We start from the raw sequence: 114935 nt of genomic DNA, 5'->3' as shown, positions 1-114935 counted from the left end.
AGCAAGAAAAAATTGCTGACTTAGCGACGCGCCAACAAGCGGAAGTTGCGTCATTGAACGCGACCATTAAAGTCGTCGATGGCAGCAAAGAGTTGGCAAGCAACCAAGAATCTGATGAGGCGATGTGCGATCAATTTGAAGCGTACATCAAAGAGACTTACGGCTGCTAATCCAGCTCACGACTCAACTCCCCAAGGCCGCGACGATTCGCGGCCTTTTTCGATCAAAGACTTTATTGATAATCCCGCGAAACAAGCAGACGCTCATAGCAAACCAATGATTTATAAAATATATTTGTAGAAAAATGCGCCTCTGTGTCATTATGCATCCAAAGCAATTCGTTGCCCTATTCAATCGCTATTCAAGGAAGAACGCATGATAGAGATCCGCAAAGCCAATGCGTTTGATGTTCAGCCTATCTACGATTTGCGCAAGCGATCCATTCTTGCCAAATGTGCTGACCATTATCAACCAGAGCAGCTCGCCCTTTGGACACAAGGTGGCGTGTCTGAAAAGCTGAAAGAAGACATTGTCGAGACCTTTTACGTTTCTGAGGTAAACGGCAACGTGGTGGGGTGTGGCAAACTCAACACAAAAACAGGCATGGTCGATGCCGTATTTGTCGATCCCCCTTATTTTGGTTTGGGCGCAGCAAAAAAGATGCTGGCTTTTCTTGAGCAAATGGCTAGAGAGCACAAACTGGAAAAAATGGTCTTAGAGGCAACCCTCAATGCCGCCCCTTTCTACCGCTCTTGCGGATTTCAAGGGGACGAAATCTCGACCTATCACTCTCCACGGGGAGTGAGCTTAGATTGCGTCGTGATGGAAAAGACTCTGACATAGTCTCTCGACCTATGCATCTAGTGATCTGTTCAGCGCACCAGCTGTAAGCAAACCACATCATTTTTCAAACTCTTCAAAAAGGTAAACTCTAATCATGCTTTGGCGCCGATTTTTCGCATATCTCATTGATGTACTCCCCATATTTTTCATCACTTTTGGCTTCTTTTGGTTCTTTATGGGTTATGACATTATTTTTAAAGGATTTTTAGACGGGACGATTGAGCGAACAGAATTCTACCCACACCGAAACCAAGTCAGAGACTTTTCCGCTCTACTTTGTTTTATCTACTTTGTCATCTTTGAGTGCCGAGGAGGGTTCAATACGGTCGGTAAATCGGCATTGAAGATAAAAGTCGTCGACAAAGAGGGCGGAGACATCTCTTTGTGGCAATCTTGCGAACGCAACTTTCTCAAGTTTTTCACCGTAGCGACAGTGGGACTTGGCTTTCTGTACGTATTTTTTAACAAAGATCGCCTGTTCCTGCATGATAAAATTGCAGGCACTCGATTGATTGCTTTGAGCGAAAGACCGACTGCCGAGGAAGAACTACAATGATAAGCCATATCGACCATATTGTTCTCACCGTCTCGGACATTGCCCATTCTGTAGCGTTTTACCAACGGGTGCTGTTGATGGAAGAGGTCACCTTCGCCAACGGTCGTAAGGCGCTAAAGTTTGGAAACCAGAAGATTAATTTACAACTGTTAGGTCAGGAGCCGAGAAACCGAGCGCAAGTTGGCTCAGGAGATCTTTGTTTGATAACACGTTGGCCACTCGAGGAAGTGATTACTCACTTAACTAAAGAGCAGGTAGACATCATCGAAGGGCCAGTTGAGAAATCTGGAGCCCAAGGCCCTATTCAGTCTGTCTACTTTCTAGATCCAGATTCTAATCTAATTGAGATTAGCGTTTACTGTTAAACGAATGCGAATAGAAAACTATGAATGAAAAAATGACCGCATTATGCGGTCATTTTTACTTTGTCTAAGTACAGGCGGTTAACGAAAATGCATCGCGAGCGCAGCGGCCACATTGCGCGCCGTCATCTCCACATTAAATGCCGCCTCTTTCAGCGCGGTGGGTAAGTCTATTGCCCCCAACACCACACTGAACACCGCATCAATGCCGTGATCATGGACCACGCGACAATCTTGCGCAGTACTGCCCGCAATGCCAATCACAGGTAACTGATAGAGCTTCGCGGTACGTGCCACGCCAATCGGTGTTTTACCATGAATGGTTTGGCTATCAATGCGCCCTTCGCCCGTAATCACTAAATCGGCATCTTTCACAACTTCAGCAAGGTTAACCGCATCCATCACTATGTTAATGCCGGGGCGAAGTGTTGCATCAAATAAGCCCAAAAGCGCCGCTCCCAGTCCACCAGCAGCTCCTGCACCCGCTTGACTGATCACATCCTTACCATTGGTTTGATAGATCATAGCAGCGTAGTGCGCGAGATTTTGGTCAAGCTGTTCAACCATTTCAGGGGTTGCGCCCTTTTGCGGGCCAAACACATGAGAGGCGCCTTTCGGGCCACACAAAGGATTATCAACATCACAAGCGACTTCGAGTTGAATCTTTGCTAAACGAGGATCCAAACCAGACAAATCAATCTTAGCTAAACGCGCTATAGCGCCACCACCAAAAGGCAAGTCGGCTCCCTCAGCGTCGACCAATTTCGCGCCAAGAGCTTGTGCCATTCCCACCCCACCATCGTTGGTCGAGCTACCGCCAATGCCGATGATAATGTGGTTCACACCTTTATCGAGTGCCGCTTTGATAAGCTGGCCAGTACCGTAGGTTGTGGTAAGGAGCGGGTTTCGCTCACTTGGCTCCACTAAGTGCAGCCCTGACGCTGCGGCCATTTCAATCACCGCGGTAGAGCCATCACCCAACAAACCATAAAACCCTTCCACAGGTTGGCCTAACGGACCGGTGACTTCCACCGTCACGATATCGCCGCCAGTGGCATCCACTAGGGACTGTACGGTACCTTCTCCTCCATCAGCCATCGGCAGTTTGATGTATTCTGCGTCAGGCATGATTTCTTTAAAGCCATTTTCAATCGCAGTTGCCACTTCCATAGCGGTTAAACTTTCTTTGTAAGAATCTGGAGCGATAACTACTTTCATATTGGTTTCCTATATTGGCTTGCTACAGCAGAACAAGACTGAGAATGTAAACTAGCGTCATGGCCGTCACGCCTTGTACCAAAGTGGCCATGGTTTGCGCGCGATACGCCAAGCCAACCGACATACGGCTAAACTGTGATACCACCCAGAAGAAGCTGTCATTGGCATGCGATACCGTCATCGCACCGGCACCAATCGCCATCACCGTTAGCACTCGTCCCATTTCAGAGTCTAGCCCGAGTTGTGCCAACATTGGAGCCACCAATGCGGAAGTCGTGACCAGCGCAACCGTTGATGAGCCCTGCGCAGACTTCAATGCAGCCGCCACAATAAACGGCATGAAGATACCAACGCCCAACGCCGATAACGTCGTACCCAAATACTCACCGAGCGGCGTCGCTTTCAACACGGCGCCAAATGCACCACCCGCACCAGTAATGAGTAGAATTGGCGCTGCTGACGTAATTCCTTGGCTAATACGCTCGCCAAACTCTTCCACTTTGTTGTCGCTCTTAAGTAAGCGAACAGACAGGAACAGGCCAATAATCAGCGCCGTTAGCGGTTGGCCTAAGAAAGAGAGAACATCAAACAAAGTGCCATCGCCTAACGGCAGGCTTGGGAACCTAGCGATAGAGCCTAAACAGATCAGAAGAATAGGGACGAAAATGGGTGCGAATGCCTGGCCCGCTGTCGGCAGTTCACCATACGAGGCCTTGAGCTCTTTCCAATCTTGTTTTGCTTCAGCTAACTGATCACCGCCATCAGGCTCCACATCTTTGAATCGATTTGCCCACAACATACCTGCAATCGCTGCGGTCGCCGCCACAAAGATACCGACACCAATCACCAAACCCAGATTAGATTCAAGGCCAAGGTTACCGGCAGCCGCAATTGGACCCGGTGTTGGCGGAACGAAGGTGTGTGTCGCATAGAGACCGGTTGCCAATGCCACACTCATCGCCACGCTGGAGGTTTTTAAACGGTTCGCGAGCGACTCTTTCAACGAGTTCAAAATCACGTATCCCGAATCACAAAACACAGGCACCGAAACGATGTAGCCAATGATGCTCATGGTGAGTGTTGGTGAGCGTTCGCCAAGCACTTTAATGACCGAATCGGCCATGGTAATGGCTGCGCCACTTTTTTCTAAGATGACACCAATGATGGTGCCCAAAACAATGACCAAGCCGATATAGCCCAAAATACCGCCAAAGCCGGAAGCGATGGTTTTTGCGATGCTATCTGCCGGTAATCCATAGGCAAATGCAGCTAAAAAGGCGGCAACGATGAGTGCTAAAAAGGGGTGTAACTTAAATTTGGTGGTTGCGAGGACGATAAAGGCTATCACCCCCAGCAAGATTAGGATAAGACTCATGATAACTCCGTTTATTATTGGTTTACTCAGGGTATGTGAAGTCGTTTCACACACTCAGGGTGTCTGTAGGGACGGGGCTATTATTGAGCGAATCGAGCCACATTCCTTTATGCAAAGTGACAAATTTATCAATTCAAAAGGCAACATAAACAGTCAACTTGCACAAAAAACCAATGGTAATCACAAGCATTTTAAGGCTAGATATAACTGCACCTTATGATCTAACTTGTTGATTTTTAGATTAGTCACCTCTTCTATCTTTTCTAATCGGTAACGGAGTGTATTTCGGTGAATATGTAGCGCTGCACAAGTTTGAGCTAGATCGCAATCTTGGTCAAAAAATATGCGGAGTGTTTTAAGTAATGTGCCTTTGCTGTCTTGCTGTTGGAGCTTAACAAGTGGTTCTAGTAGCTGTGCTTGCCTCCACTCGTCTTGTTTTAAGCCCCCCACTAACACCGATAGCTTATGATCTTGGTAGAAAAGAATGGCATCTTTGCTCTGCTTTGCGCCATCTAGCGTTGCTTTGGCGGTATCGTAAGAACGCGCTAAACCCGCCAGCCCCGGGAAATACTGCCCCATCGCGATCTGTATCGAAAAGTCCGATTCTTGCTCTACGCGCTTAAGAAGCTTTTTCACACGGCGCCGCTCTTCCATGTGATTCCAGACACCATCAACCAGCGTAACGGGTTTGAGCACCACCACTTCATTCATCGATACCGAAACGATACCGACGATATTGTTTCGCTCTGGATACTCGAGCAAGTGGACCAATTTCTGAAGGTGCTCCAGTGTTAAAGGTTGCCCTTTTTTTGGGATCACTTTCACTGCGGCGGCAATTCGGGGTTGAGAAAGGTTGAGATCCAAACGCTCAGCAATTGATAGCAGTTGGTTTTCGTTTAATGTAGAGCCTTGAATAAGCTGGAGAAGTAACTCTTCACGATGACGTTTGTTCCACTGAATCTGCGCCATCATGGCTTCTTGTTCGACAATCAGTTCAGCGGTCATTTTGACAAGCTCACCATAGCGCCTGACTTCATCGGGTTGACCTGATATGCCCACCACCCCAATGACCAGCTCTTGGTGAAGAATGGGGAGGTTGATCCCCTCTTTGACGCCATTTAAGGTGCTGGCTACGGTCTTGTTGATTTCAACCGTACGATTGTCGTGGATCGCTAACAGCGCGCCTTCATGGGTGCGGTGCAAACGGGAGGGGTCACTAGAGCCGATGATCTGTCCGTTTTCATCCATCACGTTAACGGGAAACTGAATAATTTTTGTCGCTCGCTCTACGATTTGGCGAGCAATTAGCGTGTTTAACTGCATAGGTGCGCCTTGTGATCACCCACTCTTGGTATTTTGCTTAACATATCACAAGGGCACCTCGAGTCACGCAGGGCAAATTCGACTCGCTCACAGAGAGAGTAAAAAAATGCCCGAGGCTCTCCCTCAGGCACAATTTAGTTCAGGTTATTCATACTGGGCTAGCCAGTGTTTTAACAGCACATTGAGCTCAGTCTGTTGCTCATGACTCAGTCCGGCGACTAACTGAGTCTGCACACCCACATGCTCCTCAATGATTTGGTCAATCAACTTCAGCCCCTCTTGAGTCAGCTCAACAGTCACACTGCGGCGGTCTTCTTTACTGTGCTGACGGCTGATCAAACTTTTGGCTTCTAACTTGTCGAGCCGATTGGTCATAGCGCCTGATGTCAGCATCATGGAGTTAATCAGCTCTGAAGGCGTTAAGCGAAACGGCGTGCCACTTCGACGCAAAGTCGCGAGCACATCAAACTCACCGAGCTTTAAGTCATACCGCTTGTGCAGCTCTGCAACCTCAGACTCCATATACTTTGCAATTCGCATCAAGCGACCCATGATCGCCATAGGCTGAGTATCCAAATCTGGCTTCTCATCAGCCCACTGGCTCACCACTTTATCTATCGCATCCATGAATCTCTCTCTAACTCCCATAGCAAAACTCGAAGTATCTTAACATAAAGATACTTTACAAACAGCAATGTGAAGAGTAAGTTTAACTCGAAGTATCTTAATGTGAAGATAAATAATGAACATATTGCTTGCGATGATCCCCGCCTTCTTTTGGGGAACCACTTATGCCGTTACCCAATACACTCTCGCGGATTGGCCGCCATTGTTGTTAGGGGCGATAAGAGCGCTCCCTGCAGGTCTGCTGCTTCTGGCATTCAAACCCAGTTTACCTAAGGCGCAAGATTGGGGCGTTCTTGTTCGATTGGGCTTTATCAACATTGCCACCTTCTTTGTTCTGATCTTTGTTATGGCGCTCACGCTGCCATCAGCCATTTCTGGGGTGGGGATGATTTCAGTGCCCGTATTCGCGATGCTCTACACTTGGTTGCGATACAAAAAACGCCCGGGTCGACTGCAAGCGATTAGTGGGGCGGCACTGATTGCTCTAGCTTGGATGCTGTTTGATCCACGCTCCATTAGCTTAAATCCTGTTGGTTTGGCGGCGATGCTTGGCGCGATCAGCTGCATTATTGTCGGCAGTTCATTAACCAAATCACTGGGTGTGCGTATTCACTGGTGGACAGTATTGAGCTGGCAACTGATTCTGGGCGGCGCAATCCTGACGCTTGCTGCCATCATCCATAGCATGATTCAACCCGCCCAATACGCCGCGGCGATTGAGCAGCTCTCGATGACCAACGTGCTGGGGCTACTTTGGGTTGTGTTACTCAATACTGCGCTGGGATACGGCCTTTATGTGTGGTTATTGCAACGCATGTCTGTGGTCGATTTTACCTTTGGCGGCATTGCTAACCCTGTGGCGGGGATCGTATCTGGGCTGCTACTGCTCGGTGAGTCTTTTACCCCCGTGCAATACAGCTTAATGGTAGGCATGATCGCGATGTCGCTGTTACCCCAAGTGGTAGACAGCTTAAGCTCTCAAGCCAAAGTACGCAGGCATGTAGAAATAAATTAGAGTAGTAAGCCTCATCAGCAAGGCGTGCAAGTGGACGCGACGCGGTTTTCTATCGCTTTCGGGATAGTGATGGAAAACTTTGCACCGCCGAGTGGGCTTTGGCTGACGGCCAATCGCCAGCCAAGATTCTTCGCCGCTTGATTGGCAATCGCCAAGCCTAAACCAAAGCCGCCTTGATTTAAGTTTCGGCTCGTATCCAAACGAGAAAAGGCGATGAAGATTTCTTCTTGTTTCTCTTCAGGTATACCTTCACCGTTGTCTTCAACATGGATCAGATAACAGGTTTGATCCTGCTCGATCGACACTTCAACTTCGCCATTACCATATTTGTTCGCGTTCTTGATCAAATTATCGAGCACCAACTTAGCGTAACACTCGCAGCCATAGACCCTAGGGTCATCCAACGCTCGTTGAACAACAAACGTCGCGCTGCCCGGCTCTGCGGTAACTTGGATGCGATCTTGGCAGAGCTCAACCAACGAAAAACAGGTCGGCTCTAGCTGCATTTCTCCATTCTGGTTGGTCAGCTTTGCCAATTTTAGGATGTCTGACGTTAACAGAGATATATCGCCAATATAACGGTCTATTTGATCAAATAGGTCGTTTTTATCGACGGTATCCTCTCGCCTTAGCAGATCACTGGCCATCTGAATGCGCGTCAACGGCGTTCGAATCTCATGCGGGATAGCGTAAGAGAAGATTTGCGCCTGTTTGACGCGAGCTTCAATATCGTCCGCCATGTAATTGAAACTCTCGGCGATCTCTTTCATCGGTGACAGAGCACTCGGCTCAGCTCGCACGCTCAGATCTCCCTGACCAAAGACGCGCTGCGTGTGGAGCAGCTTTTTGACACGGCGGTTGACCATCACAAGCGGCGTGTATATCAGAAGCCCGATCACCAAACCAATCAGAGTAAACAGGACGGTAAAAAACTGCGTATCTTCATCCTCATACCACTCTTCATGAGTGTGAGAGGGCTCTTCAATTTCAGTCAGTAGTAAAAACTTGTCGCTGTTGGGAATGGGGAGCGCTGAAGAGAAATAGTCATCGTCACGAACGTACACCTTGGGCCCTGTGTCACTGACAAGCATCACGCACTCTTTACACCGCTCGCCCGCCACCTCACTGTTGTCCACCAATGAGAGTGTGTAGTTATAGAACACCAACTCGTCTTGACTGTTTAGCCTTTCGTATAGCCCATCTGGCTCGCCCTCAGTTTCGAGGTAACGCTTTACATGAATGGCAGAGCTCTCAACAAAAGAATCAATGTCTCCTTGTAGCATGTAGCCGTCAGTAAGTTTGGTAAACAAGGTAATGGTACCCAGAATACTGACCACACCCGTGAGGTAGAGATAGGTGAAGATTGAGCGACTTTTTTTGCGTTTTACCATCATGGGGCCCATTCCTAAGAGACGGGCACAAACTAACACAAGTCGATTTTGTTTTATACGGAAGACAAATTTAGTAGGTAGAAAAAAGCCTATCGAGCTATTCGATAGGCTTGGCAAAAGTGAGTATACAAGAAGTTAAAAACTAAAGCCGACGCTCGCTGAAGCGGTGACCTGTTCCAACTGGGTGTCTGTCGCGGCCGCAAAACGAGTACTCACATGATCTGACATGTTATGGGTGACACCGATTGCAACTGCCTCATAGCCTTGCGCATGACCAACGCCAACCGACACCATAGTGTCACCGACATACCTAGGCTGTACCAAACCAGCGATAGCTGCCATTGTTGCCACTGAACGTTTAACACCTTCTAAGTCTGACTCTAGCGAACTTACTCGGCTCTCCACTTTGTCCAAACGCTGGCTATTTGAAATAGAGCGAGATGTCGTAGAGTAAAGCTCTTGCTCTGCCGCTGTCATACGGTTGTTACGCAAGGTGTTGATCTGTTCTTGAGCAACAATATGATCATCTAGCTTGGCGCCAACATGAGAAGTGGCTTGTTTCGCTGCAACAATCTCCTCATCTTGTGTCGTATCTTTCGTTTGTTGAGCTGTGATGTGATCGCTTACTTTGGTGTCGACATTTGCAATGGCTGAATCTTGTGCGGAGTCTTTGGTCGCTTGAGTGGCGATGTGAGTGTCCACTTTTGTATCAACGCTAGCAATTGCCGAGTCTTGAGCCGAATCCCTTGTTGCTTGCGCTGCAATGTGATTGTCTACTTTTGTATCAACACTAACAATTGCCGAGTCTTGAGCCGAGTCCCTCGTTGCTTGCGCTGCAATGTGATTGTCCACTTTCGTATCAACACTAACAATTGCCGAGTCTTGAGCCGAGTCCCTCGTTGCTTGCGCTGCGATGTGATTGTCCACTTTCGTATCAACACTAACAATTGCCGAGTCTTGAGCCGAGTCCCTTGTTGCTTGCGCTGCGATGTGGTTGTCTACCTTTGTATCAACACTAGCAATCGCCGAGTCTTGATCCGAGTCCCTTGTTGCTTGCGCTGCGATGTGAGTGTCCACTTTTGTATCAACACTAACAATGGCGGAGTCTTGAGCTAAGTCTTTGGTCGCTTGTGTTGCAATATGAGTATTTACTTTCGTATTAACGTCAGCAATGGTTGAAGTGTTTGCAGAAATACGGCTATCTAATTGAGAATCAGCAGCTTGGCGAGCGGTTGACTCATTCGAAACAGCGTTGGAACTGGTCACTAGCTGGTTCTGCAACGATGTTACTGTAGACTTATCAGCTTTAGATGAGGCAGCTGATGCAGCTGCAGACTCTGCAATAGACTTAGCAAAGTCGTACGACAAAGTAGGAACGTAAATAACATCTTCAACCGTTCTGCCATTTTCTTTCACTGGGTCGCCATTTTCATCCAGACGTGTGGAACGAAACTGAAGAGAATTGCGATAAAACATCAACTCTACGTTCTGATTGCCATTTTTTACCGTCATACTGGCATGGCCTTTTTCGTATTCTTGAGTTGCATCTGGGTTTGTGTAAAACCAGCCTTCAACATTATCATTGCCAAATTGTTTACTCGTCTTGACGGTATCCGAGCCAAGATTTGCCGCTGTCGCTGGTAGAGAAAGTGCCGATACAATCGCGGTCACTAAGAAGAGCTTTTTCATGCTTAACCTTATGATTTTTTATTTTAGGTTTAAGTTTTTCGCCACATTCATAGCTATGTCGTCAAGCCTGCACTATGAATGCACCGATTAAACGATAAGTTTTCTCGCCCAAAAATTGGGGCCAGAAATATAAACACTAAATTGCATAAACAAAACCAATAACCCCAACTTATAGAAACTTAACGACAAATTTGCCGCGAAAACGTTACAACAAAGATAAAAATTTGACTTTATCAATAAAATCATAACTTTATATCCACAAACAAAATAATGTTAAGCGTATATTTAGAACACATTTGCTCTATCCGTTGTCCAGTGACAATAGGTTTAAAGATGTAAACGGAGGTAGTAATACTTCGATGAATCGCTATGCGCCAAGTGATTAAAACAGTGCCATGCTCAGTGCTATTGCTCCCGTTGGCAGGATAATTGGGTGGGGCATTTTTAAATTGGCGTAGCTTGGGCAGGGAGGATTACACTAAAGTGTAGTAGAACTAAACGGTCAACTTAGCCAGACAGGCACAAAGGCGAGTAGAAAGGGGAAGAAGACTGCCGACCCTATACGGCAGTCCAAATATCAAAACGCCAATCAAGAGGGTTAGATGCTAAGCATCACCTTGATCAATCGAACGGATAACACGGCACGGGTTGCCTGCCGCAACAACATTCGCAGGAATATCTTTCGTCACTACGCTACCTGCACCGATAACACTGTTAGCACCAATGTTAACACCCGGACACACGATCACGCCGCCGCCGAGCCACACGTTATCACCAATCGTAATCGGCGTCCCAAACTCAACGCCCTCTTCTACTCGCCCTTTCACATCTAATGGGTGACCTGCCGTGTAGATTTGTACATTCGGCGCGAACAGCACATTATCTCCAATATGAACTTCAGCGACATCTAACACCACACAGTTAAAGTTAGCGTAGAAGTTTTTGCCGAGTTTTATGTTAGAGCCGTAATCACATCGAAATGGCGGCTCGAGATACGCCCCCTCGGAATCCGGAATCAAACGGTCGACAGCGCTTCGCCACTCTGGGGTATTTGGAATGCTATTGTTTAGTGTTTGCAACACCTTACGGCACTCAATACGTTCGTTGAACAGTTCTTCGTCCCACGCTTCATAAGGCTCACCTTCGAGCATTTTCTCTTTTTCGCTTCTCATATCACTTACCCGTTAATCTTAAAACTACCATCGAAATATCGCATACCAATGTCGGCTTATAAAAAGATTAAATCACTAAATTAACACGGCGTGTGATGGGTCACCTTCTGCGTCATATCGACGTAAACAGGTGGTTGTCAGTAATGACTCACTGTTATGTTTTCAGAGGTTAAGATTCGCCTTTTGCCGATTTTGCTAATAACAATTCGTAGAAGCATTTGGCAGCCGGGCCCGTTTTGGCTCCCTTCGGTAGCGTGATATGCAACGGGACTTGATATTTTTCATTGTGCTCGACTTTAAGCACCTTTAGCTGGCCTGTGTTTCTTGACTTGATGATATGCTCTGGTAAACGGCAAAAACCGACACCTTGCTCCACCGCTCGAAATGCATGGTCAAAATTGTCGACGGTTATCCGCTGATTCGCTTTTAACCAACCAACATTTTGCTCTTTGTTCTCAATCTGAGTAGCCCCTAGATCGCGAATGACAACCTGACAATGAGTGGCAAAATCCACCATACAAACCTGACTCTGACTTGCGAGTGGGTGTTTGCTTGAGACAACAGGCAACATACTCGTCATCGAAAAAGCTTCGGCAGGGTAGTTGGTTACCGGCAAAGTAATTATCGCAATATCCGCTTGCTCGCTGGTCACCATTTCAGCCGTTTTAGACAGCGAAGTCTCTACTACTTGAATCGAGGTGGTACTGTTTCGACTAAGATACTCTGCCATCGGTTGATAGAGCAGGCTCGGGTCGCAGAGGTGATCCATCGCAACGGTAATCTCTGACTCGACACCCGCTGAAATTTGTTGGCTTAAGTCTTCCAGATCTCTTGCCTGTTCGAGCATACTGCTCGCTCTTCTAAGCAGCGAACGGCCATGTTCAGTCACTGTCGCCCGTCTTCCCTTCACCTCCACCAGCTTAACGCCCAGTTGATCTTCAAGCTTTTTGATCGAGTAAATCAGAGTGGTATGGCTTTTGTTTAAAGCCAAAGCCGCGGCTTGAATACTGCCCGCCCTCTCCACTTCTTTCAGCGTTACCCATTGCTCAAGTGTACTTTTCAACCTCATTACACAACCTGTCGATTTTTTAGACATTAATACGCAATATTATGAACTTTTCTGTTCAATTTATATAGACAACAATATCTCCATCGAACAGCAATACGCGTTCACAACAGACAACAATCGGAGAAACTAAAATGAAACTACTACAAGTCGATTTTGAATATCATGGCCCTATGGGCGAAGAGATGTCTAAAGCATTGGTTGGTCTAGCGGAGTCAATTAATCAAGAACCCGGTATGATCTGGAAAATCTGGACAGAAAACGAATCTGAGAAGCTAGGTGGTGGTATCTATCTTTTCCAAGATGAGGTCAGCGCACAAAATTACCTAGACATGCATGCTGCGAGACTGAAAGAAATGGGCGTAGCAGAAGTACGTGGCGTTATTTTTGACATCAATCAGCCACTGACTGAAATCAATCGTGGGCCAGTTGGCCTGTAAGGAACCGCTATGACGAATAGATTGTTTTTAACCTTGCACGGCAGCATCTACACTGTGTTTGCATTCGCACTGTTTTTTCTACCAACTGTTATGTGGCCAATGTATGGCGTTGAGATTAACGATAAGTACGCTTACTTTCTGTCTCAACACACAAGTATCTTTCTCGGTGGTGTAGCGGCAGTAAGCCTGTTTCTAAGAACAATTGAGCACAAAGAGACAATGCAACAGCTACTCAAAGCACTGCTTGTCACCAACCTGCTTGGTGTCGCTATAACCAGCTACGCTGGGTTTACAGGAATCTTTGTTGGCTTCGGTTGGAGCGATCCTGCCTTTTTTGCTCTGTTATCCCTATTAAGCTATCGACAGCTAAGTGCCCAAAAGAATTGAAAACAGTGGCACTTTGGGCATGGTCTAAAAGCGACGCCCAACGTTGCCTATTTCGTCACGATAAACTTACTGTAAGTGCTAACTTTACCGTTGATGTATTCAATACCGCAGTGAATGTTTTCTAGATTGCTGCCAACGATTTGATACTCAACGATAAATTCACCGCTTATGACTTTTATAAACAAGAAGCCTTCCATCACTTTCCACAAGCCCTGAAGCGATTTGTCGCTGAAGAGATCTTTCTCCGACAAAGTGCCGTTTGGGTTGAGCCTGATCTGTGAGGCAAAGCCATCAACATTTACTTTTACCCAAGTCTGTTGGTGGACTTCATAACTTAGAATTTTTCGGCGCTGTTTCACCCACTCTTTGAGCTCTTGTTCTTGGGTAGGAGTTAAGCTTGGTAGATCTTCCATCTCCAGTAGAGTGTGGTGTTTTTCGTACCAAAACAGTTGTAAGTGAAGCAGTTTCATTCTTGTTTGCAGCTTATAGATAGGAAAGTCAGCGCAACTGTGCTCCAACTCAGACTTGAAGTCAAATCTTATGCATTCGATTGAAAATGTGCAGCGCAATACGGGGGGCTTGCACTGCACTATCCCATAAAGGGGATGAATGGCGATCTATTGAGCGCCGGAGCATGGTGCCCTTGTTCTAGGCACCTTTATTCAATGCTAAGCTGCAAATAGCTTTGGCAAGTCAGCATGTTCACACGCTTGATTTAGTCGACGCTGAGCAGTGAGAATATTCTGTTTCCAATTATCATCCTGAGCCCACATTTCAATGACCAAAGGGACGACGCATTCTGTCTTCTTGAGGGTATCGAATATCGAGTTGAAATCGACCTCGCCTTCGCCGATAACCAAATCGCGAAATTGCCCTTTATAGTCTGACGTAACTCGATAGGTGTCCTTTAGGTGAATTTGAGTAATGTGTGGTTTACTCAATTTCAGCTCAGTTACGATATCGTAGTTCCAACCAGAAATGTTACCAACGTCAGGGTAAGCCGTAAAATAAGGAGAATCGACCTCTCGGCTTAATACCTCAAATTTACTTAACGAATTCAGGTAGTCGGTATCCATGATCTCGACAGCAAGCATGACACCGGCCCTTTCAGCTAGCTTCGCTGACTGCTTCATTCCTTGAATAAACCGCTGGTGAGTCGCTTGATTAGCTGGCTCATAATAGACATCATAGCCTGCTAGCTGAATCGTACGCACGCCAAGTTTGTATGCCAATGAGATCGCTTTCTCCATATGCAGTAAGGCTTGCTCGCGAGTTTCAGGATCAGCCGAGCCGAACGGGTACTTGCGATGAGCACTTAAACACATCGATTGAAGAGGAACCCCATAACGTTCGCACTGATGACGCAGGGCATAAATGGTTTCATCATCCCAGTCTAGGCGGCTGCGACGTTCATCAGATTCATCCACAGAGATCTCTAAAAAATCGAATCCTAGCTCTTTGGTCGTTTTAAGCTTTTCTTCCCAACTTAGCTCGTTAGGTAGGGCCTTTTCATACAAACCGACTCGGTGGCGTTGAAGATTTTGATACATAGACAACTCCTAGTTCCAGAAGCGGTCAATTTGAGCACGAAGTGCTTCAGCGGTTTGCTTACCCTGCTCACCCGCTAGAGCCCGACCCGCAATAAAGGTTTTAGCCTTGATACCCTCAAATAGGTAAAGATCTTCAGGCACGATACCACCAGTGATCGACAATTCGATACCGAGTTCAGACAAGGCACGCATTTTTGCCAAATCTTGTTCGGTCCAGCCAACTCCTGCCAACTCTGCATCACGAGAACGGTGATAAATCGCTTGCGAGATACCTAAATCGACCCAAGCTTGAGCATCTTCCATTGTCCAATTACCGTAGATCTCAATCTGAATTTCGCCCTTGTGCTGATCCGCGACTTTCTTGCACGCTTCTATGGTTGCAATGTGTGCCGCTGCGGAAACAGTAATCCAATCAGCTCCCGCCTCGAAGGCCATTTTGGCTAGAATGGCTCCGCCGTCTGTCGTTTTCATATCACACACTAAAATATGGTCAGGGTGATTAGCACGCAGAGTCGAAACCGCATTCATGCCCTCAGCAAATGCGAGGATAGTGCCCACTTCAATCACATCAACAAAGCTTTCAACATTGTTCGCCACTTCAATCGCTGCAGGTAAGTTAGTTTGGTCTAGGGCGATTTGAATCATTGGTTTTGTCATTATCGTTATCCTTTAATTTTTTCACGTATTAGACGGGCCAAGCCATCTTGATTGTTATCTGTCGAGCACACGAGTTTGGCGTGTGATTTCACGGTGTCGTCGGCATTGAGCATTGCGACACCTAAATTGGCGTATTGAAGCATTGAGATATCATTGTGATTGTCGCCAACCGCGATCACATGATTTGCGTGGTAACCAAGCTCCGAGACATATTCAGCAAGACGGAGGCCCTTGCTGTTTCCTTTTGCGGCAAAGTCAATTCGATTTGACCAAGAGCGCTCGCCGTTAAACTGTCGCTCAACCCAAGGGTGTTCCAGTAATCTCTCCACTGAGCTTGGGCATCCCTCAACAACGAACTTCCATACATGCTCTGTCTGTTTTGCTGTTTCACTAAATGAGTCAACCTTGTATATTTTCGGACGGTGGGCTTTTGGTGCAGACTTCGCCCAACTTTCCAAAGCTTGCATGTAGGTTATCGGGTTGTAGTTGGAGTAAGTCATGGCGTCAGAAATGTACATCACCATTTTGACCTGAAACTCACGCGCCAACTCGATGAAGATCTGCGCATCTTCCTTATCAATCGAGTTCTGCTTGAGAACCTTCTCATTGGCGTAGTCATAAACGTACGTACCGTTACAACATATGATTGGAGTATCTAGTTCAAGCTCGTAATAATAGGGTCTCGCAGCGGTGTGGTGGCGCCCTGTCACTACGACAACTTTGCAATGCTGCTTAGCTTCTTGAATCGCACGTTTAACTTCAGGATGGATAGTGTGTTCATCTGTCAGCACTGTTCCATCCAAATCTAATGCTAATACCTTGTACATGGGCTCTTCCTCCAACAAAGATTAACGCTGGCCGTAGTAAGCATTTTCACCGTGTTTACGCAGGTAGTGTTTGTCAGAGAGCTCTGGCTGAATTTTAATGCCGCTATTCAACGAGCGAGTCGCCAGCGCCATTGCCGAAATCTCTTCCAGTACCACGGCATTGTGAACCGCATCATTCGCGTTCTTGCCCCAAGAAAATGGCGCATGCCCTGCCACAATCACGCTAGGAACTGCCATAGGCTTAATGCCACGTTGCTTGAACTCTTCAACGATAACGAGCCCAGTATTTTTCTCATAAGCTCCTGAAATTTCATCGTGAGACAACTTGCGGGTGCAGGGAATATCTCCGTAAAAGTAGTCGGCATGAGTCGTACCGAGTGCGGGAATATCAATCCCAGCCTGCGCCCAGATAGTGGCACTCCGTGAGTGAGTGTGCACTACGCCACCAACCTCTGGAAACGCTCTATAAATTTCAATATGCGTCGCTGTATCACTCGAAGGATTTAGTTTCCCTTCAACAATCTGGCCTTCTAAATCCACGATAACCATGTCGTCTGCGGTCATGGCATCGTATTCAACACCAGAAGGTTTGATTGCCAATACACCGAGTTCGCGATCTATTTCCGAAACGTTTCCCCAAGTGAAGGTCACTAAACCGTATTTGGGCAGCTTGAGATTGGCTTCAAAAACACGTTGTTTTAGTGCGCTATACATAGTTTCTCCTTACGCCATTTCCGCTAGCGCTTCATCAATAACGTCAAACACATCAGTTTTAGTACGACAACGGCGCAACTTGTTAAGATCAACGCCCGTTTCACTCTCTTCGTCATCAAGTACTGTGGTCACTTCCATTAAGCCTTCCATATGTTCATCAGAAGAGCTGCCAGCTAACGTAATCAGCACATCAACAGGCTCATCTTCACCTTCGAAGAACACTGGCTCTTCAAGAGTAACGAGCGCAAAAGCCGTGCGAATAACGCCATCTTCTGGGCGCGCGTGAGGCAGTGCCAAGTTAGGTGCAATACAGATGTAAGGGCCTAGTTTCTCTACACTGTTGATGATCGCTTCATGGTAGCTTGGCAAAATCGCACCAGATGCGGTCAGCATGTCAGTGCCAATGGTGATCGCTTCACGCCAATTAGAAGCAGAGGCTTGTAGTTTGATTGAGTTGTTGTCGATCAGTGATTGCTTAAAACCCATTGTTCTATCTCCAGTTAAGTGCCAGCCATAACTGGCACTTCATTCTCGTTATTGGTTGTTATTCATAGACGTTACTTTGCGCCCGCGAAGTTCTTATCGATGATGTCTAGTAGCTCATCACCAAAAGAGTTCGGATTGAGCATGTTTTGTACACCCAAGACAAACTTACCTTCGCCTGGCTCCATTTCTGCAGATAAGTGTTTCGATGAGACTATGATGTCAGTCGATGCAAGCTTGGACTTGTAGTCAGATACGGCACATGAGTCCATGACATGAGGGATACCTTTTTTCTCTAGGTATTTACCAATCTTCATCTTCATCATCATTGAAGAGCCTTGGCCATTACCACATACCGCTAAGATGCTTACTGGGCGAACGCCATCGCTCGCTTTGATTGCTTGCTCTACCGCTTCAATCACTTCAGGCTCTTCTGTAACAGAAACAACGCCTTGTGCATCTTCTTCTGCTCGAAGCTGCTTAGAAGCAAAGAACATGTATACCAATGACAGTGCCACTAATACCCAGAAGAAGGCTTTTGACATAGAGATACCGGCAAAGATAGGTGGGAACACGAGAGCCCAGTCAGCCATGCCCATCCAGCCACTGAATTCAACACCGTGGTTGCTAATCAGCTGAATAGCCCAAGCAGAGCCAACCACTTCGATAATGCCCATCACGAAACAGATCTTCATAACCGCTTTCCAGCCACCAAAGTGGTTAGCGAATACACCAATTGTCGCGTTCGAGAAGAACATAGGTATGAAGCCAGGGATGATCATGATTGGAGAGTCAGTAAGTAGCAGCGCGCCAACGGCCAAGAACTGACCAATCGCACCCCACATAAAGCCAAATACCATGGCATTAGGAGAAAACGCATAGATGGCAGCACAATCGATAGCCAATACTGCATTTGGAATCACACGCTCAGAGATACCCTTAAATGCTTCTGACAATTCAGCAACGAACATACGAACACCAGCAACGATAACTTGAATTGCTACGGCAAACTTCAAGCCCGTTTCTAGGATATAGATTGTCCAGTGCGTACTACCCGCCATTGTTTGTAGGTTATCTAGGCCAAACGACAGCAAGATGATGCCAAAGAAAACCGTCATAACAATCGCTGTTGCCGCAATACTGTCATGGAAGATATGCAGCCATTTAGGCAGTTCGATATGGTCTACACTATCGTTCTTATCACCTAGTTTTGGCGCAACCTTAGTCGCAATCCAAGAAGCAACCTGCTGTTGGTGACCAATAGAGAAACCAGCCCCACCTGTGACTTCCTCAGTAGGCTTGAACATGATATTGGAAGAGATACCCCAATACAGTGCCATTAATACTGCTGAATATAGGATGGTCTCCCACATGGAGGCACCAAGAATGAAGTAGAAAACCGCAACCAAACCAGCCTGTTGGAACATGATATGGCCAGTCAACATAATAGTGCGAATACCCGTGAAGCGGCGGAAAAGGACGAGAAGAATGTTAAGGCCTAACGCGAGTAGTACCGCATAGCCAACCCAGGAATACATGTCTCCCATGTTTTCCATTGTCGCCATCATGGTTGTATATGGGTCAATAACTGATCCCGTCAATCCATGATACTCCGACAACTTTTCAATAACGGGTTTAAACCCTTTAACTAGTGTGCCCGCACCAACTTGGACGAGCATAAAGCCTACAATCGTTTTGATTGAACCTTTGATAATCGTCGTCGGATCGCGTCTCAGCAGCCAGTAGCCGATAAAAGTAACGAGACCAAGCAGCAAGGGGGCTTTGGTCATTACTTGGCTGTAAAATATATAGAAGATGTCGTATAAGAACTCCATATCTTTACCCCTAATAGTATTTGTAATTTTATTTGGTTGGTAGGACCGAACGTTTTCAATTCATCGTATGAAAAACGCTCTCTTTTGCTCACGAACTAAACTTTAACAATCAAAAGTAATCATTCAATGCTCATTTGTGATTATTTTGATTTTTATCAATTTTGTTCTATCTCAATGGCTGTTTTTGGGTCACCGATCACACCCAAAAATACAAAATCATTAAATATCAATAACTTAAATTAATTTGTGAGTTGTGGCATATTTTTATTTCGTGGTTATTTGACAATCAAAGTGATGATTATTAGAATCAAAACAAATCACAAGCAATCACCAAGTAATCACAAGCTTGAATAGGTGATAAGAATGAACGAAGTACAAAGACACAACGGCATTTTGTCGTTGCTAGAAGAAAATGAGACCATCAACGTTTCGCACATCATCAACAGCTTTAATGTTTCTCCTGCGACAGCTCGTCGCGACATTTCAAAGCTCGATGAGTTGGGAAAACTGCGTAAAGTTCGTAACGGTGCTGAACGTATTGAGAACCAAAAGAAAAAGTGGTCACCGCTAAACATCAACAGCACTGATCACTATGAAGAGAAGTCGCTTATAGCGTTACGCGCAGCTGAATTATGTGACTCGGGCGATAGTGTAGTCATCAACTGTGGTTCAACCGCATTTTTGCTAGGTCAAAGACTGTGTGGCCAAGACGTACAGATTGTCACCAATTACTTTCCGTTGGCGAGCTATCTAATCAATGAGGATCATGACGACGTGATCATTATTGGTGGCCAATACAATAAAGCGCAAAACATCTTTCTTAACCCTGCTCCCAATTCACTTGGAGGGTATGCGGGTAACTGGATGTTTACCTCAGGCAAAGGCTTAACTGAAGCGGGGCTTTACAAAGCAGACATGCTTACCGCAGTAGCAGAGCAGCAAATGCTTGAGCAAATCGATAAGTTAGTCGTGGTGGTAGATAGTTCGAAAGTGGGCCAAAGAACAGGGATGGTTTTCTGCCCTGCGAGCAAGATTGATATCGTTATAACAGGCAAAGATGCCAATCCTGACGTTGTCAAAGCGATTGAAGCTCAAGGAACACAAGTCATTCTGGTTTAACGCCGCCAAATAGATAATTAACACAACAAATTGCTCAGTGTCTTAATCTCGCATTAAGACGCTTAGCTCCCTACATCCTAAATAAATCAAATATCGTGAAATTAAAGGTACTGTTATGAGCAAAGTGAATGAAATAACTCGTGAATCTTGGATCTTAAGCACTTTCCCTGAATGGGGGACATGGCTAAACGAGGAGATCGAAAATACGGTAGTCGAACCAAATACATTCTCTATGTGGTGGCTAGGGTGTACTGGGATCTGGCTTAAGAGCGAAGGCAATACCAATATCTCGATCGACTTCTGGTGTGGTACTGGTAAGAAAACGCAAAAGAATGCGTTCATGAAAAACCAGCATCAGATGATGCGTATGGGTGGTGTGGAAGCCCTTCAACCAAACTTGCGTACTGCCATTTTCCCACTTGACCCATTTGCCATCAAAGAGATCGATGCAGTACTTGCTTCTCATGACCACGCTGATCATATTGACGTCAACGTTGCCGCTGCGGTTCTACAAAACTGCCCTGAGCACGTCAAGTTCATTGGTCCACAAGCTTGTGTCGACCTATGGATGGGCTGGGGCGTTCCAGAAGAGCGTTGTGTGGTAGCGAAAGTTGGTGATGTATTAGAAGTAGGTGACATGAAGATCCGCGTTCTCGACTCATTTGACCGCACGGCACTGGTTACGCTTCCAGAAGGCACATCGTCATATGATAAAGAGATTTTGGATGGAATGGACAAACGTGCCGTCAACTACTTGATCGAAACAACGGGCGGTTCCGTTTATCACTCTGGTGACTCACACTACTCAAACTACTACGCTTCACATGGTAACGAGTACCAGATTGATGTCGCGTTACTTTCTTATGGCGAGAACCCTCGTGGTGTCACTGATAAAATGACGTCATCGGATATTCTTCGCGCGGCCGAGTCTTTAGACTGTGAGGTCGTTATGCCATTCCACCACGACATCTGGGCCAACTTCCAGAATGACCCTAGAGAAATTGAAGTGCTATGGAACATGAAAAAAGATCGTCTTCAGTACAGCTTTGCTCCATTCTTCTGGCAGGTTGGTGGTAAGTACACTTACCCAACAGACAAAGGACGCATGCATTATCAACACTTCCGTGGCTTCAAAGACATCTTTAAAAATGAGCCAGAATTGCCATATAAGGCGTTCCTATAACCTTACCTCCCCTGCCAAGCCGAGTGTTTACCCACTCGGCTTTTTAATTGTTGAGCCTAGCCTCCACCTCGCCTTTTGTATCCAACCTGCGTAGAATACGCGCTCTTTTCCTATTCACGAGCACTTATAGGCAGTCAGTTTGCATACAGTAGAACAACTCAAACGCGGCGAGTTACGCGGCATACATCGGCTTAAACTCTCAGAGCAGCTTACTGAGCTACCCGACGAGATCCTCTCTTTGGCCGATTCACTGGAAATCTTAGATGTATCAAACAACTTACTGACCGACCTCCCCGACTGGTTAGCCGAACTGCCTAAACTGACCATTGTTTTCGCCTCCCAAAACCGCTTTACGCATTTACCTTTGGTGCTCGGACGTTGTAAGCAGCTTGAGATGGTTGGCTTCAAAAGTAACAAGATCGCCCGCGTATCAGGCGATGCGCTGCCTCTGCAGCTACGTTGGCTGATTTTGACCGACAACCAAATTGAGAAACTTCCAGAGGCGCTCGGTCATCGACCACGTCTACAAAAACTGGCGCTGGCTGGAAACATGATCAAGGTATTGCCCACCAGTTTTGATAAGTTAGAGAGTCTTGAATTGGTGAGACTGTCCGCCAATCAGCTCACCCACTTCCCTGATGTCTTGTTAACTCTGCCTAAACTGGCGTGGATGGCGTTTGCTGGCAACCCGTTCTGTGAGCGAACCGTGACAACCGCCACGGTTCCGCGAGTCTCGCCTGACAGTTACCGACTCAACCATGTGTTAGGTCAAGGCGCTTCTGGTGTGATCTCGCACGCCGATTGGCTAGATCGCCGCTACGATTTTCCTGATCAAGTCGCAGTCAAAGTGTTTAAAGGCGAAGTCACGAGCGACGGCTACCCACAAGATGAGTTGCAAGCCTGTCTACAAACGGGTTCGCATGACAACTTGGTGGCGTCGATTGGTTTGGTGGATGACGCTGAATCTCTTGCTTTGGTGATGAAGCTAATCCCTGATAACTACGTCAACCTTGGTTTGCCACCCACACTGAAAACCTGCACTCGCGATGTGTTCAAACCAGAGTTTCGCTTGTCGGTCAGACAAATTGAGAAGATCGTCGATCAAATGGTGGACGTGTTCAATCACATGCACGACAACAAGGTTTGCCATGGCGATCTCTATGCCCACAACGTATTAATCAATCAAGAGTGTGAGATGATTTTCGGCGATTTTGGTGCGGCGTCGGTTTATGACTACCTGACAGAAACGCAGCAAAGAGGGGTAAGAAAAGTGGAGGCCAGAGCGCTGAGCCATTTTATTGATGACCTACTTTCAGTCTGCCAAGCAAAAGAGCAGCAAACGGCGGCGTATCAATCACTGCGAAAGCTCACAAAATTGATCGCCTAATCCTTCTCACGCTTTACAGTGTAAAGAGCCACCTCGCAAGGTGGCTCTTTTTGGCTATGCCAGTTCAATCACCAAAGCTTGGTAAGGCTTTAATGCCATCTCCGTTAGGCTCTCAACAGTCTCTGGGTAATTGTTGATCACTTGCTGTTTGACACTGCAGGGATAACTTCTCACCACACTATTGCCACTAAAGTTTGCAATAGTCAGCAGTGATTTGCCTTGATGACTGCGGATGTAGGCGTAGACCTCACTGTCTTGCGGGTCCAGCAATTGATGCTCGCCATACACAATCACGTCACCGTACTGCTCTCCTTGACGCAAAGCAATCAAGCGGCGGTAGTGATGATAAATCGAGTCTTCATCCTTAACCGCCTGTTCCGCGTTGATCTCTGGATAGTTGTCATTGACGGGCAGCCATGGCGTCCCCGAGGTGAAGCCAGCGTTTAATTGATCGTTCCACTGCACAGGGACTCGAGCGTGATCGCGTGAAAAATCGTTCAAAAAGGCCAGCGCATCCGCATCACTTACCCCTCTGTCACGCATTTTTTGATAGTGGAATTTCGCCATCAAGTCATTGAACTGGTCAATAGAGTCAAAGTGCTTGTTGGTCATACCAATCTCTTCACCTTGGTAGATGTACGGCGTGCCACTCATCATATGCAGTACCGTGCCGAGCATTTTCGCACTCACCACCCGGTACTTTGCAGAGTCACATCCATAGCGCGAAACCGTGCGAGGTTGATCGTGGTTGCTCCAATAAAGACTATTCCAGCCCTTTTGATACAAGTCTTCTTGCCAACGAGTCATGATCTCTTTGTATTGAACCAAATCGAACGGTTTTTTCACCGCATTGTGCTCTTCCCTATCGATACTGACGTGCTCGAACTGGAATATCATGCTGATCTCGTTGCGATCAGGATGCGAATAATAACGCCCATCAAGGGTGGTGGTGAAAGGCGTTTCTCCCACGGTTAACACATCATAATGTTTGAGGACTTTGTCATGCATTTCACGCAGGTATTGGTGAACCAACAAGTTATTGGACCAATGCTCCCACCCCGCAACCCCTTGATCGAAGATCGTCGCATCGGGGTAATCGGAAGGTTTACCAATCATGTTGATGACATCCATACGAAAACCACCCAATCCTTTTTTCAGCCAGAAATGCATCATGTCGTAGACGGCTTCACGCACTTCTGGATTCGCCCAATTGAGATCAGGCTGCTTGTTGCTGAACAGATGCAGGTAATACTGCCCGGTGTTCTCATCAAGCGTCCAAGCCTTAGGTTTGAAAAAAGACTCCCAGTTGTTTGGCTCACTGCCATCAGGCTTAGGATCTTTCCAAATATACCAGTCCCGTTTAGGGCTATCTTTGCTGCTGCGTGATTCAATAAACCACGGGTGTTCGTCAGAGGTATGGTTGACCACCAAATCCATCACAATCTTGATACCGCGCTTATCCGCTTCAGCGATCAGCCTATCCATATCGGCCATGGTGCCAAATACAGGGGCAATTTTCTGATAATCGGAGATGTCATAGCCGTTGTCATCCATCGGCGATTGATACACAGGACTCAACCAAATGACATTGGCACCCAGCTCCGCGATGTAGTCGAGTTTGTCGATGATGCCAGGAATATCACCGATCCCATCGCCATTCGCATCATTGAAGCTTCGCGGGTAAATTTGGTAGACAACCGAATTGTGCCACCAGCGCTTATCGAGTTGCTGCGTACTCATGATCGTTGCTCCTTAAACGGGTTATACAGGCCTAACTGGTACGTCGAATCATTAACTCGGTATCGAGTACCATGGTTTGATATGGGATGTGCCCCATCGCCATCTGGGCGGCAAGCTGCCCTTTATGCATAATCGGCTGCCTGACCGTGGTTAATCCGGCTGACTCTGCAGCAGGAATATCATCAAATCCGACAATACGAATCTCTTCTGGAACGATTAAACCGAGCTCTTGGGTTACCTCAAGGGCTGCGAGAGCAATCTTGTCACTCATACACAACAGCACTTGGGGACGCTGCGGTGAGGTCAACGTGCCTCGCAACATGGTTTTTAGAACCGGTTTCTCAAGCTCATGGATTTGCCATACATTGTCCACATCCAGCGTCGCCCCCTTGTCGTGAATCGCCCGTTTGTAGCCTTCAAAGCGGCACCTCGACACCGATTCTTCCTCTGTATACAGGTTGTCTAGATTGGCCAGTGCCAGTGCATTGGTCGATTCCAAGCGCAAACCGAGGATCAAGATATGGTCATCAGGGCTGTGAATTGCGTGGCTTGCGATGTCGTAACAGGCTTGTTCGTTATCAACGTTAATCGAGGGAATGTCTGGCCAACAAAAATCGACCGTCACTAAAGGTTTGCGCTGACGCGTAATCAAGTTCATGACGTTGGCGTCCATCGGTTTGCCGTACACAATAAAGCTGTCTGGAATCGTCTCGACTTGAGTGTTCTGATAGTTCTCGGTATTGGACGGCAGCATCAACATGTTGACGTGCTCTTGGTCAAGCAATTGAGAAATCCCCGCAAGAAACTCCGTCGCTACAGGATCGGTAAAGTTGAACGCAAGGTTGTCAGCCAATAACAGCCCAATCACCCCCGTTTTGCCAGTTCGAAGGCTGCGCGCAGTGATGCTTGGTCCGCTGTAACCGAGGTTTTCACACTCAAAGAGAATCTTCTCTCGCAGCGATTTAGAGAGCTGGTTTGGTCGGTTAAAGGCATTCGACACCGTCGCGGTGGAAACCCCGAGATACTCAGCTACGGTTTTAAGTGTCGGCTTTTTATTTTGCATGATAGGGCTAAGTCCAAACGTCTTGTTCTGTAGGCAAAGGTAGCCTCAATTTTTTAAAGTCTAAAACGATTAAGTAAAAACCAGTACTCGAAGGAGAGAAGCAAACTGATCAACTTTGAACCCGATCAACTTTTGTTCAAAATAACAGCAGTAAATATGATCAAAAGCACAACATAAGGCTAAAAAACAAGCAATCTCTGGAGGTAGTTCTATTTTGATTAGTGATAACTTAATCGATTAAGAGATAACCACCATAAACGGTCATCTCAACAAAGTTCGGTTTGATAACAAGAAACGTTAATTAGGTATCTGAACACGGAGTCTAACCAATGAAAACCACTCTACTTGCTAGTTCGATTGCTGTCGCGGTGCTGTCCCTCCCTACCATCGCTGCTGATTTAAAATACACTCCCGGCGAGGACGCTCGCTTCAATTGGCAAAGCTACGAGGCTTTGAAGAGTCAAGATCTGAAAGGTCAAACCATCACCATCTTTGGTCCTTGGCTTACCCAAGATAAAGAGTTAGTTGAAAGCGTGATTGCTTACTTTGAAGCCGCGACAGGCGCCACAGTGAACTACTCTGGTTCAGACTCGTTTGAGCAACAAATCGCCATCGATGTTCAAGCAGGCAGTGCGCCGAATATTGCGATTTTCCCTCAGCCAGGTTTGGCTGCCGATCTCGCTTCTAAAGGCTTCTTGACCCCCCTAGAGCCAAAGACAGCAACATGGATCAATGATAACTATGCCGCCGGTTCTTCATGGGTCGATTTGGGGACCTTTGCCGGTAAAGATGGCAAAGACGCGCTGTATGGATTTTTCTACAAGGTCGATTTGAAATCGCTGGTTTGGTACGTCCCTGAAAACTTTGAAGATGCGGGCTACGAAGTCCCTGAAACCATGGAAGAGTTAAAAGCGTTGACCGAGCAAATCGTCAAAGATGGCGAAACTCCATGGTGTGTTGGTTTAGGCTCGGGCGGTGCGACAGGCTGGCCGGCAACAGACTGGGTAGAAGATATGATGCTGCGCACTCAATCGCCAGCGGACTACGACAAATGGGTCACCAACGAGCTCAAGTTTAACGATGCCAAAGTGGTCAACGCGATCGAAGAATTCGGTTGGTTTGTACGCAACGATGCCTATGTTGATGGCGGCGCTCGCGCAGTTGCTGCAACCGACTTCCGCGATTCACCGAAAGGTTTGTTCACCTCTCCGGTCAAATGTTATATGCATCGCCAAGCCTCCTTTATTCCGAGCTTCTTCCCTGAAGGCACTCAGCTAGGTGCAGACGTTGATTTCTTCTACTTCCCAGCCTACGAATCGAAACCGTTAGGTAAGCCAGTACTCGGCGCTGGTACCATGTGGAGCATCACTAAAGATTCACCTGCGGCGCGCGCCTTTATGGAATTCTTACAATCCCCAATCGCCCATGAAATTTGGATGGCGCAATCAGGCTTCTTAACGCCGCATAAAGGAGCAAACGTGGCTGCCTATGGCAATGAAACGTTGAGAAAACAGGGTGAGATATTGCTGCAAGCGACAACCTTCCGCTTCGATGGCTCCGATCTGATGCCGGGCAAAATTGGCGCAGGCGCCTTCTGGACAGGCATGGTGGACTACAGTGGTGGTAAACCTGCCCAAGACGTTGCCAACGACGTCCAAACCACTTGGGATGCGTTGAAGTAACTCCCACGTCGAAAGCCGATAGGCACTGCTCTATCGGCTTTCTGTTGCCTCGAGAACGAATTCGACAGCGATAGGTGAAATAGCAATGGAACAGCTTTACTCCTCACTCTTTATCATGGCGTTAGGCGTTGCCAGTTGCGTGGTCTACTTTTTGGGCACCAACTGGTTGCTGAGTGTGATCTTTCCAACCAAAAACGTCTCCAATCAAACCATGGCTCGCAACTTGCGACGTGCCGCATCCATTCGTCCTTGGTTGTTTCTTGGCCCTGCCTTGAGCTTTCTTGGTTTGTATCTGGTGTATCCAGTATTTGAGTCGATTGTGCTGTCTCTGCACGACAGAAACGGCGACCAATTTGTTGGCCTCGCCAATTATCTATGGCTCTTTAACGACCCTGAATTTCGCGAATCGCTTTTCAACAACTTACTTTGGTTGCTGGTTGTCCCCGCGGCGTCGACGTTTTTCGGTCTGGTTATCGCCGCTCTGACAGACAAAGTCAGCTGGGGCAATATCGCCAAAAGTCTGATTTTTATGCCGATGGCAATCTCGTTTATCGGTGCATCCATCATTTGGAAATTTGTCTACGACTATCGCGCTCCTGGATCAGAGCAAATCGGTATTCTCAATGCCGTAGTTGAAGCGTTTGGCGGCACCGCGCAAGCATGGATCACGATCCCATTTTGGAACAACTTCTTCTTGATGGTGATCTTAATTTGGATCCAAACCGGTTTTGCGATGGTGATCCTCTCCGCTGCGCTGCGCGGTATCCCAGAAGAGACGGTAGAAGCCGCTGTTCTTGATGGCGCGAGTGGGGTGCAAATCTTCTTCAAGATCCTCATTCCACAGATTTGGGGCACCATCGCCGTGGTGTGGACCACCATCACCATTTTGGTACTGAAAGTTTTCGATATTGTTTTGGCAATGACCAACGGTCAATGGAGCACCCAAGTTCTCGCGAACATGATGTTTGACTGGATGTTCCGAGGCGGCGGTGATTTCGGACGCGGAGCTGCCATTGCGGTAATCATTATGGTTGCCGTTGTCCCTGTGATGGTTTGGAACATGCGCCAAGCGAGCGCGCAAATGGAGGATCGCTAATGTCAGATTCAACGTCTGCGAGTAACGCAACATTCAGCATGAGCAAACTAAGGCGCTCACCGCTGACGCTTTTGGTCCACTTTTCGGTATTTGTGATTGTGGTGCTGTGGACCTTACCCACGGCGGGTCTTTTTATTTCGTCGTTTCGCGACAAAGACCAATTGGCGATTTCCGGTTGGTGGACATCTCTCACCAGTTCGCAGCAAAACTTGGTAGAGCGTACCGAGGCGCCTGACAAGCAAGTAAAACAAGGGGATCGATATGTTCTTCAAGGCCAACTGCTGGTAGATGGCAAGCCGAGTACCATCAGCGCATTTGGGTTTTCGTCGCGTGAGCCTACCCGTTACCAACCAGGCGAAGTGGCGCAAATGCGAAATGACGGCACACTCACGGTTACAGAAAACGGCCAATATCAGATGACCTCACCCGAGCCGTTTACTGGCTCGCGAGGCAAGCGAATTTTCTTTACCGCTGTTGTGCCTCCCAAATTCGGCTTGGATAACTATCAAGAAGTGCTGACCGCAGAAGGGATTGGCCGCTCATTTATCAACTCCCTAACCGTCACCATACCCGCCACAATCATTCCGATATTGATTGCGGCTTACGCGGCCTACGCACTCTCTTGGATGAAAATGCCCGGGCGAAACCTGTTGATTGCGTTAGTGGTCGGCTTACTCGTGGTGCCTTTGCAAATGTCATTGATTCCACTGTTAAGACTCTACAACGATATCGGCGCCTTTTTTGGCGTGGGGGCAAAAACCTATCTCGGGATTTGGCTCGCCCACACTGGCTTTGGCTTGCCCTTGGCTATCTATCTGCTGCGCAATTACATCTCCAGCTTGCCACGAGAGATCATTGAATCTGCGAAAGTAGATGGGGCCACCGACTTTGAAATCTTTATGCGCATTGTGCTGCCACTCTCTTTTCCTGCCCTCGCCTCATTTGGCATTTTCCAATTCTTGTGGGTTTGGAACGATCTGCTGGTGGCCACTGTATTTCTTGGTACCGGCGAAGAACACATGGTGTTAACCGCACGATTGCGTGAGCTGCTTGGTTCTAGAGGCGGCAACTGGGAAATCCTTACCGCATCGGCCTTTGTCTCTATTGCGGTGCCGTTAGCGGTCTTTTTTACCCTACAACGCTACTTAGTTCGTGGACTTCTTTCTGGCTCAGTCAAATAAGCCGTTTGCAAATGATGAGAATAATGAAATGACAGGATTAGCTTTAACCAACGTAACCAAATCATACGGTGACACGCAAGTTCTGCACGGCATCGACCTCGATATTCGCCAGGGTGAATTTGTTGTGTTTGTCGGCCCTTCTGGCTGTGGAAAATCGACACTATTGCGCATGATCGCGGGGCTAGAGGAAATCACTTCTGGCGACCTCTTTATTGAACAAGCCCGCGTCAACGATTTGCCCGCCGCTATGCGCGGTATTGCGATGGTGTTTCAAACCTATGCCCTCTACCCGCACATGACGGTGTATGACAATATGGCGTTTGCGATGCGCATCGCCAAAGAATCAAAAGAAGCCATTCATGAGCGAGTGATGGAAGCTGCCAGAATGCTGCAACTTGAACCTTACCTCGACAGGCTACCCAAAGCCCTGTCTGGTGGTCAGCGCCAGCGTGTGGCGATCGGACGCGCCATCGTGCGCCAACCCAAGGTGTTCCTGTTTGATGAGCCACTCTCCAACCTAGATGCGGCGCTGCGTGTGCAAACCCGTATTGAAATTGCTAACCTGAAAGAACAGCTTGAGCAAACCACCATGATCTATGTAACCCATGATCAGGTCGAGGCAATGACGCTTGCCGATCGCATCGTGGTGCTCTCGGCGGGGAAAATCGAACAAGTCGGTACGCCGCTTGAGCTCTACACGAATCCAGCCAATGTATTTGTTGCTCAGTTCATTGGCTCTCCAGCCATGAACCTAAGTGCTGCAACGCTGATTGAAGCGGGCGATAAATGTAAAGTGAGCGCCGAAAGTGGCCTGCACATCGATATTCCCATTGCCGCCAACCCTGATCTAAAAGGAAGCCAGCTTCAATTGGGCGTCCGTCCAGAAGATTTCCTCGTCGCAAACCAAGAGGAAGCGCTCATCTCCGGAACCGTGCTGTTTGTAGAGTCATTGGGCGAAGTCACTTTGCTCCATATCAACGCCGAAGGGCATGAGGAAGCCATAGTAGCGAAGTTACCCGGGATCTTAGATTTCCATCGCGGGGAACAAATCCATCTAAAAGCGGATGTCGAGAAGATCCACCTCTTCAACCAAGATGGTCTCTCTCTTAAACACTTGTGATAGTGGATTCTGGCTTCTGCTCTCTCGCGAACTCGATACAGGAACGTTCTATCATGCAAAATAAGGTTCAGTTGATCGCTTACGTTGACCGCTTAAGTGGCGCCGATTTACCCGCATTGAATACACTGCTCACCACTGAGTTGAGCGGCCTTTTTTCCGCCGTTCATCTGCTACCGTTTTTTTATCCTATCGACGGCAGCGATGCAGGATTTGATCCGATAGACCATCAATTGGTTGACTCACGCTTAGGCAACTGGGCGGATGTCAAAGCGCTCAGTGAACACTGTGACATCATGGCAGACCTTATCGTCAACCATGCGTCGGCTCAGTCTCCGCAGTTTATCGATGTGCTTAACTATGGCGAGGAATCCGCCTATTGGTCTCTGTTTCTCAAAGAGCAAGACATCTTCCCTAGCGGCATCACTGATAGCCAAGCAGAGGCCATTTATCGTCCCCGCCCCAACCGCTGTTTTAGCGCCAAAACGCTCAAATCGGGTCAGCAAGTTAACTTTTGGACCACCTTTACCGACAACCAAATTGACATCAATGTGGAACACCCCGAGGGCAAAGCGTATCTCGAGCAAGTGTTGCAACTGTTCGCTGACAATGGGGTGAAAATTATCCGCTTAGACGCCGCTGGCTACGCGATCAAACGCGCAAATAGCAGCTGCTTTATGCTCGATGAGACGTTTGATTTCATTGATGCTCTATCTCAGCGGGCCAATCAACTGGGCATGGAAACCATCGCCGAGATTCATAGCCACTATCAAACGCAGATTGATGTCGCGAAACGGGTTCATCGAGTCTATGACTTTGCCCTCCCGCCGCTGGTATTGCATGCTCTGTCCGCTAACGATGTCGATCCGCTGATTCATTGGCTGGGCATTGCGCCGCGCAACTGCCTTACCGTGTTGGATACACATGATGGAATTGGCATTATTGATGCGGGTCCCGAAGGCGACAAATCAGGGCTACTGACGCCATCTCAAATTGATAGTCTGGTTGAAACCATCCATACCAATAGTGGCGATCAAAGTCGTTTGGCGACGGGCGCAGCAGCGAACAACCTCGACTTGTATCAAGTCAATTGCAGCTATTACGACGCACTGGGAAGAAATGACTTTCACTACCTTATCGCGCGAGCTATTCAGTTCTTCAGCCCGGGCGTCCCCCAAGTCTATTACGCGGGTTTGTTTGCCATGGAGAACGACGTCGAACTGCTAAAGAAAACCCAAGTCGGCCGTGACATCAACCGCCCCTATTTAACGTCGCAAGAAGTCCATTCACGACAGCAAAATCCCGTGGTCAAAGGGCTAATGGAACTCATCAGGCTGCGCAATCGTCACCCCGCTTTCGATGGTGAATTTGAAGTTTCAGGAGGGGGCACATCATTGACGATAACTTGGAGCAAGCAAGATTGCCAAATAGCTTTGGCAGTAGATTTGGCGTCACAAGAGGCGTCGATAACGAGCAGCATGGGCGATAAAGAAGAAGCGCTCGACATACACCAACTGGCCAACCATGTGGCAGATTGACCAAATCGAACAGGTAAGATGCCCCTTCGGTCATCCTTGCCGAACGTCAGACAGGTCACGCAGATGTGCTTGCTAGCGACCACCCGCTAAATCGACAAAAGAGCCGGTCACATACGATGCCTCTTCGCTGAGAAGCCACGCAATGGCATTAGCGACTTCTTCAGGCGTTCCACCACGCTTGAGAGGAAGATTGGGACCAAGGCGGTCAACTCTTCCCGGCTCGCCTCCGTCAGCGTGCATATCGGTATAGATACAGCCTGGGCGCACACCATTCACGCGGATATTCTGCCCAGCCAGCTCCAACGACAGCCCTGTGGTCATCGAATCCATCGCCCCTTTTGATGCCGCGTAATCGACGTATTCAAAAGGGGCGCCAAGTCGAGAGGCTGCCGACGAGACATTCACAATCGCCCCATGCTCGATAGCGTGATCGAACTGATTGATAAAGGTTTTGCAGCAGACAAAGCAGCCAATCACATTGGTGTCGAGCACTTGCTTAAATCGCTTAACGTCGATGTTGCGCAGTTCAGATTGAGTAAAGAGAATCCCGGCATTGTTAACCAAATGCGTCACGCCGCCGTAACGCTGACGAGTTGCGACAAACATAGCTTGAACTTGATTCTCGTCACTCACATCCGCTTGATAGGCAAACGCCTCGCCGCCTTGCTCCACAATCTTGTCGACAACCGAGTGCGCTTGTTGCTGATTAGAATGGTAGTTAACACACACCTTGTAGTTTTGCTTGGCGAGCAGCACGCAAGTCGCCGCTCCAATTCCTCGTCCACCACCGGTCACAATCACGACTTTACTCATCTTCTATCCTTAAGAGCTCAACAGACTTTACACTGTAAACCTAACCGATCTTGGCTCTGTTTTTAACCCCTTCCAACAAAGCATCAACGAATAAAGTCAATGCTTTAGGTTGATAGCGCCGCTGCTTGTAAACAAGGTACGCTTGTCTGTCGCTGCGATGATACTGAGGCAGAACACGGGTCAAATTCATCTCTTCTGTGACATGACGAAAGGGCAATGACGCAATACCGAGTCCTTTTTCCACCGCCGCGCAAACCGAAATAATGTCATTAACGATCAACCTAGGATGAATCTTTAACATTTCCACTAAGGTATCGTCTTGATAGACAGGAATATCCACAATGTGATCAACGCTAATCCAATCAAGCTGAGGAAGCTGTTCCAAGGTCGTTAAGGGCTGACCAATGCTCTGCAAATACTCTGGGCTAGCAAAAAAGGCGTGTTTTGCCGTAAAGAGCGGCCGAGCGATCATCTCATCAAGCCCCGTTACGTCGAACGTCATCAACAGATCTCGATCCGACTGCGGAACCGCTTGCTCTTGGCTAAGGACTAAATCGAGTGTGACTTTGGGGTAGTCGGTTAAAAACTGCTCGACCACCTCAGCGATAAATCCGCGATAAAAATTGTGGGGCAAGGCTAACTTAATTGACCCCGACACCTCTTCGGTGTCTAAGACGAGTTGGTCAAAACTGGATTCAATGGACTCCATACCGCTGCGCAGCCACTCAAACGTTTGCTGACCATTTTGAGTGGCGACAAGCTCCCGTCCTTGCTTTTCAAGAAGGCGAGTATTGAGACGTGACTCTAGCGCAGATAAACGACGCGACATAGTCGAAACAGGAAGTTGCAGCTTTCTTGACGCAGCAAGCAATGAGCCCTCTTCAACAACACAGCAAAATAGGTAAAGGTCATCAATATTTCCAAATATGGAATTCGTGTTTATAAATGTGCTTATTTTTCTCAATAATGACTAGTTATATCCTTATTCCTCTCTTCACGACAAGCGAATAAAGGACAAACTATGAATCGAAAACAGTTTTGGCTCTCTGCCCTACTCTCCTCTTTTACCATGGCCGCGATCATGTCTGGCCTACTGTCGGGCTATAAGTTGGGGTTTGGCGACCAATGGCCCGCGATATGGATGCAAAGCTTCGCCCTGGCGTGGCCCTGCGCATTACTGCTTAACTTGACGGTCTTACCTCAGGTTCGCAAACTTGCGACTTGGCTTGCGACAGCGACCTTCACCTCGCAGGCATAAAAAAACCGAGCACTCTGGCTCGGTTTTTTAATCTCGCTGCAATTACAGCTCAGCGTTGTGGTAAACCTGCTGAACATCATCACAGTCATCAAGAAGATCTAGGAATTTCTGGAACTTCTCTGCGTCTTCACCCGCGACTGGCGTGTGCGTTTGAGGAACAAACGTGATTTCCTCAACATCTAGCGTCAAGTCAGGGAATGCACCGTTTAGAGCCGTCTTCGTTTTGAAGAACTCGGTATGCGGAGCAAATACCGTGATTACGCCATCTTCAAGCTCTACGTCTGTTACGTCAACGTCTTCCATCATCAGGGTTTCTAGGATGATTTCATCGTCATCGCCCTTGAACTGGAATACCGCTTGGTGATCGAACATGTGAGAAACAGAACCTTCAACACCGATCTTCGCACCCGTTTTCACGAAACACTGACGTACGTCTTGGAATGTGCGGTTGCCGTTGTCTGTCAGACAGTCAACGATCACGCTAGTGCCACCAGGGCCAAAACCTTCGTAACGTGCTGGTGCGTAGTCTTCGCCGCCACCGCCGTTCGCTTTGTCGATTGCTTTATCGATAACGTGTGCTGGAACTTGGTCTTTTTTAGCTTTTGCGATCAGGTGTTTTAGCGACAAGTTCATGTCTGGATCTGAGCCACCGTTTTTCGCGCACATGTAAATTTCTTTACCGTATTTGGAATAAACTTTAATTTTTGCGCCAGCTGTTTTCGCCATAGAGGCTTTGCGCACTTCAAAACTTCTTCCCATCGGGATGTTCTCTCTAATTCAATTTAACGCGAAGGATTTTAGCAAAAAGCGAGAGCTTTTCAATTTCTCACTTTGCAGAGGAAATGGCCCGCATTAGGCGACACCCATTACTCGCTTATATTTGGCTACGGATTCTAAAAAGAACGTTCGTTCATTGTCATCTCGAATTTTGTCGGCTTCCTGATCGATTTCATCAGGTACAGCTTTCGCTTCACGAAGCTTCCAAACTAAAAACGACGCTTGCTTATCAAGCTCAACCTTATTTTTCTCTTCGGCAGGAAGGTTAGAAAGGTTAATCGACATAAAAAACGCTCTGTATCCGTAAAAATATGGAGTGGGAATATACCACACCAACGCCCAATGTTGAGCAACAATCGTAGGTTGTAAGCGGATCAGATCAAAAAAACAGCGCAAAAATAAAGGGTGGCTTGATGTGCCACCCTTAGGTATTTGAGATTAGACAAGACAACTAGTGCAACAAGCCCAGTTCCTTTGCTTCATCAATTGATAAGCCACTTTCACGAATCTCTCTGAGCGCTTCAATACGACGACGTGCTTCTGCACATTTGACCGATGTTACCGGCTTCTGTGACTCGACTTCTTCCGTGAAGTCCCACTTATCTGCAATCTTAGTCATTTCATCATGGTCAATAGAATTAATGGACATATAAACCTCCGAACAAACCATGCTAGGGACAGCTAATCTGTAGCAAAACAACGCGCCCCTTGTTAAGAATTTTAGCTCCAGAATGTGATTCTGCTAATAGTTCGAAAAGTCTTATCTATTTTTCTATAAATAGGCTTTGCACGGCCCATTATCTCGAAGTACATTTAAAAGATTACCCCCAATGAAAGTAAGCTGATCTGGCTCTCACTTTTCTTCTCCCCTTATTGGCTCGAAACACCCGCAACGCGCCGCTTTGCGCACTCTTTAAACAACGCTTTTTCGACTCACTTCACCCTTTTTGCCATGAGTTCTTTTCACTCACGAACTAAGGGTTAATGATAATCATTATCTTTTACTTTTTTTGGTAGGTAGATTTATGAGTCAATCGGTTCTCGAGCATGCATTTCATGCCGACCCCATTATTCAAATACGCGAATTGTGCGTCGATTACATTACCGATCACGGTGATTTCCAAGCCGTGAAGTCGGTGAGCTTTGATATCGGAAAAGGCGAAATCTTTGGCCTTGCGGGAGAGTCAGGCTGTGGAAAGAGCACCATCGCTTTCGCCATCAATCGTCTCCATAAGCCGCCTGCGTTTATCTCTGGAGGTCAAATCCATTTCCAAGGGAGAGACTTATTGCGCCTTCCAGATGAGGAAATTAATGCCATTCGCTGGAGTGAAATTGCGATGGTATTCCAAAGTGCCATGAACTCGCTTAACCCAGTATTGCCAATCAAAGAGCAGTTCGCCGATGTGCTTCGTCACCACCAAGGTGTCAGCGAGGAAGTCGCCCAAGACCGCGCTGAAAAGCTACTCGATCTGGTCAACATTCCACGTGAGCGTCTCAGCGAATACCCTCACCAATTCAGTGGCGGTATGCGTCAACGCTTGGTGATTGCGATTGCGTTATCACTCAATCCTAAATTGATCATTATGGATGAACCCACCACAGCACTAGACGTGGTCGTTCAACGAGAGATCTTGCAGCAAATCTACCAACTTCGTGAAGAGTTTGGCTTCTCGGTTCTGTTTATCACTCACGACCTCGCACTAATGAGTCAGCTTTGCGATCGCATCGCCATCATGCGCCACGGCGAAATCGTCGAAGTCGCCGCCTCAAAACAGATACGCAATGCACCACAACACCCTTACACACAAAAACTTTGGGCTTCGTTCCCGAACATCCATGAAGGTAAACACAATCAAGAAGGAGCGACAGCATGAGCGAGCCCATTATTAGACTGAACAACGTCGTTAAAGAGTTCACCATTGGTGGCGGTTTCGCTTCTGAAGAGCGTTTCAAAGCCCTGCAAGGCGTGAGCTTCGATATCTACAAAGGGCGTACTCTCGCGCTTGTGGGGGAATCAGGTTGCGGTAAAAGTACCTGCGCGCGCTTAATGACAAAGGTCTACCCTGCGACCTCGGGTGAAATCTTGTTTAACGGCAAAAACATCGACGATATTGAAGGGCGCAAAGAGCTGCTTGAATACCGCAGCAAAGTCCAAATGGTGTTCCAAGACCCATTTGGCTCGCTCAATCCAACACACACCATTGAGCACCACCTGACCCGCCCGTTAAAGATTCATAACCAAGTCGCAGACAAAAAAGAGATTCCCGCGAAGCTGCAAGAACTGATTGAATTAGTGGAACTAGCGCCGGATACACTTAAGAAATTTCCCCATGAGCTGAGTGGTGGTCAAAGGCAAAGGGTTAATCTAGCAAGAGCCTTAGCGGTAGGCGCAGAGGTGATCTTAGCCGATGAACCGACATCAATGCTCGACGTATCGATTCGTCTGGGCGTACTCAACCTAATGCAGCGAATGAAGAAAGAGTTCGGTATTGGTTTTCTATACATTACCCACGATCTCGCCACTGCGCATTACATCGCCGAAGAGACCGCGGTAATGTACAAAGGCCAAATTGTAGAGTGGGGAGATACTCAAGCGCTGTTAACCAATCCACAGCATCCTTACACTCAATTGCTGATTTCTGCCGTTCCAGACCCGGATCTTCCATTTGGCAAATTGGTGCAGAGTGAACCAAACTATTCACTGGATGCCGACAAAATTCGTGCAGAGAGTGCCATTGTGCAAGAAGAGTACAAACAAGTCGGTCCAAACCATTTTGTAAAACAATGGGTTAAAGCAGCATGATGACATTAGACGCGTGGGTCGAACAGATGGGTGTGTGGTATCAAACTCGAAAGCATGATCAAGAGCAAACCCTAGAATCATTGATCCAATCGGTTCCAGATACCGTTTGGGGTCCAAGGATCACCGATCTTCAGAGCAAGGCTATCGCTTGCTGGTTAGATGGGTGCCTGCGTGTCTATCAACACAATCATTATGAAAAGCCAGACAAAGCCTATCAATATTTGCAGTTAGCCTACAGCCGACTGCAAAATGTGGCCTCGAATCCACTCAGTGAGCTGGAGCTTAAAGACTGGTGCATGAAACGGTTGCAACACTTGGCAGTATTAACGCTCGAGTTCTGCAATCAGCAAGAGCAAACCTATTGGCAAGCCGAGTCGGATCAGTTGATCGAATCCCATGTTCACTTTATGGCAGCACAATCGTGGAATGAACCACGGAACTATGATCAAGGACAACGCGCCCTCCATTAATCTTCGCCCCCTGTTACTCACCCAATCTTCGGATCAATGATCAAGCAATCCCTTGATCATTGATCCGACAATCACGACTTTTCGGCCACTCTTTCATCTCAAACCTGAATTTTGGACAAAAAAAAAGCGAGTTCAGAGAACTCGCAAAAATATTCAGAATGAATGTAACAATATGAGCCAATCTATCAGGGATAATCTAATCCCTCATTCATCAGAAAGGACAAAAGGTTGTCTATTCGGGATAAATCTTATCCAACTCCCTGATTCGCTTTGTCAGTTGACTGTCAGGAGAATGTAGTAGCTTTGTTCAAAGGTTTATCGAATGTAACAAACGATAAACAGGTGGCACAAAAAAGCCAGCGTGCGACGCTGGCTTCTCTCTTGAAGGTAAAAATTAGACCGCGACTTCATCAAGGGCTCTGAAGACCGTCTCATCGAGGTGCCCTTCAAATACTTGTTTGCACACTTTCCTGCGCACGGCGAGACCAGCAATAAGACGTTCAATGGATAAATGCTTGTTCTCACTTTGGCCGTTATACAACTCGACCATTTTGCTCAAGGTTTCGTACGGAATCGCCTGCTCACCGACACGAAGGTAATCGAGCTTGTCTATGAGCTCCAGACACTCTTCTTGAATTGAGGTGTGTGAATGCCCTGTCATAGCGGCAAGAGCCGTTATAGAGCGTTCTAGGGCCTCTGGTGAGGTGTATTTAGATAGAGTAATGGTAATCTCATCAGCATTGATCTCAACCAGGTGCTTGCGCTGTTTGACTCGTCGGCCAAGTTTTCCTTTCGGCGAGCGTTCTTTACGCTGAATGGGTTCGAACTCACCATCAATGATTTGAGACATCTCTTCAAGCTGCTTTTTAGTCACCATTTCATTGCGCAATGGGTTTGGCAACGTTGGCGCCATATTTCGCTTGCCAGCGTTGGTTGTTCTGGCGCGCGAATAACGAAGCACCTCTTCAGCGTCACATTTAATGTCAAACTGGTAATCTTTGATCTTCCCTTTCTCTTCTACCGCCGAGATCGTCAAGTGATACCCCCAGAGGTTGACGACAAAAAGATCCTCGCTCCCTTTTCCATCCGATAAACGTTTAAGCTCGCGGATCAGATCCATCGAAAAACGGCGCCATTCTATGTTTCGAGCCAACTTCTGATTCAACTCACTCAGCAACATTTCATCAGTATGACGACGTACCATGCGACTACGGAAGTAACTGTAGAGCTGGAATACCAAGGTATGCTGTTTCAAGATCTCAGGTGGGAACAGGAAGAAGTAATCACGCGTCAGCAGCTCTTCGTAGAACGAAGGTTCCCAAACAAGGATATACAGGTTCGGTTTAATGCGAATTTCGCCGTCAGCGTTCTCTGTTGGCGCTTCTTCTGAAGCTGTGATGGTTCTGGCTAGAAAACGGAAACGGTCGCTCTTGAAGCCTTCTGGCATGTTCTCGCTCAACCAGCGGCCAGTCAGCTCATGCAACTGAAAGTCTGTAAATTCAATGCGATCAATACTATCTCGAATTGAATCACGTGCAGGTCCACTGTCTTTTTTGCCGCGCAAGGAAAGAATATCGGTGATATACAGCGGTGTTTTATTCGGAACTTGAGTGCCATCCAGCTGATACTGGTGTTGGTGATGCTCGTGGTATTGAACTGTCAGAGTAAACAAGGCGAATAGGGTCATCAGATCATCAACGGTCATGATGTTCTTTGATGAACGCGTTTCGATCACAGCACGTGTACCTGAGATTGAAACCATACTTTTCTGGTACTGCTTACGCGTCCGTGGTGGTGCTAACGCTTGATCAATGATCCCCGCCCAGTTGGTAGGAGAAACGACAAATTGATCCGCTTCGTCTTTCATTGCTGGTGGCGTATTGAGCCCATGCTCGTTTAACAAGCGCTTGTTCACTTGCGTTTGCGCGAGAGCTTTAGAGCGTTTTTGTTTCTCATTTTGTTTTACCGATTCAGTCACTAGGCTGGTGGCACCAAGCGCTGATATCAATTGGCTCGGATTGATAAAACGGTGCAACATGGTTTTGCCCGCCAATCCTTCTTCAAAGCGAACAGGCACTTGTTGAAACAGTCCAATATTAACTGCTGCACGTAAACGCTGTTGAATCGCAGCGCGAGTGACTTGTCCGTCGGTTGCCTCGATCAATTCGGTGGTCGAGACCAAACCGTCTTTGCTGCTAAAGCCTCGCAGAGAAATCAAATTCAGAAGTTCTACGATACTTTTCGTCACCCCTTTGAAATGCTGATATTGCTCTATCCAGTTAACTGCTGTTTCTGATACCTCGAATAGATGTCCATCTTTGTGGCTTCTAGGGAGTTTGATCAGTATCTTTTCTTCTGAACTCATTTTTAGATCCGTGTCACACTAGCCGTAATATCGCTATAGTTCCAGAAGAATAAAGAAAAAAAGATCATAAATAAAGAAAAAACTTATTGTTTTTAAATAACTGATCTTTCTGATTATATTGATCTTAATTGGTAATATGATCTATTGATCTGGGCGATAAGTGCCTTGTAACTATCTGTTTTTAAAGGAATAAAAAAAACAGCCACTGAAAGCATGATCATGATAATCCCGAAACCATGATCACTATGAACGAGAAAGCATGATCAGAATGATTAAGAACGATGATCATCATCATCATGAAAACATGATCATTGTATGTCTTGAAGCATGATCATCATCGTTTCACATATTATCCACAGATCAGCACGGTGATAAAAGCTAGGATCTTGAATTCGCACTAATAGAGCTGACAAAAATAGTCGAAACGATGATCAAGAGAGAACCATTTTTAATCGATTTCCAGATATTTTCATCATGTTATTCAATTGAAATGACACCACTCCAATGTTATCCACAACAGCTGATTTCTCGTAAAACTGGCGAAAGCATGATCAAGTTTGGTGAAGATAAGTGCCTGTTTGATGGACCTGTCATCGAACTGTCTTTAAATTGTCGTCGATTTGTCTTTAACCCCCACTGTATATGCATTTGCCCGTAATTTATCTGGAAATTTTCATGCTTCCGGAAAGATATCATACTTGATCATTGTTCCGATCTTTTTGCCGATAAGATCACTTACCGATGATTCTGAGTATCTGACGATTTTTCCTTGATCATTGTTCCTTAAGTGGCGTATTTCCCCGTAAGCATGATCATGATGAGTTCCTTGATCATCGTTTCGAAAGATTTGTTGCAATTACGAATCCCTAGTTGGCTCGCCAGATTTAGAACTCCTTCCCTATTTCCGCTCTTAACCATTCAGTTCTAGAGATTTTGTTATCGAGTTTTAAATTGAAATGACACCATCCGTAAAATACGCTGCAAAGTTAATCGTTCCGAGGTTTGTTCCTTAATCGATAGCCTTTTATTTTTACAATGTAAATTTGTGATGCTGTAACATTTTAAATCTAATTTACTTTTCGGGTTATTCCAAAGCTTTAGAAATCGGATTTTTGTGTGCTTTTTACCCTTTGTCACTAAAATGACAAAATGTTTTCTATTTAATGTGATTTTTATCCATAAGTGTATGTTCACCTTTTTATTGTTAATTTAATTAAATGCTGTACAATCGTGGGTAAGTCATTTATTACGGAATTTGGCAATGAAGAGAGATAACACAATAGAAAATCTCAATCGCCTCGCGGAGCAAACCGCTCAGGTTCAAGCAGACCGCATTGAGATTGTTTTGGAAGAGCGCAGTGATGACCATTTTCCACCAATGTCAAAAGCATTGATGGAAACCCGCTCAGGTCTGACTCGTCGTAAATTGGATGATGCCATCAGTAAGCTTGAAGAGTCGGGTCATCAGTTCACTAAGAACAACGCCAATCACTATTCTATTTCTCTTCAAGAAGCGCATATGCTTATGGACGCGGCTGGCGTACCTAAGTTTCATGAGCGTAAGAAAAATGGTGACAATAAGCCTTGGATTATCAACGTACAAAACCAAAAGGGTGGTACGGGGAAATCGATGACGGCTGTTCATCTTGCTGCGTGTATGGCACTAAACTTAGATAAGCGCTACCGTATCTGTCTGATTGACTTGGACCCACAAGGTTCACTTCGTCTGTTCTTAAACCCGCAAATTAGCCTCACTGATCACGAAAACATCTATTCTGCTGTCGATGTTATGCTCGACAACGTGCCTGAAGGTGTGGAAATCGATAACGAATTTCTGCACAAGAATGTGTTGCTACCTACTCAGTATCCAAACTTAAAAACCGTATCAGCGTTCCCTGAAGACGCGATGTTCAATGCTGAAGCGTGGCAAAGCCTGTCACAGAATCAGTCGTTGGACATTGTTAAGCTGCTTAAAGAAAAACTTATCGATCAAATTGCCGATGATTTTGATGTCATTATGATTGATACCGGTCCACACGTTGACCCGTTAGTTTGGAACGCAATGTACGCATCAAATGCGCTGCTCATCCCTTGTGCGGCGAAGCGTCTTGACTGGGCGTCGACGGTTAACTTCTTCCAACATCTGCCGACGGTGTACGAAATGTTCCCAGAAGATTGGCAGGGATTAGAGTTTGTCCGCTTGATGCCAACCATGTTTGAAGATGACAACAAGAAGCAGGTCGCAGTATTGACGGAAATGAACTACCTGTTGGGGGATCAAGTGATGATGGCGACCATTCCAAGAAGCCGCGCATTTGAAACTTGTGCAGATACGTACAGCACCGTTTTCGATCTTACAACAGGCGATTTTGAAGGTGGCAAGAAAACACTGGCGACAGCGCAAGACGCTGTTCAAAAGAGTGCGCTTGAGCTTGAACGTGTCCTTCACAGTCATTGGTCATCACTGAATCAGGGGTAATAGAGCATGGCAATAAAAACTTCAGATCTTAACGCGCGTCTTTTTGGTAAAGCAAACAAGCGTCATGTTACGACTCCACAGCAAGCCCAACAAGCGGCTAAAGAGCAGGCTCAGGTGATTGAGTTGGCGGTTGCTGGTGAACAAACTGTACAATTTGAGTTGGTTCGTATTCCTGCTGAACAGGTTAAAGAGCAGACCGTTGTCTTTGCTGAAAACGCACGTGAACAGTCATTTTTAAACGAACATGCGCTGTCTGACGTACTGGTGACTTTGCGTGAACGTGGGCAGCAATACCCAGCTGTGGGTCGCAAGCGCGAAGATGGGCGTATCGAAGTACTCGATGGTAGCCGTCGTCGCATGTCATGTATTTTGGCTGGCAAAGAGTTCTTGGTTTACGTTGGTGACAACATTAGCAGTGAACACGCTAAGTTCCTGTCTGATGTGGCCAATGCGCACAAGCCGCTTTCATTGTTTGAAAAGGGCAAAGAGATGCTCGCGAAGCTAGAAAGTGGTGAAGCAGAAGATCAGAAAGCGTTAGCTAAAATGTTCCAATGCAGTGAGGCACTTGTCAGTGGTGCGTTGAAGGCTGCCGATTTACCTTTGGAACTTCTTCAGGCTTACCCAAATGTCGCGGACTTAGGTCGTCCTACAATTGTGAAGCTGCATAAACAATTTAATGGGCTAGACGAAGACAAACGTAATCAGTTGCTTGCCAAGTGTGGCTCTGAAGGTGGTTTTGTTTGGCAGCGCAGTCAAGCACACGGGGTGACTCGTATCACTAAAGATGTGACGGAAACCATCGAAGCGTGGATTGAAGAGCTGGCGCCAAAGAAAGCGGCAGTATCGGCTAAGAAAGAGCTGGTCAAAGGGCGCGCAAGCTACACGCGTAAGGGCCAGAATCTGGCGCTTAACTTAAAGAAAGTGGATGACGCCGTGATGCAAGACATCCTCGATTATGTAGCGGACAAGCTTAAATAGTCCAAAACAACTCACAGTGAAAAGCCGCCTCGTGCGGCTTTTTTTATGCAATAATGCGGCCTGTTGTTTCGACCAAACGAGAGACCTCATGAACGCGACGCACCATTTTCTATCTACTTTGACCGATATTGCCAGTCAAAATTTCCATCGTTACGGCGTAGTACTGAATGGCCAGCACGAATGGCAAGTCAGCATCGCTGAATCGGTGACTAAATCGCTGCAATCAGAAAAAGTGTTTCAGTTGGGAGGGGAGGTGCTTGCTTATGCTGACCTCAGCGTTGGTTACAACAAGGGACAACAGTTGCTTGGCCAGGAGTGTGGCTTGTTGATCTGTGACTTGCGCAGCGAGTTCGACGCCAACAGTTTTAGTGCGGCATTGGGGTGTTTGCGCGGTGGCGGTCTACTTTTGGTTTTTCCTCCCGAGCACAATCAATCCTCTCTAGATGGACAATGGCTACAACATTCTTTGGCGAACTTGTATCAACTGCATCAAAATCAGATCCCCAATCTCTCTGCATTACCTTCACGCCATGCCTCTTCTGTAGAGCTTTATCAGCAGCAAAGTAGAGCGGTAGAGAAAATTCGTAAGGTGGTTGAAGGGCATCGTAAACGTCCTTTAGTCATGGTTGCTGACCGAGGTCGCGGAAAGAGTAGTGCGCTTGGAATCGCTGCGGCGCAATTAATCCAAACACGTGCTATGCATATTTTGGTTTGTGCGCCAACGTTGGCGACGGTACAGCCGATATTCCAGCACGCAGAGCGTCTGCTCGACAGCGCGCAAGTTCAAAAAGGCCGTTTGATGTTGGGCGATTCAGTGATCGAGTTTATCGCGCCGGATGATTTGCTAAAACGAAAACCCAATTGTGATTGTCTGTTTGTGGATGAAGCGTCGGCGATTCCCATTCCTATGCTGCAGCAGATGGTGGCGCACTACCATCGCGCAGTATTTTCAACCACAGTGCATGGCTATGAGGGCTGTGGTCGCGGCTTCACGGTTAAGTTTCAGACGTGGCTACAGGCGTGTCGACCTGGGACGCAAACTTATGCACTCTCACAACCGATTCGTTGGAATGAATCTGATCCTTTGGAAGGTTGGCTTTTTGAGACCTTCTTACTGGATGCTGAGCTCGAAAATGTCGGGTGTGAATCGCATCGAACACAATTGACGCGATTGGATAAACAGACGTTACTGGATAGCCCTCATCTGTTGCGCTCATGCTTCGCACTTTTAGTGAACGCTCATTATCAGACTTCACCGAATGATCTCTTGCTGCTTCTTAATGACGACGCCATGTCCTTGTATGCGACATTCGAGAGCGATGTTTGTGTAGGATGTCTGTTAGTGGTTGAGGAGGGCGGTTTAGACGCGGCAACCGTTTCAGATATTCAGCAAGGACGCCGTCGACCCAAGGGGCAGTTAGTGGCGTCAAGTTTAGCGTCGCAGTTGGGTATCGCAGAAGCGGCAATACAATCGAGCTTACGCATCATGAGAATTGCGGTTCACCCTGAGTTACAGGGGAAGGGCATAGGTCAAGAGATGGTTGCGCAGCTTCAAGGACAAACGAGCGCAGACTTTTACTCAACCAGTTTTGGGGCGACGTCTGAGCTGGTCCATTTTTGGCGACACAGCGGCTTTTCCCCTGTGAAGTTGGGAAGCTGTCGCGACCATGCCAGCGGCACACATTCATTGCTGATGGTGAGTGGATGTGCTTCTTGGATTCCTGCCGCTCGCGATTACTATCGCTTGTTTATTCAGTTTTCTTTGTCGAATTTGTTTCAGCATCTTGAAAGCGACTTAGTCCGTAGTTTGGTCGATGAAAGTGATGCTTCCGTTGATGTAACAGGTTTTGATGCCTTGATTCAGGGCTACTTAGCCGGAGGTGCTCAATATGACAGTATTGCTCCTGTGCTTGATGCGTTGTGGAAGCGTTCTCCTCAAGTTATCCAATCCATGAGTGATCTTTTGGTTGCGAAAATAGTACAGCAACAAGATTGGAGTGAGTGTGCTCGTCTCGCTCAGTGTGCGGGTCGTAAACACGTTGAAGCCTTGTTTAAGCAGCAACTTGATGTTTGGATTAACCAATACCGAGCCTGTTAATTTACACTGTAAAACACTCCCGATCGGCAAGTTATCTTGCGATGAAATACCAGTTTACAGTGTAAATGACGTTCTATTTACACTGTAAATCGATTTGATGCGAACCGGTATTGGTATTGCCCCACCAAAAAACCGCCTTTTTTGTAAGGGACTAGTGTTTCTAACTAACCCTTTAATTTCTCGAAGATAATTCGTTCAAACGATAAACGGCTTGTATGTTTCTGGTGCTTTTTTATTAGTACCGTCATTTGCGAATTACTCAGTTCTTCCTACACTCATTTTTAGGCAACAAGATTTATATTGGCTAGAAATAATAAAAAGTGAAGGTTAATACATGGACTGTGCTTTACCTGAATCGCTTGATATCTCAACCGTGCTGGATTCCACTTCGAGTTACAGAGAGTGGCTATCTGAAAACACCGAAATCGTCGTTGATGCTTCGCAAGTATCCCGTGTCGATGCGGCTGGTGTTCAAGCACTTTGCTCCCTATTCATTTCTGCCAACAATCATCAAATTGACATTCAGCTAAAACATCCTTCTCAGATACTGCTTGAAGCGCTTGGTACCTTAGGACTAAGTGAGCAGATCAAATGGAATGAAGATTGTGGAGAGAGCAAGCATGACGAAAATTCTAGCTGTGGATGATTCAGTTTCAATCCGCCAAATGGTGAGTCACACCCTCAAAGATGCGGGGTATCAGGTCGAAACCGCGAACGATGGCCAAGATGCGCTGAGTAAAGTGATGAGCACAAAGTTTGATGTGGTGATTTCAGACGTCAACATGCCAAACATGGGGGGCTTTGAATTAGTAAAAGCGCTGCGTGCAAAACCGCAATACAAGTTTATCCCTATTTTAATGCTCACCACTGAAACCAGCACCGATAAAAAAATGCAAGGCAAGTCAGCCGGTGCAACGGGGTGGTTGGTTAAACCCTTCAACCCTGAAACATTACTCAAAACTCTAAAACGTGTGATTTAAGTTGGCACGCTGAGAGACAAAACAGAATCATCGAACTAATAAAGCGAGCAGCAGGCATTGCGACTTGAACTGCGAGCGATAGAAATCGTCTTTGGTAGGGAAACAATATGGCTTTAGACATGGAACAGCTACGCAAAATGTTTTGCGAAGAGTGTCGAGAGAATCTGGAAGTGTTAGAAGACGTGCTTCTAAACCTTGATCTTCAACACGTCGAAGCTGAGTCTATCAATACCATTTTTCGCGCTGCACATTCGATAAAAGGCGGTGCGGCGACATTTAACCTGCTTAATATCAGTGAATTTACTCACTCGGTTGAAGCGTATCTTGACCTTGTCCGCACGGGAGAGCGCGAGCTCAGTGCAAGCTCGGTCGATGTGCTTCTCAAAAGCGGTGACTGCATTCAAAGTATGTTAGAGCAACATGAGTCAGGCACAGAGACCGATGACAACTTGCTTGATGATGTGCGCGCTCAACTGGACTCGCTGTTAGGTGAAAACTCACACCCAGATTTCACTGAGCCAACCGATGACAACTCCGCAAAAAAAGACGCCATAAACGGGGATTGGCGAGTCACCTTTAAACCTCACCCAGAGATATTCTTCAGTGGTAATGACCCTTTACGTATTGTGCGCGAGCTAAAAGAGCTGAATGACCAATGCGAAATCATCGCAAACCTTGAAAGCATCCCAAGCATTGATGACCTTGAAGCTGAGCTTTGTTATCTGAGTTGGACTGCTACGCTACCTGCTTCTGTCGATGAGCTATTGATTCGAGAAATCTTTGAATGGGTAGAAGATGAGTGTGACTTGATCGTAGAGAGAACCAATGAAGAGCCGAGTTGTGAGTCGGATGGTGATATCGCCCCAGCGTCCGGTGCGCAGGAGGTGAGCACGCGTAATGAGGCTGAACAAGAACTAGCGCCTCAACCGGTAGTTAAAGCGGCAAAGGGTGAAGTCAGTGTCAGTTCGATTCGTGTCGACATCGACAAAGTTGACAGTCTCATCAACTTGGTGGGGGAACTGGTCATCACCCAATCGATGCTGACCGAAATTGGCAATGACTTTTCCATTGATAAGTTAGAGAAGTTGAAAGCTGGCCTCGATCAGCTGCTGCAAAACAGCAAAGACCTACAAGAAAACGTCCTAAACATCCGCATGTTACCGATGAGTTTTGCGTTCAGTCGCTTTCCTAGGCTGGTTCGAGATTTATCCAGTCGTCTTGAGAAACAGGTCAACTTATCGATTAAAGGGGAACAAACTGAACTCGATAAGACCGTACTTGAACGCATTGTCGACCCCTTGGTTCACCTGGTTAGGAATGGAATCGATCATGGGATTGAGCAGCCTGCGTTGAGGCTTGAAAAAGGCAAGCCTGAAATGGGGGTAATTGAACTGAATGCTTACCACCAAGGCGGTTCCATTGTCATCGAAATTTCGGATGACGGTGCGGGATTGAACTGCGACAAGTTGTGGAATAAGGCGATCGAAAAAGGTGTACTCGATTCCGATGTGCGTCGAGAAGAATTTTCTGACAAGCAAATAATGAATTTGATTTTTGCCCCTGGATTTTCCACCGCGGATGAAGTGTCGGACATCTCTGGACGAGGCGTTGGCATGGATGTGGTTCGACGCAACATTGAAGAGTTAGGTGGCCACATTGAGGTGGAATCACGTTTGGACGAAGGCAGCTGTTTCACCATCAGCTTGCCGCTCACGCTCGCGATTTTAGACGGTCAATTAGTGAAAGTTGGCGGAGAGGTGTATGTCATCCCGTTGCTGACCATTATTGAGTCTATCCAAATCGATCCGAGCTGCATCAAGCTGGCGTCTGGTGGCATAGAGTTGTATCGACTGCGTGAAGAAAACATACCGATTTTACGTTTGCAAGAAGAGCTGCAAATGGGAGAAAGCGGGGCACTCGATAAACGCATTCTCTGCTTTGTGGAGGCGGCTGGTAATCGTGTGGGTTTGCTGCTTGATGAGTTGCTCGACCAGCAGCAGGTGGTGATTAAGAGTTTAGAGTCTAACTACAGCAAAGTGAGTGGTATTTCTGGGGCGACCATTCTTGGAGACGGATCGGTCTCTTTGATACTCGATATTCAAGGGCTGATCACCAGCTTCTTGAACCGAGCCTCAGAAGGGGCACACAAAGGGATTGCGGCGTAGGAGGCAAGATGAATCAAACAGAAGCGCTGCTGAGCAACGAGCTTTCTCAAGCGTCGAAAAAGTCTATGACTGCCCATGCTGAAACTTGGCTCTGCGAAGTAAACGAAGAGGTCAGTGAAAGCGCGGACTTTCTCAGTTTTCAACTTGCTGCGGAACTCTATGGCGTGAACATCAACGATGTGGAAGAGATTCGAGTGTGGGAAAAGCCGACCCCTATACCGCGTGCACCTCAGTTTGTATTAGGGGTGATCAACTTGCGCGGAATGATTGTCCCGGTCGTAGACCTGAGACTTCGATTTAACCTTGGACAAGCAGATTACTTGCCGACCACCGTCGTGATTGTATTGCGCAGCTCAAACGGACAGGAACAACGTTTGATGGGATTGGTGGTTGATGCCGTGAGCGATGTGATAAGCCAAGGAAACAATGCGCTGTATCCGGCGGTTGGAGATTCGTTAGTCACCCCCTACTTACAAGGTTTACTCAACGTAGATGAACAGGTGATGTCGCTGCTTGATACCAATGAGTTGCTGAGTATTGAGCGAATCTTAAGGGAGAACGCATGAGTTTGACGCAAGAGTTTTTGAGCTTTGTCCTCGATGGCGATGAATACGGTGTCCCTATCTTAGATGTTCGAGAAGTACGCGGTTGGAGCCCTGTACGAGAGATTCCCAATTCCCCTTCCTATATGAAGGGCGTTTTAGAAATTCGCGGCGAGTACGTGCCGATAGTCGACTTGAGGCTACGGTTTGGTTTGCAAGCGGCAACATTAGGTCCGACAACGGTGGTGATCGTGCTGAATGACGCACAACACCATCCACTTGGTATTATTGTCGATGGTGTCTCTGAAGTGTATCCGCTGAAGGATGAGCAGATCAAACCGGCACCGCACGTCGCTCCTGAAGTTGACCACAGTTACGTCAGGGGGATCGCGTCGGTCGATTCTGGGCATTTAATTTTAATACATTTGGACGCTCTGTTTGATGCAGCAGAGCTCGTTGAACCCCATCATGAAGTACACAGTGGGGCATGACTTCAACCCGTTTTATCAGCGTGTTGTAACACTGGTCAAAGCAATCATTGAGAGGTAACTCATGGCATTTTGGAACAGGAAATCCGAGGTAGATACAGCGTTTAAAGCGCCGACACAAGATACCTTAACTCAAGATTTTGAGGTTGAGGAGCAAGGAATATCAAAAGAGCAGTTGCTGTGTGCGTTAAATGCTGCCCAAACGGCGTTGATGATGATAGACCGGGATTTCAATATCACCTACATCAATAAAAAATCGATTGAGTTGCTTAAAGTGCATGAGGCTTTGTTTCGTTCGGTGTGGCCCAACTTCCAAGCGACTGAAGAATTTTTGCTCGGTTACTGTATTGATGCCTTCCACGTTAACCCTAGCCACCAGCGACAACTGTTATCGAATCCTTCAAACCTGCCATACACCACCAACATCAAAGTGAAAGATGTCCAAATTGAGCTCAATGTCGGTGCCATCATAGATGCGCACGGCCAGTACGTGGGGAACACGCTCGAGTGGAAAGATGTGACCGAAGAGTTGGCGAAAGAGCGTGAGATTGGTCGATTGGTTTCTGCGGTGGAAGGGATGACCACCAACCTAATGATGGCGGATAAAGATGGCATCATTACTTACCTTAACCCGTCGCTAAAAGCGCTGTTGAGCAGCCGAGAACGGGATCTGCAAAGTGTGTTGCCAGGGTTTGATGCCAGTAATCTTGTCGGAAAAAATATTGATGTTTTTCATAAAAATCCTAGCCATCAGAGAAACATTATTGCCAATCCTGATCGCTTGCCATTCTCTTCCAATATTGCGGTAGGCTCACTTGAGTTCAATCTCACCTGTATCGCGATGCGTGACGGACAAGGAAACTTTATTGGCCCTGCGCTGCAATGGGTCGACATTACAGAGCAGCAAGATGGGCAACGACAAGTCGAAGCTCTGATCCAAAAAGCGATTGATGGCGAGCTGAGTGAGCGCATTGATACCAGCGTGTACAGCGGCTTTATGAAAGAGTTGAGTGATGGAATCAATAACTTGCTCGACACCATGGTTGCGCCGCTTGGTCAATGTATCGATGTTATGAGCCAAGTGGCGGATGGGGATCTCAATAGCACCATGTCTGACGACAACAAAGGTGAATTTGGACGACTGTCTGACGCGGTAAACACCTCCATCATCAACTTACGCAACATGGTCGAGAAAATTACCCACTCATCGGCCCGTGTAGCGACCGCCTCCACCGAGATTGCGGAAGGCAACAACGATCTCAGTCAGCGCGTCGAAGCGCAAGCGTCTAACTTGGAAGAGACCGCGGCGAGCATGGAGCAGATGACAGCCACAGTAAGGCTCAATGCAGACAACGCCAAAGGTGCCAACGATCTCGCCGATGACGCGAGCAAAAAAGCCAGCAAAGGCGGCGAAGTGGTAGGTCAGGTGGTCTCTGCCATGGCGGAAATAAACTCTGCGAGCAAGAAAATCGCCGACATTATTGGCGTGATTGATGAAATCGCTTTCCAAACCAACCTTCTAGCGCTGAACGCTGCGGTGGAAGCCGCCAGAGCAGGCGAGCAAGGTCGCGGCTTTGCCGTTGTTGCAGGGGAAGTACGTAACCTTGCCCAACGCAGTGCCGCTGCGGCCAAAGAAATTAAGGGGCTGATCAAAGACAGCGTCGAGAAGGTGGATGAAGGCTCTCGATTAGTGGATGAGTCAGGTGAAACGCTCAGTGAGATCGTTGATGCGGTTGCGAAGGTGAGCGAGTTGATCGCGCAAATCGCCTCGTCAAGCCAAGAGCAATCAACCGGCATTGATGAGATCAACCGTGCGGTGGCGACCATGGATGAAATGACGCAACAAAATGCCTCCCTTGTCGAACAGACATCTGCGGCAAGCCAATCGCTTAAAGATGAAGGTAAGCAACTCCTCAACTTGATGAACTTTTTTGCCACAGACAGTAACGTGACCACATTTGAAAGCCGGACTAAAGAGTCTGGGCGCAAAGGCAACGTCAGGGAAATAAGAACGCCAAAGGTCGCTAACTCACGCTTAAAGCTAGAAGAGGACGGAGATGAATGGGAAGAGTTCTAGTTCAAACTGAGTCAAGGATGCCCGACAAACCAGAATTTGAGCTTACTGATCAAGATTTTAAGTTCATTCAATGGTTTATGCACAAACATGCGGGCATTTACTTCTCAGACAGAAAGAGAACCTTGGTCTACGGTCGTATTAGCCGCCAGCTGCGACGATTACGGCTAAAGCGTTTTGCCGAGTACAGAACTCTGATTGAGCAAGATAGTGAAGAGCGCATCTGTTTCATTAACTGCTTAACCACGAACAAAACCCAGTTTTTCCGTGAATACCACCATTTTGATTTTATGGAGAAAGTATTGCTCTCAGAGTGGGCACAGCAAGGTAAGCGGAACATTCGAATCTGGTCTGCGGGGTGTTCAACCGGTGAAGAGCCTTACAGTTTCATTGCGTCACTCCACACGGCCAATGCGCTAGAGCAGTTTGACTCGATAGAGATAACGGCAACGGATCTGGACACCCGTGTCCTCGAGGTTGCCGAGCAAGGTATTTACGATGAAGAGGCGTTAAAAGCGATTCCGATTAAGTACCTCAAGCCCTGCTTTGTAAAAGGGATTGGTCGCCATAATGGCAAAATTAAAGTGCGTCTAGGGCTGCAAAAAATGATTCAATTTCAAAGGCTGAACTTGCTGGAAAATTGGTCTTTTGAGCAGCGATTTGACGTGATTTCTTGCCGAAATGTGATGATCTACTTCGATAAGGAAACACAGGAGGAGCTGATTACACGGTTTCATCAACAGTTGAGCCCCAACGGCGTGCTGTTTATTGGTCACTCAGAAAGTATGCCTGCCGACTTTGACGGCTTCCATCATCTTGGCCACACCATTTACGTAAAAAAATAAGGGACAAGGATGATAGGTATGCGAGAGGAGAAAACCCAAACGCCCACTGCACATTTTAATCGCTTCTACCATCCACAGAGAGAGAAGCACATCGTTAAGGTGACGCCCGGTGGTGTCTATTGTACCCAGCGCACTGATGAGTTAATCGCAACGGGGCTTGGGTCATGTATCGCTGCGTGTGTTTGGGACGAGACGGCCAACGTCGGAGGAATGAACCATTTCCTACTGCCGTTTGACAACTATAGTCAGATCAAAAGTTGGAAGCCGGATTCATTGGTTTCTACCGCCTCTCGTTATGGTATTCACGCCATGGAGATGTTACTGAACGCATTAATTGAACGAGGGGCAGAGCGAGACAATTTACAGTTTAAGCTGTTTGGTGGCGCTCAGATGCTTGGCAGACATTCGATGATAGGGGCGAAAAACGTCGCCTTTATTCTCAATTATGTCGAGCAAGAGCAACTTAAGGTTATCGCACAAGATCTTGGCGGGCTAGAGCCAAGAAAAGTGATGTTTGACCCTATTAGTGGTAAGGCGTGGCTAAAACGCATTCCATTTACTGAAGTCCACCGGTTACAACATCAAGAAGAAAAATACGCACATCAGTTGGATAGAGAAAGTCATCGCAAGCATGACGATGACGTGGAGTTATTTTAATGAAAAAGATCAAAGTACTAGTGGTTGATGACTCGCCCGTATTTCGCGCACTACTGGCAGAGTTGATCAACGCCGATCCCGATCTTGAGGTGATCGCCATGGCTGCCGATCCTTATGAAGCGCGAGAGATGATCAAACGTCACAACCCAGATGTACTGACTTTAGATATTGAAATGCCCAAAATGAATGGTGTCCAGTTTCTGAAAAATCTCATGCGTTTGCGTCCTATGCCTGTAGTGATGATTTCGACCTTAACCCAGCATGGCGCACAAGCCACCTTAGCGGCACTGGAATATGGAGCGGTCGACTATTTCCCCAAACCCTCGGTTGATAGCACGGCAGAAATGGTCAATTACAAGCGTGAAATCAACGAGAAAATTAAGGTCGCCGCTGGGGCGAACGTTGCTCAGGAAACCCACCTTGAGCATGGCGCACAGGTGGCTAAAGTGTCTGCGCCAAGCCGCACAAGCATTGAGTTGATTGCTATCGGTGCCTCAACAGGAGGAACAGAAGCGGTCAAGCAGGTGCTGTCATCACTGCCCGCGGGGCTGCCTCCTGTCATCATTACTCAGCACATCAGTGCGATGTTTTCCGGCTCCTTCGCCCAGCGACTGGATGAGAACTGCGCTCTTAACGTTAAGGAGCTCGCGGCTAATCGCGCTCCATTGGTCAATGGCTGTGCCTATGTTGCTCCGGGTGACAAGCACTTGGTTGTCGTACGAAGAGGCACACACCTGTACTGCCAGCTTGATGATCGCCCTGCGGTGAATCGTCATAAACCCTCGGTGGATGTGATGTTTGACACGGTTGCAGAGACCGTAGGCAAACAGTCAATTGGGGTGATATTAACGGGCATGGGGCAAGATGGCGCAAGAGGCATGCTGGGGATGAGAAACGCAGGCGCGCGAACCATCGCTCAAGACCAAGCCACTTCTGTGGTGTGGGGAATGCCTCGAGTAGCGGTTGAACTCGAGGCTGCGGAATCGGTGGTGCCACTGGGTAAAGTGTCTGAGCAAATTTGCCACTACTTATCGAGTGATAACCATTAGCAAGGAGAGCGTTATGAAAACATCACTATTGTCGATTAAGCCTCGATACTTCCTTGCCGTCACGACGCAAGTACTATTGCTGACGTTTGCTGTGACACAAGCCTCCACCTTGCTGGTTGTCTCGGCCATGATCGCCGTCGCCGCGATTCCGTGGTTTGTATTTCCACGAGGAACGGTCCCTGTGGAACTGGATGTGAAGCCGCCTGTAAGCACTGAGACTTGCAAGCAGAAAACGGCCGACATGGCACCCTTACTTTCATTGCTTGCCTCTCAGCTTCACGAGCCTCTCAATCATCAAAAAGGGGTGATTGATGAATCCGTTGAAACACTTAACGAAAGTTACTTTGAACTGCAAAAACTGGCGCAAGAGCAAAACCAAATCACCGCTGAGCTGGTAGAGAATTTATTGGGCCAGTCAGGGAGCGAGCATGACATCAGTCAGGTACTGCCGAAAACCGAATCCATCATCCGAAACTTCGTCGATACGTTGGTGCAAGTTTCTGAAAAGAGTATTTCCGCGGTGCACAGTATTCACGATATGTCCGAGAAGCTCGATGCGGTGTTTAAGCTATTAGAGCAAGTTCGCGGCTTGTCAGAGCAAACCAACCTTCTGGCGCTTAATGCAGCAATTGAGGCTGCGCGCGCTGGAGATGCTGGGCGAGGGTTTGCCGTTGTGGCTCAGGAAGTGCGTAACTTGTCCCACAAAGCGGAAGAGCTCAACAACCAGATTGAACAAGAGATCAACATCGCGCAGCGTACGGTCAAAGAGGCGAACCAAACCGTGGGAGAAATGGCCTCGATTGATATGACTGAAGCGATAGAGTCAAAAGACAAAGTGGACGAAATGCTCAGAGGCGTGCAACAGGTCAACGTCTCAATCGAGCATGAAATACAAAAAATCAGTGACAGCGGTGAGCGGTTACATGTTCAGGTGGATAACGGCGTACGAGCATTGCAGTTCGCTGATATCGTTGTGCAGCAAGGGGATTATGCCAAACAGACCGTCGACTATTTGCTGGCGTTTTCTCAACTGTGTGATGAGTGGAATCAGCAACGCATCGACGCGGAGCAGTTTATCCAATCCACTCAAGAGCTGTATTCGCAAGTGCAACATCGAGATGCCCCCGCGGCCTCTCAGTCTAGTATCGAAGAGGGAGAGGTCGAGCTCTTCTAACGCTGTTTATGCTTTGTACTCCAATGGAGGAACCCTATATGTCAGTAGAAGCTCAGGTAGACTCAGGCTCAAGGCACGTCACCATTTTAATTGAAGGGGCGTTTGGCTTTAACTTAGTGCAAGATTTTCGTCGCTGCTACACCGACCGGCGAGATTACCGTTTTACCATCGACTTACGCAAAGTGGATTACATCGATAGTGCTGGGCTTGGAATGCTGCTCAATATGCACAGTTATTTAGAGCAAGATGACGGCATGATCCGTATCACCAACACCTTGCCTCAAGTGCGTAAAATTTTGATCATTTCTCGCTTCGATAAGAAGTTCTCAATTGAGTAAACTCAAGGAGAAGCTATGCATGTCATGATTGTTGATGACCATGCAACAAACCGCGAGCTGTGTCGGTTTATGCTCGGTCATATCGCAGAAAAGACGACTCTGTTTGAAAACGGACAGGGTGTTGTGAGTGCAATGGAACAGATGGACACCTTGCCGGATATTATCCTCCTTGACGTGATGATGCCGATAAAAGATGGATTCACCACGGCGAAAGAGATTCGCAACGCATTCCCGAACATTCACATTCCGATTATCTTTCTTACCGTGCTTGATGATCACGCGTCGTTCGAAAATTGCCTGCATTATGGGGATGATTTTATTCTTAAACCTGTCGAGCGCAGTGTTTTGCTGGCAAAAGTACAGGCGCACTATCGCATTGTCCGAATGCATAATGAGGTCACGGAGCAGCGTGATGAGCTGCGTCATTTCCATGAGCAGGTTCGTTACGACTACGCCATTGCAGAGAGCATTTTCTCCAATCTGATGGAAGAGATGAGCTCTCAGGTCAACAATATTTATGGGATTAACTACATTTCCACTCCTTCAACGGTGTTTAATGGCGACTTGATTGTTGTCGCCCACCGTCCTCATGGTGGGGTCTACGTAATGATTGCAGACGCAACAGGCCATGGGCTGCCTGCGGCTATTTCAGCTATTCCTGCAACTCGCGCGTTCTTCTCTATGGCGGCGAAAGGAATGTCGCTTGGAGAAATTGTCAGCGAAATTAATGATGCCCTAGTTCGCTTCTTGCCGATGGGCATGATGCTCGCCGCCAGTGTCTTTGAAATTCGGGCCAACGGGTTTGAAGTCTCTTGGTGGGGAGGCGGCTTGCCGGATGGGTATGTGATTAACTCAGATGGTTCAATCGATCGTCGACTGGTTTCAAGACATATGCCGCTTGGCGTGCTCAAGCCAAGAGAGTTTGAAACCGATCTTGTCCATATGAAGCTTGAGCCAGACCAGCAGATTATTTGCTATACCGATGGGGTGATTGAAGCGTGCAACCGAGAAGGAGAGCAATTTGGCCTTGAGCGCCTAGAAAAAGCGCTTGCTAGCCCACGCCCAGTGATTCCTGTTTTATATGATTCTGTACGTCAATTTGCCCACAAAAAAGTCGATGATGACTTGTCGATATTGGCTATGAAGTTCCCCATCTCCAGTACGCAAGAGCCAGACTTAAAAAGCGTTAAACTCAACATCAACAAAGTACCGATACACTCAACGCTTGATTTCCCTGCTCCGGTGTTAAGAAGTGTGAATGTGATGACCGAAGTCAGGCAGTATCTCAGCGGTATCTTGTACATGGGAGCGCATCTCGATTTGGTTTGCTCGGTGCTTTCTGAACTGTTTGCCAATGCGATTGAACATGGTTTACTCAAATTAGATTCGTCGATCAAAGAGCAACCGGATGGCTTCTTCTTGTTTTATCAGATGCGTGAAGAACGTTTAAAAACCCTTGATGATGAGGCTTGGCTGAAGCTGCGTCTCACTTATGAGCCAAATGAAGCCCAGTTGATGATGGTGCTCGAACACAATGGCGAGGGGTTCGAATATAAACTGCCGCAACAAGGCGATGGGCCGCCGCGCAGTTATGGTCGCGGTATCATGCTGGCCAAAGCGCTTTGTTCATCACTAGACTATTCCTGTAATGGACGCTGTGTGACGGCCGTTTACTCGTTGAAAGAGGAGCATCATTTTCCCACGTAGCGGAGTTCAGATTTACAGTGTAAAAAATTTATTAAAGTGACCTACGCTCTAATTTGTCACACTTGTGATACAGCTAGGCGAGCAAATTGCATACACTCAAGTGAGGACGTAAAACGGGCTGATTGTACATGTGGGATAAATTTGTTGCCTTGTCAGAAGATCACCGAGCTGTCGTCGCGACCTTGTCGCCTAGCATTTCGGTGGATGGAAATTTTGATACGCGAGGGTTAGAGGAAGCATTAGCTGCGATAGGAGCGAGTGAGTTTTTTGTGATTGATGAATCGGTTACCCGCTTTATTAATCTAGCCAAAGAGAGCGCGGGGGAAGCCTACTCAGGGGTGACCATCGCCGAAGTCAAGGACGCCACCGTCGAGGTTGTGCTTTCAGAACACGATATGCTGGCGAGCATGGTGGTCACCGGAGCGTACAAAGGTGAGCCTCTTAAAGGGCCACAAATCGTCCACGCGCTCGCACAAGCCCATGTGACTAAGGGCATCAATAAACTGGCGCTTAAAAAAGTGCTCATCATGAGCCATCAACTCAAACCTGGTGAAACCTACACACAGCCGGTCGCCAAAGGCAAAAATCCGGTACAAGGCCAAGACGCCAAATTCATCCCTCTGGTTAAAGATCCCACCAAACAAGTCTTAGCACCGAAAGAAGATCAGCAAGATGGCAAAGTCGATATGCTCAATTTGGGCGAGACGATTACGGTGTCTGAAAATGATCCTTTGATGAAACGCATTCCTGCAACCAAAGGGGAGCCAGGTCTTACTGTGCAAGGCAAAGTGATTCCTCCTAAACCCGGCAATGACAGTGTTCTTAAAGAGGGCAAAGGTTCTGCAATCTCGCCACAAAACCCAAACGTATTGATTGCTACCGTATCAGGTATGCCGATGATCAAAGAGAAAGGCGTTGAGGTTGAAGACGCACTCTGTTTACAGACCATTGGTGTGGCGACGGGCCATGTCAAGTTCAAAGGCAACGTCGTTGTTCTGGGCGACATTGAGTCCGACATGGTGGTACGGGCAACGGGCACGCTAACCGTCGGTGGTTTTATTGAATCGGCCGATGTGCAAGTTCAAGGCGATATTCAAGTCGCAAAAGGCATCATTGGTCACAATGTGTCTGAAGGTGAAAAGCGCAGTTGTATTGTTAAATCTGGTGGCACGATCAGCGCCAATTATGCTCAGTTCTGTGAACTTCAAGCGGGCGAAGACATTCACCTCAACGTCCACTGTATGAACAGCGAAGTGCGTTGTGGTAAAGATTTGGTTGTGGTCGACGCTTCTGAAAAGCATGGCACATTGAGTGGCGGTCACGCGAAAATTGGTGGCAAAGTTGTTTGTGTCGAGCTTGGTGTTGAGGGAGATACCGCCACTTATGTTGAGGCATTTGCTCGCTTCCAGATGTTTAAAGATCGCCAAGCGAAGCTGAAAGAGCAATACACTCAAGCACAAGAAGGCACCATGAGTGTCATTCGAAAAGAGCTAGAGTTTAAAAAGATCCCGAAATCACAACGTACGCCAGAGCAAGAACAAGAACTAGAAACCTTTAAGCAAGAAGCGAACGCTCACTTAGAAAAAGTCAAACACGCGCGAGACAACAATGAGCAGGAGCTCGAAGTGGCTTTGGAAGAGAATGTCATTGAGGTGAAAAGCAAGGTGTTCTCTCATGTGACGGTTCAATTCGGGGAAGAGAAGATCATCACCAAGCGCTCTCATGGTCCGAGTATTTTCTCTTTTAACCAGTACGAGATTAAATGTCGTTCAATGCTGGATGAAGAGGCATTCGAAGAGGTTTAAGCGCAGTTAATCATCACACCTGTCACCCTATCTTGATTCGTTGAGGTAGGGTGATTTTTTATTTAGGCTAACGGCGCTGACAGGTTGTGCAGCCGCGACACGCAGACCGTGTATGCTTGTCGAGTTGGCTGCGCTGAATTTTGCAGTAGGCGTTTTTTAAAGCGCGTCGGGCAGAAAACCAATCGTCAGGTTTTTCTATGATTAGATAGCCGTTAAAGCGTTTGATCAGCTCCACACGATGTTTGTCGATAAAACGGCTATCGAAGCCGATTTCAAAGTAGTCGAGTGCTTGTTCAATCGAGGTGAAACTGGCAATTTTCTGCTGGATGTCGACTTGGCTCATACACCGACATCTCTTTGCATAAAGACGAATTGTTCATTGTGTGAAACGCGCTTAAAGCCTAACCGTTGATACAAGCTACCGACGCGATTGCCTTGCAGGTAACAGAGCTTGATTGGCAGGCGTAACTGATCCGCTTGGGTTATCACTTGATTCAGGACTTGGCTGCCAATGCCTTTGCCATGCCACTCTGGCAACAGAAAAAAGCGTCCAAAATAGAGATGATCGCTGTGGTGCTCAAGGAGATAACTGCCGACAGGTCGACCTTCTCGCTCGATGATCGTCGGTTTAGCTTGATGCCACTCTTGCTGGTGGAGCGCTCTTTGAATCTGTTCATCCCAGCCAAACACGGCTTTGATAGCATCATATTCTGCGGCTTTTTTGAGCTCGAATAAGAACTCATAATCTTGCGCATTCGCAGGGCGGGTCGCGTAGTCGAGCGGCATGTTAAGCGCCTTGTGAGCTAAGCAGTTTATCGATGGCGCTTTTGCTGGTTTTGCCTATCTTTTGCATCAAAGCAAAACTGGGCTCTGAAATACCGCGAGACTGTAAATCGTTGACCATCAGTATCCACAGTTTCGCTGTCATTTCGGCATCCGCTAACGCTCGGTGAAAAACGCCGTCATTGTCTATCTGCTTAAAACGGACAAGATCGCCTAGTTTGTGGCTTGGCGCATCTTGGTTAAGGCGACGAGACACCAGCAAAGAGCAAGCGAACTCCCCCGAGTAAGCGGCGTTCACTCGTTCCAGCTCATCATCAAGGAAGCGTTTGTCAAATGAGGCGTTGTGGGCAACGAGGTTTTCACCTGCGATGAATTGAGCAAATTGAGCCATCACTTCATCGCAGTTTGGCGCATCGCGTAGCATGATATTGGTAATGCCTGTGTATCCTTCAATAAAGGAGCTAACGCGAAAGCCAGGATTCATCAACTGTTGGAAGGTGTCGACGACTTCACCATTGACCAACTTCACGGCGCCAATTTCTATCGCGCGGTCGCCCATGTTGGGTGACAAACCCGTGGTTTCAAAGTCGAGAACAACGACAGAGTTCGCAAGAGACATACTTCTTCCTAAGCCTAGTGATTTGGTTGTGAATTATAGGTTTGCAGTGCCAGAGGGTAAAGGAGTTATTCCGCCCGCCCAGCCAAGGAAACGCGAGTGATTAACCCACGTTTATCGACTGTTTGACAATGTTGAACTGCTCACATTGATTGAACCGCGCAAATGCCTGTAACTCTTTTTCCAGCGCAGGCATAAAGTCATCAGTATTGGTTAATCCAGGCTCAAGGCTCAGATGCAAAACGTTGAGCGTAGCGCTTTTCTTGTCCACTTTGCAGTCGGCCCTCGCAACGAGTTTGCCATCCCACAAAATCGGTAGAGAGAAATAACCAAATTGGCGCTTGGCCTCTGGCACATAGCACTCAATTAGGTAATCAAAGTTGAAAATGGCGCTGGCGCGTTTACGTTGGATGAGCAAATTATCGAACGGTGACAGGATTCGTGCCTGTTTTCGGTTCAAGCGTTTGCCAAGCAAATTCAACGATTTTACACAGGCGTAGTAAGGCTGATGATTAACCATGATGGGTTCAATCTCGCCCATTTCCACCAACTCTCCAATGGCTTGGGTCACGCTCGTTTTTACATCCTTGAGTTGATACACCATCTCTTGAATCGTGCCAAAACCGTGCGCTTTTAAGTAACTGAGTACCAAAAATCGACCATGTTCTTGCGGGGTTGGCATAGAGGTGTCGATATTCTGGGGCAAGACTCGCTGTGTGAGATCGTAGACTTTATGAAAGCCGCGCCGCTTGGCAATCATTAAGTCACCTTGCATGTAGAGGTTTTCTAACGCTTGCTTGGTTGGCTTGGTGTGCCATCCATCGGTTTTATGTGCTTTGGACTCAAAGTCTTTTGCCATTAATGGCCCTTCTGCTTCAATTCTTGCCAACACATTCTTCATGAGATCTCGATCTTTACAGTACCAGTGGCGCTGCTGACCAGACTTGATCGCGACTTTTCGCGGCAAACTGTAGCGGTAGTTGCTCATCGGCAAATACGCAGCGGCATGAGACCAATACTCGAAGACTTGGCGATCGGCGACCAGTTGATCAAGGTGTTTGGGTTGATAGCCGGGGTTTCGACTCCATAAGGTGTGATGGTGGGCTCGCTGGACAACAGAAATGGTATCGATCTGGATATAACCCAGTTGTTCAAAGGTGTTTAGAGTTTTGGCGTAGCCGCTGCCTTTTACCCCCGCTGTCGGTAATCCTTGCGACAGCAATGCCAGTTTTTGCGCTTGCGCTAGGGTGAGTGATTGCATTGAAATTGAGCGTTCCTTGCACGTGTATGCGTCTATATTTCGGCTCTGTATGGTTGCATGCTGTTATTGGGCCAGCAAGCGGCTGCTGTATGTTCTCCTCACAATAATTCACCTCACTAATAAGAAAATTATCTTTTATTGAAATTTTTGCCGAGAAGATCCGCTCTCTATTTCTGCGATGAGCAAATTATCCTCAGTCGCATAATGGGTATTGCTGCTCAGAGGTGGGCACTTAGTAGCTGAAATAGGGGCAAAAGCATGATCGATTTTGCGGCGACGATGGAAGCGTGGTTGTTTCAGGACAATCTCTCATTATCGATGCTTTTTGTTGGCGTTGTTTTGTTGTCGTACCTGCTAGAAGACTTGGCGATCATCACCGCTGCGACCCTGTCGGTTGAGCATATTATGCCGCCAAGTATGGCCCTAGCAGCAATCTTTGTCGGTATCAGCTCTGGTGATATGGGCTTGTACCTGTTAGGTAAGCTGGCGAAAAAAGTGGCATGGTTTCGCTATCGTCTACTGCGCTATCACAGGGCGAGAAAACTGCGTCGAACTTTGCATCAGCAAGCATTTAAGACGCTGTTTATCGTTCGCTTTGTTCCGGGGCTTAGAACCGTGGGCTTTACACTAAGTGGCTTTTTAGATGTGCCGAAAGTGACGTTTTTGCTTGCGGTGATCACGGCGACAGGGCTGTGGACATTGCTGGTGTTTGGCTCTTTTTTCCAGCTGGGGAATGCCGCTTGGTTGCAAGAGAGCCAAGGGGCATGGCTGCTGATTCCCGCAGGGCTGTGCCTGATGTTGCTCATCAATAAACTGATTACTAGAACCTTCTTAAGGGATGCGTATGACACAGCACGCTAACATAGAGATGATTCCTTCAGGACGAGTCAATACCGGAATGCCGGTTTTGCATCAACCTAAGCGGGTTATTTCGCCATTCGAGTTTTTACCGACCTGGTTTTTTTATACGCCTGTCGTCATTCAAAGTGCGGCGTTGAGTTTGGCGCATCGTGATTGGGCGTTGCCGCTGATTGCCAATCCCGCGATTAAGTTAAGTGGCATGGTGGGTGAGTCCAAGCATGACATCTTCGCCTCTGCAGGAGAGCAGACTAAGCGCTGGATTTTGCCGTTTGTTACGTTAACCAAAACCCCATTGCCTTGTGCCAAATTGGTCGAAGAGGCGAAGCATCAACTCGCAGGCTTAGGGCTTGGTTATCCCTTGGTGGCAAAACCGGATTTGGGCTGTCGTGGCGTGGGCGTAAAGCTGATTCGCAATGATAAGCAGCTGTACGATTACATTGAAACCTTCCCTCAAAATGGGCGTTTTTTATTGCAGCAAAAGTCTTCTCATCAAGCGGAAGCAGGCGTGTTTTATGTCAGGCAGCCGGGAGAAACCCGCGGAAAAATTATTTCCATCACGCTGAAGTATTCACCCTATGTGGTCGGAGATGGTAAGTCGACACTCAAACAGTTAATAGAGCGGTGCCCTCGAGCTGGAAAACTTCAGCACCTCTACCTTCCTCGTCATTCTCACCAATTAGAGCAAGTGATTGAAAATAAGGACGAGTTTCAATTGGCATTTGCAGGCAGTCATTCACGGGGTGCGATCTTTCGCGACGGCAACCGATTTATCACCGAGCAGTTAGAGCGCAAACTCGATCTCGTACTCGGCGATTTTGACGGGTTTCACTACGGTCGCTTGGACATTAAGTTCCGAGATATCCATGCGCTCATGCAAGGGGAGCATTTCGATATCCTTGAAATTAATGGCGCGAGCAGTGAAGCGGCACATATTTGGGACAGCGACACGCCGCTTAGCCACATTTTTGCCACCTTGCTCAAACAGTATCGATTGCTGTACCAAATTGGCTCAAAACACAAGAAACAAGGCATTGGTTCTCCGTCATTGGGTGCGCTTCTTAGCGCATGGCGAGAGGAAAAACTACTGACTCAGCAATACCCCATGACGGATTAATTTGTTTAGGAAGCGCAATAATGAAAAACACCCAAGTTGACACGCTATCGCTTAACCAAACTCACGCTTCGCAAGCGGTGGTCGGTTGTATTGAAACATTGAACCAAGGTTACGAGTTTCTCGAAACTCTAAGTGCCGACGACTATGTCTACCTTGCTCAGCCACATGTAAGCAGCTCAATTGGCGAGCACTTTCGTCATTGGCTTGATCTGTTTCATGCCATTCGCCTTGAACCACGACGGATTGACTACAATGTTCGCCGGCGCGGTCATCAGGTAGAGCGAGACATCAATGTCGCCAAACAGGAGATCAGCGAACTGATCGAGTGGCTGTTTGAGCTACCGACTGGAGAGCTTCATCAAGGCGTTGCCGTTGAGACCGAGGTGCTGCTATCACAAACGCAAGTGGAGGAAGTCTCTTCTACCTTGGTGCGTGAGCTTACGTTTGCTGCGCTACATGCAACGCACCACTTCGCGATGGCTAAAGTGGTCGCCTCGATTCGCGGTGTGACCTCTGATTGCCGTTTTGGGGTTGCCCCTGCCACGGCGACGTATCAAAGAGCGCAATAGCCTATGTGTACATTATCTTGGGTCTACCATGGAAATCCCCATTATGAGGTTTACTTCAATCGCGATGAGCAGCGCGCGAGGTTGCCCGCGATTGAGCCGCAAAATCTCATCATTGATGGCGTGAACTGCGTTATGCCAATCGATCCAGTCGGCGGGGGCAGTTGGATCGCGACCAATGAGCATGGTGTGACCATTTGTTTACTGAACTTCTACCAAGGTGATACCCCAAAAGGAGAGCTAGTCAGTCGAGGCATGATCATTAAGCGGCTCGCGAGCAGTGGTTCTAGCCAAATGGTAGAGCGTCGACTGCTAGAGATGGATCTGTCGTGTTTTGCCCCCTTTACTTTGGTGCCTTTTGATACGCGTCGCAGCGCAAACGAGAGCGTTGTCTGGACTTGGAATGGTTCAACACTGGTGCGCAGTCATGCAACGGCACCGATTGTCTCTGCGGCGATGCATTTTGAACAGGCAAGAGACTTTAGAGTGACGCTGTTTGATGCACTGACAGGCAGTATTGAGCGCGATAAGTTGGGCTGTCAGTTCCATCACACGCATGATGATGCCGCGCCTCACTTATCCCCTTTGATGAAACGAGATGATGCACGGACGGTGAGCTTTACGTCTGTCGTTGTCTCGCCTAATCAACAGACCATGATTTATCGATCGTTTGACGATGACCACAAGATTGATTTTCAGTCTTCTTTGCAGTGCCGCAACTATGATGCTATTCAACAAGGAGTTTTCAAATGAAAAAACTATTTGCCCTACTGACGATGTTGGTCAGTTTCTCTACTGTCGCTGCTGATGAAATCTACACCGGCTTTTTTAGTAATAAAGCGCTTGATGGCTACGATACGGTGGCCTACTTCACGCAAGGCAAACCTGTGAAAGGGAATAGCCAGTGGCAAACCGAATACAAAGGCGCCGATTGGTATTTTTCTTCACAAGAACACCTCGACAAGTTTAAAGCGAATCCCAACGCTTATGCTCCCCAATATGGCGGTTATTGCGCTTGGGCGATCTCAGAGAAAAATGATTTTGCGGCCGCCGATCCAAAAGAGTGGGCGATTGTCGACGGCAAGCTTTACCTCAACTACAACGCAGCAGTGAAGAGCTGGTGGGATGATGACCGCGCAGGTCATATTTTGGCGGCTGATAAGAACTGGCCAGCGCTGATTAAGTAGCGGTGTTGCATCTATTTCTGAGGAATGGTTAAGGAGCTTATGATGATCACCAGTCCGTTTCGATTACCACGTAAAACCCCTTTTGGTATCGGAGAGTCGATAGTTGAATGGGCAACCGGTTTATCTACCCTTGATCGTTTATATCGACAAGAATCTCTGCCTGAAGACAGCTTTGAGTTCATGCAAGAGACGCTCTCGCGAATTGGTACTCAGTATCAAGTCGATCATGGGAGCTTAGAGAGTGTGCCCACAGAAGGCTCGGTGTTAATTGTTGCCAATCACCCTTTTGGTGGCATTGAAGGGGTGATCCTTGCCTCGTTGATTTCTCGGGTGCGCAAAGATGTGAAAGTGCTCGCCAATGAGCTTCTTAAACGCATCCCTGAGCTCGATGAGCTGTTTATTGGGGTGAATGTCTTTGGTGGAGAGCAGGCAAGGCGGACCAATCGTCTTGCCATCAAAGAAGCCAATCAACATTTAAAGCAAGGTGGAGTGTTGATTCTCTTCCCTGCTGGCGAAGTTTCCGCTTGGCAAGCGAGCGAAAACAAAATCACGGACAAAGCGTGGAGTCAGTCGGTGGCGAAGTTTGTGAAACATGCCGAAGCCACGACGGTTCCGATCTTTATTAACGGCATGAACAGTCCACTGTTTTACCAAGCGGGAAGGATTCATCCACTGCTCAGGACGGCGTTATTGGGTCGTGAGCTCCTCAACAAATCCGGTCAAACCATCTCTGTATCAGTGGGAAATCCAATCCCATACAATGAAGTGAAAGATTTCGACAGTGATGATGACATCACGCAGTACTTTCGTCTCAATACTTATTTGATGGGCAGCCAAAAGCGCCATCAAGTCACGCAACAGCCGTTGAACGGTGCCTATTCGAATAGTCTCGAAGCGCCGATCATCGCCCCCATTGCGCCCGAGTTACTTGAACAAGAGCTGGAGCGTATGACCGATTTTAAACTGCTCGAACAAGGCGAGTTTTCGGTTTACTGCGCGCCCAGTGATGTGATGCCAAACATGATGCGAGAAATTGGTCGCGTCCGTGAGGAGAGCTTTCGTGAAGTGGGAGAGGGTAGCGGTTTAAGCTGCGATCTTGACCGTTTCGATGCTCATTATCATCAGCTGTTTGTCTGGCATAACACCCATCGTGATTTGGTTGGTGCCTATCGTTTAGGCCTGGTCGATGAGCTTATGGCGCAGGGTGGAATCGACGCGCTCTATTCTACCAGTCTATTTAAGTATGATGAGGCCTTTATTGACACCTTGGGCCAGTCTATTGAGCTTGGTCGCTCGGTTGTGGCGAAGCGTTACCAGCGCAATATGCATTCGCTGTTGTTGCTCTGGAAGGGAATTGCCGGCTTTGTACAGCGCAACCCGAAGTACACCCATCTATTTGGTCCAGTTAGCATCAGTAACGACTACAGCCCAGTGGCTCGGCAGCTGATTGCGTCGGTGATGACGGTGCATTATTACGATGATGAAAAAGCCAAACTGGTGTCACCCACCACGCCACTTGAGAAAAGCGGTCAAGAGTTTTGGCGACCGGATATGCTCAGTTCTTTGTCCAAGTTGCCGCTGCTGTCCAAAGTGCTTAGTCGCTTAGAGCAAGGGATGGGCTTGCCTGTTTTGCTACGACAATACCTCGGCATGAACGGAAAGTTGGTCTGTTTTAACGTTGATCCTGCGTTTAACTTCGCGCTAGATGGATTGATCGTCGTGGATCTCACCTCTGTATCTGCGCGAACGCTGGGTAAATACATGGGCCGTGAAGAAGCGCAGCGCTATTTAGATTCTCACCTCTAACTATTTCATTTAACGCCTGATGAAGCCGTTGGTTTCAGCGGCTTCACGGCGCTTTTACATAGATTGATTTCGAATCAGTCAGAAGGTTTCGAGCTAGTCGTATCGGTCGGGCTTGCGATACTCTTCGATTAGATTACAAGGATTGTTATGCCGACCTCACTGACTCTACCCATTGCACTTATTGCATTTGCTGCCAACTCATTTTTTTGTCGTTTTGCTTTAGCGGAAGGCTCGATTGACCCTGGCTCATTTACCTTTATTCGACTTGTGTCAGGGGCGCTCACTCTGTCGATCATCTTATTGTTTCGACGTCAGTTGGAATCCTCTTTTTTTAAAAGCCGTTTGAGCTGGTGGTCGGGAATGGCGTTGTTTGGCTATGCGGTGAGTTTTTCTTTCGCCTACACCCAACTCAGCACAGGGACAGGGGCGCTGATCTTGTTTGGTATGGTTCAGCTCACTCTCGTCGCATTCCATGTTTGGTCAGGTAACCGCCTTAAATCGGCAGAGTGGTTTGGTATTGCGATTGCGATATCGGGCTTTGTGATCTTGATGCTGCCATCAGCGCAAGCGCCAAGTCTAGGCTCTGCTGTATTGATGATGATTTCTGGCGGGTTTTGGGCGGTATTTACCTTACTCGGCAGAAAAAGCGGTGTGGCTTCTGTCGCGATTACTCACGGATTTGTCCTGGCTAGCGTATTGGCTTTAGCGGTAAGCCCATGGTTGATGAGTATCCATAGTATTACATTCCAAGGAGCAACTTGGGCGCTTTTATCCGGTATTTTTGCTTCGGGGTTTGGTTATGTACTTTGGTATCAGGTGATGAAGCACATCTCCGTCTTACAAGCCTCTGTGGCTCAACTGGCGGTCCCTGTGATTGCGTTTGCCGCCGGCAGTATTGGGTTAGGAGAGCCAATCACCCTAACCGCCGTGGTTTCATCACTGCTGGTATTGGGGGGGATTGGGGTGATATTTGTGGTGAAGGGGCGATAAATGCAATGAGCCCATTATGGCTTTGGTGGAGAGCATTTGTGCTCCGAGTCAACGACAATCAATACTCCACAGCCAATAACACCGCCCACGTCGTCAGTTGCGCTGGTCGTATCTGGGTCTGGGATACCTCTTGGCTCGCTACGCTTTCCAGAAGTACAGCCCAGCAACAAAAGGGAAATGACCAAGGTACTTAGTAAGAATTTGCTCATGAGTTACGGCTCTTTCTGCGTTCGTCTTTTCGTGAATCTTCTAGCCAATCCGTTGATTGAAATATAGAGGATAGCTCGTTGTTCAGTTCGTTACCTTCTGCTTATGCAAAAACTAATTGAGCTGTACTAGCATCCGTCGGTCACTATTTGCAGTTGGAACGCCCCAGAGACCGCATCTTTGTAACGTATGTAACAGTCTGAGTACCAAACGTCGTCTCTTGTATAGCCGATAAACGCTTCGCGACCTTGATTGTTGTTTCCTCTGTTGGTGACGTACAGACGTTCGTCATCAACACTGAAAGCGCGAATTACGTTATCACTATGGGCCGTTGGGTAGCCTCGACAAACGTAAATATCATCGATATAGGCAAAACAATCTGTTTCAATTTTGCGTAATATAGACTTGGTGTTTGTATCCGCAAGAACATTATATGCATTCGCTTTTATTTGGCTCAGTGCACTAATCTTCGATTGGCTATTAAACGAAAGAAAATTTGGTAGTCCAATCACTGTAACGATGGATAAAATAATTATGACCACTATTAATTCAGTGAGTGAAAACCCTTTCATCGCTAATCCTTAAATTTGCATTACTTGCTAACGTTGCGTTGTCAACAGGGTGAATATAAATAAAGATTGCGAAAAAGGCTGCGGTCACGCGTAGAATAATATTCATACTTTTTTCCCTAAATAACATTGCGATAAAATTAAATACTTTGCTATTTATACATTGAGCTGAGAATTTCAAACCCTCGTGGACTCAATAGATCATGCAGGGTTTTCACTTTTAAATCTTTCTTTTGAACGACCTTGTTCTTTTTTGATTTACACATCAGGCACTTGTTTTTATCCGAAGAACTATAAAATTTCCTTGGAGATATTTTTACAGAGTGCCCGTTGTTGCATATCAAGGTTATTTTTACGTCGTAACCAATGAACCTTGAGACGGTGGGTATACTCCACCCTTTTTCATTCACCGCTTTCTCAAGTCTCTTTCTAGCGTCAATTTTTCTACTATTCATGGTAAACCGTCATTTAAATGGCGAACGGATTTTAACCTATGTTTTGGGATAATCTAGAGGGCCTTACATTACTTACAAAGCCATAGAGTCTGGGCATCAATGGTTTATTTGGGGGCTGTGTATGAAAGAAGCGTTAAGTGAATAAATGTGATCTCTGACCATATCAGACTTTCAGCGAATTATTTGCTTTCCAAGTGTGTGATGCATTGGTAGTTTTATGGCCAAATTGGTCTCTGTTTAACCTTACGATTGCTTACGTTAGTTATCTTGTTTCCTCTCACTTATTTCAAATCAGACCATTTGTTTTTTTGGTGGTGAAAGATATGGTTAAATGGTAATTCTAGCGGTGTAACTAAAAACTTAAATAAAAGCAAGGAGAGCAATAAAACTGTGTGTTGCTTGATAACAAGTTTACCACCCAAATATAATATTTTTTTCTTTATATATGATTGTTTTTGAGTTGATAATGGTAATTCATGTAAATGACTCTTGCCTTCTCCTTTAAAGTAAGATTTGTAATTAATTGTCAGAGTTTTGATTAAAATAAACGCAAAATTAAGATATGTAAGCGTTTGCTGATTATGTTTTTTTATTTGATAACCTAATTTCAGTTATCAAACGAATAACTAATTTTAAGAATCAAAGCAGTGGATTATATATTATGAAAAAGACTCTATTAGCAATCGCTATTCTTGCTAGCGGTACAGCATCAGCAGCAATTAATGTTCACACATCTGAAAACGTTTCTGTGGACGTTTCTGGTGCGGTTGAAGTACAAGCTTTCCAAAGCCGTTTTAATGTAAAAGAGGATGAGGCGTACAACGAAGATGTAAAAGGTCGTCTAGATGACGGTGATCTACAAATCGACATCACTGCGCCAATCAACGATGACCTTAAAGGTATCGCATCTACAGGTTGGAAATACGAAAGCAACGCAGTAGAAAACGACCTGCTGTTCGTTGGTCTACAATCTGCATCTTTCGGTACCTTGACTGCGGGTCGTCAAGCAACCATCGTTGATGGTTCTGGTATCTCTAACGATATCGAATTTGGTCTAGGTCTTTACGATTCAAACGGTGACAAGCAATCTGTATTTGGCGTGACATCTGCAGACGAAGTACTGAAGTACAAGTTCGAAAAAGACGGTTACTGGGTAGGTGTTTCTTACGCTCAAGAAAATGACGCATCAGTTAAACAAAAGAACTCTGCATACGATCTTGGTGCGGGTGCAACATTTGCTGACCTAACAGTCGCGGCGTACTACCAAAATGTATCTGCTAAAGATAAAGCCGGTAAAGGTTCTCAGAAAGCTTACCAACTAGACGCATCTTACAAGTTGGATGCACTTACTCTTGGTGCCTCTTACGCTGATTCTGACCTAAAAATCGGTTCAACTAAAGGTAGCCTAGATGTCGCTAAACTGACTGCAGCGTACACGATTGAGAAAACGACTTTCGCGCTAGGTGCAGATCAAGGCCACGTTAAAGTAGACGGTCAAAAAGTTAAGCTAAACAACTACTACGCGAACGTAACATACAAGTTTACAGACAACGTAAAAGCGTACTCAGAAGTGGGTTACCTAAACTCAGACAAGCTTGAAAAAGCACTTAAAGCTGACGGCGCTAAACTAAAACTAGGCTACGTTGTTGGTCTAGAAGTTAAATTCTAATCATCCACTGCCAAGGATTTAGAATCATCGGGCGTGTTCTCCTTTTCTTCGCCCGATAAAACTTAGCCATCTAAATTGCAATTAATGGATTAAGTTTATAGCCCCAATGCATCGCGTTGGGGCTTTTTTGATTGTTAGTTTTTGATGACTACTTTCTCAATTTTAATGGTGTCTAATGGCACGTCATCATGGCCTTTTTTAGTGCCAGTCATCGCTTTACCAATGTTGTTCACCACCTCCATACCTGCGGTCACTTTACCAAAGACGGCGTAACCCCAACCGTTATTAGTTTTCGCGGTATGATCTAAGAAATTGTTGTCATCAAGGTTGATAAAGAATTGAGCCGTTGCTGAATGCGGAGCATCGGTTCGAGCGAAGGCAATGGTACCTGTTAGGTTTTTTAGGCCTCGGTTTGCTTCGTTCGCAATCGGTGCGTGTGTCTCTTTCTCTGTCATATCTTCCGTGTGGCCGCCACCTTGGATCATAAAGCCATCGATAACTCGGTGGAAAATGGTTCCTTCGTAGAAACCTTCTTGGCAGTAGCGGAGAAAGTTCTTTGAGCTCACTGGCGCTTTTTCCATGTTGAGTTCAATTTCGATGTCGCCATAGGTGGTCGATAAGATAATCATAGTGATGAATACTCGATAGGTTTAATTTGGCCAGAGTATAGCAGTCGGTGTGGTGGAATTGCAGCGCGTTTGTAGCAAAGGCTTAGCCTGTGTTATTTGAGCTAAGCCTTAAGTGAGTTAGTCTCCTAGTGGTTGTCGGTCTAACCCGCCGCGGTAGGAGTCAAGGGCCAGCTTTAAGCGGCGCAGTTTATCGCGTGAGCGGCGTTTATGGTTGACCGCCAGTGCCATGGAAAGCACATCGACAAGCGCTAGCATGGCATAGCGCGATGCAGACGGTTTATAGATAAAGTCTGTCTCTTGGTGCTCGATAGGTAGCGTTAAATCCGCGATACTATCTAGCGGTGTCGATTTCGGGGTAATCGCAATGACTTTTACTCCGTACTCTTTAGCAAGTTCAGCGGTTTCGACAATCGCTGGGGTATAGCCTGTTGCAGAGAGCATCACAATCACGTCATTGCTGTCGGCGGTAGAGGCAATCATGCGCGACATAAGCCCATCGTTGTAGGCGACAACCGCGTAACCTAAGCGAAAAAGACGGTGCTGCATCTCTTGAGAGGCAATGGTCGAGCCGCCACCCATACCAATTGAAATGACTTGTCTTGCGCCATGTAGCCACTCGACGGCGGTATCAATGTCTTGTTCGTTGATCAGGTTACGGTTGATGTCTAACGACTGCTTAATGGATTCGTAAATGCCCTGATAACCAGTTTGATCGGGCGGCTCAAGAATAAAGCGTTGACCGACGGTGAGCGTTTGAGCCAGCTTAATCTTCATATCACGAACGTTCTTGCAACCAACGGCTTTCGCAAAACGCGTAATCGTCGCTTCACTTACTTCGGCACTTTCTGCCAACTCAGTAATGCTTGCGTTGGCCGCACTTTCAATATCGTCCATGATCAGTTTGGCGACTTTCTTTTCAGCGTCACGCAGGGCACTGAATCGCTCGGTAATGCGCGAGATAATATCGACTTCTAAACTCAAGGTATTGTCCTACTATTTTTTGTTGGAGGCGGCGCGCCATACCAGACACTTGAGCCTCCAAAATTTGCTATTCAGTATACTTAAAAATCCATGTCTAGAAACGAGTCTCTACCCAATGGGTGACATGGTAATCATCGTCACAAATTGCTATCGAGCGCCACTTATCAAGGGTTAAACATGGGTGAGAGGTTGAAAAAGCGACGATGTCACCGACATTCAGATCTGAGCTAGGATCGATTTCAATAAAAGCGTGCTGATCCATGACCGCGGTAGTGGTGGCGCTGCCTACTTCAACCTGTCGACCATGGCGGTATGCGCGTTCCGGGATCGGCAGGCCCGCGTCAAACGCGACGTCACGTTTGCCTAATCCTGCTACCAATCGGTTTGGCTCCGGTCTGGAAATGATGTGCGCCCATACTTCGAGTGACGATTGCAAGTCGCCACCGAGATCGCAGGCTGCGCCTTGGTTTTTCTCTGCGCGCGCCATCACCTTGTTTTGCGCTTCTAGGTAGATGCCAGTGTCATGAATAGCGTAGCAACCAGGGCGAATGATCGCGTCTACATCGTCTAAATTGGCCAAGCATTCCGAGACCACGTCATACCATGCTGATCCTGCTCCTGTAACGATTGGTTGAGTGTTGATGAGCTGTTCTTGTTTCAATGTGCGAGCTAACGACAGGCTGCGAGTCAGGAAGTCACGCACTAATTGCTCGGCGTTGTCACCATGAATCACCCCTTCATACACTTCAATGCCGCGCAGACAAAGTGGCGAATATTGTTGGATTAACTGAGCCAGCTCCATCACTTGCGATTCGGTTCGACAACCACAGCGACCGCCCTCGACCCCAAACTCTATGAGTAGATTCAGGTGAACTCGGCGCGTGGCAAAGAAGTGACCTAAGGCTTGGATATTAAGGGCTGAATCAACACACACATACATCTCGACATCTTGGCGTTCAATTAAGTTTGCCATGATCGCCATATTGGCTTTACCCACCACCTGATTGGCGATGATGATATGTTTCGCCCCTGCTAATGCGGCAATTTCTGCTTGAGCGGGCGTCGCAACGGTGATCCCCCAAGCGCCATGCTCTAGCTGCTGGCGGAAAAAATCCGGCGTCATGGTGGTTTTCCCGTGCGGGCAAAGTTTAACCTTGTGGTGCTGGGCAAAGCGCTGCATCCAATCTAGGTTGTTGTTTAGTTTTGAGTGCTGAATGACCGCCGCTGGCAGGCTCACTTCTTCATTGATTAAGCTGAACTTTTCTTGACTAGAGGTTGAATAAGGTTGGCTTTTTTCGCCACAGCTCGGTGGTGTGATGGGCTCGATTTGGTAGTTAATATCACAGTTTGGATTAAAGTCTTTCATCGCAAGCTCACTTCTAACATGTTTTAAGTTGTTGATTTATATTGTTTGTTGTTTTTAATATTAATTGTAATGTTAGAAACTATCAAACATTATGGGCGCTTTTGTGTGTTTTATCACTGATTTAAGTAAGGAGATTATTAGTATAGGAAGCCTATAAACGACGGACGAAAAGGTGAGCCATGGTGTTCGATACCATTATCAAAAGTGTAGAGGTCTTTGACGGTACCGGCGCTAAGCCATTTATGGCGGATGTTGCGATTTGCGGCACACGAATTGAAAAACTTGAACGTATTGGGCAACTAGAATCTGCACAAGCGAAACAGGTGATTGATGGTCAAGGTTTGGCGATTGCTCCTGGTTTTATCGATGTGCATACCCACGATGACACCAACGTTATTCGTTACCCAGAGTGCTTACCAAAGATAAGCCAAGGGGTAACCACGGTGATTGTGGGTAACTGTGGCATCAGTGCTAGCCCTGTCGTACTGCCTGGCGATCCACCAGACCCAATGAACCTATTGGGAAAGCAAGAAGATTTTAAATACCCAACGTTTGCCCGCTATGCCAAAGCGGTAGAGCAAGCGCAGCCTGCCGTCAACGTCGCTGCATTGGTCGGCCATACCGCGCTACGCAATAACGTGATGGACGATCTGCAACGCACGGCGACGGAAGAAGAAATTACCCAAATGCGAGCAACCCTCGATCAAGCGATGGAAGAAGGCGCATTGGGGCTGAGCTCTGGCTTAGCGTACGCGAGTGCCAAGCAAGCAACAGCCAATGAGGTTATGCGTCTAGCTCAAGTGTTGGGTGATCACGGTGGTATCTACACCACTCACATGCGCACAGAATTTGAAGAAATACTCGCGGCAATGGAAGAAGCGTTCGAGACGGGGAAATTTGCTAAAGTCCCTGTGGTGATTTCTCACCTTAAGTGTGCGGGTGCAGGTAACTGGGGCAGAACCGTTGAAGTGCTTAACTTGATGGACAAGGTCTCTAAGCACCAAGACGTGTCGTGTGATTGTTACCCATACTCTGCGAGCTCATCAACGCTTGACCTTAAACAAGTGACAGACGACTTCGATATTTTTATCACTTGGTCGGAGTCTCACCCGCAACACGCAGGCAAGATGCTTAAGCAGATCGCAGACGAAATGGAGCTCCCATTAATGGAGGCGGCGAAAGCGTTGCAACCAGCAGGCGCGGTTTATCACTGCATGGATGAAAACGATGTGAAGCGGGTACTTAAGTACAAGTTGACCATGGTGGGCTCAGATGGGCTTCCGAATGATCCACATCCTCATCCGCGTTTGTGGGGAACATTCCCAAAAGTGCTTGGCCATTACAGCCGTGATGAGAAGCTTTTCCCACTCGCAGAAGCGATTCACAAAATGACGGGTATGTCAGCCAAGCGCTACAACTTGCATGGCCGAGGCGAAATTCGCGTCGGGGCCTATGCTGACTTAGTTTTATTTAATCCAAACACGATTAAAGATACCGCCACATTCGAGAACCCAGTTTCCGTGGCACGAGGTATTGAATGTGTATTTGTAAATGGTGAGTTGTCTTATTTTGAGGGCAGCGTGACTAATAAACGAAGTGGTGTATTTATTTATAGAAAATAAATGACCAAATAAATAATCGAACATTAATTAAATTATTTTATATTTTACTGGAGAATATTATGTCTATTAAACGTTACGGTGTTGAAGGTGGCACAGGTACGGGTGGTCAGCATCTTCCGTTTGCTCGTGCAACTGAAGCGGGGGGATTCCTTTATGTATCGGGTCAGACACCAATGACAGATGGTGAAGTGGTTGAAGGCGGCATTGTTGACCAATCTCGCCTAGCCATTCAAAACTGTGTCGACATCATGACAGAAGCCGGCTACACGCTTGAGGATGTGGTGCATGTAAAAGTGGTACTAACAGACTCTCGCTACTTCCAGTCGTTCAACAAAGTGTTTAAAGAGTTCTTTGGTGAGCATCCACCAGCGCGCATTTGCATGGTGTGTGACTTAGTTGTGGATGTGAAGGTCGAAGTGGACGTAACCTGCTATCGAGAAGATCGCCGATAACCTCACAAAGATAGAATCTATAGCGCCGGGTTTATGTTTATCCCTGTTAATATTTTCTCGGCGCTCTTACCCTACAAAATAAATTAAAAGCAACAGCACATATAAATAGTGATCTTAATTCAAATAAATAATAGGGCTATTTGTATCTAGGAATAAAAAGTAACTGCTCGTTGTAAATAATTAAATATGGATTTTAATTAAGAGGTGTTCGATGAATAGTACACTGTTTCTCACTGGTTTTGGCGTATATGTCTTATTTTTAATCTGGCTTGGCTGGTTTGTTTCTCGTAACCAAAAGTCAGGAGAAGATTTCCTACTGGGTGGTCGTGGTCTGCCACTGTTTCTTGTTTTAGGTACGACAGTTGCAACCATGGTTGGCACGGGCTCTAGTATGGGCGCGGTTGGCTTTGGTTACGCAAATGGCTGGGCCGGAGCGCTTTATGGTATTGGCGGTGCTATAGGTATCTTGCTACTTGCTCTCTGGTTTGCCCCAGTCCGTAAACTCAACTTCATGACCATGAGTGAAGAACTCGCTTACTACGTAGGTGCAAACCGCATCGTTAAGAACGTAGTTGGTCTGCTTATCTTTATCGCGTCAATCGGCTGGCTCGGTGCGCATATTCTTGGTGGTGGGATGTACCTCGCTTGGATTGCGGACATCGAACTTAGCACGGCGAAAATGATCATTGCAGCGGCATTTACCATTTACGTTGTTATCGGTGGCTACACGGCTGTTGTGTGGACCGATACAATTCAAGCTATCATTCTCTTTGTTGGCTTCATTCTAATGGCGGTACTGTCAGTGCAGCACATTGGTGGCTTAGATAACTTATACGCCGCGATGGATCCCGCAGCGACAAGCTTCCTAGCGATTGAAAAACTCGGTCTTCTGCCTGCAATTTCTCTTGCGGTTGTGATTGGTGTCGGTGTACTTGCAACACCATCATTTCGTCAGCGTATCTACTCGGGTAAGGATGTTTCTACGATTCGCCGCTCGTTTGTTGGCTCAGGCATTCTGTACCTTTTCTTCTCTATTGTTCCCGCCATCATTGGTATGGCCGCACATGCCATTGACCCAACACTAACTAACCCGAACTTCTCGTTCCCGTACATTGCGGCAACCGTCTTGCCTGTGGGTGTTGGCTTAATTGTTCTTATCGCGGGCCTTTCGGCAACCATGTCGAGCGCAAGCTCAGATGCGATTGCGGGTGTCTCTATCTTATTGCGTGACGTGTATGTGATGTTCACAGGTCGAGTGCCAAACAAAGAGTCGATGCTGAACTACTCTCGTCTTGCTCTTGTGGTTGTGATTGGCTGTGCTTTGTTGTTCGCTCTTACCTCAAACGACATCATTAGCTACATCACTAAAATGATTTCAACGGTTATGTCAGGCATGTTTGTCTGCGGTATGCTGGGTCGCTTCTGGAAACGCTACAACTGGCAAGGTGCGCTGGCGACACTGGCAGGTGCGTCTATCGCGTCAATTGCCGTCATGATGAGCACAGACCTAACCGCATTCTGGGGCAACCCCGTTATTCCTTCATGCCTGTTTGCATTAACTGCGGGTATTGTGGTGAGCTTAGTGACACCAGCGAACCAAGTAAGCCCAGAAATGGCACGGGCAATTCTTGATGATGAGCGAGCGTTGATGGAAATGGAACTGTCCGACAAAGGCCAACTAGACGAAGACGTTTCACTGCAAAATCGTCAAGCAGTGAAGAGCGCTTCTTAAACATCCATCATACTAAATTGGGTGGTTCAGCAATGGGCCACCACACTAAATAGGTGAGCCCAAATGACACATCCAATTCATATCGCGTTCTTCGGTGAATGTATGATTGAACTTAGCGGCCTTCCTCTTAAAAAGGGTTTTGGTGGCGATACACTAAACACCGCACTTTACCTTTCTCGTCTGACTCAGCGTACCCCTATTTCAGTGAGTTACGCCACTGGGCTAGGTAAAGATGCGCTATCACAGCAGCTCATCGAAGCTTGGCAGCAAGAGGGGATTAATACCTCGTTGGTGGAGCAATACAGCGACAAACTACCTGGGCTTTACATGGTGGAAACGGACGCTCAAGGTGAGCGCAGCTTTATGTACTGGCGAGACAGCGCCGCGGTTAAAAGTTACTTCCTTAGTGCAGAGCTTAGCAAGCTTGAACAGGCGATGAAGCAACGCCGCGTCGATGCGGTTTATTTAAGTGGCATTAGCTTGGCAATTCTTTCTGATGTGTGCAAAAAGCGGCTTATTGATGCATTAAGTGATTTTTCACAAGCGGGTGGACAGGTGATGTTTGATAATAACTTCCGCCCTCAATTGTGGACAAGCGAACAAGCCAAATACTGGTATGGTCAGCTTCTTCCGTTAGTTGATATTGCTCTCATTACTGAAGACGATGATCAGTTGGTGTGGGGAGCAGACGAAAGCGTCGAGCAACGAAGCAATCGCTTAGGCTGCAAAGAAACGGTGATCAAACGCGGCTGCGAGCCATGCAAAGTGATTTGGCAGCAAGGTGGCGAAACACATCATGCTTATGTCAGCGCAGAGCAGGTCGCCAATGTGGTTGATACTTGTGCGGCGGGCGATTCGTTTGCCGCAGGCTATTTAGCGGCAAGGCTTAATGGACAATGTGCCGAAGCTGCGGCGGCGTTAGGCCATCAGCTAGCGTCAACTGTGATTCAATTTTCAGGTGCGATCATCCCGAAATCGGAAATGTCCCACCTCACTCTTTCTTAACAATTTCTGGGTAATAAAAATGAACAACGAAATGATCAACAAACTAAAACAATTCAAAGTTATCCCTGTTATTCAAATCAACAAAGTGGAGCATGCGGTACCTTTGGCAAAAGTCTTAGTGGAAAACGGCTTGCCAGTGGCGGAGGTGACCTTTCGCACAGAAGCTGCGGCTGAGGCAATTAAAGCCATGAGTGAAGCCTACCCAGAAATGTGTGTAGGTGCTGGTACGGTATTAAACGCGCAGCAGGTTGATGAAGCCAAAGCCGCAGGTTCTGAGTTTGTGGTTGCTCCCGGATTGAATCCAAACACGGTCCGTTACTGCCAAGAAGTGGGTATGCCAATAGTTCCGGGCGTAAATAACCCAAGCCAAGTTGAGCAAGCGTTAGAGCTTGGGCTTAACTTCCTAAAATTCTTCCCAGCGGAAGCGTCTGGTGGGGTCGCTATGGTGAAATCCCTGCTTGCACCGTATGTGGATGTGAGCTTGATGCCAACAGGCGGCATCGGTAAAGGCAACGTCAATGATTACCTAGCGATTGATCGAGTCGTGTGCTGCGGTGGCACGTGGATGGTGGCGCCAAGCTTGATTGAAAACGAGCAGTGGGATGAGATCGCAAAGTTAGTCCGCGAAGCGGTCGAGCATGTGGCGTAGCTCAAAACAACAGCCTTTAATACAGGACGAAGACAATGAAAAAAGCGACGTTAGCTCTAATCGTTTCGGGCTTAATGACAGGACCTGCAGCAATGGCAATGGCACCCAATACCGACTTAAACCTTATGCCTTACCCACAAGAAGTGGAGCTGGGCTCGGGCTCTGTAAGCATCGACAAAACGTTTAGCATTTTCATCAAAGGTTACGACTCTGAGCGCGTTCAGTTTAACGCTAAGCGCACCATGGAACGTTTATATCGTCAGACTGGCCTGCCAATGCTCTACTGGCAGGCGGAGTCTGAAAAAGACGCCACTTTAGTGATCGACATTCGCAAAGGGCCAAAAGATGAGGTACAAAACATTGATAGCGATGAGTCTTATCAACTTGAGGTAGAAGATGGTCAAATTCGCATCTCATCTGAACGTCCGTATGGTGCATTCCACGGCCTTGAAACCTTCCTCCAGCTTGTGACCACTGATGCGAACGGCTATTCGGTACCAGTGGTGTCAATTGACGATGAACCACGCTTTAAATGGCGCGGTGTTTCTTACGATACCTCTCGTCACTTCATTGAGCTCGACGTGATTCTGCGCCAGTTGGATGCCATGGCATCGGCAAAAATGAACGTGTTCCATTGGCACATTTGGGACGATCAAGGCATCCGAATTCAGCTAGATAATTACACCAAGCTTTGGTCTGAAACCGCTGACGGTGATTACTACACCAAAGATGAAATCCGCTATGTCGTAAACTACGCACGCAACCTTGGTATTCGTGTCATTCCAGAAATTTCACTGCCAGGTCACGCATCAGCAGTTGCACACGCTTACCCTGAACTGATGTCTGGCATGGGCGAACAATCTTATCCGCAGCAACGTGGTTGGGGGGTGTTTGAGCCATTAATGGATCCGACAAATCCAGAGCTTTACACCATGCTTGCGAGCGTGTTTGATGAGGTGGTCGAGCTGTTCCCTGATGAATATTTCCACATTGGCGGTGATGAGCCAAATTACAAGCAGTGGAAAGAGAACCCGAAGATCCAGCAGTTTATTGCTGACAACGATTTAGATGGTGAACGCGGCTTGCAATCTTACCTCAACACTAAGGTTGAAAAGATGCTCGAAGAGCGTGGTAAGAAGATGTCGGGTTGGGATGAAATATGGCACAAAGACTTACCCAAATCGATCGTTATCCAAAGCTGGCGTGGGCATGACAGCATCGGTCGTGCAGCGAAAGAAGGCTACCAAGGCGTACTGTCTACCGGTTACTACCTAGACCAACCGCAGCCAACCAGCTACCACTACCGCAATGACCCAATGCCAAAAGGCATCACGGTGGATGACACGCTACGCAGCGGTGAAAAGTTCGAAACGTACGACTGGGTGAAGCCACGTAACAAGGGCGGCCCACGTAAAGGTGATCTCACCATTATCGAAGCAAAAGATGGCTCTTTCCGCGCATTTACCGACTATAACGGCAAATCTCGTGAAGAGGTGCATATTCTAGAATACGTACCTGGGGTTAAATTCCGTGGTCACTTCGATAACTTCATGTCATACACAGAATTCAACTATCAATTTGCAGGTGGCAAACTGAAAGAGGGCAGCTACCAGATCATTGGTAATGTTCGCTGGCCAGCAACGGGTGAATTGGTCGCAAGCAGCGCAACCACAGGCAGTGTCATTCCAGAGCCAAATGGCGGCTACCCAGCAGAGCTAAAAGGCGATGAAAAGGACCTAATCTTAGGTGGTGAAATTACCATTTGGGGTGAGAACCTAGATTCCATGACCATCGAGCAGCGTCTATGGCCGCGCAGCTATGCGATTGCTGAGCGCTTATGGTCAAGCCAAGAGCTCACGGACGAGCGCAGCATGTACCAGCGCATGAGCGTAATGGACACTTGGTCTGAAATCTCTTTAGGTCTGCGTCACCACGCGGATGCGACGATTATGCTGAAACGTCTGGCCAATGGTGCTGATGTGACGCCGCTACAAACGTTGGCCAAGTACATCGAGCCTGCTCAGTACTACGCGCGTCACTGGGAAAAATGGATTTCAACGCCAAACAAAGGCGATCTCTACAACCAGTATGAACGTCTAAACCGCTTTGCGGATGCCTTGCCGGTAGAGAGCTTAGCTGTGTATGAGATGAACGATCTTGTTGAAGCGTTCGCAAATGGCGACAAAGCGGCACTAGACAAACTTGCGATGCATTACCAAGTTGTGTCGTTGGCGGCACAGCAAGCGAAACCCATCTTTGCCAACAACATAGCCTCGGTTGAGACTGTGAAAGTGACAGATGCGACGGTTAAAGTTGCGGAATTGGCAAACACCTTGGTTGAGATTGCCAAGCAAGGGAAGACGATTCGTCAGGCGGATGCAGCCGAATATCAAGGTGTGATTAATGATAACGCCATCATCCTTGATGAAACGATTGTCGCCATCGTTAAACCAACAGAGCGTTTGCTTCACATTTTAACCAAGTAGTCGTGAAACCATTTGCCGCTAGCCTGCGCTGGCGGCATTGTGCTGGATAACATTCTTATTGGAATCATGATGATGCAAGCAAGTAACCACTTACTTTTTTATGTAGGAACCTATACCGACTCACCCAGTGAAAGCCAAGGGATCGGAATGGTCAGCCTAAACCAAAACAGCGGTGAACTGATCCGTTTAGAGGACGTTTATCCGTTGCGAAATCCCTCTTATCTAACCCAAACTAAGTACGCCCTGTATAGCTTTTCCGAAGTGGCTCAAGAAGATGGAGCCCAGCTCGTATGTCTGCAAGATAAAGCCGCCTATTCAGTGCCGATTGAAGGTGATTACCCATGTCATGTGGATGTGTCAGCCGATGGGCAGTATCTCGCGGTGGCAAATTATGGTTCAGGCAATGTGAGTATTTACTCTCTCGATAGCCAAGGTATCGCGACCACTTTAGTGGCTAACTTGTTTGAAGATGGGCAAGGCTCCAATAAAGACCGCCAGCTTTCACCTCACGCGCATCAAGCCGTGTTTCTAAAGCATCAACCCACACTGGCGACCGTCGATTTAGGCAGCGATGCGGTCCGTTTTTATACCATTGAGCAAGGTGAGTTTTCACTCGCTCAGACGGTCGCGTTTCCGCCGGGATCAGGGCCACGTCATTTGGTGTTCAATCACGCTGAAGATACGGCGTATGTCGTGTGTGAGCTAAGTGAAACCTTGGTGGTATTAACGCAGAAAGAAAGTGGTTGGCAGATTGAACAACAATTACCGCTATTGCCCGATAGTGAGGTTGGGCAAGCTGCGTCAGCAATAAAACTCTCTGCTGATGAGCGCTTTGTTTATGTCTCTTGTCGTCACCAACATCAGATTAGATGCTTTGATGTCTCTGGTGAAAAAGCTCAATGGCTATTTGGCTCAGAGTGTGGTGGAGCATTCCCGCGTGACTTTACTCTTTCATCATGTGGAGAGTGGGTGGTGGTGGCCAATCAGCACTCCAATAACCTAGTCAGTTACCAACGAAACCCAAATGACGGCACATTAACGTCAACCGGCTATGAGTGCCAAATCGATAGCCCTGTCTGTTTAGTCGAACAACCTAAATAACGTCTGTTTAGGCTGACGGCTCTGTCAGCCTAACAATATTAGGGAGTTCAGCGTGAAATGCCCCTTCGGCACCCATAAAGCCAAAGGTATAAGGTGTCACTTTTAACCCTTTTCTTGCCCGTATATCTTGGCTTTCTCGAAGTAAGTTAAACATCCAGTCTTCTAGCTTTTTGTTGATCTCTTGGAACTCTTGGTGAGTTAGCTCTGCTTTTAAGCTAATTAAAAACGCTTGGTCATCGTCGACGGGAATGTTGATCACCCGCTTTTGTAATCCTGAAAGCACCTTCGCGCTGAAAAACTCAGGGTATTTAGCGCCTTGCTCAAAAGCGGTGTGGCCGGGAGCTATTAGTTTACATTGATTGAGAGACCCAAGAGAGACTAAGCCTGCTTGCTCTAACTTTCGTAAGTAAAGGTGAATGGAAGCGGCATCGAGTTGATAACGCTCGGCAATATCATCGACAGTCTTGTTCTCTGCCAGTTCACTCCAAAAGGTAAACAGCGCTGGGCAAGCGTAAAAAGCAGCATCTTGCTCTGGCGTAAATAGAGGAATGGCATGTAAGTTTTTTTCCGCTTGTTCAAGCAGCTTAGAAAGAGGAAATTCAAGCCACTGACTGATAGCGATCAAGCGCTGTATCGACATGGGTTGAGCATTGTTCAGTAGCCTTTTGACACTGACTTCCGAGATGTCTAATTCAGCGGCTAAATCTTGATACGACGCGCCTCGACTCTTTAGTTTCTGCTTCACCAAATTACATACTTCTTGAGCGAGCTGCTGATCCATATTGGCTCCTAATCTGCCATTCGATACCTTGGGTATCATATTAGTGATCTTTTGGTGTTTTGATTGAGATTAAAGGTCGTTATGAGATTCTTTTCTCACTATTTCGCTCAGGGAAGTGCCATGTCTCAACAGCAATTGATTCGATGCTATGCCACCCAGCAAGCATTTCACTGGTTTATCACTGGGATGCTCATCCCGGTTTTAATTTTGATATTTCAATCTCGTGAGCTGAGTTTGACTGACATCGGTTTGGTGATGGCGGTATGGATTGGCACCACCACCTTGTTGGAGATTCCCCTAGGCAGTGCCGCAGACCGATTTGGCCGACGTAAAACCTATTTGCTTTCTTTGTTGCTGAGTATGTTGGGGGGCTTGGCCTTATTGTTTGCATCAACAATGACCTCGGTGCTCGCCAGCGCGATATTGCTTGGAGCAGCTCGGGCAGTTTATTCCGGTACGTTAGATGCTTGGTTTTATGATGCTTATCAGCTCTCACCCGGGCCGCTTTCTTATCATGATGCGCTGGCGAGAATAAACCTTATGGTCACAGTTGGGTTGGCGCTAGGTTCGTTGGTCGGGGGCGGGTTGCCTGATGTTGCCTTGCATCATCATCAGTGGTTTGAGTCAAAATATGACCTTAATCTGCTCCTCATTGTTGCGGCAACAGGTGTCCTTTTCATGGTGACCTTAACGCTTATTCCGAGCGAAGCACCTCCCTTGACTCAACAGAAACCCTCGCAGCAAAATTCGCTACTTTCTACCTGCGTGCAGGCGCTGAACGAGGCATTTCGTCACGATGTATTAAAGCGAGTGATGCAAACGACCTTGGTGTTTGGCGTGGTATTAAGTAGCGTCGAAAACCTTTGGCAGCCATATCTAGCCAATATTATGGGCGATGATACGGCCAGCACCTTGATTTATGGGGTTATCTCGGCACTCTACTTTTTAATGGCGGCAGCGGCTTCTTGGTGCTCCGTCAAGGTGTTACGTTGGCTTTGTGGCTCCCATCGAATGTTGCTTTTTGCCAGCCGCTTATCTGCTGGTGTGGTGTTGCTGTTGGTGGCGACAACAACGCAAGTTGCGAGCTTTTCTCTTGCTTATCTGGTGTTTTTCTTCCTTTTTACCTTGGGTGAAAACTCGCAAATGGTACTCGTCAATGACAATACTAAGGCCGAGTTTCGTTCGACTATGCTCTCGATCAGTTCCTTTGTTGTCACCAGCGGTGGAATGATCGCGTCGTTAGGGTTTGGCTATTTATCGGATCACTTTGGCATTTCAGCCAGTTGGAGTGTTGCGGCGTTGCTGCTGGTGGTATCGTCTTTTGGCTTTATACGAATTCCAGCACAAATGTCTCGAACTAACGGCGTGGTGGAATCGGGTCGATAGGTTTGATTCACGGCTTTATCATTGAAACGTCATAAACTTTTTACAATTATCTGTTTGAGTTATAGGCGAAAAGTTTTGCTGTGTTGTATGCCATTCGATGCGTAACCATGTCAAAACCAGAACAATAAAACATAATTCGTTTCCTCAAGGAGAAACAACAGATGAAACAGATCCTAACCAGTGGTATTGCGCTTTTGCTTGGTATGAGCTCAATGGCTATGGCGGCGAATGAACCTGCACAAGTAGGTCCGCGTCCTTTGTACTTGGTCAGTGACATGGAAGATGGTCCTCTGAAATCAAAATTAGAAAGTTGCAGTACAGGTCCTTTTTATCGCAGCGATTTTTCGATTGGTCACCGCGGCGCGGCAATGCAGTTTCCAGAGCATACTAAAGAGTCTTACCTTGCGGCGATTGCAATGGGAGCGGGGGTTCTGGAGTGTGATGTGACCTTTACCAAAGACAAACAATTGGTTTGTCGCCACTCGCAAAGTGATCTGCACACAACAACGGATGTGCTCGCGCACCCTGAATTGGCGAAGAAGTGTTCTGTTCCGTTCAAACCTGCCAATCCAGAAACTGGCGAAGATGCCCAAGTAGAGTGTCGTACGTCAGACTTTACCCTCGCGGAGTTCAAGACTCTCAAGGGTAAAATGGATGGCGCGAACCCGAAAGCCACCACGATTGAAGAGTACATGAATGGCACTCCAGGCTGGCGCACCGACTTGTATTCGCAAACGGGTACATTGATGACGCATGCGGAAAGCGCGGCGCTGTTTAAAAAGCATGGTGTAAAAGTCACACCTGAGCTGAAATCAGCGGCGGTAGAAATGCCATATCAAGGCTTTAGCCAGCAAGATTATGCTCAAAAGTTGATTGATGAACTCAAAGCAGCCGGCTTCTCTGCGAAAGAGGCTTACGTGCAGTCATTCAATCTTGATGACGTGAAGTACTGGATTAACAACGAGCCTGAGTTTGGTCAGCAAGCGGTCTATCTTGATGATCGCGTCTATAACCTAAAAGACTTCACGGCGACGCTGGACAACATGAAAGCGCTCTCTGATCAAGGCGTTAACATTATTGCGCCTCCTCTTTATGCGCTGATTGATTTAGATGAGAAAAACAGCATTGTTGCCTCTGAGTATGCCAAGCTGGCAAAACAAGCGGATTTGGACATCATCGCGTGGACGCTAGAGCGTTCAGGGCCACTTGCGCAAGGTGGTGGTTGGTACTATCAAAGCGTTACCGAGCAGATCAACCAAGATGGCGACATGATGAAAGTGTTGGATGTGTTGGCGAAAGATGTCGGCGTACTGGGCGTGTTCAGTGACTGGCCTTCAACAGTCACTTACTACGCCAACTGTATGGACATCTAACCGCGGCCATAGATGAGAAAAGCCCGAACCATGTGTTCGGGCTTTTTGGTTTAGAGCTGAGATGAACCAATTTGTTGGTTTAGTTTGTCAGCCTTACTTAAAGGTATTTTTCTATCGGCAGCAATTGTAGGAAGTAAGATTGGAATCGAGGCCATTTTCCCGTGTCTGGCTCACGACTTAGGCGTCGCTCTCCCGATTGCCAATACACATCACCTTCTTGCAAGTGCAACGACCAGCTGTGCGTTTCATCCATCGCATCACTAATCGTCTCTGCCAATTCTTTGGCAACCGTGGGGCTGTCGATGACTAGGATCGATTCACTGTTCAAGTAAGTTGAGCGAAGATTGAAATTAAACGAACCAATCACTGAAACCTGCTTGTCGAAGACAGCCGATTTTGAATGAAGACCGTAGCTCGCCTCTGGTGCACACTTGCGGTTATCTTTGGTTGAAGTGAAACAAAGCGAGCTATCAGGTTGGAGCTCAAACAGCTGCACGCCATGTTCCAACATATCTTCACGTCGGCCGGCATAAGCGGAATGGTTGGTGACCAGATCGTTCGATGCCATCGAGTTGGTTAACGCCTTAACATCAACGCCACGCTCGCTGAGTGTTTGCCAATTGTCCAGTTGGCGATCGTCAAACACCAAATAAGCTGACTCAAGAAGCACCTCCTCATGGGATTGTTCGGCAAGTTGGCTTAGATATTTTGCTGTCCTTTTGGGCTCGGTGGTGTTGTTTTCATCACTTGGTACAGGTCTGTCGGCAATGTAATGGGCTTGTACTGTGGTCATAGAGCCAGTGAGCTGGGTTAACAACTGCTTCGCTGCCATCGGCTCTGTTGGTAGCGGAGGGTACGCGAGATATTCAGGAACGGTCACCAGTTTGAGTACTGAAAGGCTGATGTCTTGATCTTCACCAAGTAAATCAACTGGGTAAGACCAACGACTATCCCAATATTGGTCGAAGCTTGCTTGAATCTCTTCAACCACGTCACCTATCACCAATGCGTCTCGATCGCGAAAGTTAATTTCATCGGATAAATCGAAGTACTCGTCGCCAATATTGCGACCGCCGACCACAGAGAACGCGCCATCAACGGTGAAGGATTTGTTGTGCATACGGCGGTTTAAGCGTGAAAAGTCTCCCAATACATTGAGCCATTTCGCCACACCGCGGCGGGTTGGGATTGGGTTGAAAACGCGTATTTCAACGTTGGGATGGGCGTTGAGTTCGATTAAAAGCGACTCGCGCTCATTGAGGTTAATGTCATCGAACATGACACGCACGTTCACGCCACGCTCGGCGGCAGCCAATAAACGGCTGGCAAGATATGCGCCTGAAACATCGGAGTTCCAGATATAGTATTGAATGTCTATGGTGCGCTCTGCCGTTTCAACTAACGCCAATCGCTGAGCAAGGGCATCCCACCCTGATTCCTGCAACAAAACCGCGCTCGAAACCTCGGGCCGATCTTTCCAATACTGGTCATTGAGCCTTGATAACTGGGTGTCGGATGGTAATGGGGCCGTGGAAGGAGTGTGGACGATGTCATCGGGAAGCGTGCCACAGCCAGCTAAAAGGCTGACAATAAAAAGTTGAGAAGCTAAGCGCCTAAGCTTAATCATGAATGCGCGTCCTTGGGGATAGTTAGAGCAATCGCGTGAGTCTTGACTCCAGTATAACAAAAACCGAATGGGGTTAGGTTTGGCGCTTTTGAGGAAAATGAATGGCTATGCAATCAGGTTATTATTTTGCTAGGCAATAATATGTGCTTCATTGATTAAAATCACATCAGCGGTCAAGTAAATCCAGTACTATCGGCGCAAAATAATAGTCATTATCAAATGAAAGCAATGAGTCCCATGAAGCAATCTGCACTCGATTTACAAACCATAGTCGAAGCTCTGTCGAAAGTAGAAAGAGCAAACAATGTCGATTTATGTCCGTTGAAAACGTCTATTTCCAACATGCCAGTGGATACACTAAAGACCTTTGGTCGTATTGGTCATCAAGATTCCATTGACGCACGTTACAAGATTTTGAGCGAAGGCTTTCCTAATCTGAGCCACCAAGTCAACTACCTGCTTGAAGCCTCTGTGCTTCTTTAACGCTTCAGTCGCAGTGACTTATATGAATTCCTTGTATTACTAATAAAATTGTCATTTACAAACTAAACTTAAGTTGTGCTTAAGTAGTTTGGAGGTAAGCATGGATGTTCTGATTCAATTCGATGAGAAGGGGATGTACCAAAACAACCCTTGGGATATACCGGTGCCTTATCAGAAAGGGGAAGTACACTTAGTGAGCCCGCTCTCTGCTATGGTATTGATAGATCAAGCTCAGGCGCATCTCTACCTCAATGATGAAGACCGACGCATGACACTGTTAGAAAAGTAACGTGCGATTTACTTAATTGCAGGCGAGCGAGAAGCGGGGCATTAACCAGTGAGGTGTCGCCCTGCTTTTTTATGCCGCTCAACCGTGAATAACGAGACTCTGTTAAAAGGGTTACTTTGGTAAAGTGTCTACAAAGGTATCGTCATCATCTGGCTGCGGGGATGGGTGTTGCTTTTGCCAGTCAGGGTTGTTATGTATCGCTTCAATCAGCTCTCTATCAAGCCGCGCAAAATACAAATCTTCCTCTGCCTTGCCACGCAGTCTGAGTTTTTCCGTAAAGTCCATATTAGCCTCCTGCGGAATCTTTCACTCCCACACTAAGTATAGTGGGTCGTGGTCAATTGCTCACACCAAGGGTAAGCAATGCTTCTTCATTATGGCTCCGGTGGTGTCAACCTAGGTTTACTTTGTTGTGAATGATTATCATTTTTGTGAATAATTCTGTTATCATCGCTGCAATAGTGGCAGATGTATCAATAGTTGAGTGGTGTCTGAGGAAAAAGTGTCAATGGTATCTGACAAGACAAAATCGGCGACTTTCAATCGGATCAGCAAGGTGTTGGGGTTTATTCATCGTCATCTTGATACGCCACTTTCACTTGACGAGATCGCCGCACAAAGCTGCTGGTCAAGATGGCAATTGCAGCGCGTGTTTCAAGCTGAAACGGGTTTAACGGTAGCTAACTACGTTAGGCAGTTAAAGCTAAGTTTGGCGGCAGAACTGCTTCTTGATACCGATCAGCGAGTGATTGATATTGCATTAGCGGCTGGGTTCAACTCTGAGATCGCGTTCAGTCGAGCCTTCAAGCAATTTTTCGCGTGTAGTCCGCGCGTTTATCGTAGGGCGGGGCAACGCACTGGGCTCAAAAAGCCAATTGAAATTTCTGAGGTGCAAATCAACGGTGAGCGTGCGCAGTCGTTTGTTGAGGTTCGCGTAGAAACCAAGCCAGCCTTCATTCTTAAAGGCATGCGTGGTGAGATAACAGGGCTGTTTTCTCTTGCTCCGAATTTTGCTGATGTTGTACCAAAGCTTTGGCAGCGCCTCGATGCTGAAGCTAACAGCACGTCACTCTCTTTTGGTCACTGCCTCGGTGTGGTTGATGTGACCAAAGCGGCGTTCGATGGCAGTAACCTCTTCTATTGGGCGGGTATTGAATTGCGCTCAGATATCGCCATGCCTGCATTGCCTAGTGTGGTCTCTGAGCAGCTAGCAATCCTCAATGTACCAAAACAAACCTACGCTGCCGTTAAGCACAAAGGGCCCATTGATCGCCTGCCTCAAACGCTTGAATGGTTCATTTTGCATTGGCTTCCGACGTCTGGATATCGTGGTGTTGATGGCTATGAACTGGAGGTGTATCCAGACGACTATCAAGCGGACGCTGCGCACGCCGAAATGGAGTATTGGGTGCCTATCGTCCGGGTCTAACAGACCAAATAGCCAGCTTCTTTTTCCCATGTTGCACCAAATTGTTAACTTTCTTTTTTGTTGAACAATAAAATGCAAATGATATTTATTCTCAAGAAAAAGAAACGCATGGGTATTAAGGACATCATGGACAACTCGACGACATTTCCGCGCTCAACCTTAGCGCTTGCATTGCTTGCGACCTTCTCGCTTCCCACTATCGCATCCGATCACCACAGCTCCGAATCGACTCAATTGGAAGAGGTGACGGTGCTGGGCAAGGCCTATCGCAATACAGCAACCAAAACCGCACTCGAGCCAGAGGAAACGCCGCAAGGTATTACGGTGATTGAGGGTGAGTTGTTGGAGCAACGCGCCGTTCAATCGGTATCGCAAGCGCTTCGTTATGCGCCGGGTGTCGTGACAGAGCAGAAAGGCGCTGCGGTCACCATGTATGACAACTTCTCTATTCGAGGTTTCGATACCAACAACGTTAACTATTACGATGGTTTGGTGCTGCCTTTCCTCGTAGGTTGGAACTTGCAGCCACAGATTGATCCTATTGCGATTCAACAAATCGAAGTGTTCAAGGGGCCAACGTCTGTCCTGTATGGCTCAATGCCTCCGGGCGGGATGGTGAACATTATCGCCAAGAGCCCTCAACAAAAACAGCAGACATCGGTGGGCTTAGCGACGGGCTCAAGAAACCTAATGGAAGTCTCTATCGATACAACGGGACAAATCGCTCAGAGTGACTTTTCGTATCGTTTGATTGCTTTGGCACGTAAACAAGATAGCCAAGTGGATGGCGCACAAGAGGAGCGATATGTCATAGCGCCCTCTTTAGATTGGCAGGCGAGCGATCGTACGCTTATCAACGTTAACCTCTATTATCAGAAAGATCCTGCAATGGGGATCAACTCATCGGCACCACTTGAAGTGATCAAGAACCAATCGCCATCGACGTCGCTGGGGGATGAAGACTGGAGTAAGTTTGAACGTGATGTGTTGATGATCGGTTACAAAATCAACCACGAGTTCAATGATACGTGGTCGCTACTGCAAAATGCGCGTTATATGGATGCGTCGCTGTACCAAGAAAATACCTATCACAGAGGAACCAGCTTCAATCCCGTGACAGGTAGCCTGGCGAGAAACATCTACACGACCGATGAAAGCTCGAAAAGCTTTGTGATTGATAACCAAGTCTCCGGCCAAATGACCGCGGGCGATTGGCAGCACAACTTGCTGCTTGGCGCGGACTACCAAAATCTCACAGGGGATTCGCTATATAAAGAGTATACGGCGAATGCTGAGTTCTATGGCTTTAATGCTTACAACCCCGACAATAGCCTACTTGATCGCAGCAAAATCAACGAAGTTTATCGAGAGTCTCACGACATTAACTACAAACAACTGGGTTTTTATCTCCAAGACCAAGTCAGAACAGGGCGCTTAGTGCTATTGGCGGGTGGTCGCTATGATTTGTTTACCTCAAGTGATGACAAAGTCAGTACCAGTCCGACTTATGACGGTAAAGATAGCTCTGATCACAAGCAGTTCTCCTACCGTGTTGGCGCTTTGTATGAACTCGACAATGGCATTTCCCCATTCTTGAGTTACGCAACCAGTTTTGAACCGGCGGCAGGCACGGATGTCAACGGTCAGTCGTTTAAACCTCAAATTGGTGAGCAGGTCGAAATCGGCATGAAGTATATGTCTGCGGATATGTCCCAATCACTGACCGCTTCATACTTCCATATCACCAAGAATGATACGATTGTCGCGGACCCCTCTGACCCTAGCTATCGCGCGAAAATTCAAGTGGGTGAAGTGACCTCGCAAGGTGTTGAGCTAGAAGGCCAGATGTTCCTGACAGACAACTGGGATGTTCAAGCTTCTTATGCTTACATTGATATGGAAATCAAGAAAGCGTACGACCCGAACTTAGAAGGCACGACGCCTATCTATGTGCCAAAACACAGTGCGATGGCTTGGACCAATTACTACGTCTACAGCGGCGCATTTGAGGGAGCACGCATTGGCGCTGGCGCCCGCTATGTGGGAGAAATGGAGATGGACGCGTCCAATACACAAGGCAAGGTGCCTGCTTACACTGTGGTGGACATGTCTCTAGGCTACGAGCTAGGTGGTGTCAGTGAAATGCTGTCAGGCGCGCAAGCGAACCTTGTCGTCAACAACCTTTTTGACCAAGAGTATTACTCGTGTTACGACAAAACCAACTGCTGGTTTGGTGCCGAGCAGTCAATCGAGCTCAACGTCAACTACGAGTTCTAACATCTAATACCTCAAAGCAATGGGCAGCTCATCAAGGGCTGCCCATCTGATCGAAGCCGCTATTTTAAGTTTGGCTCATGGAGAAAGTGGCACAGATACGTTAAATTATAATGAATCGCCAAACACTAAGCGCTCCATGAAAAAGTACCAAGAACTTGTTCAAGATATAATCAGTAAGATTTGCCAAAATATTATTGATGTAAAATTACCCTCAGAAAGAGAATTAGCTGAAAAGTACGATATTTCCCGTTTCTCAGTGAGAAAGGCCATGTCTAAACTTGAAGCAATTGGTATGGTTAAATATAAAGCAGGCTCGGGATATTATGTAAATACGTCGAGTGTCGATTCGCCATTAATATATAACTCAGTAACTGAGAATAAATTTGGTGAGATTTCTTATAAGAAAATAAAATTGAATAAGAGATTACCGACCACACATGAAATGCAAGTATTCTCGATTGAAGAAGATGACTATATTTGGAATGTAAAACGCTTAAGGTTAATTCAAGGCAAAGTAACCCAGATAGAAGAGGCGAGATTACCGGTTAAATTATTCCCAGTGGTGAATGATACTATTATCGAAAGCTCTCTTCAGAAGCATGCACTTTCATTAGGGTTGGAAATCGATAGCTACCTCACCACTTACCAAGCGATCAGTGTTTCCAAGGATGACGCCGACTTGTTGGGATGTAAGCGTTCGAGTTCAGCAATGAACATCACCAATCGTGGCTTTCTCACTTCTGGTGAAGTGTTTGTCGTCAGTGACATTATTGATATCAACTACCAGTGTACCTACCACACCAAGTTTAATCCTGAGAGTTTAAATTACCGAGATCAAAACGACCGCGATTAGCGGTCGTTTTTCTATTTAGATTGAGTGGGCCGAGCGTTATGGCGTATGAATAGTGCCATCAGGCAGTCGGCTCTGAGTCCACTCATGTGGGCGGTAAGTAACAGGGAAATCTTGTGCAGCCTCTTGGTTCATTTCAACCCCGATTCCCGGCAGCTCTGACGCATATAAATAACCATTGATAGGCTCGGCAGCATTAGGGAATACCGCTTGGGTATTAGCATTATATTTAACGTGCTCTTGAATCGCAGCGTTATGTAAATGCACGTTTAAGTGAGTATTCACTGCTGCGCCAATCGGCGTCATATCTGGCGGGCAGTGCCACGCAATGCGAACGCCAAAGCTCTGGCATAGGTGCCCAAGTTTCAACGCCGGAGTAATACCGCCTATCTGAGAGACGTGGCATCGAATGAAGTCGATACGGCGATTAATGATCAGCTGTTTCCACTCTTCAGGGTTGTTAAATAGCTCCCCTAATGCTAGCGATATACTGGTTTGACTGCGAAGATTATCCAACCACTCAGTTTGGTTTGGCGGCAAAATATCTTCAATAAAATATGGCGTGTATTGTTCTACTCGTTTGGCAAATTGAATCGCTTGATTTGGGAACAGGCGTTCGTGGACATCGTGAAGAATGTGGAATTGATTGCCATACTTTTCACGCAAGCATTTGAACATCTCAACCGTGTTTTCCATATATTGGTCTTGGTCGTAGTAAGACCCTTCGTTTGGGTTATTTGCCGTGTGGATATTCTCTGGTACACCACCATAAAAACCTAACTGACAGCGAATATGTTTGTAGCCTTGTGCTAGGTATTTTTCGACCTGCTCATACAGCCCTTCCATTGTATCGCTTGTTGCATGGGTATAGACCTGAATCGCATCACGAGCTTTACCACCAAATAATTGATGCAGCGGCATGTTGGCTAATTTCGCTTTAATATCCCACAACGCCATATCAACACCTGAAATAGCATTATTGATCACCGGTCCATTACGCCAATAAGCGTTAACCATCATCATTTGCCATAGGTCTTCAATATTATTGGCGTCTTTGCCAATTAATAACGGTTTGAGATATTCATCAACCATGGTTTTTACCGCCAATGGTCGTTGCTGGAACGTCGCACAACCAAATCCTTTCATCCCTGACTCCGTTTCTACAATAACGGTGATCAGGTTGTGTCGGTCAGGTTTGGTAATCACACACTCTATATTTGAAATGATATTTTTATTCACTTTAAAACTAGCTCGGTCAACAGGATTTATTTTATATAAGCGTGAAAAAATGCAGATTTCAAGCGGTAAATTATACTGAAAATTAACTGGTTCGTTCCTGTTTCGAATTAGGAGAAAAAAACGAACCAGTTGCTAAAAAACGGCCAAAATTAATTTTTTAGCTGTTTTAATGTGAGTTTTATCACTGTTTTGTCGATTGGATAAAAACGCTCAATCGCTAAGATTACCGCAGTAAATGAGCAGACAAGCACATAGGAATGTATGATGCAATTGACAGAAACTAACATGACTATTGGCGATAATGCGCCAGGGAAAGCAGACAGCTTTAGCATGAAATTACAAGAATTGGTTGCTGCCCTTGGCGGTAACGAAAACATCGCAAACATTACTCACTGTATGACTCGACTGCGTTTTAAGTTGGTCGATGAGTCAAAAGCGAATAAAGAAAAACTCGAAGCCATTCAAGGCGTGAAAGGTGTGGTTCTCGCACAAGGTCAAACTCAGGTGATCATCGGCGTTGAAGTCGAGAAATGGTACCTAGCGCTATCCAGTGCAAGTGCAGCGCCAGAAGACGCAGAGATTGAACAAGAGAAAGGTAAACTGTTCCAAAACGCAATGCGCGTCGTCGCGGGCATCTTTGGTCCAGTCGTTCCAGCCATTGCCGGTGCCGGTATGTTGATGGGCCTATTATCAGGGCTTATTGCAACCAACGTGATTTCAGAATCTTCCGATACCGTGTTCTTCTACCGCTCTATCTCTGTGGCTGTGTTCTTCTTTTTGCCTATGCTGGTTTCGTTCTCAGCAGCCAAAGTGTTCAAAGTGAATGAGTACATTGCACTGGCGGTGGCTGCGGCAATGATGTCTCCAAAGCTAGTAGAAAAAGCCGCCTTACTGTCTGATGCAGGCAGCAAAGCCGAGCTGAACGTGTTTGGAGTGGTGCCGGTTGAGCTAATGAACTACGGCGGTGCGATTGTACCAGCGATCCTTGCGGTCTGGGTGCTATCTAAGATCACTCCGATGGTGGATAAGCTGGTTCCAAGTTCTGCTAAACCTGTCTTTACGCCACTGTTAGCGTTTACTGTTACATCAACTGTTGTGCTTTCACTGGTTGCGCCTGCTGGCATGTGGGTGAGTAATGGTGCTGGCTGGGTGGTTAGCTCACTACTTGAAATCTCACCTACGTTGACAGGTTTTGTGTTCGGCTTAACTCGCCCAATTACGATTGTGTTTGGTATTCACCACAGTATGACGCCAATCAGCCTCAACAACTTTGCGCTTTACGGAAAAGACCTGCTAATGCCAATCATGTGTCTGGGTAACCTAGCAATTGCAGGTGCGACGATGGCGATTTGGTACAAGCAGCGTAACAGTGTGTCTAAAGAGCAGTCGTCTATGACAGTAGGTTCAGGCGTGACAGCGATTTTAGGTATTACTGAGCCAGCATTGTTCGGTACGCTGACTAAATACACCAAAGCATTGTTCATGGCGAGCTTAGCAACCGGGATTATGGGCGCTATCTCAGTCACTATCGATACGCACCTAACAAGCTACATTTTATCGTCAGTATTCAGTCTGCCAGCGTACTTAGCGAGCGGTACACAGAACTTTGTTCAAGCGGTAATGGGCGTGATTGGCGTGTTTACTCTGTCATTCGTCCTGACCATGATGTTTGTTCGCTTAGACAACAAATAATCCTTCAATAAAACATCAGGTCTGCTCAGCTTAGGTTGGCAGGCCTGACTTGCTTAAAGAAACAGTGCGATGAAGACAATTGCCATCATTGGGGAATGCATGATTGAACTGAACGGAAAACCGTTTGGGGAGATGCAGCAGACGTTCGGTGGAGACACCTTAAACGCCGCTATTTATCTATGCCGAAGTCAGCGAAAATCAGCCCCTGAGTTGTCGGTGAAGTATGTCACGGCCATGGGCAGAGAGCCTCTTAGCCAAGAAATGACGGCACGCTGGAAGAAAGAGGGTATTGATACCAGCTTGGTTCTGACCGATACCAAGCGCTCACCTGGGTTGTATTTGATTCAGCTTGACGAGCAAGGTGAAAGGACCTTTCTGTATTGGCGAAGCGAGTCTGCGGCTAAGTATCTTGTTCAGCACCCTGAATTTGCACAGGTGACATCTGCTTTGAAAAGCGCAGACATGGTGTTTGTCAGCGGCATCAGCTTAGCGATCTTACCTGAGCAAGACAGAGAACAGATGCTAGCGTTATTGGCAGAGTTAAGAGCGTCGGGCGTTGAAATCGCTTTCGATAGCAACTATCGACCGGCACTTTGGCCTGATGACAACCATCAAACCATCCAGTCTGCCTATCGCCTTATGTATCAAACTACTGACTTAGCGTTAGTGACATTTGATGATGAACAAGCCATTTGGGGAGATGAAACCCCTTGGCAAACATGCGAACGGCTTACTGCTCTTGGGGCAAAGACGGTCATCGTCAAACTTGGTGCTAACGGGTGTTTAGTCTCGGAATCGGGCGTTAATGAGCCCTATAATGTATCAACAACGGTAGTTGATCATGTGGTCGATACAACGTCTGCTGGCGATTCATTTAATGGCGGCTTTTTAGCTACTTACCTTGAAACCGGCGATATTAAACAAGCTTGCCATAATGGTAATGTGCTGGCTGGTGAAGTGATTCAGCATAAGGGCGCCATCATCTCAAAGGCGCATACAGACGCTGCAAAGAATAAATTCAAATAGGAACAAAACAATGCCTAACTTAAACGAGCAGCTACAAGCGCTGAAAGTTATCCCTGTTATTGCGATTGATAATGCACAAGACATTATTCCACTGGGTAAAGTGTTGGCGGAAAACGGCCTGCCAGCAGCAGAAATTACCTTTCGCTCAGAAGCGGCAGTAGAAGCGATTCGTCTGCTACGTGAAGCGCAACCTGACATGCTGATCGGCGCAGGTACGGTGCTAAATAAAGAGCAGGCGATCGCAGCGAAAGAAGCGGGCGCAACTTTTATTGTGTCACCGGGCTTTAACCCAAATACGGTTAAAGCGTGCCAAGAGATTGGTATTGATATCGTGCCGGGCGTAAACAACCCAAGCACCATTGAAGCGGCATTAGAAATGGGCCTAACCACGCTCAAGTTCTTCCCTGCGGAAGCCTCAGGTGGCGTAAACATGGTTAAGGCACTGCTGGCGCCATACACCGAAGTGAGCTTAATGCCAACGGGCGGAATCAATCCTGCCAACATCAAAGACTACTTAGCGGTACCACGAGTGCTGGCGTGCGGTGGCACATGGATGGTTGATAAGAAGCTGATTGAAGATGGCCAATGGGATGAGCTGGCTAAGCTCACTCGCGAAGCGGTTGCCCTCGTTTCTGAGTAATTAAGTTACCTCCACTGCTCCTTCAAGCGCCTCCATTCTGAATCAGATGGAGGCGTTTTTGTTTTAGAAATCCGTTCATTTGAGAGTCCAACTCGTAACCAATATTGACGGACCGCGAGTTGGCAAAATTGAAATCCCCAACTTTTGTGCCTTTACTTTATCCCATAACAACAAGCCCAATAATAATGGATAACGTGATGAGCAAACCTGTCGTAGTAGCAAACAAACCAATCAAAGTCGAACTCACTGCCGGAGAAGAAAATTACTTCTGTACTTGTGGCCGTTCTAGCAATCAACCTTACTGTGATGGCTCTCATGCGGGGACAGGTTTTAAACCCAAAGCCTTCATCGCAGAAGAAAGTGGCGATGCCTATCTATGTCGCTGTAAACACACTCAGAATCCACCATTTTGTGATGGTGCCCATAAACAGTTTACTGACACCGATGTTGGCAAAGAGGGGCCAGGGGTTCAAATCCAAACCATTGATGTTGCTCCGGCTGCGAATGCAACCAAAGAAGAACCAACGGTGGAGTTTATCCATCAGTTGGCCCGAGAAGGCTTATCTAAAATGGGCCATCACGGGCCGATGACGTCTATGGGCGTACCAAGGCATTTGCTGCCGCACTGGGATGATATTCAAGTGATGGTGGCGCAAATGGCGACCAAGCCACTGATGGAAGACGTGCCCGTTTCAACTGAACTGATTATTGGGCCACAAGCGAAAAAGCCTCTTAAACTCACTATCCCATTGTTTGTCTCTGACATGAGTTTTGGGGCGCTGTCTGAAGAAGCGAAAGTCTCTTTAGCCAAAGGAGCGGAACTGGCTGGAACGGGTATTTGTTCTGGCGAAGGGGGCATGTTGCCAGAAGAACAAGCGGCAAACTCACGCTATTTCTATGAGCTTGCCAGTGCTGGGTTTGGCTTTGATGAGTCCAAACTTAAAAACGTTCAGGCGTTCCATTTTAAAGGTGGTCAGGGCGCCAAAACCGGTACTGGTGGCCACCTGCCGGGTGCTAAAAATATTGGTAAGATTGCCGAGGTGCGAGGCATTAAAGCGGGCACATCGGCTATCTCTCCGCCGACATTTAAAGATTTACATTCCGTTGAAGATTTCAAGAATTTCGCCAATCGGGTACGAGAAGTCACAGGCGGCATTCCGATTGGTTTTAAGCTCAGTGCCAACCATATTGAAGAAGATATTCAGTTTGCGCTGGATGCCAGTGCCGATTACATCATTCTTGATGGTCGAGGCGGCGGTACGGGCGCTGCGCCAGAAATGTTTCGTGACCACATCAGCGTGCCGACCATTCCGGCACTCGCCAGAGCAAGAGCGTATTTGGATAAGGTAGGTGCAACCGGCCGAGTCACACTCATCATCACTGGCGGACTTCGAGTTCCAATGGATTTTGTCAAAGCGATGGCGTTGGGTGCTGATGGTGTGGCGATTTCCAATAGTGCGATGCAGTCGATTGGTTGCGTGGCGGCAAGAATGTGTAACACCAATAATTGTCCAGCAGGGATTGCGACGCAAAAAGCGGACTTAAGACAGCGACTTAACGTTGATAAAGCTTCGACGCAACTAAAGAACTTCTTTGAAGCGTCCACCGAGTTAATGACCGTGATGGCAAGAGCATGTGGCCACAACGATTTGAGTCTGTTTAACCCGCATGACCTTGCTACTTGGAACCGTGAAATGGCGCACTTGTCAGGGATTCGCTATGCAGGGTTGTCAGATGTAACTCAGCCTTAAAAGAATCAGAGTTGGGTTGGAGTTTTTATTGCTGAATTGGGCATCGGTAAGCTATTGAGCCAAAAAGGATATAGTGAAAACTCCGCCTATCTGGGGCTGGTGTTACTAATAAAACTGTAAATTGCCGACTAGAATTAACGGGTGCTTGGTACGTTTTTGGTGGAGGTAAGCATGAATTTTTTTGTCCAGTTTGATGAAGAAGGTATGTACCAGAATAACCCTTGGGATATACCGGTTCCTTACACAAAAGGTGAGGTACGTGCGCTGAACCCTCTGTTAGCCATGGATCTTATCGAAAGAAACCAAGCTCATCTCCACCACAACAATCAAGATCTTCAAGCTGAACAAGGCAGCATGAAGTAGCCGCTTTACCGATGTCGTAATTGGAAATACCTGTTGTCATAATGGCAACAGGTCAAATCTAGGTCGTTGACATATTATCTTCGCAAACGATAACAGTGTGCGAGGACAACATGTCACGGTTTCTTTTATGCAGCTTTGCCTTTGTGCTGCTCTACCCAACAGCGATAGATCTTTATTTGGTCGCGTTGCCTCAGATCGCCAAAGATTTAGCGGCCAGTGAATCGCAACTTCATATCGCATTTTCAATTTATCTAGCGGGCATGGCGACTACCATGGTGTTCGTTGGCCGAGTCGCTGATCGTTTGGGTCGAAAGCCCGTTGCCATTGCTGGTGCGGTTATCTTTTCTATTGCGTCGATGCTTGCTGGATCGGCCGAAACGAGTGACAGCTTCTTAGTGATGCGATTTTTCCAAGGAGTCGGGGCGTCATGTTGTTACGTAGTGGCCTTTGCCATTTTACGTGACACTTTAGATGACCAAAAGCGAGCTAAAGTGCTGTCGATGCTGAACGGCATTACCTGCATGATCCCTGTGTTGGCGCCGGTGATTGGTCATCTGATCATGCTTAAGTTCCCTTGGCCAGTGCTGTTCACTGCAATGGCCGCAATGGGACTGGCGGTAGGCTTTATTGCTACTTTTATTTTGAAAGAAACCTTACCGACTCAAAGCGTTGATCAGGACACTCATCAAGCGCATGCCCAAGAATCACTGTTCAATCGTTTCTTTATTTCACGAGTGTTGTTTACCTCACTGGGTGTCACCGCGATTCTTTCTTATGTGAACACGTCACCCATGATTGTGATGGAGACACTGAACTACACCCGTGGTGAATATTCTACTGCGATGGCTCTACTTGCCATGGTGGGTATGTCGACCTCGTTCTCGGCACCAATTTTATTGCGCTACTTTAAACAAAATACTCTGATGATGGCTTCGCAGATCATTACGCTAATGTCGGCTATCGCTATTCTCGCGGCTCACTTGAATGGCGATAGTTCGACTCTCTATATGGTTGGTTTTGTTCTGGTCAGTATGGGCTTTTCAATGGGGTTTGGTGTCGCAATGAGTCAGGCATTAAGTTTGTTCTCACGTAAAGCAGGGCTTGCAAGCTCAATGCTGGGGATTGCTCAAGTGTCATGCTCGGCGTTCTATATCTGGTTGATGGCACTACTCGGTTTTTCTGCGGTGATGATGCTGTTTATTGCGTTAGCGATGGGTAGCGTTATCGGGCTCTCTCTAATAGTATTAGTTCCAAATCAGCACATTAGTGAATGCCATGAAGAAATCTCTTGCCCGTCTTGATCTTAACTTGCTTCTCACTTTGCAGCTGATACTTCAAGAGCAGAGTGTCACCAAAGCGGCGAAGATCCTCAACGTTACGCCATCTACTGTGAGTAAGTCTCTAGCCAAGCTCAGAGATTGGTTTGATGATCCATTGTTTGTTAATACGCCTCAAGGTTTAAAGCCTACTACCTTGGCCAGCAGTATGGAGGAGAGCTTGTCCGATTGGCTGCAAATTGGTAGCCAAATTGTCTCTCGTCGTGGGGACGAAGCTCCCAGCGGTGTACGTTTTAACTTGGGCGTCGAATCGCCGTTGTCATTGATCATGGTGGATGAGCTGACTTCTCGAATTCACAGGACGTACCCGGACTCCAAAGTAAAGTTTCATAATTGGGATTACGATTCGATTGACGCTATTGTTCGCGGCGATGTCGACATTGGCTTTACAGGTCGAGAGAGTCATCCGAGGTCAAAAGAGTCGTTAGAACTTCTGCCCTATTTTATTAACTTCGACGTACTGTTTACCGATTTACCCTTGGTTTACGTACGCGATGATCACCCTGTGCTGAAGCAGGAATGGAACTTAGAGACATTTCTTAGCTATCCGCACATCAACGTGGTTTGGGAAAAAAGTGAAAGCTGGGCGTTGGATGAAATATTGATTGAACAAGGCCGGACACGCAACGTGAATTTGACGATGGCCAGTTTCGAACAAGCCTTGTTTGTTGCTGAAAAACCAGGGCATGAGATGTTCACGACGGCGCCGAGATACTGTCAACGTTATTGTGAGCAGTTGCATCCTCGCTTGGTAGCGTTGCCGATTCCGGTTGATGATGACCAACAAGAGAAACTCAAGATTCCCTTCACCATGATTTGGCACAAACGGAACAATCAGAATCCTAAGATAAAATGGCTAAGGGAAACGCTCAAAAGCTTATATGGTAAGCCTCAGTAGGCGCCTAATATTCGGGTTTACAATGTAAATCGTCCCAGTACTATGCTGGGGCGAATCAATCTGGTTTGTCGACTATTTAAAACACACGTCTGCCCAGCGGGCTAATCCAGCCGTGACGGAGCCAAAGTAGTTGCCGCTAACGACATCAATGCTCGGCAGGGTTTCTTGCACCGCACCGCGTAAGATGGGGGAGCGTGCTGAACCGCCAGTCATGAAGATCGCATCGGGTTTCACGCCGCCTTGCTCTACCGCCTCTTTGACCAACTCTGCCATTTTCTGTTTTGGCGTCTCGATCGCTTCGATCATGTCCTCAAAGCGAATATCCACCTCGAGCTGCTCAGACAGCAGTTGAATCACACCGTGATAGTGGGCGTGATCGGAAAGCGCAATTTTGGCTTCTTCCGCTTGGCGCACAAGGCGGTAGCCAAGTGTCTCATGGAATACTTCCAGTAGACGGGCGAGTTTTTCTGGCTCTTGTGCTTCTTTCTTCAGCTGCTTTAACGTCGCTAAGTTTGAACGAGAGTAAAAATCCGCTTGGGCATCGACACTGTTAATCGCAATCGGATTCCAAAACTGGATGGTTGGCATAACGATGTTTGCGGTGGTTTTACTGCCAAGACCAAATGGCGTCATCAGTTGTTTAAAGGCGAGGGCGATATCGAGATCGTTGCCCCCAACACGCTGGCCACTGTGCGCTAACAAGCTTTGCGTTCTGTCTGCTTTACCACGCCAGCTTGGTCCCATTTCGATCAGTGAGCAGTCTGTGGTACCGCCGCCAATATCCACCACCAGTACAGTTTTGTTGTCGTTTAACGAGGCTTCGTACTCAAGGCCAGCCGCGACAGGCTCAAATTGAAACTCGACATGTTTGAAGCCTGCGCGTGTAGCTGCCTTAAGCAGGATGCTTTCGGCTTGTCGGTTTGCGGCTTCGCTGTCGCGGCCATGGAAGTTTACAGGTCGCCCTATCACGGTTTCGGTGATGGTTTGCTGCGCATCCGCTTCGGCGTTGCGTTTGATGTTATCCATCATGGCGCAAACGAGATCCTCAAAGAAGCTGACCTGAACATCGCGCAGTCCAGAAGCCCCTAAGAACGACTTTGGCGACTTAACGTAATAGCTTTCGCTGGGATCTTGTAGGTAATGATCCAATGCAGCTTGGCCAAACGCGACCTCTTCGGCAATAAACTCGATGCCTTCTTCGCGATTGATGTTGATCGCGCGTCGAAGTACCTGCTCGCCCACTTTGTCGATGGGTTTAATTTCACGGTGCTTAAACAGATACTCAGCCACGGCTTCGCGGCTCGGCGCGGATAGGGTAGAAGGAATGTAAACGCTGTCGCCTTCTAGTTTGAGCAGCTTTGGCTCCCCTTGCTCCATTTTTGCAACTGAGCAATTTGCTGTCCCGTAGTCAAAGCCAATAAACATTCGAACCTCCTACCAATGAAAAAAGGTCGGCAATGCTACCTTAATGCGAAAATGAATGCCACTGGTGATTTGTTAAGCATGTCTATTGCGAACAACTTATAGTAGTCTAAGTGAATATGTGAATTTCTAATTTATTGATTGTATTGAACTAATAACCATAGTTTCACAAGAGGTGGTATGGATACCGAAAACGTCATGCTGGCATACAACCAGTACGAAAGGCAGCAATTTAATGCCCTAGGTGGAGAGAAGATAGATACACCGGAGCTGGTCCGTTTTGTCTCTCCCGAGCGATATGGCAGCTACATCGCTTATTTTTGTTTGACGGCAGAGAACGCGCAAGCGGTGATCGAGCGTGAAAAAGCGTTTTTTCAGCGGCAAGGAAAATGCTTTGAGTGGAAAACCTACCAGACTGATAAGCCCGATGATATTGCACAAAGACTGCTTAATAGTGGTTTCGAAAAAGCCGAGCAAGAATCGTTTATGGTGCTTGATCTGAGCACCATCACCGTAAAACCCGTTGATGAATCGCTGCTGACCGAAGTGCACGATGAGCAAGGCATACGCGATGCGATTCGTGTCCAAGAGCAAGTCTGGGGTGGCAATTTCGATTGGCAGTTCCAACATCTACTCAGCTTGAAGCAACAAACGCCCGACGCGATTTCCATTTATGTAGTCTACCACCAAGGTCAACCTGTCACTTCTGCATGGCTAACCTTTAATGGAGAAAGCCCATTCGCGGGAATCTGGGGTGGGAGCACCATTGAATCTGAACGTGGCAAAGGGTTTTACTCGCTTTTGCTCAACAAACGCATTGCTGAGGCCAAATCACGTGGCAAACAATACCTCACCATTGATGCGTCAGATATGAGTAAACCGATTGTCGAAAAATATGGGTTCCAATTTGTGACGAGCACAACTGGCTACGAGTTTAATGTGGGGTAGTGGGTATGGAAGTGATTGAAGCCAATGTCGAACTGGAAGCGGCGCTCCTTGATTATGCGATCGAATGTTGTGATTCCGGCATTGAGATGTACCAACGGGCAATCGCTGATCCAAAAGGGTATTTAGCCAGTCTTGTCGCGCGAAAAAGTGCAGATTGCGCCGAACTTCCAGAGGGTTGGCTCCCTAGCACCACTTATTATTGTGTTGAACATGGTCGAGTATTGGGAGCCATTCGTGTACGCGCCGGTACGAATGACTGGGTCGAAAATGTTATTGGCCATATCGGCTATGAAACACGGCCATCCGAACGTGGGAAAGGGGTAGCAAAATTTCTGCTCGCTTGGGTGGTAAAAAATGCAATTGAAAGCCGAGCCATCGTGACCTGTAACGTGGCGAATCTTGCTTCTCGCCGCGTGATTGAATCTTGTGGTGGAGAGTTCTTGGGTGAGTTTGATGGTGGCAGTGAAGGACACGTGCGTCGTTATGCGTTTTATCGAAACTGAGACAGTATGCATTGATGGTGAAAGAGGCGATCTTGGTCTCAGATACGTGCCATTTTAGATGTTAGGGTAGTACACATAGTAACCAGTTTATTCGGCAGAAATCAGCATTTTGCTATCACAACGAAAGGGGTAACTATGTTAGGTGAAGATCATTCATTACTCAGTGAGTTTCCAGAATTTAAGGAGACAATCCTTGCTCTAGCGAAAACAGACGATGTGTTTTTAACCGACATGAAAGCGTATGACGGGCTAGATAAGGAGATAAGAACGTTAGAGTTGAGAGACTCTCCGATCAGCGATGAAGACATGCATCAAATGAAACACGATAGGGCGATGCAAAAAGATAATCTTCACCAGCGTATTCTTAAAGCTCATCAGTAGCGACATGATTGAAGAAAAAAGAGCGATTCGTCGCTCTTTTTTTGTGGTTGCTAGCTACACGCGAACATTCAATCGAGGTGTAGCCCAGTTCACTGTTTTCCGGTTTGCGCTCGTGCTAGCATCAAGCCTTGATTTCGACTTAAGGTACAAACATGTCATCAGATCGTTACGGAACCAGCGCAAGTTACAAGCGCCAAGAAGCGGGTTACAGAGAGAAAGCGCTAAAGCTCTACCCTTGGGTATGCGGAAGCTGTGCACGAGAATTTGTTTACTCAAATCTGCGCGAGCTCACCGTTCATCATAAAGATCATGACCACACCAACAATCCAGAAGATGGCAGCAATTGGGAGCTACTGTGTCTTTACTGTCACGATCATGAGCACAGTAAATACCTAGAACATGAACGCTATGGCAGTGAAGTAAAGCCGGGTGAAGATGACCACCAGGGAGCGACGTACAATCCATTTGCGGATTTAGCCAACATGCTCAAAAAGTGATGATTGAGCAACCAACGTCAGTCTTGTGAGGTTGGTGCTCAACATTGTCGCTATAGAAGACTCAAACAAGCCTTTTCGACTTCCTTCCGTATTAGCGTTTTGCCAACCCTTTGCTGTGCAAGTACGGCAGAATATGAGGGCGAGACTCGCCCGCTAATTTTCCTGTGACTTCCTGTGACCAAGTACTTTGCTTCTGATTGCTAGAGCGATTCGCATAGTAGTCTTGCATCGTTTGGTCATAGGTTTTAATCGCCTCTAAATCGAGCGCTTGATATTGGTTTTCGTGCAAAATAACTTCGCTTGGTAGTCGCGGCTTTACCTCTGGTTTTTGGTCAGGGTGTCCTAAGCACATACCAAACAGAATCGCGGTATTGCTTGGTAAACCGAGCAGTTCATCCACATGCGCTGCATTGTTTCTTAGACCGCCAATATACACCCCGCCCAGTCCCATCGATTCTGCGGCCAGTAAGCAGTTTTGCGCCATAATGCCTGAATCCACCGCACCGATAAGCGTCAACTCGGTGAAATCTACCTGCACATCCGGTCTGATGGCCGAATGGCGTTGATAATCAATACAAAACACCAAGAACTCTGCCGCGCTTTCAACATACGCTTGGTTACCCGCGTATTGTGCCAGTAGCTTGCGTTTTTCTTTGTCGGTAACGCGGATGATTGACACAACCTGCAATAAGCTCGAAGAAGAGGCAGCTAAGCCCGCTTGAATGATGGTTTGTAACTGCTCACTTTCAATTGGATCTTGAGTGAACTTTCGAATGGAGCAATGGCTGAGAATGGTTTCAATGGTACTGTTCATGATGGCATGACGTCCTTGTTTTTGTTATTCGATAGGGTTACGAATTCACCATAACGGTATTTGCCAAACGCGTAAATCGAAAACCAATTTCAATCGTAATTTGCTGTTCGTTTTGGGGAGAAGTTTGCTGAGTGAATTGCGAAGTAAGGCGATTTCAAAGGCTCCTAAAAAGAGCCTTTGTTGTTTATTACGGTGTTTTATTTACGCTTGTTGCTTGAAGAATTGCGGAAGGTACTGCTTGTTCTCTTCTAGAATCTCGTCAACAAGTTGCTTTGCAGTTTGAACGTTAACCACTGTGCGATTTAGAGTGAGGGCATTGACCAAATCTTGTCTACTGCCTTCAAACCATGCGTCAACAACAAGCTTTTCGAAGCCTAGTTGGGTCTCAATCATCGCCTTTTGGAAGGTTGGGATTTTGCCTACAGAGTAAGGCTCTACACCGTGACTCATTACTGCTGCAGGTACTTCTACCATTGCATCTTCTTGTAGGTTGCTAATGACGCCGTTGTTCTGAACGATAACAAGATACTTCTCTCCCTTGTTGAACAATGCGGAAGCAGCAACGCGAACCATATAGATACCATGAACATCAGCATGTAAATTTTCGTAGGCAGTCGTACCACTGTCTACAATGCGCTGGCACATATCGAACACCGTCTTTTCACGGCCATTTATAACTTGTCTTGCCCTTGTGTTATTGATGTCTTCTTTTGCCACCATTTGCTCAGGATATAGGTAGTACTGAAGGTAAGTACTTGGCAAGAACTGAGGATTGTCTTCCAGCATCATCTTCATGTTCTTGAATGTTGTCTGCCAAGATTGGTCGTGAGCGATATCTACCGCACTGGCTTGTAGGCCTTTTTCTAGAATAATATCTTTAATTCTTTGAGTAAGATCTTCGCCTTCGCGGTTGTACACCTTTCTAAACCAGCCGTAGTGATTGAGTCCATAGTAGTCAGGAACCAAATCCCAAAGCTCACAATCGAGCATCTTGGCGTAGCTTTCCATGATCACACACGGCATGTCACAGATGTTTAAAATTTTCTTGTCGTTGGGAAGCGCTTGATTTAATGCTTCAGCGACGATAGCTGCAGGATTCGTGTAATTAAGAATCCAAGCATCGTGACTGTATTTTCGAATGTCATCAACTAGGTCGATCATATCGCCAATAGAGCGAAGACCATAAGCCATGCCTCCAGCTCCGCATGTTTCTTGGCCTACGCAGCCATGCGATAAAGCAATTTGTTCATCGCGCTCACGCATTTCTAGACCACCAGTTCGGATCTGAATGAAGAATATATCTGTGTCTACAAACGCTTCTTCGCGGTTAGTTGTGTAAATAAACTCCTCTACTTCTGGATACTTTTCTTTTAGAAGGATCGCGGTAGCTTCAGCGTTGAGTCTCTGTCTTTCGCCGTCGATATCGTAAAAACGAACCGATTTCAGCGGAAGATTCTCTTTTTCTGCAATCAAGCTCATCATCATACCTAGAGTATAAGTAGAGCCACCACCGATAATAGTTAGGTTTTGTCGTTTCATTTTGGAACCTTTTCTGGTTGCTATGTATATCATATGTACATACTATGTATACATATGGTGTACATGTCAACGAAAAAAAGTAATTAATGTCTATTTAATGTATGCTCTATGTATACAAACTAATATCGAGATACTATGAAACCTGTTTATTTAAAGATTGTTGATGATTTGGTAGGCAAAATTACGTCAGGAACTTATAAAGAAGGTGACATGCTGCCACCAGAAAATTCACTGCTTGAAACGTATGGGGTCAGTCGTATGACTGTGAGAAAGGCCCTTACGTTATTGGTGGAGCAAGATTTGCTTTACCGAGTAAAAGGACGGGGAACGTTTGTCAAAAAACACAAATCCGCAGTCCATGATGCTTTTTACCTCAGTGGTTTTTATGCTGAAGTTAAAGCTCAACGTAAAGAGCCTACGACTGAAATTATTACATTTGAGGTGCAAGAGCCCGATGCACTGGTCGCATCCAAGTTAGAGATTGATGAACATGATAAGGTTTACCATATCGAACGATTAAGATTGATTGATGGTGAGCCTGAAATGCTGGAACGCACATATCTACCTCTATCGTTGTTTTCTGATTTAACCGTAGATGCAATGCGCGGTTCAAAATATGAGTACATTGAAGCAAAGGGTTTGAAAATTGCGCAAAGCAAGCAAACAGTCATGCCTGAAATTGCAGACAAAAAAGTAAACAAGCTGCTAGGTGTGGAAGATGAGTCTCCACTGTTGAAGGTACTTTCTGTTGGTGAGTTCGATAATGGAACGGTTTTTGAGTATAGCGTTAACTACTTCAGACTGAACCAATACAGTTTCGAGTTCATCGCGAAGCGTCCGAATTAATACTAATCCAGATCCTAATAACCATATAAAGACTCAACCATGAATACCGCTTTGCTGGGAATGTTTATTCCAACTTTCTTTTTTGTTTCGATTACGCCGGGGATGTGCATGACGTTGGCGCTGACACTTGGCATGAGTGTGGGCTACAAACGCACGTTATGGATGATGGCCGGAGAGCTTGTTGGCGTAGGGCTGGTGGCGGTGGCTGCAGTACTCGGAATCGCCGCAGTGATGCTCAACTACCCTTGGCTGTTTGTCGCATTGAAGTTGATTGGCGGAGGATACCTGTTCTACTTGGGTGTTCAAATGTGGCGCTCGCGCGGCAAACTGGCGATTAACGTTGAACAACAAGACTCGGCGCCGCAAAGCGATTGGGACTTGGTCGTACAAGGGTTTGTTACTGCGATCGCCAACCCAAAAGGATGGGCATTTATGATCTCGCTGTTGCCGCCTTTTATCGACCAAAATGCGGCTCTTACGCCCCAGTTGATAGTCTTGGTGTCGATCATTTTGCTGTTTGAATTTATCTGCATGACACTTTACGCCACAGGCGGCAAAGGCTTAAAGCGTCTTCTTGGTCAATCTCAGAACGTGCGTTTAATGAACCGGATTGCTGGCACATTAATGATGGGCGTCGGTGTCTGGCTACTCGCCAGTTAAGCCATCAATCGAATCCAAGTGTTGGACAATAAAATCGATAAATGCGCGAATGTGAGGTTTCGGGTAGTGAGATGGCTTGTACAGCGCGTAGATTTCATCGCTGCGTTTCTCTCCATAAGAAACCTGCCATTGGGGCAAAATATTAATCAAGGTTCCCTGCTTTAGGTAGGGAGCGACCATCCAATCTGACAGCAGCAACACGCCGCTACCATGCAGTGCGCCTTGCAATATGGGCGAGCCACCTCTTGAGCTAAAATTGCCCGTGACTTGAACTTTGTGTCTCTCGTTTTCTCGGCTGAAATACCAATGACACTTTTGCCGCTGCTGGCTAATCAATAAACAATTGTGTCCACTCAGATCGTTTGGCTCGGTGATGGCTAGGTTCGCTTTTAGGTACTGAGGTGATGCGACTAATACGGTGCGGTTAGTGAGGAGTTTTCGTGCCTTTAACCGACTGTCTTTCGGCGTACCAATGCGAATGGCTAAATCGATGTTGTCACTATTTAAGTCGACCACATGGTTATCGAGTTCAAGCTCGATTTGAACTTTTGGATATTGGGCAAGAAACATTGGAATCAAAGGTGCTAGGAAGACATTACCAAAGCTCTCAAATGCTGAAATACGCAGTAATCCTTGGGGCTGGCTAGGTGATTGCTTCATTTGATTGACTAATGCATCCGCTTCTTCCACCAGAGATAAGGCTTGATGATGAAAGTAACGCCCTTCATCAGTTAGAACCAGTTGGCGGGTGCTGCGTTTAAACAGAGTCGTTTGCAGCTTTGCCTCTAGGTTGTCTATGTTTCGTGCCACCGAAGAAGGCGCCATGCTCAGTGCATTCGCCGCTTGAGAAAAGCTCCCCGATTCGACCACCTGATTGAACACTCTAATCAACTCAAACATGTCATGCCTCACCTTTGCGTTTTATGCAAAATTAAACTGCGCTTGGTTGGTATTCTGCAGATATTTGGATTGATGCACAATGAATTTGACTTCACAGAAATGAAAAGGAATGAAGATGAATTCACGAATTAATATTGCCAGTGTTGAACCTAAAGCGCTCAAAGCCATGTTGGAAGTGGAAGGCTACTTGGAGGGCGCGGAGTTACCTGCGTCATTAAAGAAACTGATTAAAGTTCGCGCATCGATGATCAATCAATGTGCCTACTGTATTGAGATGCATGTGGCAGAGGCGGACAACGTTGGCGTGTCTACGCAGAAATTATTCGCGTTAGCCGCATGGAGAGAATCCCCATTGTTTAACCCGCAAGAGCGCGCGGTGCTCGCCTTAACCGATGAAATGACGCAGATCGCGCAACACGGCGTTTCTGAGCAAGTGTATGACGCAGCTCTGTCTGAATTGGGAGAACCGCTTCTTGCTCAGGCGATGATGCAAGTCATCATGATCAACGCGTGGAATCGATTTGCAGTGGCGACCCAAATGACGCATGGCTAACCATAGCCGATCAATACTCTTTCCTATCCTCTCAGCCTAGCGTTCAAACGTTAGGCTTTTTGTGTCTTTCTTTTTCAGGCTACGGAGTTTTTGATTTTGTTATGATATAACATAACCTCAATTGGAAAGGAGAGCGCTGTGCGGAACGAGGAACTCATTGAAAGAGTAAAAGCCGAATGCAAGCAGCAAGGAAAGCAACTGACTGCCAAACGTCAGCTCGTTTTACATGCTTTATTGAAAGCCGATCAAGCGATGTCTGCTTATGAAATTGTTGATTATTGCCAACAAGAAATGGGGCATTCGATTCAAGCCATGTCGGTGTATCGGATTCTGGAGTTTCTAGAGGATCTGAAACTTGTGCATAAGATACAGGCTTCCAATAAGTTTATTGTTTGCGCGCATATTGAGTGCGAGCATGAACATGGCACACCCCAATTTTTCATCTGCTCAAAGTGCAACAAAATCAGCGAACAGATGGTCGATCCTTCTTTGATGTCTGGGTTGCAAAACCATGCTCGTCAACAAGGATTTACCGTGATCCAGCCCCAAATTGAAATCAACTGCGTGTGTGACGAGTGTTTGAAGTCTTCGTAGCCTTTCTCTCCTCTTTTCCGACCACGAACTCTAAACCTCAAGGAGAGCCGAATAGATCATGACATCGACATTGATTAAAAATGCCCGAATAGTAAATGAAGGAAGTGTACAACAAGCCGATCTTCGTATTGTGGATCAACGTATCGCAAAAATAGATGCGCATATTGAAGCTCAGGCAGGTGATACCATTGTAGACGCTGACGGCGCCTATTTATTGCCCGGAATGATTGATGATCAAGTTCACTTTAGAGAGCCTGGCTTAACCCATAAAGGCACCATTGCATCCGAATCTCGTGCGGCGGTTGCAGGTGGAATCACAAGCTTCATGGAAATGCCTAACGTTGCACCTGCTACGACGACGATTGAAGCGTTGGAAGACAAATTCGCCTTGGCAGCTGAAGCGGCTTATGCCAATTATTCGTTTTACTTAGGAGCGACAGAAGATAACTTAGCCGAAATTAAACGCCTCAATCCCAAATTGCACTGTGGTGTGAAAGTCTTTATGGGAGCATCCACTGGAAACCTTTTGGTTGAGTCACCAAAAGCGTTGGAAGATATTTTTCGTGAGTCGCCAGTGCTGATTGTGACTCACTGTGAAAGTGGCCCAGTTATCGCAAAAAATAGAGTGCGACGATTAATGGACAACGCGCCTCTTACCATTCATGACCATCCTATTCTCCGCGATGACGAAGCGTGTTACGCCTCTTCGTCGTACGCGGTTAGCTTAGCGAAAAAGTATTCAAGCCAACTTCATGTACTTCACATTACCACCGAAAAAGAGCTGGCTTTATTTGAAGCTGGCCCTGTTGAGGGGAAAAGTATTACCGCAGAAGCTTGTGTTCATCATTTGTGGTTTAGTGCCGATGACTACGCAGAGCGTGGCAATCGAATTAAGTGCAACCCAGCCATCAAGTACAACAGTGACCGAGCGGCACTTTTGAACGCGCTATCGACCGGACAAATTGATATTATCGCGACGGATCATGCGCCTCACACACTGGAAGAAAAACAGGTGGAGTACGATCAGGCGCCTGCTGGGTTACCTTTAGTTCAGCATGCGCTGCTGACTTTGTTGGATCATGTTCATCATGGCCGTATGACCATGGAACAAGTGGTTGAGAAAACCGCGCACAATCCAGCTATTCGCTATGCGATTCAAGATCGTGGTTTTATCCGCGAAGGGTACTATGCCGATCTCGTTCTGGTTGACCGTTCGACGACGACCGACG

113 protein-coding genes (2 of these 113 running past the window's edge) are annotated in these 114935 nt (G+C 47.0%); 73 read left to right on the top strand and 40 right to left on the bottom strand.

Annotated elements, in window-relative coordinates; genetic code table 11:
* The 4 genes from OH458_RS08880 to OH458_RS08865 all read left to right on the top strand — a co-directional run.
* Window positions 1-170, top strand: the 3' end of a protein-coding gene (locus tag OH458_RS08880) for a M3 family metallopeptidase (protein WP_269978047.1). 1678 nt of this gene lie to the left of the window's left edge; the window shows 170 of its 1848 coding nt (coding positions 1679-1848); its start codon lies off the left edge, out of view; its stop codon occupies window positions 168-170.
* A gap of 205 nt (window positions 171-375) precedes the next feature.
* On the top strand, window positions 376-843 hold the full coding sequence (locus tag OH458_RS08875; protein ID WP_269978046.1) for a GNAT family N-acetyltransferase: 468 nt from the start codon (window positions 376-378) through the stop codon (window positions 841-843).
* 94 nt (window positions 844-937) lie between these two features.
* The gene (locus OH458_RS08870; protein WP_052238218.1) at window positions 938-1399 is read left to right on the top strand and encodes an RDD family protein; all 462 of its coding nucleotides are present in this window, start codon (window positions 938-940) and stop codon (window positions 1397-1399) included.
* Window positions 1396-1764: a VOC family protein gene (locus OH458_RS08865; protein ID WP_269978045.1), complete on the top strand. Its 369-nt coding sequence runs from the start codon at window positions 1396-1398 to the stop codon at window positions 1762-1764. Before OH458_RS08870 ends, OH458_RS08865 begins: the two co-directional genes overlap by 4 nt.
* Window positions 1765-1842: 78 nt before the next feature.
* On the opposite strand, the gene OH458_RS08860 is transcribed toward OH458_RS08865, so the two are convergent.
* From OH458_RS08860 to OH458_RS08845, 4 genes are all read right to left on the bottom strand, one after another.
* Entirely contained in the window at window positions 1843-2979 is a 1137-nt protein-coding gene (locus tag OH458_RS08860; RefSeq protein ID WP_269978044.1) for a glycerate kinase, read from the bottom strand.
* Window positions 2980-3001: 22 nt separating this feature from the next.
* A complete protein-coding gene (locus tag OH458_RS08855; RefSeq protein WP_269978043.1) occupies window positions 3002-4354 on the bottom strand; it encodes a GntP family permease in 1353 nt (450 codons plus the stop codon).
* A gap of 180 nt (window positions 4355-4534) precedes the next feature.
* Window positions 4535-5677 carry a sugar diacid recognition domain-containing protein gene (locus OH458_RS08850; protein ID WP_269978042.1) on the bottom strand — a complete coding sequence of 381 codons (1143 nt, stop codon included), beginning with the start codon at window positions 5675-5677 and terminating at the stop codon, window positions 4535-4537.
* A 144-nt stretch (window positions 5678-5821) separates the two neighbouring features.
* Complete coding sequence (locus tag OH458_RS08845) at window positions 5822-6304, bottom strand: MarR family winged helix-turn-helix transcriptional regulator (protein WP_269978041.1); 483 nt, start codon at window positions 6302-6304, stop codon at window positions 5822-5824.
* A 115-nt stretch (window positions 6305-6419) separates the two neighbouring features.
* On the opposite strand from OH458_RS08845, the gene OH458_RS08840 reads away from it, so the two are divergent.
* Entirely contained in the window at window positions 6420-7319 is a 900-nt protein-coding gene (locus tag OH458_RS08840; protein WP_269978040.1) for a DMT family transporter, read from the top strand.
* A gap of 14 nt (window positions 7320-7333) precedes the next feature.
* Here OH458_RS08840 and OH458_RS08835 read toward each other — a convergent pair whose 3' ends face one another.
* The 4 genes from OH458_RS08835 to OH458_RS08820 form a co-directional block, all read right to left on the bottom strand.
* Window positions 7334-8713, bottom strand: coding sequence for a sensor histidine kinase (locus OH458_RS08835; protein WP_269978039.1), 1380 nt, complete (start codon window positions 8711-8713; stop codon window positions 7334-7336).
* A gap of 132 nt (window positions 8714-8845) precedes the next feature.
* Window positions 8846-10399 (bottom strand): YadA-like family protein, encoded by a 1554-nt coding sequence (locus OH458_RS08830; RefSeq protein ID WP_269978038.1) that lies wholly within the window; start codon window positions 10397-10399, stop codon window positions 8846-8848.
* A 605-nt stretch (window positions 10400-11004) separates the two neighbouring features.
* Entirely contained in the window at window positions 11005-11571 is a 567-nt protein-coding gene (locus OH458_RS08825) for a sugar O-acetyltransferase (RefSeq protein ID WP_269978037.1), read from the bottom strand.
* A gap of 169 nt (window positions 11572-11740) precedes the next feature.
* Window positions 11741-12640, bottom strand: a complete 900-nt coding sequence (locus tag OH458_RS08820) for a LysR family transcriptional regulator (RefSeq protein WP_269978036.1) — start codon at window positions 12638-12640, stop codon at window positions 11741-11743.
* A gap of 131 nt (window positions 12641-12771) precedes the next feature.
* Between OH458_RS08820 and OH458_RS08815 the strand changes: the two genes are divergently transcribed.
* Together OH458_RS08815 and OH458_RS08810 are read left to right on the top strand one after the other, a co-directional pair.
* On the top strand, window positions 12772-13077 hold the full coding sequence (locus OH458_RS08815; protein ID WP_269978035.1) for a monooxygenase: 306 nt from the start codon (window positions 12772-12774) through the stop codon (window positions 13075-13077).
* A 9-nt stretch (window positions 13078-13086) separates the two neighbouring features.
* Entirely contained in the window at window positions 13087-13464 is a 378-nt protein-coding gene (locus OH458_RS08810; protein ID WP_269978034.1) for a hypothetical protein, read from the top strand.
* 47 nt (window positions 13465-13511) lie between these two features.
* On the opposite strand, the gene OH458_RS08805 is transcribed toward OH458_RS08810, so the two are convergent.
* The 7 genes from OH458_RS08805 to OH458_RS08775 all read right to left on the bottom strand — a co-directional run bounded on the left by OH458_RS08805 (window position 13512) and on the right by OH458_RS08775 (window position 19530).
* Entirely contained in the window at window positions 13512-13934 is a 423-nt protein-coding gene (locus tag OH458_RS08805) for a hypothetical protein (protein ID WP_004746289.1), read from the bottom strand.
* 198 nt (window positions 13935-14132) lie between these two features.
* Window positions 14133-15014, bottom strand: coding sequence for an L-ribulose-5-phosphate 3-epimerase (locus OH458_RS08800; protein WP_038187862.1), 882 nt, complete (start codon window positions 15012-15014; stop codon window positions 14133-14135).
* 9 nt (window positions 15015-15023) lie between these two features.
* Entirely contained in the window at window positions 15024-15671 is a 648-nt protein-coding gene (locus tag OH458_RS08795; protein ID WP_269978033.1) for a 3-keto-L-gulonate-6-phosphate decarboxylase UlaD, read from the bottom strand.
* A 5-nt stretch (window positions 15672-15676) separates the two neighbouring features.
* Window positions 15677-16498, bottom strand: coding sequence for a pyridoxal phosphatase (locus OH458_RS08790; protein ID WP_269978032.1), 822 nt, complete (start codon window positions 16496-16498; stop codon window positions 15677-15679).
* A 21-nt stretch (window positions 16499-16519) separates the two neighbouring features.
* Window positions 16520-17212: an L-ribulose-5-phosphate 4-epimerase gene (locus OH458_RS08785; protein WP_269978031.1), complete on the bottom strand. Its 693-nt coding sequence runs from the start codon at window positions 17210-17212 to the stop codon at window positions 16520-16522.
* A gap of 9 nt (window positions 17213-17221) precedes the next feature.
* Entirely contained in the window at window positions 17222-17698 is a 477-nt protein-coding gene (locus OH458_RS08780; protein WP_269978030.1) for a PTS sugar transporter subunit IIA, read from the bottom strand.
* Window positions 17699-17769: 71 nt separating this feature from the next.
* Complete coding sequence (locus OH458_RS08775) at window positions 17770-19530, bottom strand: PTS ascorbate-specific subunit IIBC (RefSeq protein ID WP_039624921.1); 1761 nt, start codon at window positions 19528-19530, stop codon at window positions 17770-17772.
* Window positions 19531-19893: 363 nt separating this feature from the next.
* Between OH458_RS08775 and ulaR the strand changes: the two genes are divergently transcribed.
* The 3 genes from ulaR to OH458_RS08760 all read left to right on the top strand — a co-directional run bounded on the left by ulaR (window position 19894) and on the right by OH458_RS08760 (window position 23219).
* Window positions 19894-20649 carry an HTH-type transcriptional regulator UlaR gene (gene ulaR / locus OH458_RS08770; protein ID WP_039624920.1) on the top strand — a complete coding sequence of 252 codons (756 nt, stop codon included), beginning with the start codon at window positions 19894-19896 and terminating at the stop codon, window positions 20647-20649.
* Window positions 20650-20764: 115 nt separating this feature from the next.
* Window positions 20765-21832, top strand: a complete 1068-nt coding sequence (ulaG, locus tag OH458_RS08765; RefSeq protein WP_269978029.1) for an L-ascorbate 6-phosphate lactonase — start codon at window positions 20765-20767, stop codon at window positions 21830-21832.
* A 139-nt stretch (window positions 21833-21971) separates the two neighbouring features.
* Window positions 21972-23219: a leucine-rich repeat-containing protein kinase family protein gene (locus tag OH458_RS08760; protein ID WP_269978028.1), complete on the top strand. Its 1248-nt coding sequence runs from the start codon at window positions 21972-21974 to the stop codon at window positions 23217-23219.
* Between the two features lie 54 nt (window positions 23220-23273).
* On the opposite strand, the gene OH458_RS08755 is transcribed toward OH458_RS08760, so the two are convergent.
* Window positions 23274-24959 carry a glycoside hydrolase family 13 protein gene (locus OH458_RS08755; protein WP_269978027.1) on the bottom strand — a complete coding sequence of 562 codons (1686 nt, stop codon included), beginning with the start codon at window positions 24957-24959 and terminating at the stop codon, window positions 23274-23276.
* Between the two features lie 31 nt (window positions 24960-24990).
* Window positions 24991-26022, bottom strand: a complete 1032-nt coding sequence (locus tag OH458_RS08750; RefSeq protein ID WP_269978026.1) for a LacI family DNA-binding transcriptional regulator — start codon at window positions 26020-26022, stop codon at window positions 24991-24993.
* Between the two features lie 329 nt (window positions 26023-26351).
* On the opposite strand from OH458_RS08750, the gene OH458_RS08745 reads away from it, so the two are divergent.
* The 5 genes from OH458_RS08745 (at window position 26352) to gtfA (ending at window position 32636) form a co-directional block, all read left to right on the top strand.
* A complete protein-coding gene (locus OH458_RS08745; protein ID WP_269978025.1) occupies window positions 26352-27704 on the top strand; it encodes an ABC transporter substrate-binding protein in 1353 nt (450 codons plus the stop codon).
* Window positions 27705-27789: 85 nt separating this feature from the next.
* The gene (locus OH458_RS08740; RefSeq protein ID WP_005469357.1) at window positions 27790-28800 is read left to right on the top strand and encodes a carbohydrate ABC transporter permease; all 1011 of its coding nucleotides are present in this window, start codon (window positions 27790-27792) and stop codon (window positions 28798-28800) included.
* Window positions 28800-29981 carry a carbohydrate ABC transporter permease gene (locus OH458_RS08735; RefSeq protein WP_269978024.1) on the top strand — a complete coding sequence of 394 codons (1182 nt, stop codon included), beginning with the start codon at window positions 28800-28802 and terminating at the stop codon, window positions 29979-29981. The genes OH458_RS08740 and OH458_RS08735 overlap by 1 nt, the downstream gene beginning before the upstream one ends.
* Window positions 29982-30009: 28 nt before the next feature.
* Window positions 30010-31101, top strand: a complete 1092-nt coding sequence (locus tag OH458_RS08730; protein WP_269978023.1) for an ABC transporter ATP-binding protein — start codon at window positions 30010-30012, stop codon at window positions 31099-31101.
* Between the two features lie 53 nt (window positions 31102-31154).
* Window positions 31155-32636 carry a sucrose phosphorylase gene (gtfA, locus tag OH458_RS08725; protein WP_269978022.1) on the top strand — a complete coding sequence of 494 codons (1482 nt, stop codon included), beginning with the start codon at window positions 31155-31157 and terminating at the stop codon, window positions 32634-32636.
* Window positions 32637-32708: 72 nt separating this feature from the next.
* Here the strand turns inward: gtfA and OH458_RS08720 are convergent, their stop codons facing one another.
* Complete coding sequence (locus tag OH458_RS08720; RefSeq protein WP_038135615.1) at window positions 32709-33449, bottom strand: SDR family oxidoreductase; 741 nt, start codon at window positions 33447-33449, stop codon at window positions 32709-32711.
* A gap of 40 nt (window positions 33450-33489) precedes the next feature.
* On the bottom strand, window positions 33490-34413 hold the full coding sequence (locus OH458_RS08715; protein WP_269978021.1) for a LysR family transcriptional regulator: 924 nt from the start codon (window positions 34411-34413) through the stop codon (window positions 33490-33492).
* Between the two features lie 57 nt (window positions 34414-34470).
* On the opposite strand from OH458_RS08715, the gene OH458_RS08710 reads away from it, so the two are divergent.
* The gene (locus tag OH458_RS08710; protein ID WP_269978020.1) at window positions 34471-34707 is read left to right on the top strand and encodes a DUF2798 domain-containing protein; all 237 of its coding nucleotides are present in this window, start codon (window positions 34471-34473) and stop codon (window positions 34705-34707) included.
* A 42-nt stretch (window positions 34708-34749) separates the two neighbouring features.
* Here the strand turns inward: OH458_RS08710 and OH458_RS08705 are convergent, their stop codons facing one another.
* The 3 genes from OH458_RS08705 to OH458_RS08695 all read right to left on the bottom strand — a co-directional run bounded on the left by OH458_RS08705 (window position 34750) and on the right by OH458_RS08695 (window position 36133).
* Window positions 34750-35466, bottom strand: coding sequence for a YebC/PmpR family DNA-binding transcriptional regulator (locus OH458_RS08705; RefSeq protein WP_005469305.1), 717 nt, complete (start codon window positions 35464-35466; stop codon window positions 34750-34752).
* 93 nt (window positions 35467-35559) lie between these two features.
* The gene (locus OH458_RS08700; RefSeq protein ID WP_005469113.1) at window positions 35560-35769 is read right to left on the bottom strand and encodes a DUF3283 family protein; all 210 of its coding nucleotides are present in this window, start codon (window positions 35767-35769) and stop codon (window positions 35560-35562) included.
* 166 nt (window positions 35770-35935) lie between these two features.
* Window positions 35936-36133 (bottom strand): PA3496 family putative envelope integrity protein, encoded by a 198-nt coding sequence (locus OH458_RS08695; protein WP_038135611.1) that lies wholly within the window; start codon window positions 36131-36133, stop codon window positions 35936-35938.
* A gap of 376 nt (window positions 36134-36509) precedes the next feature.
* Between OH458_RS08695 and OH458_RS08690 the strand changes: the two genes are divergently transcribed.
* The 3 genes from OH458_RS08690 to OH458_RS08680 are packed head-to-tail and all read left to right on the top strand — an operon-like array spanning window position 36510 to window position 38757.
* Window positions 36510-37358, top strand: coding sequence for an ABC transporter ATP-binding protein (locus tag OH458_RS08690; RefSeq protein ID WP_269978019.1), 849 nt, complete (start codon window positions 36510-36512; stop codon window positions 37356-37358).
* The gene (locus OH458_RS08685; protein WP_038135608.1) at window positions 37355-38287 is read left to right on the top strand and encodes an ATP-binding cassette domain-containing protein; all 933 of its coding nucleotides are present in this window, start codon (window positions 37355-37357) and stop codon (window positions 38285-38287) included. The genes OH458_RS08690 and OH458_RS08685 overlap by 4 nt, the downstream gene beginning before the upstream one ends.
* Window positions 38284-38757 (top strand): transcriptional regulator, encoded by a 474-nt coding sequence (locus OH458_RS08680; RefSeq protein WP_269978018.1) that lies wholly within the window; start codon window positions 38284-38286, stop codon window positions 38755-38757. Before OH458_RS08685 ends, OH458_RS08680 begins: the two co-directional genes overlap by 4 nt.
* Window positions 38758-39151: 394 nt before the next feature.
* On the opposite strand, the gene OH458_RS08675 is transcribed toward OH458_RS08680, so the two are convergent.
* Entirely contained in the window at window positions 39152-41122 is a 1971-nt protein-coding gene (locus OH458_RS08675) for a replication initiator protein RctB domain-containing protein (RefSeq protein ID WP_038135602.1), read from the bottom strand.
* Window positions 41123-42383: 1261 nt separating this feature from the next.
* Here OH458_RS08675 and OH458_RS08670 point away from each other — a divergent pair.
* From OH458_RS08670 to OH458_RS08595, 16 genes are all read left to right on the top strand, one after another.
* On the top strand, window positions 42384-43601 hold the full coding sequence (locus OH458_RS08670; protein WP_269978017.1) for a ParA family protein: 1218 nt from the start codon (window positions 42384-42386) through the stop codon (window positions 43599-43601).
* Between the two features lie 6 nt (window positions 43602-43607).
* Window positions 43608-44579, top strand: coding sequence for a ParB/RepB/Spo0J family partition protein (locus OH458_RS08665; RefSeq protein ID WP_038187921.1), 972 nt, complete (start codon window positions 43608-43610; stop codon window positions 44577-44579).
* An 88-nt stretch (window positions 44580-44667) separates the two neighbouring features.
* Window positions 44668-46677, top strand: coding sequence for a GNAT family N-acetyltransferase (locus OH458_RS08660; protein WP_269978016.1), 2010 nt, complete (start codon window positions 44668-44670; stop codon window positions 46675-46677).
* A gap of 334 nt (window positions 46678-47011) precedes the next feature.
* Window positions 47012-47323, top strand: a complete 312-nt coding sequence (locus OH458_RS08655; RefSeq protein ID WP_269978015.1) for an STAS domain-containing protein — start codon at window positions 47012-47014, stop codon at window positions 47321-47323.
* Window positions 47298-47657, top strand: coding sequence for a response regulator (locus OH458_RS08650; protein WP_038135593.1), 360 nt, complete (start codon window positions 47298-47300; stop codon window positions 47655-47657). The genes OH458_RS08655 and OH458_RS08650 overlap by 26 nt, the downstream gene beginning before the upstream one ends.
* 107 nt (window positions 47658-47764) lie before the next feature.
* The gene (locus tag OH458_RS08645) at window positions 47765-49822 is read left to right on the top strand and encodes a chemotaxis protein CheA (RefSeq protein ID WP_269978014.1); all 2058 of its coding nucleotides are present in this window, start codon (window positions 47765-47767) and stop codon (window positions 49820-49822) included.
* Between the two features lie 65 nt (window positions 49823-49887).
* Complete coding sequence (locus OH458_RS08640; RefSeq protein WP_269978270.1) at window positions 49888-50388, top strand: chemotaxis protein CheW; 501 nt, start codon at window positions 49888-49890, stop codon at window positions 50386-50388.
* Entirely contained in the window at window positions 50385-50855 is a 471-nt protein-coding gene (locus OH458_RS08635; protein WP_269978013.1) for a chemotaxis protein CheW, read from the top strand. The genes OH458_RS08640 and OH458_RS08635 overlap by 4 nt, the downstream gene beginning before the upstream one ends.
* Before the next feature lie 61 nt (window positions 50856-50916).
* Window positions 50917-52929 carry a methyl-accepting chemotaxis protein gene (locus OH458_RS08630; protein WP_269978012.1) on the top strand — a complete coding sequence of 671 codons (2013 nt, stop codon included), beginning with the start codon at window positions 50917-50919 and terminating at the stop codon, window positions 52927-52929.
* Entirely contained in the window at window positions 52914-53771 is an 858-nt protein-coding gene (locus OH458_RS08625; protein WP_269978011.1) for a CheR family methyltransferase, read from the top strand. The genes OH458_RS08630 and OH458_RS08625 overlap by 16 nt, the downstream gene beginning before the upstream one ends.
* Before the next feature lie 18 nt (window positions 53772-53789).
* Window positions 53790-54428 (top strand): chemotaxis protein CheD, encoded by a 639-nt coding sequence (locus OH458_RS08620; protein WP_269978010.1) that lies wholly within the window; start codon window positions 53790-53792, stop codon window positions 54426-54428.
* A complete protein-coding gene (locus tag OH458_RS08615) occupies window positions 54428-55477 on the top strand; it encodes a protein-glutamate methylesterase/protein-glutamine glutaminase (RefSeq protein WP_269978009.1) in 1050 nt (349 codons plus the stop codon). Before OH458_RS08620 ends, OH458_RS08615 begins: the two co-directional genes overlap by 1 nt.
* A 13-nt stretch (window positions 55478-55490) precedes the next feature.
* Window positions 55491-56651 carry a methyl-accepting chemotaxis protein gene (locus tag OH458_RS08610; protein ID WP_269978008.1) on the top strand — a complete coding sequence of 387 codons (1161 nt, stop codon included), beginning with the start codon at window positions 55491-55493 and terminating at the stop codon, window positions 56649-56651.
* A 38-nt stretch (window positions 56652-56689) separates the two neighbouring features.
* A complete protein-coding gene (locus OH458_RS08605) occupies window positions 56690-56989 on the top strand; it encodes an STAS domain-containing protein (RefSeq protein ID WP_005469115.1) in 300 nt (99 codons plus the stop codon).
* A 15-nt stretch (window positions 56990-57004) separates the two neighbouring features.
* Window positions 57005-58696 (top strand): ATP-binding SpoIIE family protein phosphatase, encoded by a 1692-nt coding sequence (locus tag OH458_RS08600; protein ID WP_269978007.1) that lies wholly within the window; start codon window positions 57005-57007, stop codon window positions 58694-58696.
* A gap of 128 nt (window positions 58697-58824) precedes the next feature.
* The gene (locus OH458_RS08595; protein ID WP_269978006.1) at window positions 58825-60501 is read left to right on the top strand and encodes a DUF342 domain-containing protein; all 1677 of its coding nucleotides are present in this window, start codon (window positions 58825-58827) and stop codon (window positions 60499-60501) included.
* A gap of 67 nt (window positions 60502-60568) precedes the next feature.
* Here OH458_RS08595 and OH458_RS08590 read toward each other — a convergent pair whose 3' ends face one another.
* The 4 genes from OH458_RS08590 to OH458_RS08575 all read right to left on the bottom strand — a co-directional run bounded on the left by OH458_RS08590 (window position 60569) and on the right by OH458_RS08575 (window position 63161).
* The gene (locus OH458_RS08590; RefSeq protein ID WP_269978005.1) at window positions 60569-60844 is read right to left on the bottom strand and encodes a nitrogenase-stabilizing/protective protein NifW; all 276 of its coding nucleotides are present in this window, start codon (window positions 60842-60844) and stop codon (window positions 60569-60571) included.
* The gene (locus tag OH458_RS08585) at window positions 60841-61287 is read right to left on the bottom strand and encodes a GNAT family N-acetyltransferase (protein ID WP_269978004.1); all 447 of its coding nucleotides are present in this window, start codon (window positions 61285-61287) and stop codon (window positions 60841-60843) included. Before OH458_RS08585 ends, OH458_RS08590 begins: the two co-directional genes overlap by 4 nt.
* Before the next feature lies 1 nt (window position 61288).
* A complete protein-coding gene (locus tag OH458_RS08580; RefSeq protein ID WP_269978003.1) occupies window positions 61289-61903 on the bottom strand; it encodes a 3'-5' exonuclease in 615 nt (204 codons plus the stop codon).
* A gap of 100 nt (window positions 61904-62003) precedes the next feature.
* Window positions 62004-63161 (bottom strand): winged helix-turn-helix domain-containing protein, encoded by a 1158-nt coding sequence (locus OH458_RS08575; protein WP_269978002.1) that lies wholly within the window; start codon window positions 63159-63161, stop codon window positions 62004-62006.
* Between the two features lie 258 nt (window positions 63162-63419).
* Here OH458_RS08575 and OH458_RS08570 point away from each other — a divergent pair, with 258 nt between their 5' ends.
* From OH458_RS08570 to OH458_RS08540, 7 genes are all read left to right on the top strand, one after another.
* Window positions 63420-64022, top strand: a complete 603-nt coding sequence (locus tag OH458_RS08570; protein WP_269978001.1) for a DedA family protein — start codon at window positions 63420-63422, stop codon at window positions 64020-64022.
* Window positions 64006-65136, top strand: a complete 1131-nt coding sequence (locus OH458_RS08565) for a D-alanine--D-alanine ligase (protein ID WP_269978000.1) — start codon at window positions 64006-64008, stop codon at window positions 65134-65136. Before OH458_RS08570 ends, OH458_RS08565 begins: the two co-directional genes overlap by 17 nt.
* A 20-nt stretch (window positions 65137-65156) precedes the next feature.
* Window positions 65157-65705, top strand: coding sequence for a hypothetical protein (locus OH458_RS08560; RefSeq protein ID WP_038135559.1), 549 nt, complete (start codon window positions 65157-65159; stop codon window positions 65703-65705).
* Between the two features lie 3 nt (window positions 65706-65708).
* Window positions 65709-66455: an NRDE family protein gene (locus tag OH458_RS08555; RefSeq protein ID WP_269977999.1), complete on the top strand. Its 747-nt coding sequence runs from the start codon at window positions 65709-65711 to the stop codon at window positions 66453-66455.
* Window positions 66452-66889, top strand: coding sequence for a YHS domain-containing (seleno)protein (locus tag OH458_RS08550; RefSeq protein ID WP_269977998.1), 438 nt, complete (start codon window positions 66452-66454; stop codon window positions 66887-66889). The genes OH458_RS08555 and OH458_RS08550 overlap by 4 nt, the downstream gene beginning before the upstream one ends.
* Window positions 66890-66931: 42 nt before the next feature.
* Complete coding sequence (locus tag OH458_RS08545; protein ID WP_269977997.1) at window positions 66932-68695, top strand: lysophospholipid acyltransferase family protein; 1764 nt, start codon at window positions 66932-66934, stop codon at window positions 68693-68695.
* Window positions 68696-68842: 147 nt separating this feature from the next.
* A complete protein-coding gene (locus tag OH458_RS08540) occupies window positions 68843-69685 on the top strand; it encodes a DMT family transporter (protein ID WP_269977996.1) in 843 nt (280 codons plus the stop codon).
* Window positions 69686-69699: 14 nt separating this feature from the next.
* On the opposite strand, the gene OH458_RS08535 is transcribed toward OH458_RS08540, so the two are convergent.
* Window positions 69700-69894 (bottom strand): hypothetical protein, encoded by a 195-nt coding sequence (locus OH458_RS08535; protein ID WP_269977995.1) that lies wholly within the window; start codon window positions 69892-69894, stop codon window positions 69700-69702.
* A gap of 126 nt (window positions 69895-70020) precedes the next feature.
* A complete protein-coding gene (locus OH458_RS08530; RefSeq protein ID WP_269977994.1) occupies window positions 70021-70464 on the bottom strand; it encodes a prepilin-type N-terminal cleavage/methylation domain-containing protein in 444 nt (147 codons plus the stop codon).
* A gap of 1113 nt (window positions 70465-71577) precedes the next feature.
* Here OH458_RS08530 and OH458_RS08525 point away from each other — a divergent pair.
* Window positions 71578-72585 (top strand): porin, encoded by a 1008-nt coding sequence (locus tag OH458_RS08525; protein ID WP_269977993.1) that lies wholly within the window; start codon window positions 71578-71580, stop codon window positions 72583-72585.
* Window positions 72586-72719: 134 nt separating this feature from the next.
* Here the strand turns inward: OH458_RS08525 and OH458_RS08520 are convergent, their stop codons facing one another.
* The 3 genes from OH458_RS08520 to OH458_RS08510 form a co-directional block, all read right to left on the bottom strand.
* Window positions 72720-73214, bottom strand: coding sequence for a peptidylprolyl isomerase (locus OH458_RS08520; RefSeq protein ID WP_269977992.1), 495 nt, complete (start codon window positions 73212-73214; stop codon window positions 72720-72722).
* Between the two features lie 117 nt (window positions 73215-73331).
* Window positions 73332-74195 carry a MurR/RpiR family transcriptional regulator gene (locus OH458_RS08515; RefSeq protein ID WP_005469232.1) on the bottom strand — a complete coding sequence of 288 codons (864 nt, stop codon included), beginning with the start codon at window positions 74193-74195 and terminating at the stop codon, window positions 73332-73334.
* Window positions 74196-74289: 94 nt separating this feature from the next.
* Window positions 74290-75561, bottom strand: coding sequence for an amino acid deaminase (locus tag OH458_RS08510; RefSeq protein ID WP_269977991.1), 1272 nt, complete (start codon window positions 75559-75561; stop codon window positions 74290-74292).
* Between the two features lie 179 nt (window positions 75562-75740).
* Between OH458_RS08510 and OH458_RS08505 the strand changes: the two genes are divergently transcribed.
* From OH458_RS08505 to OH458_RS08475, 7 genes are all read left to right on the top strand, one after another.
* Window positions 75741-77183, top strand: a complete 1443-nt coding sequence (locus OH458_RS08505; protein WP_269977990.1) for an N-acyl-D-amino-acid deacylase family protein — start codon at window positions 75741-75743, stop codon at window positions 77181-77183.
* 59 nt (window positions 77184-77242) lie between these two features.
* Window positions 77243-77635 (top strand): RidA family protein, encoded by a 393-nt coding sequence (locus OH458_RS08500; protein ID WP_038187972.1) that lies wholly within the window; start codon window positions 77243-77245, stop codon window positions 77633-77635.
* A 211-nt stretch (window positions 77636-77846) separates the two neighbouring features.
* Window positions 77847-79367 carry a sodium:solute symporter family protein gene (locus OH458_RS08495; RefSeq protein ID WP_269977989.1) on the top strand — a complete coding sequence of 507 codons (1521 nt, stop codon included), beginning with the start codon at window positions 77847-77849 and terminating at the stop codon, window positions 79365-79367.
* Window positions 79368-79430: 63 nt separating this feature from the next.
* Window positions 79431-80372 carry a sugar kinase gene (locus tag OH458_RS08490; protein WP_269977988.1) on the top strand — a complete coding sequence of 314 codons (942 nt, stop codon included), beginning with the start codon at window positions 79431-79433 and terminating at the stop codon, window positions 80370-80372.
* 19 nt (window positions 80373-80391) lie between these two features.
* The gene (locus tag OH458_RS08485) at window positions 80392-81021 is read left to right on the top strand and encodes a bifunctional 4-hydroxy-2-oxoglutarate aldolase/2-dehydro-3-deoxy-phosphogluconate aldolase (RefSeq protein ID WP_269977987.1); all 630 of its coding nucleotides are present in this window, start codon (window positions 80392-80394) and stop codon (window positions 81019-81021) included.
* A 35-nt stretch (window positions 81022-81056) separates the two neighbouring features.
* The gene (locus OH458_RS08480; RefSeq protein WP_269977986.1) at window positions 81057-83507 is read left to right on the top strand and encodes a beta-N-acetylhexosaminidase; all 2451 of its coding nucleotides are present in this window, start codon (window positions 81057-81059) and stop codon (window positions 83505-83507) included.
* A 72-nt stretch (window positions 83508-83579) separates the two neighbouring features.
* Window positions 83580-84608 (top strand): lactonase family protein, encoded by a 1029-nt coding sequence (locus tag OH458_RS08475; protein WP_269978269.1) that lies wholly within the window; start codon window positions 83580-83582, stop codon window positions 84606-84608.
* A 7-nt stretch (window positions 84609-84615) separates the two neighbouring features.
* Here OH458_RS08475 and OH458_RS08470 read toward each other — a convergent pair whose 3' ends face one another.
* Window positions 84616-85389 (bottom strand): helix-turn-helix domain-containing protein, encoded by a 774-nt coding sequence (locus tag OH458_RS08470; protein WP_269977985.1) that lies wholly within the window; start codon window positions 85387-85389, stop codon window positions 84616-84618.
* 120 nt (window positions 85390-85509) lie between these two features.
* Between OH458_RS08470 and OH458_RS08465 the strand changes: the two genes are divergently transcribed.
* The gene (locus OH458_RS08465) at window positions 85510-86775 is read left to right on the top strand and encodes an MFS transporter (protein WP_269977984.1); all 1266 of its coding nucleotides are present in this window, start codon (window positions 85510-85512) and stop codon (window positions 86773-86775) included.
* A gap of 161 nt (window positions 86776-86936) precedes the next feature.
* Window positions 86937-88148 carry a glycerophosphodiester phosphodiesterase family protein gene (locus OH458_RS08460; protein WP_269977983.1) on the top strand — a complete coding sequence of 404 codons (1212 nt, stop codon included), beginning with the start codon at window positions 86937-86939 and terminating at the stop codon, window positions 88146-88148.
* Window positions 88149-88245: 97 nt separating this feature from the next.
* Here the strand turns inward: OH458_RS08460 and OH458_RS08455 are convergent, their stop codons facing one another.
* Window positions 88246-89775: a phospholipase D family protein gene (locus tag OH458_RS08455; protein WP_269977982.1), complete on the bottom strand. Its 1530-nt coding sequence runs from the start codon at window positions 89773-89775 to the stop codon at window positions 88246-88248.
* 237 nt (window positions 89776-90012) lie between these two features.
* Between OH458_RS08455 and OH458_RS08450 the strand changes: the two genes are divergently transcribed.
* Window positions 90013-90258 (top strand): hypothetical protein, encoded by a 246-nt coding sequence (locus OH458_RS08450; RefSeq protein WP_269977981.1) that lies wholly within the window; start codon window positions 90013-90015, stop codon window positions 90256-90258.
* 100 nt (window positions 90259-90358) lie between these two features.
* Entirely contained in the window at window positions 90359-90547 is a 189-nt protein-coding gene (locus OH458_RS08445) for a hypothetical protein (RefSeq protein ID WP_005469440.1), read from the top strand.
* 111 nt (window positions 90548-90658) lie between these two features.
* On the opposite strand, the gene OH458_RS08440 is transcribed toward OH458_RS08445, so the two are convergent.
* Window positions 90659-90832, bottom strand: coding sequence for a hypothetical protein (locus tag OH458_RS08440; protein ID WP_269977980.1), 174 nt, complete (start codon window positions 90830-90832; stop codon window positions 90659-90661).
* Between the two features lie 223 nt (window positions 90833-91055).
* On the opposite strand from OH458_RS08440, the gene OH458_RS08435 reads away from it, so the two are divergent.
* The 3 genes from OH458_RS08435 to OH458_RS08425 all read left to right on the top strand — a co-directional run bounded on the left by OH458_RS08435 (window position 91056) and on the right by OH458_RS08425 (window position 95106).
* Window positions 91056-91976: an AraC family transcriptional regulator gene (locus tag OH458_RS08435; protein WP_269977979.1), complete on the top strand. Its 921-nt coding sequence runs from the start codon at window positions 91056-91058 to the stop codon at window positions 91974-91976.
* A 126-nt stretch (window positions 91977-92102) separates the two neighbouring features.
* Window positions 92103-94253: a TonB-dependent siderophore receptor gene (locus tag OH458_RS08430; RefSeq protein ID WP_269978268.1), complete on the top strand. Its 2151-nt coding sequence runs from the start codon at window positions 92103-92105 to the stop codon at window positions 94251-94253.
* A gap of 136 nt (window positions 94254-94389) precedes the next feature.
* Window positions 94390-95106: a GntR family transcriptional regulator gene (locus OH458_RS08425; protein ID WP_269978267.1), complete on the top strand. Its 717-nt coding sequence runs from the start codon at window positions 94390-94392 to the stop codon at window positions 95104-95106.
* A gap of 36 nt (window positions 95107-95142) precedes the next feature.
* Here OH458_RS08425 and OH458_RS08420 read toward each other — a convergent pair whose 3' ends face one another.
* Window positions 95143-96342 carry an enolase C-terminal domain-like protein gene (locus OH458_RS08420; protein ID WP_269977978.1) on the bottom strand — a complete coding sequence of 400 codons (1200 nt, stop codon included), beginning with the start codon at window positions 96340-96342 and terminating at the stop codon, window positions 95143-95145.
* A 285-nt stretch (window positions 96343-96627) separates the two neighbouring features.
* Between OH458_RS08420 and OH458_RS08415 the strand changes: the two genes are divergently transcribed.
* The 7 genes from OH458_RS08415 to yidZ all read left to right on the top strand — a co-directional run bounded on the left by OH458_RS08415 (window position 96628) and on the right by yidZ (window position 104049).
* Entirely contained in the window at window positions 96628-98034 is a 1407-nt protein-coding gene (locus OH458_RS08415) for a PTS transporter subunit EIIC (protein WP_443088506.1), read from the top strand.
* A gap of 69 nt (window positions 98035-98103) precedes the next feature.
* Complete coding sequence (locus OH458_RS08410; RefSeq protein WP_269977976.1) at window positions 98104-99060, top strand: sugar kinase; 957 nt, start codon at window positions 98104-98106, stop codon at window positions 99058-99060.
* Window positions 99061-99070: 10 nt separating this feature from the next.
* Window positions 99071-99700 (top strand): bifunctional 4-hydroxy-2-oxoglutarate aldolase/2-dehydro-3-deoxy-phosphogluconate aldolase, encoded by a 630-nt coding sequence (locus tag OH458_RS08405; RefSeq protein ID WP_269977975.1) that lies wholly within the window; start codon window positions 99071-99073, stop codon window positions 99698-99700.
* A 197-nt stretch (window positions 99701-99897) separates the two neighbouring features.
* Entirely contained in the window at window positions 99898-101451 is a 1554-nt protein-coding gene (locus OH458_RS08400; RefSeq protein WP_269977974.1) for a glutamate synthase-related protein, read from the top strand.
* A 171-nt stretch (window positions 101452-101622) separates the two neighbouring features.
* A complete protein-coding gene (locus OH458_RS08395; RefSeq protein ID WP_269977973.1) occupies window positions 101623-101814 on the top strand; it encodes a hypothetical protein in 192 nt (63 codons plus the stop codon).
* A gap of 110 nt (window positions 101815-101924) precedes the next feature.
* Window positions 101925-103115 (top strand): MFS transporter, encoded by a 1191-nt coding sequence (locus OH458_RS08390; protein WP_269977972.1) that lies wholly within the window; start codon window positions 101925-101927, stop codon window positions 103113-103115.
* Window positions 103090-104049: an HTH-type transcriptional regulator YidZ gene (gene yidZ / locus OH458_RS08385; protein WP_269977971.1), complete on the top strand. Its 960-nt coding sequence runs from the start codon at window positions 103090-103092 to the stop codon at window positions 104047-104049. The genes OH458_RS08390 and yidZ overlap by 26 nt, the downstream gene beginning before the upstream one ends.
* Window positions 104050-104121: 72 nt before the next feature.
* On the opposite strand, the gene yegD is transcribed toward yidZ, so the two are convergent.
* On the bottom strand, window positions 104122-105474 hold the full coding sequence (gene yegD, locus OH458_RS08380) for a molecular chaperone (protein WP_269977970.1): 1353 nt from the start codon (window positions 105472-105474) through the stop codon (window positions 104122-104124).
* A 177-nt stretch (window positions 105475-105651) separates the two neighbouring features.
* Here yegD and OH458_RS08375 point away from each other — a divergent pair, with 177 nt between their 5' ends.
* The 4 genes from OH458_RS08375 to OH458_RS08360 all read left to right on the top strand — a co-directional run bounded on the left by OH458_RS08375 (window position 105652) and on the right by OH458_RS08360 (window position 107800).
* Window positions 105652-106419, top strand: a complete 768-nt coding sequence (locus OH458_RS08375; RefSeq protein WP_269977969.1) for a GNAT family N-acetyltransferase — start codon at window positions 105652-105654, stop codon at window positions 106417-106419.
* A 5-nt stretch (window positions 106420-106424) separates the two neighbouring features.
* Window positions 106425-106922 carry a GNAT family N-acetyltransferase gene (locus OH458_RS08370; RefSeq protein WP_269977968.1) on the top strand — a complete coding sequence of 166 codons (498 nt, stop codon included), beginning with the start codon at window positions 106425-106427 and terminating at the stop codon, window positions 106920-106922.
* A 135-nt stretch (window positions 106923-107057) separates the two neighbouring features.
* Window positions 107058-107303 carry a YdcH family protein gene (locus OH458_RS08365; RefSeq protein WP_269977967.1) on the top strand — a complete coding sequence of 82 codons (246 nt, stop codon included), beginning with the start codon at window positions 107058-107060 and terminating at the stop codon, window positions 107301-107303.
* Window positions 107304-107455: 152 nt separating this feature from the next.
* Window positions 107456-107800, top strand: coding sequence for a YajD family HNH nuclease (locus OH458_RS08360; RefSeq protein ID WP_038188024.1), 345 nt, complete (start codon window positions 107456-107458; stop codon window positions 107798-107800).
* A gap of 91 nt (window positions 107801-107891) precedes the next feature.
* Here OH458_RS08360 and nfsA read toward each other — a convergent pair whose 3' ends face one another.
* Together nfsA and OH458_RS08350 are read right to left on the bottom strand one after the other, a co-directional pair.
* Entirely contained in the window at window positions 107892-108614 is a 723-nt protein-coding gene (gene nfsA / locus OH458_RS08355; protein ID WP_269977966.1) for an oxygen-insensitive NADPH nitroreductase, read from the bottom strand.
* Between the two features lie 201 nt (window positions 108615-108815).
* A complete protein-coding gene (locus tag OH458_RS08350) occupies window positions 108816-110153 on the bottom strand; it encodes a family 4 glycosyl hydrolase (protein ID WP_269977965.1) in 1338 nt (445 codons plus the stop codon).
* A gap of 135 nt (window positions 110154-110288) precedes the next feature.
* Between OH458_RS08350 and OH458_RS08345 the strand changes: the two genes are divergently transcribed.
* Both OH458_RS08345 and OH458_RS08340 read left to right on the top strand, forming a co-directional pair.
* Window positions 110289-110999, top strand: coding sequence for a GntR family transcriptional regulator (locus OH458_RS08345; RefSeq protein WP_269977964.1), 711 nt, complete (start codon window positions 110289-110291; stop codon window positions 110997-110999).
* Window positions 111000-111038: 39 nt separating this feature from the next.
* The gene (locus OH458_RS08340; RefSeq protein ID WP_038135482.1) at window positions 111039-111659 is read left to right on the top strand and encodes a LysE family translocator; all 621 of its coding nucleotides are present in this window, start codon (window positions 111039-111041) and stop codon (window positions 111657-111659) included.
* On the opposite strand, the gene OH458_RS08335 is transcribed toward OH458_RS08340, so the two are convergent.
* The gene (locus OH458_RS08335; protein ID WP_269977963.1) at window positions 111645-112559 is read right to left on the bottom strand and encodes a LysR family transcriptional regulator; all 915 of its coding nucleotides are present in this window, start codon (window positions 112557-112559) and stop codon (window positions 111645-111647) included. The two genes, OH458_RS08340 and OH458_RS08335, sit on opposite strands and share 15 nt — an antisense overlap.
* 115 nt (window positions 112560-112674) lie before the next feature.
* Here OH458_RS08335 and OH458_RS08330 point away from each other — a divergent pair, with 115 nt between their 5' ends.
* The 3 genes from OH458_RS08330 to OH458_RS08320 form a co-directional block, all read left to right on the top strand.
* Window positions 112675-113112 (top strand): carboxymuconolactone decarboxylase family protein, encoded by a 438-nt coding sequence (locus OH458_RS08330; protein ID WP_269977962.1) that lies wholly within the window; start codon window positions 112675-112677, stop codon window positions 113110-113112.
* Between the two features lie 138 nt (window positions 113113-113250).
* A complete protein-coding gene (locus OH458_RS08325; protein ID WP_269977961.1) occupies window positions 113251-113706 on the top strand; it encodes a Fur family transcriptional regulator in 456 nt (151 codons plus the stop codon).
* A 58-nt stretch (window positions 113707-113764) separates the two neighbouring features.
* Window positions 113765-114935, top strand: the 5' portion of a protein-coding gene (locus OH458_RS08320) for a dihydroorotase (protein WP_269977960.1). The gene runs 164 nt beyond the window's last position; 1171 of the gene's 1335 nt are visible here — the first part of the coding sequence; the start codon lies at window positions 113765-113767; its stop codon lies beyond the right edge, outside the window.

Source organism: Vibrio sp. MarTm2 (assembly GCF_027587055.1).
In the GTDB taxonomy this organism is placed as follows: domain Bacteria; phylum Pseudomonadota; class Gammaproteobacteria; order Enterobacterales; family Vibrionaceae; genus Vibrio; species Vibrio sinaloensis_D.
This window is presented reverse-complemented; position numbering and strand designations above follow the sequence as displayed.

Bases quoted from the DNA above. Each gene is read 5' to 3' on its own strand.
- OH458_RS08875 (WP_269978046.1), top strand. From the start codon at position 376: ATGATAGAGATCCGCAAAGCCAATGCGTTTGATGTTCAGCCTATCTAC.
- OH458_RS08870 (WP_052238218.1), top strand. From the start codon at position 938: ATGCTTTGGCGCCGATTTTTCGCATATCTCATTGATGTACTCCCCATA.
- OH458_RS08865 (WP_269978045.1), top strand. From the start codon at position 1,396: ATGATAAGCCATATCGACCATATTGTTCTCACCGTCTCGGACATTGCC.
- OH458_RS08860 (WP_269978044.1), bottom strand. From the start codon at position 2,979: ATGAAAGTAGTTATCGCTCCAGATTCTTACAAAGAAAGTTTAACCGCT.
- OH458_RS08855 (WP_269978043.1), bottom strand. From the start codon at position 4,354: ATGAGTCTTATCCTAATCTTGCTGGGGGTGATAGCCTTTATCGTCCTC.
- OH458_RS08850 (WP_269978042.1), bottom strand. From the start codon at position 5,677: ATGCAGTTAAACACGCTAATTGCTCGCCAAATCGTAGAGCGAGCGACA.
- OH458_RS08845 (WP_269978041.1), bottom strand. From the start codon at position 6,304: ATGGATGCGATAGATAAAGTGGTGAGCCAGTGGGCTGATGAGAAGCCA.
- OH458_RS08840 (WP_269978040.1), top strand. From the start codon at position 6,420: ATGAACATATTGCTTGCGATGATCCCCGCCTTCTTTTGGGGAACCACT.
- OH458_RS08835 (WP_269978039.1), bottom strand. From the start codon at position 8,713: ATGATGGTAAAACGCAAAAAAAGTCGCTCAATCTTCACCTATCTCTAC.
- OH458_RS08830 (WP_269978038.1), bottom strand. From the start codon at position 10,399: ATGAAAAAGCTCTTCTTAGTGACCGCGATTGTATCGGCACTTTCTCTA.
- OH458_RS08825 (WP_269978037.1), bottom strand. From the start codon at position 11,571: ATGAGAAGCGAAAAAGAGAAAATGCTCGAAGGTGAGCCTTATGAAGCG.
- OH458_RS08820 (WP_269978036.1), bottom strand. From the start codon at position 12,640: ATGAGGTTGAAAAGTACACTTGAGCAATGGGTAACGCTGAAAGAAGTG.
- OH458_RS08815 (WP_269978035.1), top strand. From the start codon at position 12,772: ATGAAACTACTACAAGTCGATTTTGAATATCATGGCCCTATGGGCGAA.
- OH458_RS08810 (WP_269978034.1), top strand. From the start codon at position 13,087: ATGACGAATAGATTGTTTTTAACCTTGCACGGCAGCATCTACACTGTG.
- OH458_RS08805 (WP_004746289.1), bottom strand. From the start codon at position 13,934: ATGAAACTGCTTCACTTACAACTGTTTTGGTACGAAAAACACCACACT.
- OH458_RS08800 (WP_038187862.1), bottom strand. From the start codon at position 15,014: ATGTATCAAAATCTTCAACGCCACCGAGTCGGTTTGTATGAAAAGGCC.
- OH458_RS08795 (WP_269978033.1), bottom strand. From the start codon at position 15,671: ATGACAAAACCAATGATTCAAATCGCCCTAGACCAAACTAACTTACCT.
- OH458_RS08790 (WP_269978032.1), bottom strand. From the start codon at position 16,498: ATGTACAAGGTATTAGCATTAGATTTGGATGGAACAGTGCTGACAGAT.
- OH458_RS08785 (WP_269978031.1), bottom strand. From the start codon at position 17,212: ATGTATAGCGCACTAAAACAACGTGTTTTTGAAGCCAATCTCAAGCTG.
- OH458_RS08780 (WP_269978030.1), bottom strand. From the start codon at position 17,698: ATGGGTTTTAAGCAATCACTGATCGACAACAACTCAATCAAACTACAA.
- OH458_RS08775 (WP_039624921.1), bottom strand. From the start codon at position 19,530: ATGGAGTTCTTATACGACATCTTCTATATATTTTACAGCCAAGTAATG.
- ulaR (WP_039624920.1), top strand. From the start codon at position 19,894: ATGAACGAAGTACAAAGACACAACGGCATTTTGTCGTTGCTAGAAGAA.
- ulaG (WP_269978029.1), top strand. From the start codon at position 20,765: ATGAGCAAAGTGAATGAAATAACTCGTGAATCTTGGATCTTAAGCACT.
- OH458_RS08755 (WP_269978027.1), bottom strand. From the start codon at position 24,959: ATGAGTACGCAGCAACTCGATAAGCGCTGGTGGCACAATTCGGTTGTC.
- OH458_RS08750 (WP_269978026.1), bottom strand. From the start codon at position 26,022: ATGCAAAATAAAAAGCCGACACTTAAAACCGTAGCTGAGTATCTCGGG.
- OH458_RS08745 (WP_269978025.1), top strand. From the start codon at position 26,352: ATGAAAACCACTCTACTTGCTAGTTCGATTGCTGTCGCGGTGCTGTCC.
- OH458_RS08740 (WP_005469357.1), top strand. From the start codon at position 27,790: ATGGAACAGCTTTACTCCTCACTCTTTATCATGGCGTTAGGCGTTGCC.
- OH458_RS08735 (WP_269978024.1), top strand. From the start codon at position 28,800: ATGTCAGATTCAACGTCTGCGAGTAACGCAACATTCAGCATGAGCAAA.
- OH458_RS08730 (WP_269978023.1), top strand. From the start codon at position 30,010: ATGACAGGATTAGCTTTAACCAACGTAACCAAATCATACGGTGACACG.
- gtfA (WP_269978022.1), top strand. From the start codon at position 31,155: ATGCAAAATAAGGTTCAGTTGATCGCTTACGTTGACCGCTTAAGTGGC.
- OH458_RS08720 (WP_038135615.1), bottom strand. From the start codon at position 33,449: ATGAGTAAAGTCGTGATTGTGACCGGTGGTGGACGAGGAATTGGAGCG.
- OH458_RS08710 (WP_269978020.1), top strand. From the start codon at position 34,471: ATGAATCGAAAACAGTTTTGGCTCTCTGCCCTACTCTCCTCTTTTACC.
- OH458_RS08705 (WP_005469305.1), bottom strand. From the start codon at position 35,466: ATGGGAAGAAGTTTTGAAGTGCGCAAAGCCTCTATGGCGAAAACAGCT.
- OH458_RS08700 (WP_005469113.1), bottom strand. From the start codon at position 35,769: ATGTCGATTAACCTTTCTAACCTTCCTGCCGAAGAGAAAAATAAGGTT.
- OH458_RS08695 (WP_038135611.1), bottom strand. From the start codon at position 36,133: ATGTCCATTAATTCTATTGACCATGATGAAATGACTAAGATTGCAGAT.
- OH458_RS08690 (WP_269978019.1), top strand. From the start codon at position 36,510: ATGAGTCAATCGGTTCTCGAGCATGCATTTCATGCCGACCCCATTATT.
- OH458_RS08685 (WP_038135608.1), top strand. From the start codon at position 37,355: ATGAGCGAGCCCATTATTAGACTGAACAACGTCGTTAAAGAGTTCACC.
- OH458_RS08680 (WP_269978018.1), top strand. From the start codon at position 38,284: ATGATGACATTAGACGCGTGGGTCGAACAGATGGGTGTGTGGTATCAA.
- OH458_RS08675 (WP_038135602.1), bottom strand. From the start codon at position 41,122: ATGAGTTCAGAAGAAAAGATACTGATCAAACTCCCTAGAAGCCACAAA.
- OH458_RS08670 (WP_269978017.1), top strand. From the start codon at position 42,384: ATGAAGAGAGATAACACAATAGAAAATCTCAATCGCCTCGCGGAGCAA.
- OH458_RS08665 (WP_038187921.1), top strand. From the start codon at position 43,608: ATGGCAATAAAAACTTCAGATCTTAACGCGCGTCTTTTTGGTAAAGCA.
- OH458_RS08660 (WP_269978016.1), top strand. From the start codon at position 44,668: ATGAACGCGACGCACCATTTTCTATCTACTTTGACCGATATTGCCAGT.
- OH458_RS08655 (WP_269978015.1), top strand. From the start codon at position 47,012: ATGGACTGTGCTTTACCTGAATCGCTTGATATCTCAACCGTGCTGGAT.
- OH458_RS08650 (WP_038135593.1), top strand. From the start codon at position 47,298: ATGACGAAAATTCTAGCTGTGGATGATTCAGTTTCAATCCGCCAAATG.
- OH458_RS08645 (WP_269978014.1), top strand. From the start codon at position 47,765: ATGGCTTTAGACATGGAACAGCTACGCAAAATGTTTTGCGAAGAGTGT.
- OH458_RS08640 (WP_269978270.1), top strand. From the start codon at position 49,888: ATGACTGCCCATGCTGAAACTTGGCTCTGCGAAGTAAACGAAGAGGTC.
- OH458_RS08635 (WP_269978013.1), top strand. From the start codon at position 50,385: ATGAGTTTGACGCAAGAGTTTTTGAGCTTTGTCCTCGATGGCGATGAA.
- OH458_RS08630 (WP_269978012.1), top strand. From the start codon at position 50,917: ATGGCATTTTGGAACAGGAAATCCGAGGTAGATACAGCGTTTAAAGCG.
- OH458_RS08625 (WP_269978011.1), top strand. From the start codon at position 52,914: ATGGGAAGAGTTCTAGTTCAAACTGAGTCAAGGATGCCCGACAAACCA.
- OH458_RS08620 (WP_269978010.1), top strand. From the start codon at position 53,790: ATGCGAGAGGAGAAAACCCAAACGCCCACTGCACATTTTAATCGCTTC.
- OH458_RS08615 (WP_269978009.1), top strand. From the start codon at position 54,428: ATGAAAAAGATCAAAGTACTAGTGGTTGATGACTCGCCCGTATTTCGC.
- OH458_RS08610 (WP_269978008.1), top strand. From the start codon at position 55,491: ATGAAAACATCACTATTGTCGATTAAGCCTCGATACTTCCTTGCCGTC.
- OH458_RS08605 (WP_005469115.1), top strand. From the start codon at position 56,690: ATGTCAGTAGAAGCTCAGGTAGACTCAGGCTCAAGGCACGTCACCATT.
- OH458_RS08600 (WP_269978007.1), top strand. From the start codon at position 57,005: ATGCATGTCATGATTGTTGATGACCATGCAACAAACCGCGAGCTGTGT.
- OH458_RS08595 (WP_269978006.1), top strand. From the start codon at position 58,825: ATGTGGGATAAATTTGTTGCCTTGTCAGAAGATCACCGAGCTGTCGTC.
- OH458_RS08590 (WP_269978005.1), bottom strand. From the start codon at position 60,844: ATGAGCCAAGTCGACATCCAGCAGAAAATTGCCAGTTTCACCTCGATT.
- OH458_RS08585 (WP_269978004.1), bottom strand. From the start codon at position 61,287: ATGCCGCTCGACTACGCGACCCGCCCTGCGAATGCGCAAGATTATGAG.
- OH458_RS08580 (WP_269978003.1), bottom strand. From the start codon at position 61,903: ATGTCTCTTGCGAACTCTGTCGTTGTTCTCGACTTTGAAACCACGGGT.
- OH458_RS08575 (WP_269978002.1), bottom strand. From the start codon at position 63,161: ATGCAATCACTCACCCTAGCGCAAGCGCAAAAACTGGCATTGCTGTCG.
- OH458_RS08570 (WP_269978001.1), top strand. From the start codon at position 63,420: ATGATCGATTTTGCGGCGACGATGGAAGCGTGGTTGTTTCAGGACAAT.
- OH458_RS08565 (WP_269978000.1), top strand. From the start codon at position 64,006: ATGACACAGCACGCTAACATAGAGATGATTCCTTCAGGACGAGTCAAT.
- OH458_RS08560 (WP_038135559.1), top strand. From the start codon at position 65,157: ATGAAAAACACCCAAGTTGACACGCTATCGCTTAACCAAACTCACGCT.
- OH458_RS08555 (WP_269977999.1), top strand. From the start codon at position 65,709: ATGTGTACATTATCTTGGGTCTACCATGGAAATCCCCATTATGAGGTT.
- OH458_RS08550 (WP_269977998.1), top strand. From the start codon at position 66,452: ATGAAAAAACTATTTGCCCTACTGACGATGTTGGTCAGTTTCTCTACT.
- OH458_RS08545 (WP_269977997.1), top strand. From the start codon at position 66,932: ATGATCACCAGTCCGTTTCGATTACCACGTAAAACCCCTTTTGGTATC.
- OH458_RS08540 (WP_269977996.1), top strand. From the start codon at position 68,843: ATGCCGACCTCACTGACTCTACCCATTGCACTTATTGCATTTGCTGCC.
- OH458_RS08535 (WP_269977995.1), bottom strand. From the start codon at position 69,894: ATGAGCAAATTCTTACTAAGTACCTTGGTCATTTCCCTTTTGTTGCTG.
- OH458_RS08530 (WP_269977994.1), bottom strand. From the start codon at position 70,464: ATGAAAGGGTTTTCACTCACTGAATTAATAGTGGTCATAATTATTTTA.
- OH458_RS08525 (WP_269977993.1), top strand. From the start codon at position 71,578: ATGAAAAAGACTCTATTAGCAATCGCTATTCTTGCTAGCGGTACAGCA.
- OH458_RS08520 (WP_269977992.1), bottom strand. From the start codon at position 73,214: ATGATTATCTTATCGACCACCTATGGCGACATCGAAATTGAACTCAAC.
- OH458_RS08510 (WP_269977991.1), bottom strand. From the start codon at position 75,561: ATGAAAGACTTTAATCCAAACTGTGATATTAACTACCAAATCGAGCCC.
- OH458_RS08505 (WP_269977990.1), top strand. From the start codon at position 75,741: ATGGTGTTCGATACCATTATCAAAAGTGTAGAGGTCTTTGACGGTACC.
- OH458_RS08500 (WP_038187972.1), top strand. From the start codon at position 77,243: ATGTCTATTAAACGTTACGGTGTTGAAGGTGGCACAGGTACGGGTGGT.
- OH458_RS08495 (WP_269977989.1), top strand. From the start codon at position 77,847: ATGAATAGTACACTGTTTCTCACTGGTTTTGGCGTATATGTCTTATTT.
- OH458_RS08490 (WP_269977988.1), top strand. From the start codon at position 79,431: ATGACACATCCAATTCATATCGCGTTCTTCGGTGAATGTATGATTGAA.
- OH458_RS08485 (WP_269977987.1), top strand. From the start codon at position 80,392: ATGAACAACGAAATGATCAACAAACTAAAACAATTCAAAGTTATCCCT.
- OH458_RS08480 (WP_269977986.1), top strand. From the start codon at position 81,057: ATGAAAAAAGCGACGTTAGCTCTAATCGTTTCGGGCTTAATGACAGGA.
- OH458_RS08475 (WP_269978269.1), top strand. From the start codon at position 83,580: ATGCAAGCAAGTAACCACTTACTTTTTTATGTAGGAACCTATACCGAC.
- OH458_RS08470 (WP_269977985.1), bottom strand. From the start codon at position 85,389: ATGGATCAGCAGCTCGCTCAAGAAGTATGTAATTTGGTGAAGCAGAAA.
- OH458_RS08465 (WP_269977984.1), top strand. From the start codon at position 85,510: ATGTCTCAACAGCAATTGATTCGATGCTATGCCACCCAGCAAGCATTT.
- OH458_RS08460 (WP_269977983.1), top strand. From the start codon at position 86,937: ATGAAACAGATCCTAACCAGTGGTATTGCGCTTTTGCTTGGTATGAGC.
- OH458_RS08455 (WP_269977982.1), bottom strand. From the start codon at position 89,775: ATGATTAAGCTTAGGCGCTTAGCTTCTCAACTTTTTATTGTCAGCCTT.
- OH458_RS08450 (WP_269977981.1), top strand. From the start codon at position 90,013: ATGAAGCAATCTGCACTCGATTTACAAACCATAGTCGAAGCTCTGTCG.
- OH458_RS08445 (WP_005469440.1), top strand. From the start codon at position 90,359: ATGGATGTTCTGATTCAATTCGATGAGAAGGGGATGTACCAAAACAAC.
- OH458_RS08440 (WP_269977980.1), bottom strand. From the start codon at position 90,832: ATGGACTTTACGGAAAAACTCAGACTGCGTGGCAAGGCAGAGGAAGAT.
- OH458_RS08435 (WP_269977979.1), top strand. From the start codon at position 91,056: ATGGTATCTGACAAGACAAAATCGGCGACTTTCAATCGGATCAGCAAG.
- OH458_RS08430 (WP_269978268.1), top strand. From the start codon at position 92,103: ATGGACAACTCGACGACATTTCCGCGCTCAACCTTAGCGCTTGCATTG.
- OH458_RS08425 (WP_269978267.1), top strand. From the start codon at position 94,390: ATGAAAAAGTACCAAGAACTTGTTCAAGATATAATCAGTAAGATTTGC.
- OH458_RS08415 (WP_443088506.1), top strand. From the start codon at position 96,628: ATGACTATTGGCGATAATGCGCCAGGGAAAGCAGACAGCTTTAGCATG.
- OH458_RS08410 (WP_269977976.1), top strand. From the start codon at position 98,104: ATGAAGACAATTGCCATCATTGGGGAATGCATGATTGAACTGAACGGA.
- OH458_RS08405 (WP_269977975.1), top strand. From the start codon at position 99,071: ATGCCTAACTTAAACGAGCAGCTACAAGCGCTGAAAGTTATCCCTGTT.
- OH458_RS08400 (WP_269977974.1), top strand. From the start codon at position 99,898: ATGAGCAAACCTGTCGTAGTAGCAAACAAACCAATCAAAGTCGAACTC.
- OH458_RS08395 (WP_269977973.1), top strand. From the start codon at position 101,623: ATGAATTTTTTTGTCCAGTTTGATGAAGAAGGTATGTACCAGAATAAC.
- OH458_RS08390 (WP_269977972.1), top strand. From the start codon at position 101,925: ATGTCACGGTTTCTTTTATGCAGCTTTGCCTTTGTGCTGCTCTACCCA.
- yidZ (WP_269977971.1), top strand. From the start codon at position 103,090: ATGAAGAAATCTCTTGCCCGTCTTGATCTTAACTTGCTTCTCACTTTG.
- yegD (WP_269977970.1), bottom strand. From the start codon at position 105,474: ATGTTTATTGGCTTTGACTACGGGACAGCAAATTGCTCAGTTGCAAAA.
- OH458_RS08375 (WP_269977969.1), top strand. From the start codon at position 105,652: ATGGATACCGAAAACGTCATGCTGGCATACAACCAGTACGAAAGGCAG.
- OH458_RS08370 (WP_269977968.1), top strand. From the start codon at position 106,425: ATGGAAGTGATTGAAGCCAATGTCGAACTGGAAGCGGCGCTCCTTGAT.
- OH458_RS08365 (WP_269977967.1), top strand. From the start codon at position 107,058: ATGTTAGGTGAAGATCATTCATTACTCAGTGAGTTTCCAGAATTTAAG.
- OH458_RS08360 (WP_038188024.1), top strand. From the start codon at position 107,456: ATGTCATCAGATCGTTACGGAACCAGCGCAAGTTACAAGCGCCAAGAA.
- nfsA (WP_269977966.1), bottom strand. From the start codon at position 108,614: ATGAACAGTACCATTGAAACCATTCTCAGCCATTGCTCCATTCGAAAG.
- OH458_RS08350 (WP_269977965.1), bottom strand. From the start codon at position 110,153: ATGAAACGACAAAACCTAACTATTATCGGTGGTGGCTCTACTTATACT.
- OH458_RS08345 (WP_269977964.1), top strand. From the start codon at position 110,289: ATGAAACCTGTTTATTTAAAGATTGTTGATGATTTGGTAGGCAAAATT.
- OH458_RS08340 (WP_038135482.1), top strand. From the start codon at position 111,039: ATGAATACCGCTTTGCTGGGAATGTTTATTCCAACTTTCTTTTTTGTT.
- OH458_RS08335 (WP_269977963.1), bottom strand. From the start codon at position 112,559: ATGTTTGAGTTGATTAGAGTGTTCAATCAGGTGGTCGAATCGGGGAGC.
- OH458_RS08330 (WP_269977962.1), top strand. From the start codon at position 112,675: ATGAATTCACGAATTAATATTGCCAGTGTTGAACCTAAAGCGCTCAAA.